This is a genomic window from Pseudomonas citronellolis (genome assembly GCF_900112375.1).
In the GTDB taxonomy this organism is placed as follows: Bacteria; Pseudomonadota; Gammaproteobacteria; order Pseudomonadales; family Pseudomonadaceae; genus Pseudomonas; species Pseudomonas citronellolis.
This window is the reverse complement of record NZ_FOLS01000008.1, coordinates 115,344-213,284: the sequence shown is the minus strand read 5'-3', so window position 1 is coordinate 213,284 and position 97,941 is coordinate 115,344. Positions and strand designations below refer to the sequence as shown.

General features: G+C 68.5%; 86 protein-coding genes, 2 tRNA genes and 2 pseudogenes (1 of these 90 cut by a window edge). 34 read left to right on the top strand and 56 right to left on the bottom strand.

The features are described 5' to 3' along the window. Positions 1-295: 295 nt before the first annotated feature. Positions 296-925, top strand: a complete 630-nt coding sequence (locus BM060_RS10220) for a class I SAM-dependent methyltransferase (RefSeq protein WP_074979681.1) — start codon at positions 296-298, stop codon at positions 923-925. Here the strand turns inward: BM060_RS10220 and BM060_RS10215 are convergent. Both BM060_RS10215 and BM060_RS10210 read right to left on the bottom strand, forming a co-directional pair. Continuing rightward, on the bottom strand, positions 922-1,953 hold the full coding sequence (locus tag BM060_RS10215) for an ABC transporter substrate-binding protein (RefSeq protein WP_074979679.1): 1,032 nt from the start codon (positions 1,951-1,953) through the stop codon (positions 922-924). The two genes, BM060_RS10220 and BM060_RS10215, sit on opposite strands and share 4 nt — an antisense overlap. Before the next feature lie 83 nt (positions 1,954-2,036). Continuing rightward, on the bottom strand, positions 2,037-2,810 hold the full coding sequence (locus tag BM060_RS10210; RefSeq protein WP_074979677.1) for a class II aldolase/adducin family protein: 774 nt from the start codon (positions 2,808-2,810) through the stop codon (positions 2,037-2,039). Between the two features lie 166 nt (positions 2,811-2,976). On the opposite strand from BM060_RS10210, the gene BM060_RS10205 reads away from it, so the two are divergent. Further along, positions 2,977-4,374, top strand: coding sequence for an aminotransferase-like domain-containing protein (locus BM060_RS10205; protein ID WP_074979675.1), 1,398 nt, complete (start codon positions 2,977-2,979; stop codon positions 4,372-4,374). A gap of 155 nt (positions 4,375-4,529) precedes the next feature. Beyond that, positions 4,530-5,231 (top strand): YebC/PmpR family DNA-binding transcriptional regulator, encoded by a 702-nt coding sequence (locus BM060_RS10200; RefSeq protein WP_074979673.1) that lies wholly within the window; start codon positions 4,530-4,532, stop codon positions 5,229-5,231. A gap of 182 nt (positions 5,232-5,413) precedes the next feature. Here BM060_RS10200 and BM060_RS10195 read toward each other — a convergent pair whose 3' ends face one another. Next, positions 5,414-6,310 (bottom strand): LysR family transcriptional regulator, encoded by an 897-nt coding sequence (locus tag BM060_RS10195; RefSeq protein ID WP_074979672.1) that lies wholly within the window; start codon positions 6,308-6,310, stop codon positions 5,414-5,416. 146 nt (positions 6,311-6,456) lie between these two features. Between BM060_RS10195 and BM060_RS10190 the strand changes: the two genes are divergently transcribed. The 5 genes from BM060_RS10190 (at position 6,457) to BM060_RS10170 (ending at position 11,532) form a co-directional block, all read left to right on the top strand. After that, the gene (locus tag BM060_RS10190) at positions 6,457-7,971 is read left to right on the top strand and encodes a CoA-acylating methylmalonate-semialdehyde dehydrogenase (RefSeq protein WP_074979670.1); all 1,515 of its coding nucleotides are present in this window, start codon (positions 6,457-6,459) and stop codon (positions 7,969-7,971) included. Positions 7,972-8,088: 117 nt separating this feature from the next. Then, entirely contained in the window at positions 8,089-8,964 is an 876-nt protein-coding gene (gene mmsB, locus BM060_RS10185) for a 3-hydroxyisobutyrate dehydrogenase (RefSeq protein ID WP_074979668.1), read from the top strand. A 685-nt stretch (positions 8,965-9,649) separates the two neighbouring features. Further along, positions 9,650-9,928 carry a hypothetical protein gene (locus tag BM060_RS10180; RefSeq protein WP_074979666.1) on the top strand — a complete coding sequence of 93 codons (279 nt, stop codon included), beginning with the start codon at positions 9,650-9,652 and terminating at the stop codon, positions 9,926-9,928. Positions 9,929-10,028: 100 nt separating this feature from the next. Beyond that, complete coding sequence (locus BM060_RS10175) at positions 10,029-10,949, top strand: bestrophin family protein (RefSeq protein ID WP_009619989.1); 921 nt, start codon at positions 10,029-10,031, stop codon at positions 10,947-10,949. 16 nt (positions 10,950-10,965) lie between these two features. Next, on the top strand, positions 10,966-11,532 hold the full coding sequence (locus tag BM060_RS10170; protein WP_074979663.1) for a flavin reductase family protein: 567 nt from the start codon (positions 10,966-10,968) through the stop codon (positions 11,530-11,532). A 186-nt stretch (positions 11,533-11,718) separates the two neighbouring features. On the opposite strand, the gene BM060_RS10165 is transcribed toward BM060_RS10170, so the two are convergent. Next, the gene (locus tag BM060_RS10165; RefSeq protein WP_074979661.1) at positions 11,719-13,098 is read right to left on the bottom strand and encodes a sensor histidine kinase; all 1,380 of its coding nucleotides are present in this window, start codon (positions 13,096-13,098) and stop codon (positions 11,719-11,721) included. Continuing rightward, entirely contained in the window at positions 13,076-13,765 is a 690-nt protein-coding gene (locus tag BM060_RS10160) for a winged helix-turn-helix domain-containing protein (RefSeq protein WP_074979712.1), read from the bottom strand. The genes BM060_RS10165 and BM060_RS10160 overlap by 23 nt, the downstream gene beginning before the upstream one ends. Positions 13,766-13,869: 104 nt before the next feature. On the opposite strand from BM060_RS10160, the gene BM060_RS10155 reads away from it, so the two are divergent. Further along, complete coding sequence (locus BM060_RS10155; RefSeq protein ID WP_074979659.1) at positions 13,870-14,553, top strand: response regulator transcription factor; 684 nt, start codon at positions 13,870-13,872, stop codon at positions 14,551-14,553. A 603-nt stretch (positions 14,554-15,156) separates the two neighbouring features. Here the strand turns inward: BM060_RS10155 and BM060_RS10150 are convergent. Both BM060_RS10150 and BM060_RS10145 read right to left on the bottom strand, forming a co-directional pair. Continuing rightward, positions 15,157-15,465, bottom strand: a complete 309-nt coding sequence (locus BM060_RS10150; RefSeq protein WP_024128404.1) for a HigA family addiction module antitoxin — start codon at positions 15,463-15,465, stop codon at positions 15,157-15,159. Between the two features lie 8 nt (positions 15,466-15,473). Next, positions 15,474-15,770 (bottom strand): type II toxin-antitoxin system RelE/ParE family toxin, encoded by a 297-nt coding sequence (locus BM060_RS10145; protein ID WP_074979656.1) that lies wholly within the window; start codon positions 15,768-15,770, stop codon positions 15,474-15,476. A 222-nt stretch (positions 15,771-15,992) separates the two neighbouring features. On the opposite strand from BM060_RS10145, the gene BM060_RS10140 reads away from it, so the two are divergent. Genes BM060_RS10140 through BM060_RS10130 form a run of 3 tightly spaced genes read left to right on the top strand, consistent with a single transcriptional unit; the run spans position 15,993 to position 21,657 of the window. Continuing rightward, a complete protein-coding gene (locus BM060_RS10140; protein ID WP_074979654.1) occupies positions 15,993-17,396 on the top strand; it encodes an efflux transporter outer membrane subunit in 1,404 nt (467 codons plus the stop codon). After that, on the top strand, positions 17,393-18,559 hold the full coding sequence (locus BM060_RS10135) for an efflux RND transporter periplasmic adaptor subunit (protein WP_074979652.1): 1,167 nt from the start codon (positions 17,393-17,395) through the stop codon (positions 18,557-18,559). The genes BM060_RS10140 and BM060_RS10135 overlap by 4 nt, the downstream gene beginning before the upstream one ends. Continuing rightward, entirely contained in the window at positions 18,556-21,657 is a 3,102-nt protein-coding gene (locus tag BM060_RS10130) for an efflux RND transporter permease subunit (protein ID WP_074979650.1), read from the top strand. The genes BM060_RS10135 and BM060_RS10130 overlap by 4 nt, the downstream gene beginning before the upstream one ends. A 7-nt stretch (positions 21,658-21,664) precedes the next feature. Here the strand turns inward: BM060_RS10130 and BM060_RS10125 are convergent, their stop codons facing one another. Then, a complete protein-coding gene (locus BM060_RS10125; RefSeq protein ID WP_074979710.1) occupies positions 21,665-23,035 on the bottom strand; it encodes a CoA transferase in 1,371 nt (456 codons plus the stop codon). A 225-nt stretch (positions 23,036-23,260) separates the two neighbouring features. After that, on the bottom strand, positions 23,261-23,656 hold the full coding sequence (locus tag BM060_RS10120) for a hypothetical protein (protein WP_043273733.1): 396 nt from the start codon (positions 23,654-23,656) through the stop codon (positions 23,261-23,263). A 197-nt stretch (positions 23,657-23,853) separates the two neighbouring features. Between BM060_RS10120 and BM060_RS10115 the strand changes: the two genes are divergently transcribed. Together BM060_RS10115 and BM060_RS32925 are read left to right on the top strand one after the other, a co-directional pair. After that, positions 23,854-24,171: a hypothetical protein gene (locus tag BM060_RS10115; RefSeq protein WP_009619967.1), complete on the top strand. Its 318-nt coding sequence runs from the start codon at positions 23,854-23,856 to the stop codon at positions 24,169-24,171. A 134-nt stretch (positions 24,172-24,305) separates the two neighbouring features. Further along, entirely contained in the window at positions 24,306-24,482 is a 177-nt protein-coding gene (locus tag BM060_RS32925) for a hypothetical protein (RefSeq protein ID WP_167858368.1), read from the top strand. Positions 24,483-24,685: 203 nt separating this feature from the next. Here BM060_RS32925 and BM060_RS10110 read toward each other — a convergent pair whose 3' ends face one another. Continuing rightward, positions 24,686-25,030 (bottom strand): hypothetical protein, encoded by a 345-nt coding sequence (locus tag BM060_RS10110; RefSeq protein WP_061561560.1) that lies wholly within the window; start codon positions 25,028-25,030, stop codon positions 24,686-24,688. Between the two features lie 145 nt (positions 25,031-25,175). Between BM060_RS10110 and BM060_RS10105 the strand changes: the two genes are divergently transcribed. Next, a complete protein-coding gene (locus tag BM060_RS10105) occupies positions 25,176-25,895 on the top strand; it encodes an endonuclease (protein WP_074979648.1) in 720 nt (239 codons plus the stop codon). A gap of 90 nt (positions 25,896-25,985) precedes the next feature. Beyond that, a complete protein-coding gene (locus BM060_RS10100; RefSeq protein WP_074979646.1) occupies positions 25,986-26,492 on the top strand; it encodes a DUF1993 domain-containing protein in 507 nt (168 codons plus the stop codon). Positions 26,493-26,533: 41 nt separating this feature from the next. On the opposite strand, the gene BM060_RS10095 is transcribed toward BM060_RS10100, so the two are convergent. Beyond that, positions 26,534-27,007 (bottom strand): Lrp/AsnC family transcriptional regulator, encoded by a 474-nt coding sequence (locus BM060_RS10095; RefSeq protein ID WP_064582954.1) that lies wholly within the window; start codon positions 27,005-27,007, stop codon positions 26,534-26,536. A gap of 132 nt (positions 27,008-27,139) precedes the next feature. Between BM060_RS10095 and BM060_RS10090 the strand changes: the two genes are divergently transcribed. Together BM060_RS10090 and BM060_RS10085 are read left to right on the top strand one after the other, a co-directional pair. Next, the gene (locus BM060_RS10090; RefSeq protein ID WP_083426758.1) at positions 27,140-27,493 is read left to right on the top strand and encodes an ACT-like domain-containing protein; all 354 of its coding nucleotides are present in this window, start codon (positions 27,140-27,142) and stop codon (positions 27,491-27,493) included. Positions 27,494-27,633: 140 nt separating this feature from the next. Further along, the gene (locus BM060_RS10085) at positions 27,634-28,638 is read left to right on the top strand and encodes a bile acid:sodium symporter family protein (RefSeq protein ID WP_074979706.1); all 1,005 of its coding nucleotides are present in this window, start codon (positions 27,634-27,636) and stop codon (positions 28,636-28,638) included. 420 nt (positions 28,639-29,058) lie between these two features. Here BM060_RS10085 and gorA read toward each other — a convergent pair whose 3' ends face one another. After that, positions 29,059-30,414 carry a glutathione-disulfide reductase gene (gorA, locus tag BM060_RS10080; protein WP_074979644.1) on the bottom strand — a complete coding sequence of 452 codons (1,356 nt, stop codon included), beginning with the start codon at positions 30,412-30,414 and terminating at the stop codon, positions 29,059-29,061. Positions 30,415-30,500: 86 nt separating this feature from the next. Between gorA and BM060_RS10075 the strand changes: the two genes are divergently transcribed. Next, on the top strand, positions 30,501-30,932 hold the full coding sequence (locus tag BM060_RS10075) for a VOC family protein (protein WP_074979642.1): 432 nt from the start codon (positions 30,501-30,503) through the stop codon (positions 30,930-30,932). Positions 30,933-31,112: 180 nt separating this feature from the next. On the opposite strand, the gene galU is transcribed toward BM060_RS10075, so the two are convergent. Continuing rightward, entirely contained in the window at positions 31,113-31,952 is an 840-nt protein-coding gene (gene galU / locus BM060_RS10070) for a UTP--glucose-1-phosphate uridylyltransferase GalU (protein WP_009619948.1), read from the bottom strand. Between the two features lie 400 nt (positions 31,953-32,352). Here galU and imuA point away from each other — a divergent pair, with 400 nt between their 5' ends. Genes imuA through BM060_RS10055 form a run of 3 tightly spaced genes read left to right on the top strand, consistent with a single transcriptional unit; the run spans position 32,353 to position 37,464 of the window. Beyond that, the gene (imuA, locus tag BM060_RS10065; RefSeq protein ID WP_058489399.1) at positions 32,353-32,970 is read left to right on the top strand and encodes a translesion DNA synthesis-associated protein ImuA; all 618 of its coding nucleotides are present in this window, start codon (positions 32,353-32,355) and stop codon (positions 32,968-32,970) included. 7 nt (positions 32,971-32,977) lie between these two features. Further along, positions 32,978-34,393, top strand: a complete 1,416-nt coding sequence (locus BM060_RS10060) for a Y-family DNA polymerase (protein WP_074979640.1) — start codon at positions 32,978-32,980, stop codon at positions 34,391-34,393. Next, positions 34,390-37,464: an error-prone DNA polymerase gene (locus BM060_RS10055; protein WP_074979638.1), complete on the top strand. Its 3,075-nt coding sequence runs from the start codon at positions 34,390-34,392 to the stop codon at positions 37,462-37,464. The genes BM060_RS10060 and BM060_RS10055 overlap by 4 nt, the downstream gene beginning before the upstream one ends. A 4-nt stretch (positions 37,465-37,468) precedes the next feature. Here the strand turns inward: BM060_RS10055 and BM060_RS10050 are convergent, their stop codons facing one another. Then, on the bottom strand, positions 37,469-37,846 hold the full coding sequence (locus BM060_RS10050) for a LexA family protein (protein WP_064582945.1): 378 nt from the start codon (positions 37,844-37,846) through the stop codon (positions 37,469-37,471). A gap of 143 nt (positions 37,847-37,989) precedes the next feature. Between BM060_RS10050 and BM060_RS10045 the strand changes: the two genes are divergently transcribed. After that, the gene (locus BM060_RS10045) at positions 37,990-38,208 is read left to right on the top strand and encodes a hypothetical protein (protein WP_009619937.1); all 219 of its coding nucleotides are present in this window, start codon (positions 37,990-37,992) and stop codon (positions 38,206-38,208) included. A gap of 126 nt (positions 38,209-38,334) precedes the next feature. On the opposite strand, the gene BM060_RS10040 is transcribed toward BM060_RS10045, so the two are convergent. Together BM060_RS10040 and BM060_RS10035 are read right to left on the bottom strand one after the other, a co-directional pair. Continuing rightward, complete coding sequence (locus BM060_RS10040; RefSeq protein WP_009619935.1) at positions 38,335-38,550, bottom strand: hypothetical protein; 216 nt, start codon at positions 38,548-38,550, stop codon at positions 38,335-38,337. Between the two features lie 195 nt (positions 38,551-38,745). Then, positions 38,746-38,832 (bottom strand) — tRNA-Leu (locus tag BM060_RS10035). Between the two features lie 410 nt (positions 38,833-39,242). Here BM060_RS10035 and BM060_RS10030 point away from each other — a divergent pair. Beyond that, a complete protein-coding gene (locus BM060_RS10030) occupies positions 39,243-39,662 on the top strand; it encodes a LytR/AlgR family response regulator transcription factor (protein WP_058072328.1) in 420 nt (139 codons plus the stop codon). A gap of 304 nt (positions 39,663-39,966) precedes the next feature. Here the strand turns inward: BM060_RS10030 and BM060_RS10025 are convergent, their stop codons facing one another. Further along, a complete protein-coding gene (locus BM060_RS10025; RefSeq protein WP_074979636.1) occupies positions 39,967-40,392 on the bottom strand; it encodes a styrene oxide isomerase in 426 nt (141 codons plus the stop codon). A 431-nt stretch (positions 40,393-40,823) separates the two neighbouring features. Between BM060_RS10025 and BM060_RS10020 the strand changes: the two genes are divergently transcribed. From BM060_RS10020 to BM060_RS10010, 3 genes are all read left to right on the top strand, one after another. After that, complete coding sequence (locus tag BM060_RS10020; protein WP_009619928.1) at positions 40,824-41,174, top strand: hypothetical protein; 351 nt, start codon at positions 40,824-40,826, stop codon at positions 41,172-41,174. Positions 41,175-41,681: 507 nt separating this feature from the next. Continuing rightward, positions 41,682-41,939, top strand: a complete 258-nt coding sequence (locus BM060_RS10015; RefSeq protein WP_074979635.1) for a type II toxin-antitoxin system Phd/YefM family antitoxin — start codon at positions 41,682-41,684, stop codon at positions 41,937-41,939. Beyond that, positions 41,920-42,270, top strand: a complete 351-nt coding sequence (locus tag BM060_RS10010) for a type II toxin-antitoxin system RelE family toxin (protein ID WP_083426757.1) — start codon at positions 41,920-41,922, stop codon at positions 42,268-42,270. Before BM060_RS10015 ends, BM060_RS10010 begins: the two co-directional genes overlap by 20 nt. A gap of 229 nt (positions 42,271-42,499) precedes the next feature. On the opposite strand, the gene BM060_RS10005 is transcribed toward BM060_RS10010, so the two are convergent. The 33 genes and pseudogenes from BM060_RS10005 to mhpB all read right to left on the bottom strand — a co-directional run bounded on the left by BM060_RS10005 (position 42,500) and on the right by mhpB (position 79,476). Further along, positions 42,500-42,573 (bottom strand) — tRNA-Cys (locus BM060_RS10005). 313 nt (positions 42,574-42,886) lie between these two features. Next, positions 42,887-43,312, bottom strand: a complete 426-nt coding sequence (locus tag BM060_RS10000; protein ID WP_009619921.1) for a lipocalin-like domain-containing protein — start codon at positions 43,310-43,312, stop codon at positions 42,887-42,889. Positions 43,313-43,316: 4 nt separating this feature from the next. Beyond that, positions 43,317-44,153 carry an alpha/beta fold hydrolase gene (locus BM060_RS09995; protein ID WP_074979633.1) on the bottom strand — a complete coding sequence of 279 codons (837 nt, stop codon included), beginning with the start codon at positions 44,151-44,153 and terminating at the stop codon, positions 43,317-43,319. Beyond that, the gene (locus BM060_RS09990; protein ID WP_074979631.1) at positions 44,150-45,109 is read right to left on the bottom strand and encodes a VOC family protein; all 960 of its coding nucleotides are present in this window, start codon (positions 45,107-45,109) and stop codon (positions 44,150-44,152) included. Before BM060_RS09990 ends, BM060_RS09995 begins: the two co-directional genes overlap by 4 nt. A 34-nt stretch (positions 45,110-45,143) precedes the next feature. Beyond that, positions 45,144-45,890, bottom strand: a complete 747-nt coding sequence (locus BM060_RS09985; protein WP_009619918.1) for an SDR family NAD(P)-dependent oxidoreductase — start codon at positions 45,888-45,890, stop codon at positions 45,144-45,146. Positions 45,891-45,919: 29 nt separating this feature from the next. Beyond that, positions 45,920-47,362 (bottom strand): indoleacetamide hydrolase, encoded by a 1,443-nt coding sequence (iaaH, locus tag BM060_RS09980; RefSeq protein WP_074979629.1) that lies wholly within the window; start codon positions 47,360-47,362, stop codon positions 45,920-45,922. 13 nt (positions 47,363-47,375) lie between these two features. Beyond that, a complete protein-coding gene (locus BM060_RS09975) occupies positions 47,376-48,113 on the bottom strand; it encodes an aspartate/glutamate racemase family protein (RefSeq protein WP_074979627.1) in 738 nt (245 codons plus the stop codon). 16 nt (positions 48,114-48,129) lie between these two features. Further along, positions 48,130-49,455, bottom strand: coding sequence for a M20 family metallopeptidase (locus BM060_RS09970; protein WP_009619915.1), 1,326 nt, complete (start codon positions 49,453-49,455; stop codon positions 48,130-48,132). A 10-nt stretch (positions 49,456-49,465) separates the two neighbouring features. Continuing rightward, positions 49,466-50,494 carry a ring-hydroxylating dioxygenase ferredoxin reductase family protein gene (locus tag BM060_RS09965; RefSeq protein ID WP_074979625.1) on the bottom strand — a complete coding sequence of 343 codons (1,029 nt, stop codon included), beginning with the start codon at positions 50,492-50,494 and terminating at the stop codon, positions 49,466-49,468. Between the two features lie 70 nt (positions 50,495-50,564). Next, positions 50,565-50,933: a VOC family protein gene (locus BM060_RS09960; RefSeq protein WP_074979623.1), complete on the bottom strand. Its 369-nt coding sequence runs from the start codon at positions 50,931-50,933 to the stop codon at positions 50,565-50,567. A 170-nt stretch (positions 50,934-51,103) separates the two neighbouring features. Beyond that, a complete protein-coding gene (locus BM060_RS09955; protein ID WP_074979621.1) occupies positions 51,104-51,595 on the bottom strand; it encodes a flavin reductase family protein in 492 nt (163 codons plus the stop codon). Between the two features lie 14 nt (positions 51,596-51,609). Continuing rightward, positions 51,610-52,797 carry an OmpP1/FadL family transporter gene (locus BM060_RS09950; RefSeq protein ID WP_074979619.1) on the bottom strand — a complete coding sequence of 396 codons (1,188 nt, stop codon included), beginning with the start codon at positions 52,795-52,797 and terminating at the stop codon, positions 51,610-51,612. A 5-nt stretch (positions 52,798-52,802) separates the two neighbouring features. Continuing rightward, entirely contained in the window at positions 52,803-54,032 is a 1,230-nt protein-coding gene (locus tag BM060_RS09945) for a styrene monooxygenase/indole monooxygenase family protein (RefSeq protein ID WP_074979617.1), read from the bottom strand. 134 nt (positions 54,033-54,166) lie between these two features. Further along, on the bottom strand, positions 54,167-55,159 hold the full coding sequence (locus BM060_RS09940) for an AraC family transcriptional regulator (RefSeq protein WP_074979615.1): 993 nt from the start codon (positions 55,157-55,159) through the stop codon (positions 54,167-54,169). Positions 55,160-55,340: 181 nt separating this feature from the next. Continuing rightward, positions 55,341-56,345, bottom strand: coding sequence for a quinone oxidoreductase family protein (locus tag BM060_RS09935; protein WP_074979613.1), 1,005 nt, complete (start codon positions 56,343-56,345; stop codon positions 55,341-55,343). 64 nt (positions 56,346-56,409) lie between these two features. Next, positions 56,410-58,332: a propionyl-CoA synthetase gene (locus BM060_RS09930; protein ID WP_074979611.1), complete on the bottom strand. Its 1,923-nt coding sequence runs from the start codon at positions 58,330-58,332 to the stop codon at positions 56,410-56,412. A gap of 141 nt (positions 58,333-58,473) precedes the next feature. After that, on the bottom strand, positions 58,474-59,877 hold the full coding sequence (locus tag BM060_RS09925) for an amidase (RefSeq protein ID WP_074979609.1): 1,404 nt from the start codon (positions 59,875-59,877) through the stop codon (positions 58,474-58,476). Continuing rightward, complete coding sequence (locus BM060_RS09920) at positions 59,874-60,737, bottom strand: alpha/beta fold hydrolase (protein ID WP_009619899.1); 864 nt, start codon at positions 60,735-60,737, stop codon at positions 59,874-59,876. Before BM060_RS09920 ends, BM060_RS09925 begins: the two co-directional genes overlap by 4 nt. A gap of 57 nt (positions 60,738-60,794) precedes the next feature. Beyond that, the gene (locus tag BM060_RS09915; RefSeq protein ID WP_074979607.1) at positions 60,795-62,129 is read right to left on the bottom strand and encodes an aromatic ring-hydroxylating dioxygenase subunit alpha; all 1,335 of its coding nucleotides are present in this window, start codon (positions 62,127-62,129) and stop codon (positions 60,795-60,797) included. Positions 62,130-62,355: 226 nt separating this feature from the next. Continuing rightward, complete coding sequence (locus BM060_RS09910; RefSeq protein ID WP_074979605.1) at positions 62,356-63,360, bottom strand: AraC family transcriptional regulator; 1,005 nt, start codon at positions 63,358-63,360, stop codon at positions 62,356-62,358. Positions 63,361-63,786: 426 nt separating this feature from the next. Further along, positions 63,787-64,323, bottom strand: coding sequence for a cupin domain-containing protein (locus tag BM060_RS09905; protein ID WP_074979603.1), 537 nt, complete (start codon positions 64,321-64,323; stop codon positions 63,787-63,789). A gap of 22 nt (positions 64,324-64,345) precedes the next feature. Next, complete coding sequence (locus BM060_RS09900) at positions 64,346-65,452, bottom strand: alcohol dehydrogenase catalytic domain-containing protein (protein ID WP_083426756.1); 1,107 nt, start codon at positions 65,450-65,452, stop codon at positions 64,346-64,348. Between the two features lie 108 nt (positions 65,453-65,560). Further along, entirely contained in the window at positions 65,561-66,820 is a 1,260-nt protein-coding gene (locus tag BM060_RS09895) for a DUF1329 domain-containing protein (protein WP_074979599.1), read from the bottom strand. 20 nt (positions 66,821-66,840) lie between these two features. Then, positions 66,841-68,445, bottom strand: a complete 1,605-nt coding sequence (locus BM060_RS09890; protein ID WP_074979597.1) for a DUF1302 family protein — start codon at positions 68,443-68,445, stop codon at positions 66,841-66,843. Between the two features lie 69 nt (positions 68,446-68,514). Further along, positions 68,515-70,902, bottom strand: coding sequence for an efflux RND transporter permease subunit (locus BM060_RS09885; protein ID WP_074979595.1), 2,388 nt, complete (start codon positions 70,900-70,902; stop codon positions 68,515-68,517). A gap of 31 nt (positions 70,903-70,933) precedes the next feature. Then, positions 70,934-71,992 carry a WD40/YVTN/BNR-like repeat-containing protein gene (locus BM060_RS09880; RefSeq protein WP_074979701.1) on the bottom strand — a complete coding sequence of 353 codons (1,059 nt, stop codon included), beginning with the start codon at positions 71,990-71,992 and terminating at the stop codon, positions 70,934-70,936. 221 nt (positions 71,993-72,213) lie between these two features. Further along, positions 72,214-72,738: pseudogene (locus BM060_RS33700) on the bottom strand (methyl-accepting chemotaxis protein); the annotation flags it as partial. A 171-nt stretch (positions 72,739-72,909) separates the two neighbouring features. Further along, positions 72,910-73,380 (bottom strand): annotated as a pseudogene (locus tag BM060_RS33695) (HAMP domain-containing protein); the annotation flags it as partial. 1,392 nt (positions 73,381-74,772) lie between these two features. Beyond that, a complete protein-coding gene (gene mhpE, locus BM060_RS09870) occupies positions 74,773-75,780 on the bottom strand; it encodes a 4-hydroxy-2-oxovalerate aldolase (protein ID WP_074979591.1) in 1,008 nt (335 codons plus the stop codon). Next, a complete protein-coding gene (locus tag BM060_RS09865) occupies positions 75,777-76,709 on the bottom strand; it encodes an acetaldehyde dehydrogenase (acetylating) (protein ID WP_074979589.1) in 933 nt (310 codons plus the stop codon). The genes mhpE and BM060_RS09865 overlap by 4 nt, the downstream gene beginning before the upstream one ends. A gap of 128 nt (positions 76,710-76,837) precedes the next feature. After that, positions 76,838-77,632, bottom strand: coding sequence for a 2-keto-4-pentenoate hydratase (gene mhpD / locus BM060_RS09860; protein WP_074979587.1), 795 nt, complete (start codon positions 77,630-77,632; stop codon positions 76,838-76,840). Between the two features lie 14 nt (positions 77,633-77,646). Then, positions 77,647-78,516 (bottom strand): alpha/beta fold hydrolase, encoded by an 870-nt coding sequence (locus tag BM060_RS09855; protein WP_074979585.1) that lies wholly within the window; start codon positions 78,514-78,516, stop codon positions 77,647-77,649. A gap of 12 nt (positions 78,517-78,528) precedes the next feature. Next, complete coding sequence (gene mhpB, locus BM060_RS09850; protein ID WP_074979583.1) at positions 78,529-79,476, bottom strand: 3-carboxyethylcatechol 2,3-dioxygenase; 948 nt, start codon at positions 79,474-79,476, stop codon at positions 78,529-78,531. Positions 79,477-79,985: 509 nt separating this feature from the next. On the opposite strand from mhpB, the gene BM060_RS09845 reads away from it, so the two are divergent. Further along, the gene (locus tag BM060_RS09845) at positions 79,986-80,834 is read left to right on the top strand and encodes an amidohydrolase family protein (protein ID WP_074979581.1); all 849 of its coding nucleotides are present in this window, start codon (positions 79,986-79,988) and stop codon (positions 80,832-80,834) included. An 82-nt stretch (positions 80,835-80,916) separates the two neighbouring features. Here the strand turns inward: BM060_RS09845 and nirD are convergent, their stop codons facing one another. Together nirD and nirB are read right to left on the bottom strand one after the other, a co-directional pair. Continuing rightward, on the bottom strand, positions 80,917-81,300 hold the full coding sequence (gene nirD, locus BM060_RS09840; RefSeq protein ID WP_074979579.1) for a nitrite reductase small subunit NirD: 384 nt from the start codon (positions 81,298-81,300) through the stop codon (positions 80,917-80,919). Next, a complete protein-coding gene (gene nirB, locus BM060_RS09835; RefSeq protein WP_074979577.1) occupies positions 81,300-83,861 on the bottom strand; it encodes a nitrite reductase large subunit NirB in 2,562 nt (853 codons plus the stop codon). The genes nirD and nirB overlap by 1 nt, the downstream gene beginning before the upstream one ends. A 633-nt stretch (positions 83,862-84,494) precedes the next feature. Between nirB and BM060_RS09830 the strand changes: the two genes are divergently transcribed. Further along, positions 84,495-88,604: a bifunctional nitrate reductase/sulfite reductase flavoprotein subunit alpha gene (locus tag BM060_RS09830; protein WP_074979575.1), complete on the top strand. Its 4,110-nt coding sequence runs from the start codon at positions 84,495-84,497 to the stop codon at positions 88,602-88,604. Between the two features lie 46 nt (positions 88,605-88,650). Here the strand turns inward: BM060_RS09830 and hemN are convergent, their stop codons facing one another. Continuing rightward, positions 88,651-90,036, bottom strand: coding sequence for an oxygen-independent coproporphyrinogen III oxidase (gene hemN / locus BM060_RS09825; protein WP_074979572.1), 1,386 nt, complete (start codon positions 90,034-90,036; stop codon positions 88,651-88,653). Between the two features lie 196 nt (positions 90,037-90,232). Between hemN and BM060_RS09820 the strand changes: the two genes are divergently transcribed. Beyond that, complete coding sequence (locus tag BM060_RS09820; RefSeq protein WP_009619863.1) at positions 90,233-90,442, top strand: hypervirulence associated TUDOR domain-containing protein; 210 nt, start codon at positions 90,233-90,235, stop codon at positions 90,440-90,442. A gap of 12 nt (positions 90,443-90,454) precedes the next feature. Beyond that, positions 90,455-91,003 carry a DUF488 domain-containing protein gene (locus BM060_RS09815; RefSeq protein WP_074979570.1) on the top strand — a complete coding sequence of 183 codons (549 nt, stop codon included), beginning with the start codon at positions 90,455-90,457 and terminating at the stop codon, positions 91,001-91,003. A gap of 4 nt (positions 91,004-91,007) precedes the next feature. On the opposite strand, the gene BM060_RS09810 is transcribed toward BM060_RS09815, so the two are convergent. After that, a complete protein-coding gene (locus BM060_RS09810) occupies positions 91,008-91,757 on the bottom strand; it encodes a succinate dehydrogenase iron-sulfur subunit (RefSeq protein ID WP_009619859.1) in 750 nt (249 codons plus the stop codon). A gap of 221 nt (positions 91,758-91,978) precedes the next feature. Between BM060_RS09810 and BM060_RS09805 the strand changes: the two genes are divergently transcribed. The 3 genes from BM060_RS09805 to BM060_RS09795 all read left to right on the top strand — a co-directional run bounded on the left by BM060_RS09805 (position 91,979) and on the right by BM060_RS09795 (position 96,102). Further along, positions 91,979-92,533, top strand: a complete 555-nt coding sequence (locus BM060_RS09805; RefSeq protein ID WP_009619857.1) for a sigma-70 family RNA polymerase sigma factor — start codon at positions 91,979-91,981, stop codon at positions 92,531-92,533. Beyond that, positions 92,533-93,522, top strand: coding sequence for a FecR domain-containing protein (locus BM060_RS09800; RefSeq protein WP_074979568.1), 990 nt, complete (start codon positions 92,533-92,535; stop codon positions 93,520-93,522). Before BM060_RS09805 ends, BM060_RS09800 begins: the two co-directional genes overlap by 1 nt. A gap of 168 nt (positions 93,523-93,690) precedes the next feature. Then, positions 93,691-96,102, top strand: a complete 2,412-nt coding sequence (locus BM060_RS09795; RefSeq protein WP_245322938.1) for a TonB-dependent siderophore receptor — start codon at positions 93,691-93,693, stop codon at positions 96,100-96,102. 83 nt (positions 96,103-96,185) lie between these two features. On the opposite strand, the gene BM060_RS09790 is transcribed toward BM060_RS09795, so the two are convergent. Continuing rightward, positions 96,186-97,391, bottom strand: a complete 1,206-nt coding sequence (locus BM060_RS09790; RefSeq protein ID WP_074979566.1) for a multidrug effflux MFS transporter — start codon at positions 97,389-97,391, stop codon at positions 96,186-96,188. A 68-nt stretch (positions 97,392-97,459) separates the two neighbouring features. Beyond that, on the bottom strand, positions 97,460-97,941 hold the 3' portion of the coding sequence (locus BM060_RS09785; RefSeq protein WP_074979563.1) for a helix-turn-helix domain-containing protein. The gene runs 466 nt beyond the window's last position; only the last 482 of its 948 coding nucleotides appear in the window; the start codon falls outside the window, past its right edge; its stop codon occupies positions 97,460-97,462.

The following is a 97,941-nucleotide window of genomic DNA, read 5'->3' as shown; positions in this document are numbered from 1 at the left end:
GCATCGAATGTTCTGCGTTTACGGCTCATGAATGACTCCTCTATTCAGTGGATTTTCCACCTATCGAGGTGTCCGAGGAAATTGAACCACCACAACCCAGCCTCCTCTCGGCACGGACAAGCCCCCTCTCCCTTCAGGGAGAGGGCTGGGGAGAGGGGACGGCGTTCATCCCGAACACTGTTGTTACCGGCTGGCACCGTTCGCGAGTAAGCTCGCTCCTACAAGTCCCCCCAGCCCCCATCACCCCAAAAACCCGGCGTAGAATGACCCTCCCAGCGACCCACCGACGCCCGCCATGCCCCTAGACGACCAGACCCTCCGCGACATCTCCCGCCTCACCCTGCAGCACTACCAGGACAGCGCCGAGGCCTTCCGCGAAGGCACCCGCGACCATGACGTCAGCCAGAACATCGCCGCCCTGCTGCGGCACATCCACGGCGAGCCGCCCTTCGCCCTGCTGGACTTCGGCTGCGGCCCCGGCCGCGACCTCTGCACCTTCAAGGCCCTGGGCCATGCGCCGGTGGGCCTGGACGGCTGTCCGAACTTCATGGAAATGGCCCGCCAGGCCAGCGCTTGCGAGGTATGGCTGCAGGACTTCCTGGCGCTGGACCTGCCGGCGGCGCGCTTCGATGGCATCTATGCCAATGCCAGCCTGTTCCACGTGCCGCGCCAGGAACTGCCGCGGGTGCTGGGCGAGCTGCGCGCGGCGCTCAAGCCCGGCGGCGTGCTGTTCGCCTCCAACCCGCGCGGGGACAATGCAGAGGGCTGGAACGGCCCGCGCTACGGTTCCTATCACGACTGGGAAAACTGGAAACAGCTGCTCGAAGCGGCGGGCTTCGAGCAACTGGAACACTACTACCGGCCCGCCGGGCTGCCGCGCGAGCAGCAGCCCTGGCTGGCCAGCGTGTGGCGGCGCGTCGGTTAGCTGCCCTTGGCCGCCCAGGCGTTGAAGCGCAGTTCCAGCTCCTCGCCGTGGTCCACCCAGAAGGCGAAGTCCACCGGCACCGCCTGCTCCAGGTTGGCCGGCGCGGTGTTCAGGCGCTCCACCAGGGCCGGGTCGAGCAGCGCGGTGGTCTTCTTGTTGACCGAGCCGTAGCCCAGCTTCACGGTGTGGATCTTCTGCTGCTCCGGGCGTAGCGAGAAGGCGATGAAATCCTCCGCCTCCTGCTTGTTCGGGCTGCCCTTGGGGATGGCCCAGGAGTCGATGGCGTAGAGGCTGTCGTTCCACACCACCTTCATCGGCGCGCCCTCCTCCTGGGCGGCGAACACCCGGCCGTTGTAGGCGGTGCTCATCACCACGTCGCCGCTGGCGAGGAATTGCATGGGCTGGGCGCCGGATTCCCACCACTGGATCGACGGCTTGATCTGGTCCAGCTTGCGGAAGGCGCGGTTCACGCCCTCGGGGGTGGAAAGCACCTTGTAGATGTCCTGCTTGGGCACGCCGTCGGCCAGCAGGGCGATCTCCAGGGTGTACTTGGCGCCCTTGCGCAGCGCGCGCTTGCCGGGGAATTTCTGCGTGTCCCAGAAGTCCGCCCAGCCGGTCGGCGCGGTGGTCAGGCGCTTGGCGTCGTAGGCCATGGCCATGGACCACACCAGCAGGCCGGCGCCGCAGTCGGACACGGTGCCCGGCACGTAGTCGGCGACATTGCCCAGGCGCGCCGGGTCCAGTTGTTCGAACAGGCCCTCGTCGCAACCGCGCAGCAGTTCCGGGCCCTCGACCTGAACCACGTCCCAGTTGACGCTGTGGGTGTCGACCATGGCCTTGATCTTGCCCATCTCGCCGTTGTACTCGCCGGCGATCACCTTGTTGCCGGTGGCCTGCGTGAAGGGCTTGTAGAAGGCTTCGGTCTGCACATCCTTGCTGGTGCCGCCGAAGGAGATCACGCTCAGGTCGGCCGCCATGGCGCCGGACGCCAGGCCCATGAGCAGGGCCGCCGCTATCGGGTTCTTCATTTCCACCTCTTGGCTTTGTTGTTGGCAGATTGCAAGCACGCTAGGCGCCCGGCCTCTGCGGGCCGGGACGCACGCAAAAGGGATCAGCTGCGGTAGTCGGCCGCGCCGTCCTCGATCAGGCGCAGGGCCGACTCCCAGGCCAGCAGATGCAGGCCGCCGGCCAGGGCTTCCTCTTCCTGCACGGCGACGCGCTCGCGCACCGCTTCGGGCGGGTAGCGCAGCTGGCGGCCGCCGGCCAGGGCCTGGACCTGGGCCTGGCAGGCGCGTTCGAGGAAGTAGATCTGGTTGAAGGCCTCGGCGATGCAGCGCCCGGTGGCCAGCAGGCCGTGGTTGCGCAGGATCATCGCCATGTGCGGGCCGAGGTCGCGGACCAGGCGCGAGCGCTCGTCCGGGTCCAGGGCGATGCCCTCGTAGTCGTGGTAGCCCAGGCGGTTGTGGTACTTGAGCGCGTGCTGGCTGATCGGCAGCAGGCCCTCCTCCTGGGCCGACACGGCGATGCCGGCGGCGGTGTGGGTGTGGATCACACAGGCCACGTCCGGGCGCGCGGCGTGCACCGCCGAGTGGATGTTGAAGCCGGCGCGGTTGACGCTGTCGGGGCCGAAGCGCGGGTCGATGACGTCGCCGGCGTGGTCGACCTTGACCAGGTCGGAGGCGCGCATCTCGTGGAACATCACGCCGTAGCGGTTGATCAGGTAGTGCCCCGGCTCGCCCGGCACACGGGCGGAGATGTGCGTGTCGATGTGGTCGGTCCAGCGGAAGTGCGCCACCAGCCGGTACAGCGCGGCGAGATCGCAGCGGGCCTGCCACTCTTCGGCGGAAATACTCGCGGGGTCGATGTTGTAAGCTGTGTCGCGCATGGCAATTCCTTGTCATCAGGCTTGCGCGGCTTGGCTGCCGCGTCGTGCCCCGCAGTGTGCTGGGCCGCCCGCCCGGCCGCCATGCACAGGGGCGCTGGAGTGCCTGCAGTGCTGTTATGGCCGCGCGGCCTGTACAGTTTCCGTTTCCCTTCCACCGGACGCTTCGATGCTGTTGCTCGACCCCACTTGCGAAACGCCCCTGGTCACCCAGATCGTCGACGGCATCGCCCAGGCCATCGACGAGCAGCGCCTGCGCCCCGGCGCCAAGCTGCCCTCCATCCGCCGGTTCGCCCAGACCCACGGGGTGAGCCACTTCACCGTGGTCGAGGCCTACGACCGCCTGGTGGCGCGCGGCTGCCTGAACGCCGTGCCCAACGCCGGCTTCTACGTGCGCGGCCCGCTGGCCGGGGAAACCGCCGACGAGCAGGCCGCGCCGGAATTCGACTTCGACGCCCACCTGCTGCTGCACAAGGTGTTCCAGCCCCTGGGCATGGAACTGCGCCCCGGCGTCGGCCTGCTGCCCGAGCACTGGCTGGATGGCGAAGGCCTGCTGCGCGGCCTGCGCACCCTGGCCCGGGAAGAACCGGCGCAGTTCGGCAACTACGGCCACAGCAAGGGCAACCCGCGCCTGCGCGGCAAGCTGGCCGACCGCCTGGCCGACGCCGGAGTGGCCGCCAGCCCCGAACAGGTGCTGCTGACCAGCGGCGCCAGCCAGGCGCTGGACCTGGCCGTGCGCTACCTGGTGCAGCGCGGCGACCCGGTGCTGGTGGACGAGCCCGGCTACCACAACCTGTTCCTCAACCTGCGCCTGCAGGGCGCCAACCTGCTGGGCGTGCCGCGCAGTGCCGACGGCCTGGACCTGGAGCGCCTGGAGCAGCTGGTGCGCGAATACCGGCCCAAGGTCTACTTCACCCAGGCGCGGCTGCAGAGCCCCACCGGCGCCAGCCTGTCCCTGGCCGCCAGCCACCGCCTGCTGCAACTGGCGGAGAAGTACGACTTCCTGATCGTCGAGAACGACATCTACGCCGACCTCGACCCCGCCGGCCAATTGCTGCTGGCCAACCTCGACCAGCTGGCGCGGGTGATCTACATCGGCAGCCTGTCCAAGGTCATCGCCCCGGCGCTGCGGGTGGGCTTCATCGCCGCCCACCCGGAGCTGATCGAGGAACTGCTGCCGCTGAAGATGGTGGCCGGGCTGACCAGCTCGGAACTCACCGAGACCCTGGCCCTGGACATCCTCCTCCAGGGCCGCCAGCGCAAGCACGTGCGCCAGCTCCGCGAACAACTCGGCGAGGCCCACGACAGCGTGGCCCGGCGCCTGGAGGCGGCGGGGCTGGAGCTGTTCCACGAACCGCGCGCCGGGCTGTTCCTCTGGGCCCGGCACCGCGCGGTGGCCGACGCCACCCAACTGGCCGAACGGGCCAAGGAAGCGAAGATCCTGCTGTTCCCCGGCCAACTGTTCATGCCCGACGGCCGCCACGTGCCCTGGCTGCGCTTCAACGTCGCCCACTCGCTGGACGAACGGCTCTACGCCTTTCTCTCCCGCCAGGACGGCTCTTCGTAGGAGCGAGCTTGCTCGCGAACGCTTCAGCGTCAGGCAGGTTCGCGAGCAAGCTCGCTCCTACAGGTCGGGCACCTCACGCCGATCCGGCGGATATCGCCAGGCGCCGCGCCAGCGCTTAGACTTGCCGCCCATCATGAACCAGCCAAGAGAACACCATGGGCGCCCAGTGGAAAGCCAAACATAAGGAAGCCGCCGCCAACGCCAAGGGCCGCGTCTTCGGCAAACTCGCCAAGGAAATCATGATCGCCGCGCGCAATGGCGCCGATCCGGACATGAACCCGAAACTACGCCTGGTAGTCGAGCAGGCCAAGAAGGCCTCGATGCCGCGCGACACCCTGGAGCGCGCCATCAAGAAAGGCGCCGGCCTGCTCGACGGCGGCGCCAGCTTCGAGCGCGTGGTCTACGAAGGCTTCGCCCCGCACCGCGTGCCGGTGATCGTCGAGTGCCTGACCGACAACGTGAACCGCACCGTGGCGGAAATCCGCGTGCTGTTCCGCAAGGGCCAGCTGGGCGCCTCCGGCTCGGTGGCCTGGGACTTCGACTACCTGGGCCTGATCGAGGCCACCCCGGCCGGCAGTGACGCCGACGCGGAACTGGCCGCCATCGAGGCCGGCGCCCAGGACTTCGAGGCGGGCGAGGAAGACGGCGACACCCTGTTCCTCACCGACGCCACCGACCTGGACGCCGTCTGCCGCGCCCTGCCCGAGCACGGCTTCAGCGTCGCCTCGGCCAAGCTCGGCTACAAGGCGAAGAACCCGGTGAGCCTGTCCGGCGCGGAGCTGGAGGAAGTCGAAGCCTTCCTCGACGCCCTGGACGGCAACGACGACGTGCAGAACCTCTACGTCGGCCTGGCCTGACGCCACGCGCCGGGTTCCCGGGGGCGTAGGGCGTATAACCGTTCGCGGTTATACGCCGCTACACCTTTTTCATCGCCAACGCCATGGCTGAGCCAGGCGTTCCCGCCCAGAATGCCCAGGCTCGCCCCCAAGCGGGGTTCGACCAAGGCCAAACGGCGTATAACCGCGAACGGTTATACGCCCTACGCTCCCCGCCCCATCAACACCGCCTGGCTCGCCTCGGCCTTCTCGCGGAGGAAATCCCAGGTGGTGCGCATCCGCGCGATGTCCTTGAGCTCCGTGGGCATCAGCATCCAGAAGGTCCGCACGAACTCGATCTCGCCCGCCAGCACCGGCTGCAGGCTCGGGTCCTCGGCGGCGGCGAACGCCGGCAGGATGGCCAGCCCCGCCCCCTCGGCCACCGCGCGCTGCTGGGCCAGGATGCTGGTGCAGCGCAGGGCCATGTGCAGCGGCCGGCCGATCTCGTCCAGGTACTGCAGTTCCTTGCTGTACAGCAGGTCGTCGACGTAGCCCACCAGCGCGTGCTTGCGCAGGTCGTCGCGGTTGCGGATGGGCCCACGCTCGGCCAGGTAGTCCCTGGCCGCGTACAGGCGCAGCACGTAGTCGGTCAGCCGGGTGATCAGGTAGGGCCCGCGGCCGGGGCGTTCCAGGGTGATGACGATGTCCGCCTCGTGGCGCGACAGCTGCAGCGCCCGCGGCACCGCCAGCAGGTCCACGCCCAGGTGCGGGTGGCGGCGGTTCAGTTCCACCAGCTGCGAGGTCAGCAGCGTCGAGCCGTAGCCCTCGGTGGCGCCGATGCGCACCTTGCCCGAGAGGTTGTCCTCGGCCCCGGCCAGGCGCTTCTCGATCACCTTGCAGGCGCTTTCCATGGCCTCGGCCTGGGGCAGCAGGCCGTGCCCGGCCTCGGTCAGCCGGTAGCCGGAGGGCTCGCGCACCAGCAGCTGCGCGCCGATGCTCTTTTCCAGCGCCTGCAGGCGCCGCGCCACCGTGGTGTGGTCCACGCCCAGGCGCCGCGCGGCCACGGTGAGCTTGCCGGCGCGGGAGAGTTCGAGGAAGAAACGCAGGTTGTCCCAGTCCATCGCCGGCTCCGAGTGTGCAAAAACGCAGAGCATGCTTGCACATCACCGCATTGAATTCATCAAAAATGCACTGCTAGGATCAATCCAACTGCCTTGAGGCATGCCCAAGGCCCATAACAACAAACCGCCGCAGGCTGGGAGTTCCGATGAGTACCACCACTACTGCCGTTCCCACGGTCAAACTCTTCATCGACGGCAAGCCCGTCGAGTCCACCAGCAGCGAATGGCGCGAGGTGATCAACCCCGCCACCCAGGAAGTCCTCGCCCGCGTGCCCTTCGCCACCGCCGAGGAAGTCGAGCGCGCCGTGGCCAGCGCCAAGGCCGCGTTCAAGACCTGGAAGAAAACCCCGATCGGCGCCCGCGCGCGCATCTTCCTCAAGTACCAGCAGCTGATCCGCGAGAACATGAAGGAACTGGCGGCCATCCTCACCGCCGAACAGGGCAAGACCCTGCCCGACGCCGAAGGCGACGTGTTCCGCGGCCTGGAGGTGGTCGAGCACGCCGCGGCCATCGGCAACCTGCAGCTGGGCGAGCTGGCCAACAACGTGGCCGGCGGCGTCGACACCTTCACCCTGCTGCAGCCGCTGGGCGTATGCGCCGGCATCACCCCGTTCAACTTCCCGGCGATGATCCCGCTGTGGATGTTCCCGATGGCCATCGCCACCGGCAACACCTTCGTCCTCAAGCCCTCCGAGCAGGACCCGATGGTGACCATGCGCCTGGTCGAGCTGGCCCATGAGGCCGGCATCCCGCCGGGCGTGCTGAACGTGGTCCATGGCGGCCCGGACGTGGTCAACGCCATCTGCGACCACCCGGACATCAAGGCCGTGTCCTTCGTCGGCTCCACCCGCGTGGGCACCCACGTCTACAACCGCGCCTCGCTGGCCGGCAAGCGCGTGCAGTGCATGATGGGCGCCAAGAACCACGCCGTGATCCTGCCCGACGCCAACAAGGACCAGACCCTCAACGCCATCGCCGGCGCGGCCTTTGGCGCCGCCGGGCAGCGCTGCATGGCGCTGTCGGTGGCCATCCTGGTGGGCGAGGCCAACGAGTGGATCCCGGACCTGGTGGCCAAAGCCAAGACGCTCAAGGTCAGCGGCGGCACCGAGGCGGGCACCGACGTCGGCCCGCTGGTCTCCTGCGCCGCCCTGGACCGCGTCAGCGGCCTGATCGAACGCGGCATCCAGGAAGGCGCCAAGCTGGAGCTGGACGGCCGCAATCCGCAGGTGGCCGGCTATGAGAAAGGCAACTTCGTCGCCCCGAGCATCTTCTCCGGCGTCAGCGCGCAGATGAGCATCTACCGCGAGGAAATCTTCGGCCCGGTGCTCTGCGTGGTCTCGGTGAAGACACTGGACGAGGCCATCGAGCTGATCAACGCCAATCCCAACGGCAACGGCACCGCCATCTTCACCCGCTCCGGCGCCGCCGCGCGGCACTTCAAGGAAGAGATCGACGTCGGCCAGGTGGGCGTCAACGTGCCCATCCCGGTGCCGGTGCCGCTGTTCTCCTTCACCGGCTCGCGCGGCTCCAAGCTGGGCGACCTGGGCCCCTACGGCAAGCAGGTGGTGCAGTTCTACACCCAGACCAAGACGGTCACCGAACGCTGGTTCGACGAGAACGAAGTGGGCGGCGCGGTGAACACCACCATCCACCTCAAGTAAGCCGCCGGAACCCGCCCGCGCGCCCCGCCGGCCAGGCCCTGCAGCAGGAAGCTGCGGGGCCACAGGCCACGCGCGGCGCGGGCCCTGTTCCCGACAACGACAACAAGGGGAAAACCCATGCGCATCGGCTTCATCGGACTCGGCAACATGGGCGGCCCCATGGCCGCCAACCTGCTCAAGGCCGGCTTCGACCTGAGCGTCTTCGACCTTTCCAGCGCTGCCGTGCAGGCCGCCGTGGCCCAGGGCGCCAAGGCCGTGGCCTCGCCGGCGGAACTGGCCGGCGCCGACGTGGAAGTGATCATCACCATGCTGCCGGCGGCGGCCCACGTGAAGCAGGTCTATCTCGGCGATGAGGGCCTGCTGGCCAGGGTGCAGCCCGGCGTGCTGCTGATCGACTCCTCCACCATCGACCCGCACAGTGCCCGCGAGGTCTCGGCGGCGGCCCAGGCCCACGGCAACCCGATGCTCGACGCCCCGGTCTCCGGCGGCACCGCGGGCGCGGCGGCCGGCACCCTGACCTTCATGGTCGGCGGCGAGGCGGCCGACTTCGAGCACGCCAGGCCGGTGCTGGCGGCCATGGGCAAGAACATCGTGCACTGCGGCGGCGCCGGCAACGGCCAGGTGGCCAAGGTGGCGAACAACCTGCTGCTGGGCATCAGCATGATCGGCGTGGCCGAAGCCATGTCCCTGGGCGTGAAGCTGGGCATGGATGCAGAAGTGCTGGCCGGCATCATCAACACTTCCAGCGGCCGCTGCTGGGCCTCGGAAGTGAACAACCCGCTCACCGGCGCCCCGGCGGCGCGCGGCTACAGCGGCGGCTTCGGCACCGACCTGATGCTCAAGGACCTTGGCCTGGCCAGCGAGGCTGCCCGCCAGGTGCGCCAGCCGGTGCTGCTCGGGGCGCTGGCGCAGCAGCTGTTCCAGGCGTTCAGCAACCAGGGCAATGGGCAGCTGGACTTCTCGGCGATCGTGAAGCTGTATCAGGAGGGGTGAGGCCACCCGCCAACCGCTCTCGTAGGAACGAGCTTGCTCGCGAATGAAGTCAACCGGCGGTGGTGGTGCTTTGGGTTGACTCCGTACCCTCTCCCCAGCCCTCGGCTGCGCGCCCCGCCCTGAAGGGAGAGGGGGCTAGTCCGTGCCGAGAGATGGCCTGGTTTCAGCCGGAAACCTCTATGCTAGCCGGCTAACTCCGAAATACCCGAGCACTCCGAACGGTCCCCTCTCCCTTCAGGGAGAGGGTTAGGGAGAGGGCGCTCTTCAGCACAGGCACCGCCCCAGCCGGCAAGCACCGTTCGCGAGCAAGCTCGCTCCTACAAAAGCTCCACTCCCCTCCCGCACTCTGCGAAATTTCACACCCAACCTTTCCATTGAGCCCCTACAAACCCCGCCGGTAGGCTCTGCCCGTCACGGTGAATGCCGTGACACGGGTGTAGCAACCCGGATAGCTAAGGCGCGGTAGCGCCAGGCATCTCGATGCACTGGCGCTTTTTCTCGCTTCTGTGGCGGGCCGCGCGGGGCAGGCTTTGGCCTGGCCGGTTCCTTGGCTCCGGTTTGCTACCCCCGCGCGGCCCGCCTCCCATTCCGGAAGGCGGTTCCTCACCCACTCGAGGAGCAATGGACATGCAATTTCCGGCCAACCGCGTGCATCGCCCTGCTGCCTCTCATCCGGAGGCAGACGATGCCTGACATGATCCCCCTCACCACCCTTTCCCAACCCCACGAGGACGTGCTCTACGTCAACCTGCAGGCCCCGGTGGAGCACCTGATGGGCACCGCCGAACGTCGCCTGGAATCCCTCAGCGTGCTGCTGCGCCTGCTGGAAGACAGCGCCGATGAAATGCCCATGCCTTTGGGCGTGGCGCGCCTGTCCGCCAGCCTCGCACCGCTGCTGGAAGAAGCGCGGCAGTTGTACGAACTGGCCGAACGCAAGGCCCGGCAGGTACAGGCCGGCGCCTGAGCCCACGGCGGAGGGCGCAGCGCCCTCCGTCCCCTGCTCCACCCGGCGGCCATCTCGGCTATGATGCGCGCTCTCCGTGTCCCCGCCTGGAAGCCAGCGCATGATCCTCCGCCCGCAAACCCCGACACTCTGGGTGCTGCTGTTCTCCCTCAAGGGCTCGATCATCCCGGCCATCTGGCGCAAGGTGCTCTACACGGTGCTGCTCAGCTCGCTGGTGGTGGCCACCCACGGCACCCTCTACCACTACAAGGTGGTGATCACCTCAACCCCGTTCACCCTCTGGGGCCTGACCCTGGCGATCTTCCTCGGCTTCCGCAACAACGTGGCCTACCAGCGCTTCTGGGAGGCGCGCACGCTCTGGGGCGAACTGCTGGTGGTGTCGCGCAACCTGGCGCGGCAGAGCCTGTCGCTGCTGCCCGGCCTGGACGACGCCGGGCGCCGCCTGCTGGCCCAGCGCCTGGCCGCCTTCGCCTACGTGCTGCGCGACCAGTTGCGCGAGCGCCCGCAGAGCGAAGACGCCCGCCGCCTGCTCGGCAGCGAACTGGCCGACGCCCTGGCGCACACGCCCGGCCCGGCCAGCGCCCTGCTCGCCCGCCTGGGCCGCGACTTCGCCGAGGCCGGCCGCCGCGCCAACGCCAGCGACATGCTGCTGGCCAACGTCGACCAGCAGGTGAGCCGCCTGTCCTACGTGCTCGGCGGCTGCGAGCGGATCAAGGGCACGCCCATCCCCTACCCCTACATCCTCATGCTGCACCGCATCGTCCACGTGTACTGCTTCCTGCTGCCGTTCTGCCTGGTCGACAGCATCGGCTGGTTCACCCCGCTGGCGGTGTGCGTGCTGGCCTACACCTTCTTCGGCCTGGACGCCCTGGGCGACCAGATCGCCGACCCGTTCGACACCCAGCCCAACGACCTGCCGCTGGACGCCATGAGCCGCCACCTGGAGATCGCCGTCATGGAGATCCTCGGCGAAAGCGAGCTGCCGGCGCCGCTGGAGCCGGTCGACGGCCTGCTGCTCTGATCCCCGAGGACCATCCATGAACCACCTGCAAGACGTTCCCCTGGCCAAGGCCTACCTGCTGCTCAACCACGGCCCCTCCACGATAGTCACCAGCGAACACGAAGGCTTGGCCAACGTGATGGCCGCGGCCTGGGTGATGCCGCTGGACTTCGACCCGCCCAAGCTGATGCTGGTGCTGGACCGCAACACCTGGTCGCGGCACCTGGTGGAGGGCTCCGGCGCCTTCGTCATCCAGCTGCCCTCGCGGCGCCAGGCCGAACTCACCCTGGCGGTGGGCTCCAGCAACGGCGGCGAGCTGGACAAGTTCGCCCGCTACGACATCGCCACCGCCCGCGCCCGCCAGGTGCAGGCGCCGATCGTCGAAGGCTGCCTGGCCTACCTGGAATGCAGGGTGATCGCCGAGCCGCACAACCAGGAGAAGTACGACCTGTTCATCGCCGAGGTGGTGGCGGCCTATGCGGACGAGCGGGTGTTCTCGAAGGGGCGCTGGCATTTTCCGGACGAGGAGTCGCGGACCATTCATTACCAGGCGGGTGGGGCTTTCTTTGCGACGGGGGAGGCGTTTCAGGTGGTTAAGGCGTGAAGGGCAAGAGCCCCTCACCCCAGCCCTCTCCCAGAGGGAGAGGGGGCCGTTCGGCATGCTCTGATGGCTTGGCTTCAGCCGGTGGTGCAGGAGTACGCTGATGCTTCAGCAGGCAGAGGACAGCCCCCTCTCCCTTCGGGAGAGGGTTGGGGTGAGGGCAGCCGCGCTCAACCCCCACACCCAGCCCTACCCCCGCACCGCCCCCGAAACCACCCGCCCCCGCAAACTCACCCAACACCCCGGCGCCCCATCCCCCACGCTCATCGCCAGGTCGTGCAGCCGCGCCACCGCCGCCACCAGGCTCAGCCCCAGGCCGTTGCCCGGCGTATGCCGGCTGCGCTCGGAACGGTAGAAGCGCCGCAGCACCGCCTCGCGCTCGTGCTCGGGAATCCCCGGCCCGTTGTCGCGCACCTGCACTTGCACCGCCTCCCCATCCGCTTCCACCCGCACCTCGACACGCCCCTCGGCCGGGGTGAACTTCAGCGCGTTGTCCACCAGGTTGCTCAGGGCGTCGAACAGCAGGTGCGCATCGCCCTGCAGCCAGGCCGGCTGCGCCGGGCCGCTGTAGCTCAGGTGCAGGCCACGCTCCTCGGCCAGGGGCTCGAACAGTTCGACCACGTCGGCCGCCACCTGGGTCAGGTCCACCGCGACGAAGCCGGTGCGCCGCGCACTGTCCTCGATCTCGGAGATGCGCAGCAGCGCGCGGAAGGTCAGCAGCAGGCCGTGGGCGTCCTCGATGGCCTGGTCGATGGCCGCGGCGTACTCCTCCTTGCTGCAATCGCGCCGCTGGGCGCGCTCCAGTCCGGCGAGCAGGCGCGTCAGGGGGGTGCGCAGGTCGTGGGCGACGTCGTCGCACACGCCCTTGACCTCGCGCATCAGCCGCTCGATCTCGTCGAGCATGCGGTTCACCACCACCGCCAGGCGGTCGACGTCGTCGGAGCTGCCGCGCACCGGCAGGCGCTCGCTGAGGTCGCCCTTGACGATCCGCTCGATGGCCCCGGTCACCGCGTCCAGGCGCTGCTGCGAGGTGCGCCCGGCGATGATCGCGCCGGCCAGGCCGAGGATCAGGATCAGCACCCCGCCGGAAGCCATGGCGCTGACCAGCAGTTCGTCGAATTCCAGCAAGTCCTGGATGTCCTGGCCGATCACCAGCACCTCGCCCGAGGGCATGCGGTGGACGATGCCGCGCACCCGCCGCTCGCCGCCGGAAAGGCTGCGCCGGCTGAATTCGATGGGCGTGTCCAGCAGCGCGGTCGGCGGCTGCTCGGCGAGGGTGCCGGCCAGGCGCCGGCCGCTGGCGTCGAACAGCGCCTGGGGGAAGTGCTGCTCGGGGTCCTTGGCGGCGTGCTCCTGCACTTCGCGCAGCAGTTCGGGCAGCTCCAGGCCGGCGCGGTTGTGGATCTGCCGCGTCAGGTTGGCCTGCACCTCGGCGCGCAGGTAGCCGGCGGTGCGCCAGTACACGTAGCCGAACAGCGCCAGCGAGGCCACGCCGAACAGCAGCAGGAACAGCAGCGCCACGCGGAAGCTGGTGGTGCGCGGAATCTCACTCAGGCGCCCGGAGAACATAGCCCGCCCCCCGCACGGTGTGGATCATCGGCGGCTCGCCGTCCACGTCGACCTTGCGCCGCAGGCGGCCGATGTGCACCTCGATGACGTTGGTGCGCTCGTCGTAGCGGTAGTTCCACACCGCCTCGAAGAGCATGGTGCGGGTGACGATCTGCCCGGCGTGGCGCGCCAGGTACTCCAGCAACTGGTACTCGCGCGGCACCAGGTCGATCGACCGTTCGCCGCGGCGCACCGAGCGGCGCAGCAGGTCGATGTCCAGGTTGCCGATGCGCAGGCGGCTGTCGCGCGCCTCGCCGCCACGCGCGGCGCGGCGGGTCAGGGCGTCCAGGCGGGCGGTCAGCTCGATGAACTCGAAGGGTTTGGTCAGGTAGTCGTCGCCGCCGGCGCGCAGGCCGCGCACGCGTTCGTCGAGGTCGGAAAGCGCGCTCAAGATCAGCACCGGCGTCTCCACCCCGGCCGAGCGCAGCGCGGTGAGCATGGCCAGGCCGTCCATGCCGCCGGGCAGCATGCGGTCGAGGACGATCACCGCGAAGCTTTCGCTCAGGGCCCGCACCAAGCCGTCGCGGCCATTGCCGACCAGGCTGACCTGGTAGCCGTGGTCGTGCAGCGCGGCGCTGATCTCGGCGGCGGTGGCGGGGTCGTCTTCGACGACGAGAACCTGGGTCATGGGCGCGGTCCGTGGCGGCGGCGGGAGGTGTTCGGCAGTATATTTTGTCTGGCGCGGGCGAACGTCGGCCTCGCGCCAAGATGAACAAAAGTTTAGGTGCAACCTTGAGAATCCTGGTCATCGAAGACGACCCGCAGGCCGCCGGCTACCTGGTGCGGGGCCTGCGCGAGAGCGGCCATATAGTCGACGCCGCGGGCGATGGCGTCCAGGGCCTGGACCTGGCCCTGGAAAACCTCTACGACGCCCTGGTGGTGGACCGCCGCCTGCCCGGCCTGGACGGCCTGGAACTGGTGCGCCGGCTGCGCTCCGCCGGCTCCGACACCCCGGTGCTGATGCTCAGCGCCCTGGCCTCCACCCACCACCGCGTCGAGGGCCTGCAGGCCGGCTGCGACGACTACCTGGCCAAGCCCTACGCCTTCGTCGAAGTCCACGCCCGCCTGGCCGCCCTGCTGCGCCGCCCCGGCCGCCGCCTGCTCGGCGCGCGCCTGCAGGTCGGCGACCTGCAACTGGACTGCGAAGGCCGCGTGGCCCAGCGCCAGGGGCACAGCATCGTGCTGCAGCAGCGCGAGTTCCTGATCCTGGAAAAACTCATGCGCCACGCCGACCAGGTGGTGACCCGCGGCATGCTGCTGGAAAGCGCCTGGGACTACGACTTCGACCCGCGCGACAACGTCATCGACAAGCACATCCACCGCCTGCGGCAGAAGGTCGACCAGGGCTTCGGGTGCACGCTGATCCACACGGTCCCCGGCGCCGGCTACATGCTCAGCGAAACGCCGCCGGAATAGGTGGAGCCGAGGTGCCGGGGTGCTCTTCGTAGGAGCGAGCTTGCTCGCGAACAAGGTTTCCGGGCTAGGCGTGGTGTATGGCCTGAAGAGAGAGGGGATCGTTCGGAGTGTGTTGGTGTTTCGGCGTTAGCCGGCTTGCACCGAGTGGCCGGATGACACCAAGCCCTTTCTCGGCACGGACAAGCCCCCTCTCCCTTCAGGGCGGGGCGCACAGCCGAGGGCTGGGGAGAGGGAAAGGCGCCTCCCCAACATACCGTAGCCACGAGTGAGCACCGTTCGCGAGCAAGCTCGCTCCTACGAAGAGCCCCTTGGCACCGCTCCAGGCCGGCGTCCAGGCGCTCGCGCAACCCGGCAGCGGCAGCTATACGCCCTACGCCGAGGCGCTTTTCGTAGGATGGGTTGAGCGAAGCGATACCCATCGTCCCCCCAACCGAACACCGGCCCTGCCGACGGGATCGCGGACAGAGTCCGCTCGCGCGCCATTCCCATATAGGAGCGCGCCCTGCGCGCGAATCGCGGGCAGGGCCCCCGCTCCTGCAAAAAACACCTCAGCGCAGCCTGCAAGCGTGCCTATGAGGACCGCAACTCCACCACACCTGGCATTCAGGCCGCCCGATTCAATGGCCGAGCCCGCTCTATGCGGGCACGTCGCTCTGGCGAATTCAACGCCGCCCACAGGTCGTTGCGCCGCTGCAGGTTGAGCCAGAACTCCGCAGAGTTGCCGAATACCCGGGCCAGCATCAGCGCAGTATCGGCTGTCACCGCACGCCGGTCGTTGCACAGTTCGTTGACCAGCTTGCGCTGCACCCCCATCGCTTCGGCGAGGCGGCCTTGGGTCAGGCCTAGCGGATCGAGGAACTCGCTGCTGAGCACCTCGCCGACGCTGACCGGCTTGCGTTCGGTGATGATCACGTTGCACCTCATCGGTACGAATGGTTGTCGAGGTAGACGTCCGAGGCTTCGCCTTTTTCGCCATCCCAATGAAAGACCAGGCGCCATTGGCGATTCACCCGGATCGAGTGGTATGCCCGCAGGCGCCCCTGCAAGCGCTCGAAATGGTTGCTGGGTGGGCTACGCAAGTCCGCGTCCGTGGTGGCGTCGTCGAGCATCTGCAGCTTGCGGAACAGGCGCTCCTGGATATCCGCGGGAATCTGCCGCGGCATCCTGTCCCGCACGAAGAACGCTTCCAGCCACGCCTCCCTGAAACTCCCGATCATGGGCCGGCTTCCTTGAAGGGAAATGTACCGCGTCACGGTACAACCGGCAAAACTCTGGAGTTGTCAGCCAACGGTTAGGCAAAAGCCGCAAAGCCAATCGGAAACCTCCCAAGCGCCACCTAAACTTTTATTCAGCTTGGGAAGAACCGCCCGGTAGCTGCCCGGCGCTAAGGTCGTCCATCACAGCAGCCCGCAGCACGCGGGACGCAGAAGGACGAACCCATGCCCCCAACCACCGCCGGCGCCCTGCCCCGGCTGGCCGCCGCCCTTTCCCTGGCCCTGCTCGGGGCTTGTTCGCTGGTGCCGCAGTACCAGCGGCCCGGCGTGCCCGTCGCCAGCCACTGGGACAATGCCGCCGCGCCCGCCGCCCAGATGCCGCAGCAGTGGTGGAAGGACTATGCCAGCGCCGAGCTGGACAGCCTGATCCAGCGCGCCGGCAGCGACAGCCTCACTCTGCAGGCAGCGGTGGCGCGGGTCGACCAGGCCCGGGCCAGTGCCCGCGTCACCGGGGCCGCGCTGTACCCGGACCTGAGCCTGGGCGGCAGCTACGTCCACGATCACGACAGCAGCAAGAACGCCCACGACCTCTACGCCCAGGCCAGCTACGAGTTGGACTTCTGGGGCCGCAACCGCGCCCTGGCCAATTCCGCCACGGCGCTGGCCCAAGCCACGGCCTACGACCTGGAGACGGCGCGCATCGGCCTGCAGGCGGATATCGCCGACAGCTACTTCCAGGTGCTCTCGCTGGACGAGCGCCTGGCCGTGGCCAAGCGCATCGCCAGCGACGCCGAGAACATCCTGCAACTGGTGCAGACGCAGTCGCGCCTGGGCTCTTCCTCCGACCTGGAGGTGGAGCAGCAACGCAACGCCCTGCAGAACTTCCAGGCCAACGTCAGCGTCCTGGCCCAGCAGCGCGACGCCGCGCTCTACCAGTTGGCGGTGCTGGTGGGCACCGCGCCCGAGGGCTTCGCCCTGCAGCACAGCGGCCTGGACGGCGTCCAGCTGCCCGAGGCGCGCGCCGGGCTGCCGGCCAGCCTGCTGAGCCAGCGGCCGGATATCCAGGCCGCCGAGGCGCGGCTGGTCTCGGCCAACTTCGATGTCGGCGCGGCGCGCGCGGCCTTCCTGCCGAACATCTCCCTGGGCGCCCTCGCCGGCAGTGACGTGCATACCGGCGGCGGGCTCTGGCAGCTGGCCGCCAGCCTCAGCCAGCCGCTGTTCGACGGCGGCCTGCTGGAAGGTCAGTTGCAGGCCGACCGCGCCCACGCCCGCGAGCTGGTCGCCGACTACCGGCAGAACGTGCTCCAGGCCCTGCAGGACGTGGAGACACAGCTCAGCGCCAACGCCCGCCTGGCGCAGACCCAGCGCATCGACCAGGCCGCCGTGGATTCGGCGCGCAAGGCCGCCGACCTGGCCCAGGTGCGCTATCGCCTGGGCAGCACCGACTTCCTCACCCTGCTGACCGTGCAGCGCACCCTGTACCAGGCCGAGGACAGCCTGCTGCAGGTGCGCCTGCAACGCCTGCAGGCCTCCGTCGGCCTGAACCGCGCGCTCGGCGGCGGCTTCCAGGCACCGGCGGGCGCCGAGCTGGCCAGCAATCAACCTTCCGCACAGGCGATTCGACCGTGAGCCCGTCCCAGCCCTCCTCCCAGCGGCGCTACTGGCGCCTGGCGTTCCTCTTCCTGGCCGTGGCGCTGGCCGTCTTCGCCTGGCGCCACTTCTCCGCCACCACGACGGCCAAACCGGCCGAGGCGCCGGTGCCCGTGAGCCTGGGCGTAGCCGACCAGCGCGACCTGCCGATCTGGCTGCAGACCATCGGCACGGTGCAGGCGCTGAACGCGGTGGACATCAAGGTGCGGGTGGACGGCGAGCTGCAACAGTTGCACTTCCAGGAGGGCCAGATGGTCAAGGCCGGGCAGTTGCTCGCCGAGATCGACCCGCGCCCCTATGCCGCCCAGGTGCTGCAGGCCAAGGCCAACAAGGCGCGCGACGAAGCGCAGCTGGCGGTGGCCAAGGTCAACCTCGAACGCGCCAGCAAGCTGGCCGCCGCCCATGCCGGGCCGAGCCAGGACGTGGACACCCTGCGCGGCCAGGTGGCCACCCTGCAGGCCACGATCCAGGCCGACCAGGCGGCGCTGGACACCGCCCAACTGCAGCTCGGCTACACCCGCATCGCCGCGCCCTTCGCCGGGCGCACCGGGCAGCGCCTGGTGGACGCCGGCAGCATCGTCCACGCCAGCGACAACACCGGCCTGCTGACGCTCACCCAGATGGCGCCCATTTCCCTGGCCTTCAGCCTGCCCCAGGAGGACCTGGCCGAAGTGCTGCAGGCCAACGCCGGGCAGCCGCTGCAGGTCGAGGCGCTGAGCCGTGACGGCCGCCAGCACATCGCCACGGGGCGGCTGAGCTTCATCGACAGCCAGGTCTCCAGCGGCAACGGGCAGATCCTGTTCAAGGCCGACTTCGCCAACGCCGACGGCAAGCTCTGGCCCGGCGAACTGCTCAGCGTGCGCCTGCTGCTGCGCACCGAAAAGGCCGCCACCGTAGTGCCGGCCAGCGCCGTGCAGCAAGGCCCGCAGGGCAGCTTCGTGTACGTGGTGGGGCGCGACCAGCAGGCCCAGGTGCGCGAGGTGAAGGCCGGCGCGGTGGTCGATGGCCTGCAGTGGATCCACCAGGGCCTGGCGCCCGGCGAAACCGTGGTCACCGGCGGCCAGTACCGCCTGGCCCCAGGGCTGAAGGTCGCGGCCCTGGCAGACGCGCGGCAGACCGCCAGCGCGGAGCAGCGCCAATGACCCTCTCCGAACCCTTCATCCGCCGCCGGGTGGCTACCACCCTGCTGGCCCTGGGCGTGCTGCTGCTCGGCGCCGCCGCCTACTTCCTGCTGCCGGTGGCGCCGCTGCCGCAGGTGGACATGCCGACCATCCAGGTGCAGGCCAAACTGCCCGGCGCCAGCGCCGAGACCATGGCGTCTTCCGTGGCCACGCCGCTGGAGCGGGCCTTCGCCAGCGTTCCCGGGGTCACCCAGATGACCTCCGCCAGCTCTCTCGGGCTGACGCAGATCACCCTGCAGTTCGACCTGGAGCGCAACATCGACGGCGCCGCCCAGGACGTGCAGACGGCGATCAACGCCGCCGGCGGTAACCTACCGAAGAACCTGCCGGCGCCGCCGACCTTCCACAAGGTCAACCCGGCGGAATTCACCTTCCTCTCCCTCGCCCTGACCTCGTCCACCCGCACCCTGCCAGAGCTGGACCGCTACGCCGACGACTACCTCGGCCAGCAGCTGTCGCAGATTCCCGGCGTCGGCCTGGTGGACTTCCACGGCGAGCAGCGCCCGGCGGTGCGCGTGCGCATCGACCCGGACGCCCTGGCCGCCCGTGGCCTGACTCTGGATGACGTGCGCGAGGTGCTGGGCAACGCCACTGTGGATGCGCCCAAAGGCAACCTCGACGGTGCCGAGCGCGCGGTGACTCTCGACACCACCGACCAGCTCACCCGCGCCGCGCAGTACGGCTCGCTGGTGATCGCCTACCGCAACGGCGTGCCGATCCGCATCAGCGACCTGGGCACGGTGATCGACGGCGCCGAGGACGTGCGCCAGGCCGCCGGCCTGCAGGGCCGGCCGACGGTGATCGTCGACATCCACAAGCAGCCCGGCTACAACGTGCTGGCGGTGACCCAGGCGATCAAGGACCGCCTGCCGGCGCTGATCGCGCAACTGCCGCGCGACGTGAAAGTGAACCTGGTGGGCGACCGCACCCAGACCATCGACGCCTCCATCGACGAAGTGCAGTTCAACCTGCTGCTGTCCATCGTCCTGGTGGTGGCGGTGGTCTTCGTGTTCCTGCGCAACGTCAGCGCCACTGTGATCCCGGCGCTGACCATCCCGCTGTCGCTGGTGGCCACCTTCGCGGCCATGTACGTGCTGGGCTACAGCCTGGACAACCTGTCGATCATGGCGCTGAGCATCGCCGTGGGCTTCGTGGTGGACGACGCCATCGTGGTGATGGAGAACATCATCCGCCACCTGGAGATGCACAAGCCGCCGCTGCAGGCCGCCATCGAAGGCACCGCCGAGGTGGCCTTCACCATCGTCTCCATGACCGTCTCGCTGGTGGCGGTGTTCATCCCCATCCTGTTCATGGGCGGGGTGATCGGCCGCCTGCTGCGCGAGTTCGCGGTGACCGTGAGCGTGGCGGTGGTGATGTCCGGGGTAGTTTCGCTGACGGTCACGCCAATGCTCTGCGCCTGGTTCATCCGCCACGACCTGCACGGCGTGCAGAACCGCTTCCTGCAATGGAGCGAGCGCACCTTCGACGCCCTGCTCGACGGCTACCGGCGCAGCCTGCGCCGCGTGCTGCGCCACGAGCGCCTGACCCTGGCGGTGGCGCTGCTCACCCTGCTGGTCACCGCCGTGCTCTACGTCGAGGTGCCCAAGGGCTTCTTCCCGCAGCAGGACACCGGCGTGATCATGGGCGTGGCCGAGGCCAACGCGGACATTTCCTTCGCCGCGATGCGCGCACGCATGGCTGCGCTCAGCGAGGTGATCCAGCGCGACCCGGACGTGGCCAACGTCTACTACTGGATCGGCCCCAACCCCACCCTCAGCCAGGGCCGGGTGATGATCAACCTCAAGCCCTACGAGCAGCGCGCGGCCAAGGCCGACCAGGTGGTGGCGCGGCTCAAGCGCGAACTGGCCGCGGTGCCGGGCATCGCCCTGTACATGCAGATCCGCCAGGACGTGCAGATCGGCGGACGGCCGAGCAAGACGCAGTTCCAGTACACCCTGCAGGACCCGGACAGCCACGAACTGGACCACTGGGCCGCGGTGCTGCTGGCGCGCCTGAAGCAGTTGCCGCAACTGCGCGACGTGGCCACCGACCAGCAGCAGGCGGCGCCGCGCGCCACCCTGCACATCGACCGCGACAGCGCCGCGCGCCTGGGCGTGAACGTGCAGGCCATCGACGACGTGCTCTACGACGCCTTCGGCCAGCGCCAGGTGGCGACGCTGTTCACCGCGCTGGACCAGTACCACGTGATCCTCGAACTGGACCCGCGCTGGCAGGTGTCGGAGGAAAGCCTCAAGCACCTCTACGCGCGCTCCAGCCTGACCGGCGAGCTGGTGCCGCTGAGCGTGCTCGGCCGCCTGGAGCCGGACCTGGCGCCCATCACCATCAACCACCAGGGGCTGTTCCCGGCGGTCACCCTGTCGTTCAACCTGGCGCCGGGCTACGCCCTGGGCGACGCGGTCGCCGCCATCCAGCAGGCCACCCGCCAGGCCGGCCTGCCGGACAGCGTCAGCGGCACCTTCCAGGGCACCGCCCAGGCCTTCCAGGACTCGCTGCGCAGCCAGCCGTGGCTGATCCTGGCGGCGGTGGTCACGGTGTACATCGTCCTCGGCGTGCTCTACGAGAGCCCGCTGCTGCCGCTGTCGATCCTCTCCACCCTGCCCTCGGCCGGCCTCGGCGCGCTGCTGGCGCTGCTGCTGTGCGGCCAGGACCTGTCGCTGATGGGGATGATCGGCATCATCCTGCTGATCGGCATCGTCAAGAAGAACGCCATCATGATGATCGACTTCGCTCTGGTGGCCGAACGCGGCGGCATGACGCCGGAGCAGGCGACCATCGAGGGCAGCACCCTGCGCTTCCGGCCGATCCTCATGACCACCCTGGCGGCGCTGTTCGGCGCCCTGCCGCTGGCCCTGGGCACCGGCTCCGGCGCCGAGCTGCGCCAGCCGCTGGGCATCGCCATCGTCGGCGGCCTGCTGGTGTCGCAGGTACTGACGCTGTACACCACGCCGGTGATCTACCTGTGGTTCTCGCGCCTGGCCGCCAGCTTCCGCGCCTGGCGCCAGGCCCGCGGCGGCCTGCTGCTGCCGCCGCAGCGCTGAGCGCCGTTCAGGCGCCCTGCTCGAAGGCCCAGTACGGCTTCGACGAACCCAGCGCCGCCGCCGGCAAGGCCCATTGCAGCGGCGTGCCTTCCAGCAGCAATGGCGGGCGCAGACGCTGCGCCGGGCCCCAGGCGGTGGCCTCGATGGCCGGGTCGAGGTCGGCCGGCGCCTCCCCGGCCAGCGCCGGCAGGGCGTCGGCCTGCATCCCCTGCTCCACCAGGAACTGCGCGGTGCGCGCCAGCGACAGGCGCCAGGTGCTGCCGCGCCCGCTGGCCAGGCGCCGGCCCAGGCCGCAGAGCGCGGCGGCGGCCATCAGGTAGCCGGTGGCGTGGTCCAGGGCCTGCACCGGCAGTGGCACCGGCTTTTCGGCCTGGCGCCAGCGCATGCCGGCCTCGGCGATGCCGGTGCTCATCTGCACCAGGCTGTCGAAGCCGCGGCGGTTGCGCCAGGGGCCGCTCCAGCCGTAGGCGTTCAGGCTCACGTCGACCAGCCCCGGGGCCAGGTCCTGGCGCACTTCGGCGTCGAAGCCGAGGTTCTCCAGGGCGTCGCCACGGTAGCCGTGGATCAGTACGTCGGCGTGGCGCAGCAGTTCCTCGAAGCGCTCGCGCCCGGGCGGGTCCTTCAGGTCCAGGCGCGCGCAGCGCTTGCCCAGGCAGACCTCGGGAATCACCCCCGGCTCGTCCCAGCCCGGCGGATCGATGCGCAGCACCTCGGCGCCGAGCCCGGCGAGGAAGCGGCTGGCCACCGGCCCGGCGAGCACCCGGGTGAGGTCCAGTACCCGCACCCCGGCCAACGGCCGTTCCGCCGTCAGCGCCCAGGCCGGCGCGGGGGCGATGGCCTGGTCCTGGCTCCAGATCAGGTCCTGCTCCGCCAGGGCCTGGCCCTGAAGGTGCGCCTTCCACTCGTCGATGGAGCGCATTTCGGCGGCGCAACCGCCGGTGGCCACCACTGCGTGTTCCAGCTCGGCCTTGTTCCAGGTGGCGACGCGGGCCGCCGCCTCTTCGCGGTTGGCGACCGGGCCCAGCACCCGCACCACGGCGGCACGGTGGTGCGGGGCGTTGGTGTGCAGGCGGATCCAGCCGTCGCGGGTGGCATAGTCGCCGGCGATGTCGCCCCACATGGGCGGCAGCGCCCAGCCCTGGGGCCGCAGCGTCCAGGCGAACCAGAAGGACGCCAGGCGGCGGTCCACCTGCAGCGCCCTCGGCGACTGGCCGGCGCGCTTGAGCAAGGCCGCGGCGGCCAGGCCGGCCGTGGCGATGGAGGCGCCAGCGAGGTCGGTGACGGCGAAGGTCGAGGGCAGCCCGCCCTCGGCCTGGAAGGACAGGGACGCGGGCAGGGCCGCGTTCTCTTCCAGGGCCTGCCACAGGGCCCTGGTCATCTGGCTGGCGAGCATGCTGCACCTCGTCTGAAGAAGTCCGTGAAACGGACCCGCCAGGCAACCTTAGCCCGCCCGCCGCGCCGCCGCGAGCCGGCCTTTCGCCGCAGAGGAATCGCGGGCAATAAAAAACCCGCCGATGGCGGGTTCTTTATTGGGGCGCTAGTCCTTTAGCAATGTGCCTACCATCGCCCCACGCGCGTGAAAATTTCGTGAAGAAACTCGGGCTCAGCCGGAATAATCCAGCGCCGTCCAGGCACGGCTGAGGTCGTCGCGGATGCGGCAGGCGGACAGGTCGCCGCCCTCCTCGCCCACGCTCAGCAGGCGGGTGGCGCCGGTGCCGTCGTCGTACACCTCGGTCAGCGTCTGCAGGCGCCCGCAGTTGGGCGTGTCGATCACATAGCTGGCCACCATCGCCGAGCGCGAGCGCGGCACGCGGATGGCGTCGCGCACGATGCCGTGTTCCTCCACGCGCTTGCCGTCGGCCACCAGCACCGCCCAGGCCTCGCGGCCATCGATCACCAGGTAGGCGCCATTGGCCTTGGGGCCTTCCGCCGGCGGCTGGGCGCAGCCGCCGAGCAGGGCCAGGAGGGCGAGCACCAGCAGGGCTTTGACTTGCTTCATCACGCGTTCCTCTTCTTCGTCGTCGCCGCGGGGCGGGGCCCGGTTTCGCGGCGGCCATGGATTCTGTGAGCCAGCGAAACCATGGTAGCCACAAAATACTGTTCATGCATACAGTATTTTTCGATTATGCTTCTGTCATCGACGAAAGGCACCCTGGCAACAGGTGGCAGGCAAGGACCCGAACAGGAGCGAAAGCGATGGTGGACATCCGCCAGATGAAATACACCGTGAACCACATGGGCGTGGAGGAAGTCAGCGAAGCGGTCGCCGAGTTGCACCTCGAGGGCCTGGTCACCGAGGGCAAGACGCCCTTCTCGCGCACCCACTTCAACACCTGCTTCGCCGAGATCGAGGCGCTGCTGCAGCGCGCCGGCTACCACCGCCCGCTGGACGTGGTGGGCTACCAGGGCCAGGCCTACGCCATGTTCGACCCCACGCGCTGGGAGGCGGTGCAGGTGCTGCGCTGGCTGAAGGAATACGTGGAGGAGGCCCACAGCGAGGCGGCGGGGGCCTGAGACCTCCCCCTCCGCGGGGATGGCAAAAGGCCGCAAAGGCTTGCCGCAGAGCGGCCGGACTTGCGCACCGGGGGTTCGGCCACTAATGTCCTTGGGGCAGTTTCGCACCAGCACGCTGAATCAAGGACGAGTCCATGAGCAAGACGCTCCCCGAGGACTGGCTGTGGGCCTACCACAAACTTCGCAGCCTCTCCGTCGGCCGCACCAGTTCCGCCTTCCTCGCCACCCTCTACCACCTGCGCGGCGACACCGGCCCCTTCTACTGCAAGGGTGGGCTGAGCAAGTCGCGCCTGGTGCGCAAGGAGTCCTGAGCCTTCGCGGCACCGAGCCCTTGTAGGAGCGCGCCCTGCGCGCGAATCGCGGACGGAGTCCGCTCCTACACCATCCCACATACCACGCGTGATCGCGATGTAACCCATCCTACGAAAAGCACCTCGGCGCAGCCGGCAACGTAGGAGCGGACTCATCCGCGATCCGGCCGCCAGGCCGGCCATGCCCCGCGAACGCCACTCCCTCAGGGATACGACTGCCGCTGCCCGTTCGAACGCGTCGTCCCCGGCGTGACGTCGAACTGCACGCCATTGGGGTATTCGATGCTCTGGCGGATGCCACCGTTGGTGCCACCGCCGCTGTTGTCGATGATCACCCGGCTGGAGCCCTGTTCGTAGCTGCGCGGAACCTGGACGCCGCCGTAGCCGTCATAGCGCTGCACGCTGGACGAGCTGTCGATGCTGCCGCTGGCACCAGGGCTGACATAGATGCGCTCGATGCTGCGCACCGGCGGCTGGCCGGCCAGCGCCACCCCGGCCACCAGGCTGGCGAGCAGGCCGCAAAGCGCTCGGCTCTTCATGCGGGTCATGCTGGCTGAACCTCCGGTTAGGCTGGAAATGTTCCCAGTCTAACAACTCCAGTTTCCTACGCACCCTTTCCTTGCCATTCGATTGCCACGATTGGCAGATCGTTTCATATCAGTAAGATGCGACGATTTCTGAAAGAAGTTTCTGATGAATATTCGTCGCCCAGCCCTTTTCCTCTTGCTCGCGGTCCTGCCCCTGGCCGCCTCCGCCGCCGCCCCGCGCACCTTCCAGGAAGCCAAGAAGATCGGCTGGAAGCTCTATGCCCGCCAGTCGGTGGAGTTCTATTGCGGCTGCCGCTACAAGGGCAACCGCGTCGACCTGGCCAGTTGCGGCTACGTGCCGCGCAAGAACGCCAAGCGCGCCGGGCGCATCGAGTGGGAGCACATAGTCCCGGCCTGGGTCATCGGCCACCAGCGCCAGTGCTGGCAGAGCGGCGGGCGCAGCAACTGCTCGCGGCACGACCCGGTGTACCAACGCGCCGAGGCCGACCTGTTCAACCTGGTGCCGAGCATCGGCGAGGTCAACGGCGACCGCAACAACTTCGGCTACGGCTGGCTGCCGCAGCAGGCGCCGCAGTATGGCGCCTGCCCGATGGTCATCGACTTCAAGGCGAAGAAGGCCATGCCGCGCCCGCAGATCCGCGGGATGATCGCCCGCACCTACTTCTACATGAGCGACCGCTACGGCCTGAGGCTGTCCAGGCAGGACCGCCAGCTGTACCAGGCCTGGAGCAAGCAGTACCCGGTGGAAAGCTGGGAGCGCCAGCGCAACCAGATGGTCGGCTGCGTGATGGGCTGGGGCAATCCATACGTGGGCAAGATCGACCTGCAGGGCTGCGGCAGCGCGGGCAGCGTCGCCGGGCGCTGAAAGCCAGGCGACGGCCGCCGCGCCCGGCAGTAGACTCAGCGGGCGCGCCCTGTCGCGCAGGCCTAATTTTCCCTGTCTGGAGTACCTCGCATGTCCCTGTCGATCTACCAGATTTCCGTTCCGGTGTTCATCCGCATGCTCGGCAACCTCTCGGCCATCCTGGCCAAGGCCGAGGCCCATGCCCAGGCCAGGTCCATCGACCCGACGGTGCTGCTGAACGCCCGCCTGGCCCCGGACATGTTCCCGCTGACGCGCCAGGTGCAGATCGCCAGCGACGCCGCCAAGGGCTGCGCCGCCCGCCTGGCCGGCGTGGAGATTCCCAGCTACGCCGACGACGAACAGAGCTTCGCCGACCTGCAGGCGCGCATCGCGAAGACCGTCGACTACCTCAAGGGCTTCAAGCCCGAGCAGTTCGAAGGCGCCGAGAACCGCGACATCCACATCAAGACGCCGAGCCGCGAGCTGCAGTTCAAGGGCCTGGACTTCCTGCTCGGCTTCGCCAACGCCAACTTCTACTTCCACGTCACCACCGCCTACGCCATCCTCCGCCACAACGGCGTGGAGCTGGGCAAGATGGACTTCCTCGGCGGCGCCTGAGCCCGCCCGCGGGCGCCGGCCAGGCCGGCGCCCTCCTCCCGTCAGCGTCCCGGCAGCGGCAGGCTGGTGGTCGACTTGATCTCCGACAGCGCGACTATGGAGTTGATCTCCTGGATGCCCGGCACCTGCGACAGGCGCTCGAAGAAGAAGCGCTCGTAGGCCTCGATGTCCTCGGTGACGATGCGCAGCATGAAGTCCACCGCGCCCATCAGCACATGGCACTCCAGCACCTCGGGGAACTCGCGGATGGCCGCGGCGAACTCGGTGAGGTTGTTGCGGCCGTGGGTGTTCAGCTTCACCTGGGCGAAGATCTGCGCGTTCAGGCCGATCTTCTTGCGGTCCAGCAGGGTCACCTGGCGGCGGATCACACCTTCTTCCTTCAGGCGCTGGATACGCCGCCAGCACGGCGATTGCGAGAGGCCGATGCGCTCGGCGATCTCGGCGGTGGAGAGGGTCGCCTCCTCCTGCAGCAGGGCGAGGATGCGTTTGTCATAGGCATCCAGCTCGATCGGCATGATTTATTCTCCAACTCATAAATTCACGCATAGTCTATTCTCAAACCACCGGCCTTGGCGTCCATTCCGCAAAGCAAAACCCGGCCGGGCCACCGACAATGAGCCACCTCCCAGCCTTGCCGGTCACCCGCCATGAACCAAGCCGTTTCCCTGCCCAGCAGCACCACCGCCCTGCCCGCCAGCCTGCTTGATGCCACCCACGCCGAGCGCCCCGATGGCTGGACCCGCCGCCCGGCCGATATGGCGCGCCAGGCGCACTTCGCCATCCGCGCCGAAAACGACGCCGACGTGTTGTGCAAGCTGCTGAACCTGTTCGCCCTGCAAGGCTGGCTGCCGGCCGAGGTGCATGCCGTACAGGCGGGCGAATGGCTGCAGGTGGACCTGCGCGTTACGGGTATGCCGGAGCAGCGTGGCGAGGTGATGGCCGAGCGCATGCGCTCGCTGGTCAGCGTGGCGACGGTGGAATTGGCGTTCAGCGGCTGCTGACGGAGCGATCTGTCCGTTCAGCGATACAGGCTGGCTTTCTCGCGTTAGCCGGAAGGCCACCGCGGGCATAGAGTCGGAACCGTCGTCCGTCCGTCAGAGACGGCGACCGCATTCTTCGTACCTTGCCCGAGATGATCGCCATGGCTCGCCCACGTCTGCTCCCCGACAACTTCACCCTGGCCCTGGTCGCCACCGTGGCCATCGCCAGCCTGCTGCCCTGCCAGGGCCAGGTGGCCACCGCCTTCGGCTGGATCACCAACCTGGCCATCGGCCTGCTGTTCTTCCTGCACGGCGCCAAGCTGTCGCGCCAGGCCATCATCGCCGGCGCCACCCACTGGCGCCTGCACCTGCTGGTGTTCGCCTGCACCTTCATCCTCTTCCCGATCCTCGGCCTGGCGCTCAAGCCGGTGCTCTCGCCGCTGGTGACCCCGGACCTGTACCTGGGCCTGCTGTACCTGTGCGCCCTGCCAGCCACCGTGCAGTCGTCCATCGCCTTCACCTCGCTGGCCCGCGGCAACATCCCGGCGGCGGTGTGCAGCGCCTCGGCGTCCAGCCTGATCGGCATCTTCCTCACCCCGCTGCTGGTCCAGCTGCTGCTGGGCGTGCATGGCGACACCGGCGTCTCCACCCTCGATGCCATCGGCAAGATCACCCTGCAACTGCTGGTGCCCTTCATCGCCGGCCAGGCCCTGCGCGGCGTGATCGGCGGCTGGGTGGACCGGCACAAGCCGGTGCTGCGCTACGTCGACCAGGGCTCGATCCTGCTGGTGGTCTACACCGCCTTCAGCGCCGCGGTGATCCAGGGCCTGTGGCACCAGGTGCCGCTGACCGCGCTGGCCGGCCTGGTGGTGGTGTGCTGCATCCTGCTGGCCCTGGCGCTGCTGGCCACCAGCCAGCTCAGCCGGCGCCTGGGCTTCAACAAGGAGGACGAGATCACCATCGTCTTCTGCGGCTCGAAGAAGAGCCTGGCCACCGGCGTGCCCATGGCCCAGGTGCTGTTCGCCACCGGCAGCATCGGCGTGATCCTGCTGCCGCTGATGCTCTTCCACCAGATCCAGCTGATGGTCTGCGCGGTGCTGGCCCAGCGCTACGCCAAGCGCCAGCAGGAAAGCGCAGCGGCGGCGCAGGTGGCGCAGTCGCGCTGAGCCGAGGCGCTTTTCGCAGGATGGGTTGAGCCTTGGCGAAACCCATGCGGCCACGGCGATGGGTATCGCTTCGCTCAACCCATCCTACGGAGTGTCATATTTGCCGGAAGGTGTAGGAGCGGACTCCGTCCGCGATCGGCCAGACGCCGGCCTTGCCGGCGTAATCGCGGATGAATCCGCTCCTACGGGTGAGCATGCCAGGCTTCACGGCAACCTGTAGGAGCGCGCCCTGCGCGCGAATCGCGGGCAGGGCCCGCTCCTACACTACCTGCTGGCAACTCTTTTCGTAGGAGCGAGCTTGCTCGCGAACAAACGCGGTGCCATGCGGTTCGCGAGCAAGCTCGCTCCTACGAAGAGCATCTCGGCGTGGGCCGCAAGACAGTTACTCCTACATGGCAGGAGGAGTACCATCCTACGAGATCAGGCCACCGGCGAACGCATGGTGACGAACTCCTCGGCCGCCGTCGGGTGGATGCCGATGGTCTCGTCGAACACGCGCTTGGTGGCCCCGGCCTTGAGCGCCACGGCGATGCCCTGGAGGATCTCGCCGGCCTCCGGGCCGACCATGTGGCAACCCAGCACCTGGTCGCTGTCGGCGTCGACGATCAGCTTCATCAGGTTTTTTTCCTGGGATTCGGTGAGGGTCAGCTTGAGCGCGCGGAAGCGGCTCTCGAACAGCTTGACGCGGTGCCCGGCGGCGCGCGCCTCGTCCTCGGTGAGGCCGACGGTGCCGATGTTCGGCAGGCTGAACACCGCCGTGGGGATCAGCTTGTAATCCACCGGCCGGTATTCCTCGGGGCGGAACAGGTGGCGCGCCACGGCCATGCCCTCGGCCAGGGCCACCGGCGTCAGCTGCACGCGGCCGATGACGTCGCCGATGGCGCGGATCGACGGCTCGCTGGTGCGGTAGGCCTCGTCGACCTTGACGAAGCCCTTGTCGCTCAAGGCTACATCGACGTTCTCCAGCCCCAGGCCATCGAGCATCGGCCGGCGGCCGGTGGCGTAGAACACGCAGTCGGCCTCCAGCAGGCGGCCATCCTTGAGTGTCGCCAGCAGGCTGCCGTCGGCCTGCTTGTCGATGCGCGCGATGTCGGCGTTGAACTGCAGGTCCAGGCCCTTCTTCGTCAGTTCGTCGCGCAGGTGCTCGCGCACGCTGCGGTCGAAGCCGCGCAGGAACAGCTCGCGGCGGTACAGCAGGCTGGTCTGCGCGCCCAGGCCGTGGAAGATCGAGGCGAACTCCACGGCGATGTAGCCGCCGCCCACCACCAGCACCCGGCGCGGCAGCTGCGGCAGGAAGAAGGCCTCCTGGGAGGTGATGACGTGCTCCTTGCCGGGGATGTCCGGCACCTGGGGCCAGCCGCCGGTGGCGATGAGGATGTTGGCGGCGCGGAAGCGCTGGCCGTCGACTTCCACGGTGTGGGCGTCGACCAGGCGCGCGTGGCCTTCGAGCAGGCTCACCCCGCTGTTCACCAGCAGGTTGCGGTAGATGCCGTTGAGGCGGTGGATCTCGCGGTTCTTGTTGGCGATCAGGGTCGGCCAGTCGAAGCGCGCCTCGCCCAGGCTCCAGCCGAAGCCGGCGGCCTGCTGGAAGTCCTCGTGGAAGTGCGCGCCGTACACCAGCAGTTTCTTCGGCACGCAGCCGACGTTCACGCAGGTGCCGCCCAGGTAGCGGCTCTCGGCCACCGCCACGCGCGCACCGAACCCCGCGGCGAACCGCGCGGCGCGCACGCCGCCGGAACCCGCGCCAATCACGAACAGGTCGAAATCGAAAGCCATCGTCGTTCTCCACTGGCAGATGCCCGGCAGCATACCTCATCACCGCTGGCCTATCCTGCCAGCAGAGCCCACAGGAGGAAGCCGCCATGCGCCCGACCCTGACCCACCTGGCCCTGCACGTACCGGACCTGGAGGCCTGCATCGCCTTCTACGAACGCTTCTGCGGCATGCGCGTGATCCACCAGCGCGAGGGCAAGGGCTCGCGCATCGTGTGGATGGCCGAGCCGGGCAAGGAGCACCAGTTCATCTTCGTCATCATGCCCGGCGGCGAGGCCCGCCACCTGGCCAGCGACGACTACAGCCACTTCGGCTTCGCGGTGGACAGCCACGAGAAGGTCGACGCCATCGCCGCCGAGGCCGAGCGCGCCGGCTGCCTGATCTGGGCGCCGCGCCAGGAGCCATACCCTGTTGGCTATTACTGTGGCATTCGTGATCCTGGTGGAAATTACGTCGAGTTCAGCTACGGCCAACCCCTGGGGCCGGGCTCGGAAGACATGCCGATCCCGCAAGCGCCATAGCCTGGCAGCGTTTGTAGGAGCGAGCTTGCTCGCGAACCGCCCATGCACCGGAAAGAGCGTTCGCGAGCAAGAACTAGGCGTCCCCCTCGCTCCTACGAAAAGCCCACGGATCGTGCAGAGGCCGGAAACGAAGAAGCCACCCGCGGGTGGCTTCTTCGGCGGACCGGGAACGCGCTGGGGTTACCAGGCCTTGCCGGTCTTGTAGAGGTTCTCGTAGCAGAAGTTGGTCGCCTCGATGTAGCCCTCGGCGCTGCCGCAGTCGAAGCGCTTGCCCTTGAACTTGTAGGCCAGCACGCAGCCGTCCTGGGCCTGCTTCATCAGGGCGTCGGTGATCTGGATCTCGCCACCCTTGCCCGGCTCGGTCTGCTCGATCAGCTCGAAGATGTCCGGGGTCAGGATGTAGCGGCCGATGATCGCCAGGTTCGACGGCGCTTCTTCCGGCTTGGGCTTCTCGACCATGTTGTTCACGCGGTAGATGTCGTCGCGGATCATCTCGCCGGCGATCACGCCGTACTTGTTGGTCTCTTCCGGCGGCACTTCCTGGATGGCCACGATGGAGCAGCGGAACTGGTTGTACAGCTTGACCATCTGCTTCAGGACGCTGTCGCCTTCCAGGTTCAGGCAGAGGTCGTCCGCCAGGACCACGGCGAAGGGCTCGTCGCCGATCAGCGGGCGGCCGGTGAGGATGGCGTGGCCCAGGCCCTTCATCTCGATCTGACGGGTGTAGGAGAAGGTGCACTCATCGATCAGGCGGCGGATACCGACCAGGTACTTTTCCTTGTCGGTGTTGCGGATCTGGGTTTCCAGCTCGTAGCTGATGTCGAAATGGTCTTCCAGCGAACGCTTGCCGCGGCCGGTGACAATGCCGATCTCCGACAGCCCGGCTTCCAGCGCCTCTTCGACGCCGTACTGGATCAGCGGCTTGTTGACGATCGGCAGCATTTCCTTGGGCATGGCCTTGGTGGCCGGAAGGAAGCGGGTGCCGTAGCCGGCAGCCGGGAACAGACATTTCTTGATCATGGAAGTCCTTCGACATGAACGAGGGTGTGAATGGCGCGCAGTCTAATGAGCCCGCGTGCGGCTTACAATGCCCGCACTGCGTGCCCGCCAGCGGAAGCGCAGGCCCGTCGGGGATGGGCAACGGCTAGTCAGACCGCCGCGGCGCCGGCAAGTTCGGCCGATACTGGCAAAAAGTCAGCACTGGTTGCCCTCGGCGACCGTCTGTCGGCCTCGACCTACGCACTCTGAAGGACATCGCCACGGCCCAGGCTGACCTGGCTCAGCCTTCCGGCGGATCGTCGCGGCGGAGCGATCCGGCCGTATTGACCGGATAGGGACGAGACCAGATACTGTATTTTCATACAGTATTTTGAGATTCCATCTTGCGCTGCTTCCGCCTTTCCCACCACCGGTGCCGACCATGGGCCTCGCCGTAGACCTGGGTGCGCTGCTCGACCAGCGACGCGTCTGGAAAGGCCAGGCCGGCACCGCGCCCAGCGCGGCCCAGCCCACCGGCCACGCCCGTCTGGACGCCCTGCTGCCCGGCGGCGGCTGGCCGGAGTCGGCGCTGAGCGAGATCCTCCATGGCGCCGAGGGCATCGGTGAGCTGCAGCTGCTCTGGCCGACCCTGGCGCGCTTGAGCCACGCCGGCGAGCGCGTGGTGCTGGTGGCGCCGCCGCACATTCCCTACCCCCGCGCCTGGCTGGCGGCCGGCGTCGACTTGCAACACCTGGTGTGGGTCGAGGCCAGCGGCCGCGATGCGCTCTGGGCGACCGAGCAATGCCTGCGTTCGGGCTGCTGCGGCGCCGTGCTGTGCTGGCCGCAGCAGGCCGACGACCGCGCCCTGCGCCGCCTGCAGGTGGCGGCGGAAAGCGGCCAGACGCTGGCCTTCGCCTTCCGCCCGCTGCGCGAGGCGCTCAACCCCTCGCCGGCTGCCCTGCGCCTGGCCCTCGAAGCCCGCCCGGCACAGTTGCGGGTGCTCAAGTGCCGTGGCGGCCTCGCCCCGGCCAGCCCCCTGCCGCTGGCTGCCCTGAACTGAGGTCGCCATGCTCTGGGCCTGCATTCTCCTGCCACAGCTGGCCATGGACGCCGTCCTGCGCCAGCGCAGCGATCCCGAGGCGCCCCTCGCCCTGCTCGCCGGCCCGCCGCAGCGGCGCGTGCTGCAGGCGGTCAACCCGGCGGCCCGCCGGCTCGGCCTGCGCCCCGGCCTGTCGCTGACCGCGGCGCGCGCCCTGTGCCGCGATTTCGACTGCGCCGAGTACGACCAGGCGGCCATCCAGCGCAGCCAGGACCTGCTCGCCGCCTGGGCCTACGGCTTCAGCTCCCAGGTCAGCCAGCATTACCCGCGCGCGCTGCTGCTGGAGGTCGCCTCCAGCCTGGCGCTGTTCGGCCCCTGGCCGCGCTTCGAGGCCCGCCTGCGCGAGGAACTGCGGGCCCTGGGCTTCAGCCACCGCATCGGCGTGGCGCCCAATCCCGCCGCCGCGCGGGTACTGGTCAACGTCGGCGACGGCCTGCTGGTGGAACGGCCGCAAGCCCTGCGCAGCGCCCTCGGCCGTCTGCCCCTGGAGCGCTGCGGGCTGCCCCGGGAAAGCGTGGCCAGCCTGGCGCGCATGGGCCTGCGCAGCCTGCAGCAACTGCTCGCCCTGTCCCGCGATGGTTTGGCCCGGCGCTTTCCGGCGGAACTGCTGCGGCAGGTCGACAGCCTGCTCGGCCAGCGGCCGCTGGCCCTGGACTTCTACCGGCCGCCGGAGCGCTTCGAAAGCCGCATCGAGCTGAACTTCGACGTCGAATCGACCCAGGCCCTGCTCTTCCCCCTGCGTCGCCTGACCGGCGACCTCGCCGCCTTCCTCGCCGGGCGCGACAGCGGCGTGCAGCGCTTCGAGCTGTACCTGGAGCACCACGGCCGCGGCGACACCTGCATGCCGGTCGGCCTGCTCAGCGCCGAACGCGAGCCTGCCATGCTCTTCGAGCTGAGCCGCGGCCGCCTGGAGCATTTGCAACTGTCCGCCGTGGTACACGCCGTGCGCCTGCAGGCCGACGACCTGCCATCCTTCGCCCCCGAACGGCGCCAGCTGTTCGACGAGCGCCCCCAGCAGACGCAGCCCTGGGAGCAGTTGCGCGAACGCCTGCGCGCGCGCCTTGGCGACGAGGCCGTGCATGGCCTGGGCGCCCTCGCCGAGCACCGCCCGGAGCAGGCCTGGCAACCCCGGGAAAGCCCGCGCGCCCTGCCCTTGCCGCCCTGCGGGCCGCGCCCCGGGTGGCTGCTGTTGCAGCCACAGGCGCTGCGCGAAAGCCTGCCCAGGGTGCTCGCCGGGCCGGAGCGCATCGAGTCCGGCTGGTGGGACGGCGCCGACCTGCGCCGCGACTACTACCGGGTGCAGACCCGCGCCGGCCAGCAGGCCTGGGTCTACCGCGAGGTCGGCAGCGAGGGGCCGTGGCTGATCCACGGCTGGTTCGCATGACTCCCGCCTACGCCGAGCTGCATTGCCTGTCGAACTTCAGTTTCCAGCGCGGCGCCTCCAGCGCCAGCGAGCTCTTCGAACGCGCCGCGCGCCTGGGCTACCGCGCCCTGGCGATCACCGACGAATGCAGCCTGGCCGGCATCGTCCGCGCCTGGCAGGCGGCGAAGGAATGCAAGCTGGCGCTGATCGTCGGCAGCGAGGTGCGCATCGAGGCCGGCCCCAAGCTGGTGCTGCTGGCCGAGAACCTCGCCGGCTACCAGAACCTCTGCCGGCTCATCACCCACGCCCGGCGCCGGGCCGAAAAGGGCAGCTACCGCCTGCTGCGCGAAGACCTGCAGGCCGACCTGGAGGGCCTGCTGGCGATCTGGCTGCCCGACGCACCAACGGATACCGACGGAACCTGGCTGCGCGAACGCTTCCCGCAACGCCTCTGGCTAGGCGTCGAGCTGCACCGCGGCGCGGATGACAGCGCCCGCCTGCAAGCCCTGCTGGCCCAGGCCACCCGCCATGGCATCGCCGCCGTGGCCTGCGGCGACGTGCACATGCACAGCCGCGGCCGCCGCGCCCTGCAGGACTGCATGACGGCCATCCGTCAGCACCTGCCGGTCAGCGAGGCCGGCGCCTACCTGTTTCCCAACGGCGAACGCCACCTGCGCCCGCGGGAAGTGTTGGCCGAGTTGTATCCGGCGCCGTTGCTGGAGGAGACGGTGCGGATCGCGGGGCGCTGCAGTTTCGATTTCGAGCAACTGCGCTACCAGTATCCCCGCGAACTGGTGCCCGAGGGGCATACGCCGAAGTCCTGGCTGTGCCAGATGACCTATGCCGGCATCCGCAGGCGCTGGCCTGAGGGGGCGCGGAAGAAGGTGCTCAAACGCATCGGCAAGGAACTGCTGCTGATCGCCGAACTGGAGTACGAGAACTACTTCCTCACGGTCCACGACATCGTCCAGTTCGCCCGCAGCCAGGGCATTCTCTGCCAGGGACGTGGCTCGGCTGCCAACTCCGCGGTGTGCTTCGCCCTGGGCATCACCGAACTGGACCCATCGCGCAGCAAGCTGCTTTTCGGCCGCTTCATCTCCCGCGAACGCAACGAGCCGCCGGACATCGACGTCGACTTCGAGCACGAGCGGCGCGAAGAGGTCATCCAGTACGTCTTCCGTCGCTATGGCCGCCAGCGTGCAGCCCTGACCGCCGTGGTCAGCAGCTACCGCGGCGCAGGCGCCATGCGCGACATAGCCAAGGCCCTGGGCTTGCCGCCCGACCAGGTGGACGCCCTGGCCGGATGCTGCGGGCGCTGGAGCGAGCAAACGCCACCCGAAGAGCAACTGCGCGAAGCGGGCTTCGATCCACAGAGCCCGGTCATGCGCAGGGTGCTAGCGCTCACCGCCGAGCTGATCGGCTTTCCCCGCCACCTGTCGCAACATCCCGGCGGCTTCGTCATCTCCGAGCAGCCATTGACCAGCCTGGTCCCGGTCGAGAACGCGTCCATGCCCGAACGCACCGTGATCCAGTGGGACAAGGACGATATCGACGCAGTGAAGCTGCTCAAGGTCGACGTACTCGCCCTCGGGATGCTCAGTGCCCTGCGCCGCTGTTTCGACCTGGTGCATCACCTTCGCGGCACGCCAATGAGCATTGCCAACATCCCCCCGGAAGATGCGGCCACCTACGAAATGATCAGCCGCGCCGACGCCATAGGCGTGTTCCAGATCGAGTCCCGCGCACAGATGGCCATGCTGCCGCGGCTACGGCCGAAGACCTTCTACGACCTGGTGATCGAGGTCGCCATCGTCCGCCCGGGCCCGATACAGGGCGACATGGTCCACCCCTACCTGCGACGGCGTAATGGAGAGGAGCCGATCACCTATCCCTCGCCGGCCCTGGAACAGGTGTTCCGGCGCACCCTGGGCGTGCCGCTGTTCCAGGAACAGGTCATGGAGGTCGCGGTAGTGGCCGCCGACTACACCGCCGGCGAAGCCGACGACCTGCGCCGCTCCATGGCCGCCTGGAAACGCCACGGCGGCCTGGAAAAACACCGCCTGCGCCTGACCGCAGGCATGTTGAAGAATGGCTATACCGCCGAATTCGCCGCGCGCATCTTCGAACAGATCAAAGGCTTCGGCAGCTATGGCTTCCCCGAGTCCCACGCCGCCAGCTTCGCCCTGCTCACCTATGCCAGCAGTTGGCTGAAATGCCACGAGCCGGCAGCCTTCGCCTGTGCCCTGGTCAACAGCTGGCCGATGGGCTTCTACAGCCCCGACCAGGTCCTGCAGGATGCCCGTCGCCACGGCGTCGAGGTGCGGCCGGTGGACGTACGCTACAGCCACTGGGACTGCAGCCTGGAGGACAAGGGCGAGGCGCAGCCGGCGATCCGCCTGGGGCTGCGCATGGTCCGCGGCTTCCGCGAGGAGCTGGCCCTGCGCATCGTCCAGGCCCGCGGGCGACGGGCTTTCGAAAGCGTCGAGGACCTCAGCTACCGGGCCGGCCTGGACACCGCGGTCCGCGAACGCCTGGCCGACGCCGGCGCCCTGCGCGGCCTGGCCGGGCACCGCCACCGGGCGCGCTGGGCCGTGGCCGGGGTGGAGCCGCAGCTACCGCTGTTCGCCGGCCAGGATGTGATGACGGAGACCGCGGTGAGCCTGCCGCTGCCCAGCCTGGGCGAAGAAATGCTCACCGACTACGCCAGCCTGGGCACCACCCTCGGCCCGCACCCGCTGAACCTGCTGCGCGGCCAGTTGAAGGCGCTGCGCTGCCGCAGCTCCCGCGAGTTGCCCGGCCTGGAGCACAGCCGGCCGGTCAGCGTCGCCGGGCTGGTCATCGGCCGGCAACGGCCGCAGACCGCCAGCGGCGTTACCTTCGTCACCCTGGAAGACGAGTTCGGCCTGGTCAACGTGGTGGTCTGGCGCGACCTGGCCGAGCGCCAGCGGCGCGTCTTCCTGCAAGCGCAACTGCTGCAGGTGCGCGGCCGGCTGGAAAGCGAGAGCGGCGTGCGCCACGTGATCGCCGAGCAACTGGTCGACCTGACGCCCCTGCTCAGCGGCCTGGACGTGCCCAGCCGCGATTTCCGCTAGTGGCTCAACTGGCCAGGCGGTGCAGGTTCCAGCGCACCACGCCCCAGATCGCCAGTTCGTCGCCCTCGCCGATGCGGATCGGCGGGTAGCGGTCGTTGGCCGGCAGCAGCGCGTAGCCGCCATCGATGATGTCCAGGCGGCGGATCAGCGGCTCGCCGTTCACCGCGGCCACCACCACCTCGCCGGAGCTGGCCAGGCAGGCGCGGTCCACCACCAGCAGGTCGTTGTCGTGGATGCCGGCGCCAGTCATACCATCGCCATGTGCGCGGACTATGTAGGTATGGGGCGTGTGCAGCTCGAGCAGGTCATCCAGCGACCGCGGCTGCGCCTGAAGGAACGCCGACGGATCGGCGGCGGCAGGAAGGAAAGCGGTATGAGACATGACGGGGCATCCTCGGAATACTGTACATACATACAGATACCAGAAACAATGTGAACCCGGCAAGCCATCCGCCACTCCATTGATAGCCGCCGGCAACCGCGCCGGCGTGGTCTATCCTTCGTGTGGGGGCGAGGACTTTCAGCATGAATCCTGGCACGTTCGTCACACTCATGATTTTCGGCTGGCTGCTGCTGGCGGGCGTCACGCTATGGGCCTTCCTGCGCGTGCCCATGCGCCGGGCCCGGCTGCATTCGCGCAGCGAGGCCCAGGCCCACCCCCACGAGGCGCCGGCGCCCCAGGCGCAGCCGCAGGCGGCCCCGCGCAGGCGCCATGCCGGCTGGCTAACGTGGAGTCATCGCTGAGGCGGCAGCAGGCCGCCATCATTCAGGCTTTTCGGAAACCCCGCACAGGCCCCTGCCCCGGCTTTCTCGCCCGACGGGCGAGGCTGGACAGCCCCGGAGCAGGCCGGCTCCCCTGGCTACACGGCCTCAGGCCAGGCGAATGTCCGCGCCGGTGACCTCGTCGCGCAGGGCGCGCAATTCGGCTGCATCCTGGTTCAGGTGGTGGATGGCCTTGAGCAACCGCTGGCGCAGCAGTTCATCGGGCACTTGCTCCACGGCGCGCATCACTTCGATGGCAGTGGCTTCGTTGTTGCTGGCTACCGAGTCCAGCACCTTGCGGATGTTGCGGGCTGCACGTTGCACGTCAGGTCCTCATGACAAAGTGCGAGCACCCTAGGACAACAATATTTCTCAAAGATTTCAGCGAGTTGCATTCTGACCAATGGTCGAACGCAGGCCCCGTGCGCAAGCCGGCGGATGACGCGGCGGCAGGCATCGGCAGCGCGGCCGATTGTCACGCTGCCGAATCGGGAAGCTGGGAATGCAGAGGGGGGATTCTGGTGCTCGGAGCGGGACTCGAACCCGCAAGACCGTAAGGCCGGCGCATTTTAAGTGCGCTGTGTCTACCAATTTCACCATCCGAGCCGGGCGGGCATTGCCGAGGCCGGAAGAACGCGGCCACCGGGCAATGTGGAAGGGCCGAGACTATACCGAGTCGACTCGTTGCGGTAAAGCCGGGGCCATGGGCGTAAGCGCTTGATGGCACAGCCGATTCCCTTCTTTCCGGGCGCCCTGCACAAGGGACTAGTCGGAATTACCGGCTTTTTGCCATCTCCCCTGTCGCATAAGCTGCCCACCCACGGGGCGGAAGGGAAGCCGACTCCGTCTTGGGCCGCATTACCCCGGATGCGGCCGCTTTTTCTTCCGCCGCCTTCCCCGGACAGCGGACCAGTGTGAACCCATTCACATAACTGTCGAAAAGCCGGCACAGAGCCATCATCGGTACAAGACTTTGACGTTCAGTGGATCACGAAACGCCAAACAGGAGAGGTCCGATGAGGCAACGTATTGCCACCCGCGTGGGCAGGTCCCTGGTCGTCATCGAAACCAAGGACATCACGCATTTCAGCGCGGAAGAAAAGTATGTGACGGCCTTCACCGCCAAGGGCCGCATCCATTTCGACGCCACCCTGAAGGCCCTGGAAATCGAGTTCGCGGAGGAGTTCATCCGCATCCATCGCAGCCACCTGGTGCGCCGCAGCCTGGTCAGCAACCTGCGCTGGGACGCCTATTCGGCCAGCATCGGCATCGACGGCACGGAAACCCGCCTGCCCCTGAGCCGCCAGCGCGTCGGCGTGGTTCGCAACCTGCTGCGGGCCCGCGGCGGAGCGACCGTGATCGCCACCCTGGACGGGCCACTGCCACCTTCCATGCTGGCCAGCCCGCAAACAGCCCCTGCCCTGCGGGCTGGCTGACGAAAGGGCATATCGCTCGACCACCTGCAATATCAAAGTAACATCACACATCTATACTGCACGAAGGCTGACGGACCAGCCCCATCGGCAGTACGAAGAAGCCTCGCCTCACAGCGGGGCTTCTTCCTTTCCGCTGTCCATCGTTCGAGTGAAAACTTGCATCAGCTCAAGGTATGAGCGATTCGCATACATGCAATCGAGGATGTATGTTTATTTCGCTGTCGCGTAATGGCAATATGCCTGGCCCTCTTGCTGAGGACATGGCCGGCCGAGCAGGGACGCGACGGCCAGCCACTTGCCCTTCTCAGCGCGCCACCCTGCCGCGCAATCCCCAGAGCAGCAGTCCGATGGCGACGATGATCGCCAGGCCGACGCTGACGAAACCAAGGGTCACCAGCAGCTCCTGCCAGGGCTCCCCGCTATGCCCAGCGGCGGTGACGGGCGACATGGCCGCGGTGCCGAAAACCGCGGCGAGCAAGGTGAAGGCCCAATTGGCATAGGCGCCGTAGAGCAATGCGCAGAAAGTGACACCCTGCCACCTGCGCGACAGCGCCACCTCATCCCAGATCGCCCCCAGCGCCAGCAACAGCAGGCCATTGAGGATGCCCTCCAGGTGGGCCGCCAGGACCATGCGCGGATTGCTCAACTGCGCCTCGACCAGCCCGGTGAGCAGGCCGAGCAACAGCAGCAGCAAGCCGTGCCAGAGCAACCGCCGATTCACGCCAGCCATACCGGGCCCCTCCGCGATCGGGCTTTCCCTTCACTCTAGACGGCGCGGCCTAGCGCAGCGGCAACCAGCCGGGCGCGATGTTTTCGTACGGGAGCAACAGGTAGACCGCCAGATAGCAGGCGATGAAAAGACAGGCGGCGGCCACGACGAGCCATTCGAAGCGCGACATCTCTCATCCTTGAGCAGCGCAATTCCAAAGTGCCAGTATGCCACGGCGAACCATGGATGGCATCCGGCATTCACCGGCAGACAAGGAAACGAGCGACGTAGCGCCGGGCCCGGTAGAATTCCGCCGCCCCGGGAACCGGAACGGCTGCGGCCGGTCTGACACCGCCAGCGAATTCACATTGCGGATCGCCCTGCGATCCGGACGCTCCATCGACCATCCCGGGCGGCAAGCCTGCCGCCCTTCATTCCTCAAGGTTAGCAATATGCGCAAAGCACTCCCCGCCCTGGCCCTGAGCCTGCTCTTCGCCCAAGCCGCCATGGCTGGCGGCGGTACCCAGGCAGCCGTCGGCGGCGGCCTGGGTGGCGCCCTGGGCAACGTCGTCGGCCAGCAACTGGGCGGCAGCACCGGTGCCGCGATCGGCGCCGGCGTCGGCGGCGCGGCAGGTAGCGCGGCCACCGCCAAGAAAGGCAGGAAGACCAAGGCCGCCATCGGTGGCGGCCTGGGCGCCGCCGGTGGCTCGCTCATCGGCAACAAGCTCGGCGGCAGCACCGGCGCGGCCATCGGCGCCGGCCTGGGTGGCGCGGCGGGCGGCGCCCTCGGCGGCAAGAAGTAAATCCAGCGCCGCACTGGAATGCCGAAGCCCCGCGGGTGCGAACCCACGGGGCTTTTTCGTGTGCGCCGCAAGGGCAGAGCGCCTAGTCCGAAGAGACGAAGCCGTGTTCTCTCCAGTGGCCTGATTTTCTGCATCGATCCCAGTTCGACGAACGGTAGTGGATCATTTCACCCATCACCCAGGCTCGCCGGAATCATCGTTTTCCTCGTCGACTACGTACAACCTGACCTTTAGAGCGCCTTCTAGAGAGCATTGAAAGACACTTTCAAGAGTGCTAATTTCGCCCGGTCCGGGAGTTGAACAGCCATCCCGATACGATCCATTGCGGCCTGTCCGACTTCTGTCCAGACCGTAGTGCAACCCAGTTCGCCATCTTCCTGTCCCGTGCTTAGGCCGGCTACCGATGGAGAGCTGCACTGTTGATACCGCCCTCCTTCCCAATCTCGGGAGAATCTGGCGGTTCCCCACGGGGAAATGCGCGCAAGAGTGCGCAGGGAGAACTTGTAAATGCCGCATGCGCTGCTGGCCGATGTTACGGCCTCCATCACCGAGTTGAAAAAAGATCCCATGGGTACAGTGGGCGCTGGAATGGGCCACGCTGTTGCGATTCTCAACCGTAACGAACCGGTCTTCTACGCGGTTCCTGCGGACGAGTACGAGCGGATGATCGAGTTACTCGACGACATCTACCTGGGTCGCCTCGCTGATGAGCGTAAAGACGAATCCTCGGTAACGGTGTCTCTGGATGACCTCAAAAACCGGTAACAACAAACAGATCAAAGCACCTCAGCAAGACCTGGAAGACATCAAGCAGTACACGCTGAAGTTCAAAGAAACCGCGCTCAAAGAATGGGATAGGCTCAAGGGCCCGGTGAAGACTCAGTTGATCAAGAAGCTCGGCGAAAGGCTGGTCAACCCTCGCGTCGAAAAGGACAAGCTTCATGGCAGCGAAAACAAGGACCGCTATAAGATCAAGCTCTCCGCTTCCGGCTACCGGCTCGTTTATCAAGTGCATGACACCGAGATCGTGGTTGAAGTCGTAGCAGTTGGAAAGCGCGAACGCAGCGCTGTCTACAACGAATCGAAGAAGCGCTGACTCTTGAAGCGGGATTCCCTGTGCGGTTCTTGCGACATGGGAAGACAGCGATGCCCAGACAAGGCCGCACCATCGAGTACGGCCTTTTCATTCCTGCTCTTCCCTACTGGTCGTGACGCGATGATCCAGGCCTCCGCCCAATCAGGCAGCCTTTGATTGCGGAAACGATAGGCCTTTCGGCTGAAATGAAAAAAGCCCCGTAGATCAGTGATCTACGGGGCTTTTCTATTGGAGGCTGAGGTCGGAATCGAACCGGCGTTCACGGATTTGCAATCCGCTGCATAACCACTCTGCTACTCAGCCTTTTAACCTGGCAAACCGCGCTGCGGCTTGCTGCAATTCTGTTCGGCCTGGCTTTATTTCAAGCTCTAACCTATTGATTACACAGAGTTTTCATCGCCCTGCGCTTTCGATGGGCGGGATTATGGACTAATGGGACAAGGCTGGCAACACCTGAGATTAAATTTCTTCATTGCCGGCTGCAGGGGCGGAAGCGGGCCCCATGAAGACCACAAACTCGACGCAACCCCGAATAGCTGCGGCAGACCATCCGGCACCGAGCACCCACCCTGGCGAAGGTGGGCACTCTGCTGAAGCAGTATCGAAACGGCGGCAGCTACCCTACCCGCCGCCACAGCAACCTGGCGGTTCGCGCCTCGGGGGTGCCCTCCTCCAGGCGCGCGCTGAGCGCCAGGACGTCGCCCTCCAGCTGCGCGATGCGCCGTTGGCTGCCGCCCTCCCAGTTAGGGAACAGGCTGTGGCGCACGTGGTGTAGCACCGTGTCGCCCTGCACTTCGTAGCCGCCCGCGTAGGTCAGGTAGCTGCCGTAGGCGGCGGCCTTCTCGGCGTCGCTGGCCGACCATTGCCCGCCGCTGCGGAATGGCTCGCGGTTCTTCCTGGCGACCACGCAGAACATGCCGTGCGGCCCGTACTCGATGAAGCCCTCCAGTTCCACGCCCATCGGGTGGACCACGCGGCCGTCGTCGTAGAGCTGTTCCCAGGCGAGGATTTCCCAGCGGCCGTGGATGTCTGTTGCGTTCATGCGGTCACTCCGCTGCATTGGTGAGGAAGTCGATCAACAGGCGGGTGAAGTCCCGCGCCCGCTCGATCTGCACCCAGTGCCCGCACTCGCCGAACACGTGCAGTTGCGCATGGGGGATCAGGCGCAGCAGGCGCTCGGAGACCTCCAGCGGTATCACCCGGTCGTCGCGGCCATGGATGAGCAGGGTCTGCTGGGGCAGCTCGCGCAGCGCCGCCTCGGGCACCGCGAGCATCTCCACGCCCTGCTGGCGCGGCGCGGGGAACAGCTGGGCGAAGCGCGATTGCACGTCGTCGCGGATGCTCGCCTCGTAGCGCATGCGCACCAGGTCGTCGTTGATCAGCGAATGGTCATAGGCGAACACCTCCATCAGCTCGCCCATGGCCTGCAGCGAGGGCTGGTAGCCCCAGACCTTCTCCAGGCCCTCGGTGATCGGGAACGAGAGCCCCGCCGAGCCCATCAGCACCAGGCGCTTCACCCGCTGCGGGTGGCGCTGGGCCAGGGCCAGGGCGATGGCGCCGCCGAAGGAGTTGCCGACCACCGAGACCGTGGCGATGTCCAGGGCGTCGAGCAGGCCGGTGAGTTGGTTGACCCAGGCGTCCGGGTCCAGCCGGCGGCCGGCCGGGCACTGGGTGTAGCCGAAACCGAGCATGTCCGGGGCGATCACCCGGGCGCGCGCGGAGAGTTCGGGGATCACCCCGCGCCAGTTGGCCCAGGCGGTGACGCCCGGGCCGGAGCCGTGGATCAGCAGGATCGGCTCGCCCTTGCCCTGGTCGTGGTAGTTGATGGTGCAGTCGCCGATGCGAAGGCTGTTGGCGATTTCTGGCGATGTCCGGGTAGTCATTGTCTGGCCTTTGCGGTCTGGCTGGTGGTAACGACGGGAGCACGCATGCCCTGCGCGGCCAGGCGCTTGAGAATCTGCCTGGCCTCCTCGCGCTTGTCCGGCGGCAGCCAGGTGCGGTCGTGCCCCCACAGGCTCATGCCCTGCAGTTCTTCCACCTCCCAGTCGGGGCCGATGGTGCGCCCGGCCCAGCCGAGCTCGAACATCCAACCATCGGGGTTCTTCAGGTAGAAGGAGGTGACGTGGTCGTTGATGTGCCGGCCGAGGGTGACGCCGATGCACTCGGGGTCGGCCAGCGCCATGTCGTAGGCCCGCCCGAGGTCGTCGAAGTCGTTGTACTCCAGCATCATGTGGTAGATCTTCGCCGGCCCGCCGGTGTGGGCGATGCCCAGGGTGTGGTGGCGCGGGTTGACGTGGAGGAACTCGACGCGGAACGGCGCCCGGGCGCGGTCGCTGACCTTGAAGCCCAGCACCTCCTTGTAGAGGTGGCACATCTGCTCGAAGTGCGCGGTGATCAGCGCCACGTGGCCGATGCCCAGCTCGCCGGTGCGGAAACCGCCCAGCGGGCGCCCCGGCACGAAGGGGCTGGCGGCGTCGGCCAGGCCCCAGGCCAGCTCGATGCGCACGCCGTCGGGGTCGCGGAAATGCAGCATCCCGGCGACGCCGCGCAGGGCGTTCTCCCGCGCCGTGCCGCGGGTCACCGGGTAGCCCGCCGCCGTCAACGCCTGGGCGGCCTGCTCCAGTTCCTCCGCGTCCCCGACCTCGAAGCCCATGCCCATGCTGGGTTCGCCTTCGCAGGCTTCGAGCAGCAGGCGCTGGACCTTCTGGTCGGCGCGCAGGCGCACGCAGCGCCCGGGCTCGACCACTTCCACCTGCAGGCCGATGTGTTCCGCCGCCTGTTTCTGCCAGGCCGGCAGGTTGGGTGTGCCGACTATCACGTAGCTCAGTGCCCTGATCATGCTTGCGCCTCTCCTGCGCTGGTCCATGTGTGTGTCATTCCGCCGACATCCCGCCATCGACCGAGAGGGTGGCCCCGGTGACGTAGGAGGCCTGCCCGGAAAGCAGCCACAGCAGCGCCGCGCAGACCTCCCCGGGCTGGCCGATGCGCCGCATGGGCACGCCGTCGTCGTACAGGTGGTCGTCGCCGCCGGTGACGCGGTCGAAGCTCGGCGTCTTGATCGGCCCGGGGCAGAGGGCGTTGACGCGGATGCCGCGCGTTGCGTAGTCCAGCGCCGCGGCGCGGGTGGCGCCGACGATGCCGTGCTTGGCGGCCACGTAGGCGGCGGTGCGCGGCATCGCCTTGAGGCCGAAGATCGAGGCGTTGTTGACGATGGAGCCGCCGCCGGTGCGCAGCATCGCCTCGGCTTCGAACTTCATCATGTAGAGGACGCCCTTGAGGTTGATGTCGACCACCTCGTCGAGTTCTGCCAGGGGCGTTTCGTGGATGTCGTGGAACGCGCGCTGCAGGCCGGCGTTGTTGAAGGCGCCGTCGAGCCGCCCGTAGCGCTCCACGGCCAGCGCCACCAGGGCGCGGCAGTCGGCGGGGCGGGACACGTCGGTGGCCAGGAACAGCGCCTGGCCGCCGGCCGCCGCGATCTCATCGAGCACTTCCGCCCCCGCCTGCGCATCGCGGTTGCCCAGCACCACCCGGGCCCCCGCCCTGGCGAGCGCCAGGCAGGCCTCGCGGCCGATGCCGCTGCCGCCGCCGGTCACGACTATCACCTTGTTGTCCAGATTCATGCTTGCTCCTCCAGGGAAAGCGACCGGCGTCAGGCCGGCGGGATGCGCCCGAGCACGGCTTCGAGGGCGATGCCCACGGCCAGCAGGCGGCGGTCCGAGCCAAAGGGCGCGTCCAGTTCCAGGCCCACCGGCAGCCCCGTGCGCGGGCCCAGCCCGATGGGCAGCTGGATGCCCGGCAGGCCGGCGCTGGCGGCCGGCTCGGTGTTCTGGATCAGCCGCTCGAAGAACTCCGGCAGGTTGACCTGATCGCTGGCCGGCGGCGCCACTATGGGCGTGGTGGGGAACACCAGGGCATCCAGCCGGTATTGCTCGAAGAGGTCCTGGTAGTGCTCCTTCAGCGCCGGGCGGGCAGTGTTCCGAGCCGCCTCGTAGAGCGGCGCGACGTCCACCAGGCCGCCCTCCCCCGGCGCCTTGCGCGGCAGCACCCACTGCTCGTAGATGGCGCGCACGTCCGGGCTGTGGATGTCCCGGGCCAGTTCCTCGATGGTGATGCCCGGCCCCTCGTCGCGCAGGTAGGCGACCATCGAGTCGTAGGCTTCGTGGATCACCACCGGGAAGCCGACGGCGCGGTTCAGCTCCTGCAGGCGCGTCTCCGGCAGTTCGACGAGGCTCACGCCATGGCTGGAAAGCTTCGCCAGGGCGGCCTCGGCCACCTCGCGGACGTCGTCGTCCAGATGGCTCCAGAAGTCCTCGACGATGCCCAGGCGCAGCCCGTCCAGGCTCACCGGCGGCAGCGCGTATTCGTCGCTGATCAAGGCATCGAGCAGGGCGACGTCGGCCATGCACAGGGCCATGGGCCCCACGGTGTCGCGGCTGCGGGCGATGGGGATCACGCCTTCGCTGGAGTAGCGGCCGGCGCTGGGGCGCAGCGAGGAGCAGCCGTTGAGCGCGCAGGGAATGCGCATCGAGCCGCCGGTGTCGGTGCCCAGCGCCGCCAGGGCCATGCGCGCGCCCAGCGCCGCGGCGCTGCCGGAGGACGAGCCGCCGGCGATGCGCTCGCTGTCGTAGGCGTTGCGCACGCCGGGCTGGCTGCCGGTGTTGAAGGCGGCGTTGTAGCCGGTGGCGCCGAAGGCCAGCTCGTGCATGTTGGTCTTGCCCAGCAGGATCGCCCCGGCGTCGCGCAGGCGCTGCAGCGTCGGCGCGTCCTGGCGCGGGACGAAGCCGGCCAGCCCCGGCGTGCCGGCGGTGCACGGCAGGCCCGCGGCGTGGATGTTGTCCTTGACCACGATGGGGATGCCGGACAGCGGCTTCTGCCGCCGCCCCGCGCGGCGCGCGGCATCGGCGGCCTTGGCCTCGGCCAGCGCGCCGTCGCCGTTGAGGGTGACGTAGACGTTCAGCTCGCGGCCGTCCTCGGCGCGGTCCAGGCAGGCGCAGACCAGTTCGGTGCTGCTCAGTACGCCATCGCGGAACGCCGTGACGGCTTCGGCGATGGTCAGGTCGGCAAGGCTCGGGGAGTCTTGGAAGAGTTTCATGCGGTGGCTCCGTTCAACGGCTGAACGCCTCGTCCTTGAGTCGCTCCGGACTGGGATAGGCAAGCTTGCTGTGGGCGAGGCCGAGGTCGAGCAGCACCTCGCACAGCTTGTAGGCGATGACGCCGGGGTTGAGCACCGGGACGTCCAGGTGCTGGCTGAGGAAGGCGTGGGACTGGTGCATGGTGGTGGAGCCCAGCACTATCACCTCGGCGCCGTCCTCGTGGATGGCCAGCCGGGCGGCGTCCAGCAGCCTGGCGAAGACCACCTCCTCCTTGCCCTGCAGCAGGGCCTCGGTGTCCGGGCGCACGTCGATGGAGCGCAGCGAGGCCAGTCGCGATTCGAGGCCGTACTCCCTGAGCGTCTTGCGGTACAGCGGGAACCAGCGCGGCCACATGGTCAGGACGCTGAACTTGTGGCCCAGGGCGCAGGCCAGGTGGAAGGCGCTCTGCCCCGGCGCCAGCACCGGGATCGACAGCCGGGCGCGCAGCGCGGCCAGGCCCGAGTCGCTGACGGTGTTGATGCACACGGCATCGAAACCCTCCTCCTCGGCGCGCATGCCGGCCTCGATCACCGCCAGCTCCATCAGCGCCATGTCGTAGTAGCTGTCGGCCAGGGTCGAGACGCTGCCGGCGCCGACGAAGCACACCTCGATGTCCGGGCGTTGCAACGCCGCCGGCAGCTGGGACTCGACCAGGGGCCGGGTCTGCTCGCTCAGCGGCACGGGGAAGATCATTTTCACGCGCTTGCGCATCTGCGTTCTCCCGGGCTCAGAGGCCCAGTTGCTGGCGTGGACGGGTCAGGGTGTCGATCAGCGCGTAGAGGATCTTGCGCGCGCAGGGCATCAGGTCGGGCACGTAGGTCGCGCCCATGCCGCCCAGGCCTTCGGCCACCGGCAAGGGCGCGCCCTGCGCCGGCCACGGCCAGCCGATGCGCGCGGTGGGCACGCCGTAGCGGCGCAGCGCGGCGCCGTCGGTCTGGCCGCCGAGCCAGTCGGGCGTGCCGTGCGGGCGCCGCTCGATGTGCTCCCAGCCGCGCTTGCACGACTGGACGATCCAGTTCTGCGGGTCGGTGCTGCCGCCGGGCACGGAGCCGTACATGTCCCACTCCAGTTCCAGGTCGGGGCGCCGCGCCTGCAGGTCGCGGACGAATGCGGCGAACTGCGCCTTGACGTCGCCCGGGCTGCTGCGCGGGTTGATGCGCACGTCGAAGAAGATTTCGGTGACCGCCGAGGGGAACGCCGGGCGCTCGACGTCGCCGCCGCGGATGCCGGCGATCCAGCCGTGGGGCTTGACCACCCCGGAGGTGTTGCGCTCGGCGTAGTCGATGATCCATTGCTCCAGCTCGCCGACCACCGCCGCCGCCGGCACCACCGAGCTGCGGAAGCCCGGGGTGCCGCGCGGCACCCCGGCGTAGCCGAGGCTGCCGTAGACGCGCAGCTTGAACCAGGCCATGCCCGGCTCCTCGTGGTACACCCAGTTCCACGGCTTCATGATGATGGCGAAGTCCGGCGCGGCGCCGCGGTTGAGCAGGTGCAGCACGCCGTTGGACATGCCCGAATGCTGGCGCGCCGAGATGTCCACCGGCATGCCGCCGTCGGCCAGCCCCAGCAGCAGGTCGCCGGTCAGCGGCACCCCGGCCTCGATCAGCGCGGTGGCCACTTCGGTCAGGGTGGCGATCATGCCCTTGGGGTTGGAGGCGCCGAGGCCGAACACCCAGTCGTCGACCTGCTGGGCCTTGGGCAGCATGTCGGCCTGGCCGGCTTCGCCGGTCAGCAGCTTCTCGGCCTCGTCGCATTCCAGGTGGGTGTCCAGCGGCGCGTACAGCATCACGCTGGCGCCACCGCCGCTGCCACGCAGCTCGCCCAGCACGTTGCCGCTGGTGAAGCTCATCGGCTGGTAGCGGGCGGGCATGCCGATCTGCTTCAGGTGGGCGGTCATGAACTCGCCCACTGCCCGGGCCGAGCCGGTGGGGCTGTGGATGTCGGTGATGGCGAACAGCAGGTCCTGCAGGCGCCTGGCGTCGAGCCTGGCGCAGGCCTGCTCGTACCATTTCATCTGCTCGGCGGAGAACGGCATGGAGGTGGTGGGTTGCATGCTGGCGCCCTCAGTGGCTAGCGACGAACTGTTCGCTGAAGATGTTTTCGGGGGCGACGCCCAGCTCGATCAGCCGCGCCGTGGCGGCATCGATCATCGGCTGGGGGCCGCACAGGTAGGCCACGCAGTCCGGGCCGCTCACGTCGCCTTCGCGCAGGGCGCTGACCGGGCTGCCGTGGTGCAGGCCCTCGCGCGGCTCGCGATCCACGCAGATGCGCGCTTCCAGGCTCGGCAGCCACTGCTTGCGCAGCTCGATCTCGTCGAGGCCGAACAGCACTTCCGGGGTGGCGCAGCCGAAGCTCAGGAGCATCGGCGGCTTGCGCCCGCCGAGCTTGTGCAGGGTGTCGATCATCGACAGGATCGGCGCCAGGCCGGTGCCGCCGGCGACGAAGATGTGCGGCGCGCGGCGCTTCTCCTCGCGCAGGAAGAAGGCGCCGTAGGGGCCGCTGAGGGTCAGTACCTCGTCGGGCCTGACCTGCTCTTCCAGGTAGCTGGACATGGCGCCGCCGGGCAGCAGGCGGATGAGGAACTCCAGCTTCGGCAGGTCGGCGGGGGTGCTGGACGGCGAGTAGCTGCGCAGCACCTCGAAGCCCGGCACCTGGATCTGCATGAACTGCCCGGGGCGGAAGTCCAGGCATTCGCCCTCGGCCAGTTCCAGGCGCAGGCGCACCACGTTGCTGGCGATGCGCTCGGCCGAGTCGACGAAGGCATGCACCTCTCCGGCCGCGCCCGAGCCGACCTCGCTGCCGTAGGCCAGCTCGAAGGTGCAGTCCGTTTGCGCCTGGCACAGGCACAGCAGGCGCTGGCCGGCGGCGTACTCGCTGGCCAGCAGGGTGGAGCTGGCGCCGGGGCGGGTGACCGCCTCGCCGTCGGCGAGGTGGGCGATGCAGCTGGAGCAGCTGCCGGAACGGCACTGGTACAGCAGCGGCACCTGCGCCTCCAGGGCGGCGTCGAGGATGCTGGCGTCGGCCGCGACGCTGAAGCTGCGGCTGACGCCGTCGGAGAAGTTCACGGTGACTTGGTGTGTCTGGTCTTTCATGAGTGGGGTCCCACGGGATACGTCGATGGTGCGGTGGCCCGGCGCGCCGGCGGCGCTCCGGCCCGCCGGCTCAGTCCTTGTGGAAGAGCGCCAGCTTGTTGCCGTCCGGATCGCGGAAATAGGCCATGTAGAAACCCGGGAAGCGCTCGCCGGGCCGTCCTTCGTCGCTGCCGCCCAGCGCCAGGGCCAGCTCGTGCAGCTGGTCCACCCGCTCGCGGGAGCCGGCCGCCAGGGCGACCATGTTGCCGTTGCCTGGCTGCGCGGCCTGTTCGTCATAGGGCGTGCAGACGCCCAGCATCGGCTGTTCCGGGGCCCGCCCGTAGAGGCTCAGGCGCGGGGACTCCAGCAGCGCGGTGGCGCCCATGGCGCCGAGGAAGGCGCCGTAGAAGGCGCGGGCGCGTTCCAGGTGGTTGCTGCCCAACAGCGTGTATCCAATCATTGCAAGGCCTCCGGAGCAGGCAGGGCGTCTTTCGTTGTCATGGCCCGATCATAGGAACCGGGGGTGGCGCCCACACTCCAATGGGTTCCCCGGTTATCCCGCCAGCGCAAATAAACCCAGCGCCGCAGGAGGAGAAACGGCGGCCCCTCCCGGGCCGCCGTGCGGGCCCGCTAGGCGCTCTGCGCGCGGGCCAGGTCCTGGTAGCGGCCGCGGTGGAACAGCAGCGGCCGCATGTCCGGCTCGGGCGCTGCCATGCGCAGCACGCGGCCGACCAGGATCAGGTGGTCGCCGCCGTCGTAGCGGTGCTCGGTGGAGCACTCGAACACCGTCAGGCAGCCCGGCAGCAAGGGCACGCCACCCACGCCGGCGCCGACCTCCAGGCCAGCGAACTTGTCCGTCGAGGCCTGGGCGAAGCGGTCGGACAGCGCCCGCTGCCCCTCCCCCAGCACGTGCACGGCGAAGTGCTCGGAACCGGCGAACGCGGGGTAGCTGTAGGCGGACTTGCCGATGCTCCACAGCACCAGCGGCGGCTCCAGCGAAACGGCGTTGAAGCTGTTCGCCGTGACGCCGATGGGCCAGCTCTCGCCGTCCAGGGTGGTGACGATGGTGACGCCGGTGGCGAACTGGCCGAGGGCCTGGCGCAGTTGGGCTCTTTCGATCATGGCAATGCCTCCGCTCAGAACGCCACGCCGTAGCTCAGGGACAGCCAGTGCTGGCCCATGTACGGCGAGGTGACCGCATCCGGGCCGGCGCCCTCGCCTTCCACCTTGTCCTTGAAGGAACGGGCGTAGGCCAGGGACAGTTCGTGGCCGCCGGTGAAGCGGTAGGTGCCGCCGAAGGTCACGTGCCTGTGGTTGGCGGCCGGGGCCAGGATGCCCAGGTAGGTGTCGTGGCCATCGAGCAGCTGGTTGGCGTCGTTGTAGCCGGCCCGCAGCGTCAGCCTCTCGTTCAGGTCCCAGGCCGCGCCCACCCGCCAGATGCGCTGGTCGCGCCAGCCGAAGCCGGGCCCGTCGGAGTCCCCGGGCGCGCCCGTGGCGCGGCTCACGCCGGGATTGCCGAGGGACCTGACGTCGCTCCAGTAGACCTTCTGCATGTCCGCGGCGAGGGTCAGCGGGCCATGCTTCCAGGCCACGCCCAGGGCCCAGTTGGACGGCATGTCGAGGTCGCCGCCATCGGCCAGCAGCTTGTCGAAGCGGTGCATCTTCGACATGTAGCTGCGGGTGGCGTAGCTGGCGCCGAGGCTCCATTCGGGCGTCAGCTGGCCGATCCAGCCCAGCCGCAGGCCGGCGCCATAGGACTCGTCGCGCCCCTGGGGCAGGCCGATGCTGGCGGTGCCGTCGATGTCCAGCACCTGGCGCAGCAGCATCAGGCCCACGCCGATGCTGTGCCGCTCGTTAAGCTTGCGGGCGTAGCTGGCGGTGGCGACCATCTGCTGGAACTGCGAACCGGGGTTGCGCAGCCCGCCGAAGTCGGCGTCGCGGGCGTAGGCGGTGCCCACGCCGTTGCCGACCACCGAGATGCCCAGGCTGCTGACGTCGTCGAGCATCTTGTTGGCGCCGAACTGCGGGATCACGTACAGGTCCCGGTCCTTGGAGCCGCTGATCGTGTTGCCGGCGAACTCGGCGCCGTTGTCGGCCTTGAGGAAGGCGGCGCCGACGTCCAGGCGGTCGCCGACCGCGACCATCCCGGCCGGGTTGGAGGCGCCGACCAGCGAGTCCTGCGGCAGGGCGATGACCACCCCGCCCATGCCCTCGGACTTGACGCCGTAGCCATGCGGGAAGGTGCCCTGGGTGGCCCAGGCGGCCTGCAGCGGCAGCAGGCAGGCGACGAGCGCGCCGGCCGCTTTGTTGTGCTGTACGGGCATGGCGGTCACCCTCGCGCGGCGCTGAAGGAGGCGATGAAGCGCTCGGCCTCGGCGCTGTCGTAGTACCAGGGCACCAGGCTCTTCGGGTCGTCGAAGGCATTGGCCACGGCGGCGGCCAGCGCCGGGTCGGCGGCGCAGGCGGTGAACACCTTGAGCACCGATTCCGGCGGCGGCAGCAGGTGGGTGTTGGTGAAGCGCGCGACCCACTGGGCGTAGTCCCAGTAGCGTTCGAAGGTGGCGTTCTTCCAGGCGTCGTCGAAGGGCGCCTGCCCCTGTTCGAGAATGGCGTCCAGGTAGACGCGGGCGCACTTGCTGGCGTTGTTCGAGCCCTGCCCGGTGATGGGGTCGTTGAGCACCAGCACGTCGGCCATGCCCAGCACGGTGCGCCCGGATGGCAGGTAGCCGATGGGCTTGCGCACGGTGGGCGTGACGCGCCCGACCAGGATGCCGAGGTCGTCGGTCAGCCGCAGGTTGCGGCAGCGCGGGGCCTCCCAGGGGAAGAAGCGCTCGATCAGCTCCACGGCCAGGGCCAGGTGTTCCGCCGGCGTGCTGACTTCCGCCCAGCGGTCCATCGGGCCGCCCTCGATGCATTCGAGGTTGATGATGTCCCCTGCCCCGCTCAGGGTCAGGCAGGGGAAGTTGACGTATTCGCCGATGCCGGGGTTGATGCTGATGTTCAGCGCGCTGTAGTCCTCGCGGGGCAGCATGCCGTGCACGTAGGTCAGCGAGATGGTGCGCATGGGGCGGTCGAAGGTGCTGCGCTCGGCGTCGCGCTCGAACAGCTTGCCGATCTCGCCCTTGCCGCTGGCGACTATCACCAGGTCTGAGGCGGCGGCGTAGCGCTCCAGGTCCTCCAGCCCCGCCTCCTCGATCAGCAGCCGGCCGCCCAGGCGCTCGAACTCGTGCATCCAGCGCGGCATCTTGATCCGCTGGTCGACCGACTGGCCGGGGGCCTTCATCGGCGCGCGCCAATCGACCATCAGGCCCTCGGCGTTGCCGGCGCGCATGTGCACGCCCACGGTGGGCGGACAGCTGTCGTCCCAGAAAGCCAGGCCCAGCTCGCGTTCGAAGCCCAGGGCCATGTCGTACATCGACTGGCTGGACAGCACCCGGCCGGCGGCGATGTCCGCGGCGCTGCGGTTGGAGACCAGGGTGACGTCATGGCCTTGCTGGAGCAGGCCGATGCCCAGTTGCAGCCCGGCCTGTCCGGCACCGACGATAGTTATTCTTCTCATGTGGTCCTACTCCATCATCAAGTTTGGCGGTGGCTGCGGGTGCAGCCACGGCCGTCAATGTGGAGCAAGGCGGATACAGCGAATATGCAGGCCCTGCAGCGATCATGCGAATACTGCAAGAAGCTCGCGGGGCCTCAGGCGCGGCCCCGGGCCAGGGTCTGGCGCGGCGTCTCGGCATAGCGCTGGCGGTACTCGATGGCGAAGCGGCCGAACTGGAAGAAGCCCCAGCGGGCGAGTATCTCGGTCACCCGGGCGGGCTGGCGCGGGTCCTTGAGGTCCTGGTGCACGCGCTCCATGCGCACGTCGCGCAGGTAGCGCATGGGGCTGACGCCGAGGAAGCGCTGGAAGCCGTGGTAGATCGAGCGGCCGCTGACGCCGGCGATGGCCGCCAGCGTCTCCACGCTGATCGGCTGTTCGGCGTGGGCCTGGATGTAGTCGACGGCCCGCTTGACGTGGCGCGGCAGGACCTGGACCGAGGGCTCGCCGAGCCGCTCGCTCAGGGTGTTGGGCTGCCAGGTCAGCAGCGTGGTCATCAGCGTCTGCTCGAACTGCGCCCTGACCAGGGGCATCTCGAACAGCTGCGGGGCGCGCTGCAGCACGTCGAACAGCTGCCGCGCCGTCTGCCCCCAGACCGCCCCGGCGGGGTTGCGCAGGTCCATCAGCGGGTGGAACGCCAGGGGCTGGCGCAGGTCGTGGTCGAACAACGCGCCGGCGTGCCGTTCGAGGGCGCCGCGCTCGATGCGCACCACCAGCTTCTGGCAGTCGCCGCTCCAGTTCATCTCCAGGCTCTCGTCAGGCGCATGGATGCTGCCGTGCAGGCTGTCGCTGAGCAGTTCGCGGCGGCCGATCCGCTGGCGGTCGTGGCCGGCGAAGGGCAGCTGCACCAGGTAGAACGAGCCCAGCTCGCCGGGGCGGATGTGCACCTCGGCGCCGTAGCGCATGCTGCTGAAACTCAGTTGCTCGGTGCGCAGGTGCTGGTGCCGGTAGTCCAGGCGCGTCGCCGCCTGGCGCAGCTCCAGGCGGTGCTCGCAGAACACCGAGGCCACCAGCCGGCGCGTCTCGTCGAGGTCCTGCGAATGCAGCAGCGCATCGCGGTTCAGGTGGCAGCTGTCGGGCACTGTCGTCATCTTCGCCTCCCAAGGGATATCGCCATGCCAGGTTCCCGCTTCGCCGCGCCGGCCCGCACGCGCCTACCCTACCCCGCGAAGCGCCCTGCCCGGTATGGGCTGGAAAAAAATCCCGTGCCCAAGGGCACGGGCAAACCAAGGAGCTACACAAGGAGCTACAGAAAACCGGCGGGCGATGGAACTAGGCACCCGCCGGCAACAACACGATGCAGCCCGAGGTGCGCCGGGCCTCCAGGTCGCGGTGCGCGGCGGCGGCCTGCTCCAGCGGATAGCGCTGCATGAGCGGGATGCGCACGTCGCCCCGCGCCACCCTGGCGAACAGCTCGTCGCTGAGCGCCTGGGCCCGTTCACGGCTCGACACGTGGTGCCACAGGCCCTGGTAGGTGAGGTACAGCGAGCCCTTGCTCACCAGCTGCAGCGGCGCGATGGCCGGCGCGGGGCCGGAAGCGTCGCCATAGGCCACCAGCAGCCCGAACGGCGCCAGGCAGTCGAGGGACTTCTCGAAGGTGTCGCGGCCGACCGAGTCGTACACCACCTTGACGCCCCGTCCGCCGGTGATTTCCCGCACCCGCTCGACGAAGTCCTCGCGGCGGTAGTTGATCGCGTGCGCGGCGCCGTGCTCCAGCGCCAGCCGGCACTTCTCGTCGCTGCCGGCGGTGGCGATCAGCTGCAGGCCGAGCGCCCTCGCCCACTGGCAGGCGATCAGGCCCACGCCGCCCGCCGCGGCGTGGAACAGCACGCTATCGCCGGGGTGCAGCCCTTCCACCGGGGGGCAGCGCGTCAGCAGGTAGCAGGCCGTCCAGCCCTTGAGCATCATCGCCGCGCCGGTCTCGAAGTCGATCGCGTCCGGCAGCCGGCAGACCGTCATCGCCGGCATCAGCCGCACGTCGCAGTATGCGCCCGGCGGGAAGCCGGCGTAGGCTACGCGGTCGCCTGCGCGCAGGTGCTCCACGCCGGCGCCGACCGCCTCGACCACGCCGGCCCCTTCCATGCCGAGCTGCAGCGGGAACGGCAGGCCGTACAGGCCCTTGCGCTGGTAGATGTCGAGGAAGTTCACGCCGACGGCGTGGTGGCGGATGCGCACCTCGCCCGGGCCGGGCTCGCCGACGGCGACCTCGACCACGCGCAGCGCCTCCGGGCCGCCCGGCTGGTCGATGCGGATGACTCTGCCCGTGTGCAGGCTCATGTCTCTCCTCCCCTTCGAAGGTGGGGCGGATGGTCCCGTGCGGGAACCTCCGCCGGGGTACGTTTCAGCGTTTGCCCAGCGCCGCGGCGATTTCGTCGAGCACCCGCGGGTCGTCGATCGTCGCCGGCACCACGGGCGTCTGGCCATCGGCGAGGGCCCGCATGGTGGAGCGCAGCACCTTGCCCGAGCGCGTCTTCGGCAGGCGCGCGACTATCAGCACGGTCTTGAACGAGGCCACCGCGCCGATCTGCTCGCGCACCCGCGCGATCAGCTCCCGTTCGAGGTCCTCCGCCGGGCGCCGGACGCCGGCCTTGAGCACCACCAGGCCCAGGGGCAACTGCCCCTTGAGCGGGTCGGCGACGCCGATGACCGCGCATTCGGCGACGTCCGCGTGCCCGGCCAGCGCCTCCTCCATCGCCCCGGTCGAGAGGCGGTGGCCGGCCACGTTGATGATGTCGTCGATGCGCGACATGATCCAGGCGTAGCCGTCGGCGTCGAGGTAGCCGGCATCGCCGGTCAGGTAGTAGCCGGGGTAGCGCGCCAGGTAGTTGTCGAGGTAGCCCTGCACGTCGTTCCACAGCGTCGGCAGGGTGCCCGGCGGCAGCGGCAGCTTCAGCACCAGGTTGCCGATCTGCCCGGCGGCGACCGGCGCGCCCTCGGCGTCGAGCGCCTGCAGGTCGAACCCCGGCACCGGCACGCTGGATGAGCCCGGCTTGACCGGCAGCGCCTCGATGCCCTGGCAGTTGGCGATGGCCGGCCAGCCCAGTTCGGTCTGCCACCAGTGGTCGACCACCGGCACGCCGAGCAGCGACTGCGCCCAAGCGATGGTGTCGGCGTCGGAACGCTCGCCGGCGAGGAACAGCGCCCGCAGGCAGCCGATGTCGTGGTCCCGCAGCCGCTCGCCTTGAGGGTCTTCCTTCTTGATCGCCCGCAGCGCGGTGGGCGCGGTGAAGAAGGTGCTGACGCGGTGCTGGGCGATCACCCGCCAGAACGCCCCGGCATCCGGCGTGCCCACCGGCTTGCCTTCGTAGAGCAGCGTCGTGCAGCCGAGCAGCAGCGGCGCATAGACGATATAGGAATGGCCGACCACCCAGCCGACGTCGGAGGCGGCCCAGAAGACTTCGCCCGGCTTCGCCGCGTACACCGCGCGCATCGAGTAATGCAGGGCCACGGCATGGCCGCCGTGGTCGCGCACCACGCCCTTGGGCTTGCCGGTGGTGCCGGAGGTGTAGAGCACGTACAGCGGGTCGGTGGCCGCGACCGGCACGCAGTCCACCGGCTGCGCGGCAGCCATGGCCGCGTACCAGTCGAGGTCCCGCCCGGGAACCAGTTCGGCCCGCAGCTGCGGGCGCTGCAGCAGGATGCAGTGCGCGGGCTTGTGCGCCGACAGCGCGATGGCCTGGTCCAGCAGCGGCTTGTAGGCCAGCGTGTGGGTCGGCTCGATGCCGCAGGAGGCCGTCACCACCAGTTTCGGCTGCGCGTCCTCGATGCGCTTGGCCAGCTCCGGCGCGGCGAAGCCGCCGAACACCACCGAATGCACCGCGCCGATCCGCGCGCAGGCGAGCATGGCGATCAGCGCCTCGGGCACCATCGGCATGTAGATGACCACGCGGTCCGAGCGCTCCACGCCCAGTGCCCGCAGGCAGCCGGCGAAGCGCGCCACCAGGTCGCGCAGCTCGCGGTAGCTGTAGGTTTCGCAGCGGCCGGTGACCGGGCTGTCGTAGATCAGCGCGGCCTGCTCGGCGCGCCCGCCCTCGACGTGGCGGTCGAGGGCGTTGTAGCAGGTGTTGAACTCGGCCCCGGCGAACCAGCGGTACAGGGGCGCCCGGCTTTCATCGAGCACCTCGTCCCAGGGGCGGTGCCAGTGCAGGTGCCGCGCCTGCTCGGCCCAGAATGCCCGCGGCTCCGCCAGCGAACGGCGGTGCTCCTGGCGGTAGTGGCTGTCGTCTTCCTGCCCGGCGCTGGGGCACGCATGGATTTCGTTCATTTTGTTGTTCTCTGGGTTGCATCCGGGCCCGTACCCGCCGCGGGAAACACGGCGCCGCAGGCTCAGCCCGATCTTATGAACCGCCCCCACCCCGCACACTCCCGTGGGCGGGGCCTTTATCCCGGCAGCGCAGGAAAACGCTCAGATGCCCGGTGGATGCCTGCGGTGCCAGTCGCTCACCTTCTGCAGCGCCATGCCCGCCCGGCACAGCACGGCCTCGCCGCCCTTGCCGGCGATGAACTGGCACCCCAGCGGCAGGCCTTGCGGGGTGAAGCCGCAGGGCAGGCTCAGGCACGGATGGCCGCTGACGTTGAAGGGCGCGGTGAACTGGATCAGCCGGCGATTGGCCTCCGCGTCCAGCGCCAGGGCCGCCAGTTGCTCGTGGCTCGGCGCCGCGTAGGGCTGCACCGGGGCCAGCAGCAGGTCGACCTGGGTCAGCAGGCTTTCCAGCTCGCCAGTGAAGCGCTGCGCGGCGAGCAGGATGCGCTGGTAGTCCATGCCCGAAAGCGCCCGCCCGCCGTCGATCAGGCGGCTCAGCGCCGGCCCGTATTCCGCTGCGTGTCGCGGGTAGGTGGCGGCATGGGCGACGGCGGTCTGCACGCCGCAATGGGCCTCCCAGTTGGCGCTCACCGCGCGGGTGTCGGGCATGCGCACGCGCAGCAGCTTGCCGCCGCCCTGCAGGACGATCTCCATGACCTGCTGCAGCGCCCGCTGGATCAGCGGGTCGACGCCGTCGCTCAGCCAGGCCTCGTCCACGCCGATGCGCAGGCCCTGGAACGACTCGTCCAGGCCGGGAATCTCCAGGCACACGCTGGGCAGCGAGGTGGGGTCCTGCGGGTCGTGGCCGGCGATGGTCGACAGCAGGAACAGCGCATCGCGCGCGCTGCGGGTGATCGGGCCGATGTGGTCGAGGCTGGCGGCCAGCTCGAAGCAGCCATGCCGGCTGACCCGCCCCCAGGTCGGCTTCAGCCCGGTCAGGCCATTGGCCGCGCAGGGGAAGCGGATCGAGCCGCCGCTGTCGCTGCCCAGCGAGGCGTAGCAGAGCCCGGCGGCGGTGGCCACCCCGCAGCCGCTGGAGGACGCGCCCGCCCAGTGCCCGGCATGCCAGGGGTTGTTCGGCGCGACCAGGCTCGGGTGGTGGATGGCGAAGGCGCCCTCGGTCATCTGCAGCTTGCCCAGCAGCACCGCGCCGGCCTCGCGCAGGCGCGCGACCACGGTGGCGTCCTGCTGCGGCACGCGGCCGCGCAGCAGCGGCATGCCGGCGCAGGTCGGCACCCCGGCGGTGTCGAAGAGGTCCTTCACCGCGATGGGGATGCCATGCAGCGGGCTGCGGCATTCGCCGCGCATCAGCTCGCGCTCCGCCTGGCGGGCCTGTTCCAGGGCCAGCTCGGCGGTGACGCAGGCGTAGCTGTGCAGCTGCGGCTCCAGGCGTTCGATGCGCGCCAGCTGCGCCTCGACCACCTCCACCGGCGACAGCTTGCCGCTGCGGATCAGCCGCGACAGCTCGTACATTTCCAGGTAGTGCAGTTCGCTCAAGGCGTTCATTCGTGCCCTCCGATGAAGGTCAGCGCCAGCGCATTGAACTCGTCTGGCGCCTCACTCTGCAGGTGGTGCGCCAGGTTGCCCAGCACGTGCAGGCGGGCGTCGGCGAACTGGTTGAGCATCAGCATCGGTACGTCGACGCCGCCGAACCAGTCGTGCAGCCCCCAGCAGATCAGCGTCGGCGCCAGCACCCGGGAGAACACCGGCATCAGGTTCTCCCACTCGCCGAAGGCCCCGGGGGTCTGCAGCAGCGCGATGAAGCCGGGGTTGGCGCTGGCCTCGAAGCGCAGGCGCAGGGTCTCCTCGTCGAGGCGGGCGTCGTCATGCAGCTCGTAGCGGCGCATCAGCGCCGCCATCTTGTCCAGGCTCGGCCCGCCGTCGGCCAGGTAGTAGTCGCTTATCAGCCCGGCGGCGTGCTTGCTGAACAGCGGCAATGGCTGCATCACCCCGCGCTCCACCGGTTGCGAGCCGATCAGCAGCAGGCTGCCGACGCGCTCGGGATGCTCGGCGGCGAAGCGGATCGCCACGCAGCCGCCGAAGGACTGGTTGACCAGGTGCGCCCGGGCGATGCCCAGCGCATCCATGAAGCCCAGCAGCTTGCGCGCGTGCCAGCTGAAGACCGGGCCCTGCACCGGCACCATCGCGGACTGGCCGAACTGCGCCAGGTCGAGGAAATAGCAGCGGTGCCGCGCGCAGAAGGCCGCGGCGCTGAGGCGGAAGTTGCTCCAGGCGGTGCAGCCGGGGCCGCCGCCGTGGGTGAAGATCACCGGCGGGCGGTCGCTGGGGCCCTCGACCAGACGGTAGTGCAGGCGCACGCCGTCCAGCGTGACGAAATGGCTGCTGGAGCCGGGTATCTGCGGCATGGGGGTTCCCCTGGGAAGGTGACCCGGCCTGCAGCGCAGGCCGGGTCGGGCTGGCGGTCAGTCCTTGATCTGCTCGACCTTGTACCCCGGGCGCTTGCCGTCGGCGGTCTGCTTGAAGATCAGGCTGGTGTCCTTGACCGCGCCGGCCACGCCGCGGCCGGGCTTGGCGATGCCGCGGTTCCAGCGCGAGGCCAGCTTGCGCCAGGTGATCGGCGAGACGTCGGTGGCGACCAGTTGTTCCTCGTCCCAGCCGGTGCCGTCGTAGTAGAAGTTCTGCATGGCCTCGCGGGCGTACAGGTCGCAGTCGTTGAAGCCGTGCAGGCACAGCGGCTCGTAGACGCGGTCGAAGCGGTACTGGTGCTTGGTCCGCTCTTCCTCGGTGTTGCACACGCGGACGATGATTTCCCAGTACTCGTGGGTGTCGTCGGTGATGGGCACGTACCACTCGTACTGCGCCATGTGGTCGCCCGGCCAGTTCTCCACCATCAGCACGCCCGGCAGCACCACCGAGGTGCGGTAGAAGCGGCCGTTGACGCCCTCGACCTTCAGGCCCAGTTCCTTGTTCTCCAGCACCGGCGCCCACTTGTCGGTGAACAGCCACTGCATCAGGCCTTTCGGGCCGTTCTCCTCCTCCACCACGCTGATGCAGTCGTCGCCGGTGGGCAGCAGGCCCAGCGGCAGGACCCAGTCCATGGCGTGGACGATGGTGTTGTCCTTGTGCACCAGGATGTGCGCGTTGTCGAAGCCGTTCTCGCAGGCGATGCGCCAGTTGCCGAAGCCGGTGCGGTGCATGCCCAGCACCATCGCGTTGTCGTCCAGCAGGCTCGGCGAGGCCGGCCACAGCGGGTGCGGGAACTGCTCGCTGCGCTCGGGGAAGCGGAACGGCAGGTCCTGAGCCAGGGGCGGCACGTCCTCGTCCGGGTAGTCGTCCTCGCGGACGAAGACGAAGATCATGCCGTTGACTTCGTGCACCGGATAGGTGGTGACGCCGGTGGTGCCGATCAGCTTGTCGTCCGGGTTGGCGACGATGGTCACCAGCTTGCCGCTCTCCAGGTCGAAGGTGAAGCCGTGGTACCAGCAGGAGATGGTGTTCTTGGTGAAGCACATGGGTTTTTCCGAGAGCCGCACGCCACGGTGCAGGCACTGGTCCTTGAGGGCGAACACCTTGCCGTTGGCGCGGCGCAGCACGATGGGGATGCCGCAGATCTGGATGCCCTCGACCTGGTCCTCCACCAGCTCGTGGCTGAACAGCGCCGGGTACCAGTGGTTGATGAAGCCCCAGGCCGCGTCCTTGTAGGGCTGGTACTGGCTCTGGGTCTTGGCGTTGTTGACGCGGGCATCGCTGATGCCGGTCTTGACCTGGCGGCGGCGGATGATCGGTTGCTCGGACATGAAGGGACTCCCCATTGGCTGACTGGACAGGCGCCGCGCCATGCGGCGCGCTTGCGGGCCATCCTAGAAAGCCGCTCCCCGGCTGACGCTCCCGCAACCGAGGGCGTTATCCCCCCAGCGCAGAAAAAGCGCACGGGTTACAGGGGCATGGGGAAAGGGGCTGGGCGAGACTCAGGTGCGGGCGGGAAGGCAGTGCGGGGAAGGGGGACGTCCGTGTCCGCGGTGTTCAACGGGCCAGGGTTTCCGAGGGGCTTTCGCCGAAGCGGCGCTTGTAGTCGGTGGTGAAGTGGCCGAGGTGGCTGAACCCCCAGCGGAAGGCCACGGCGGTGACCGTGGTGTTGCCCGGGGACTGGCGCTGCAGTTCCTCCTGGACGTGGCGCAGGCGCACTTCCTTCAGGTACAGCATCGGCGAGGTGTTGCGGTAGCGGCGGAAACCGGTGAACAGCGAGCGGCTGCTGACGCCGGCGTGCTCCGCCATGTCGATGATGGAGATCGGCTCGTGGGCGTGCTCCTCGATGTAGCGCTCGACCTTCTTGACGAAGGACGGGGCGATCACCGGCCCCTCGCTGGCGAGCATTTCCGCGCTGTAGTTGTGCGGCTGGCAGGCCAGCAGCACGTTCACCAGCGACTGCTCGAACTGCGCGGCCAGCAGCGGCGAGGGCTCACCGTCGTCGGCGGAGAGGCTGTCGTAGATCCAGCCGACGGTGCGCATCCAGCAGCGCCCCTGCGGCGTGTCCAGCGGCATGGCCGGCTGGAATTCCAGTTCCTTGCGCAGCATGCGCCCCAGGTGCTGCTGGCAGTTGCGCTCCAGCAGGCTGGTGTCGATGCGGATGATCAGTTTCTCGGTGCTGTTGCTGTGGTTGATCCGCGACGGCAGGTGGGCGTTGAGCACCGAGCCCATGTGCACGTTGGAAAGCACGCGCTGGTTGCCGCACTCGATCTGTTCCTGCCCGCAGATCGGCATCTGCACCAGGGTGAAGGTGTCGAGTTCGCCGGGCTCGATGGTGATGTCGCCGCCATAGCTCATGCGCCCCATGCCGATGCTGCCCAGGCGCCGGTAGTAGATGCGGGTGTTGAGCGAGCTGTTGGCGTCCAGGCTGGACAGGCGGTTCTCGCAGAATATGCGCTCCCCGCACTTGCGGGCCTCCTCCAGGTCCTGGGTGCGACAGACTTCGTAGCGCGACAGGACGACGTCCGGTGGTACCGCGGGGGAAAAGAACAGGCGTTCCATATAGCACCCTCCTCCGCCCGGGCACGCGACCGGGCAGGCTCTCACGTTTTATTCGGTGCGCGGCGTCGGGGACTGCGCACCATTATTGTTATCGCGACCAGGACCGGCCGACCGCTGCGGCGCAGCCCAACCGGGGTGCGTCACGCATCGCTGCGGTGCGGCGGGCGGCGCCTGGGCGCCGCCCGGCCGGTACGCGGGGCCAGCAGCGCCGGGGCGCGCTGTCACCGCATCGGGTATCCCGGGCCGTCCTCCCATGCAGATGCAATAAGCACGCCCACCGGCCAGGCCGAGCCATGGAAACGGACGGCCGGGAAAGGTCTTGCAGCTACGCGCCGGGGGCCTTTTCCCAGGGCGCTCTAGGATGATGTTCTCTGGCCAGGGGCAACGCCCCGGGCCGCTTTCGGCGCACCTCGCCGGACGGGCGCGTCAGCGCCGCGCGCCGACCATCACGAAGAGCATTCGCGCCGCAGTGTTACCGGTGTTACGCCAGGCGTGCCGGGTACCCGACTGGACCACCACATCGCCCTGGCGCAGATGGGTACTGCGCCCCTCGTCGAGTTCCAGGAGCAGCTCCCCTTCCAGCACCACGCCGTAGTCGATGCTGTCGGTGCGGTGGAAGCCGGGATGCTCGGCCTCGAACAGCTCCGCCATGCCCGGCAGCCGCGCGCGCATCTCGTCGAGAGCGGCGGCGGCGTCAACCGCCTCGACGGGCACATCCTGCTGCGGCGGGAAGGTCACCAGCATGACGCTGGTGCCGCCCGGCACCGGCAGCACCGAGGCCACGCCCAGGGCCGGGTCCCCGGGGCTGGCGAGGATCCGCGGCTCGGCGCCGGTCTGCCACACCAGCGCCGCGGAGAAGCCCGGGGAATGGACGAACGGCTCGGTGCCGGCGAGCGGGCCCTGGCTGTCGATCTGCGAAAGGCCGCGGCTGTCGTGGCCGGTCACGATGCGATTCACGTGCATGGTCGGGTCTTCCCTCGGTTGTTCATTCGTGCGCGATGTGGAAGTTGACGAAGCCGCTGGCCTGCGCCTGGATGTCTTCCAGCGCCTCGTTCAGGCGCTCCAGGGGGTAGGCCCGCTCCTCCAGCACGGACAGGTCGAGCACGCCCGAGTCGATCATGCTGGCCATCTCCTCGCCTTCGGCCGGGGTGAACCAGAGCGAGCCGATGTACTGCAGCTGCGCGCACATGAAGGGATGCGGGTCGATGGGGATGGGGCCGGCCACGCCGCCGATCTGCACGATGCGCCCGCCGCGGCCGACCGCCTGCATCGCCTCCACCGAGAGCGACGCCGGGGCCTTGGCGCCGAGGGTGTCGAGCATGGCGTCGACGCCGCCGGGAAGCTGTTCCAGCACCTGCTCGTGGACGCTGCGCTCGCCGATGCGGATCGGCACGATACGCTGCGGCGCCAGCGCCCGCAGGCGTTCCAGGGCGGCAACGTCACGCGCGGCGACCAGCACCTGCGAGGCGCCGAAGGCCAGGGCCAGGAGCGCCGCGCCGACGCCCAGGGTGCCGGAGGCGCCGAGGACCAGGATGCTCTGCCCCGGGCGCAGGCCGGACTTGCGGATCGCCGAGTAGGCGGTGCCCAGGTAGCCGAAGCGGGTGGCCTGGGAGAAGCTCAGGCGTTGCGGCAGGCGCACCAGGTTGTTCGCCGGCGCGGTCATGTACTGGCCGTAGCCGGCATAGGGGTAGCGCTCGAAGATCGCCTGCGAGCCGGGGCCGAAGCCGAAGTAGCCGAGGAAGGTGTATGCCGAGCAGCGCGGCGTCTCGCCCTGCCGGCAATGGCGGCATTCGCCGCAGCCGACGCCGGGGTTGACGTAGACGCGGTCGCCCGGCTCGAAGGCGCTGACCGCCGAGCCGACCGCGGCGACCACCCCGGCGGAATCCAGGCCGAAGGTCGCCGGCAACGCCGGCAGCGGCAGGAAGGGATACCACTCGGGGAAGTAGGTGGTGACGTTCTTCAGGTTGGGGATGATCCCGCTGGCCTCGACCTTCACCAGCACGTCATGGGGGCCAGGGGCCGGCCGGGGTAGTTCGTCGATGCGGAATCGTCCGCCGATCTCGTGCAGGCGCGCGGCCTTCATGGTCGACATGCTCGTGTTCTCCGAAGGGCCCGGCGCCGCCGTTGCGGCGCAGGGCCCGGGGTGGCAGGAAAAAGGGGGCGGCGTCCGTGCCGCACTGAAACTGTTGCGCTCTCGCCGTCAGCGGCCGGCGGCCTGCAGGGTCTGCAGCGAGAAATTGCTGGCCTTGGCCGGGAAGTTGGTCTTCCAGCTGGCGGTGTCGATCAGCGAGACCGTGGCGTGGTTGCGCTGGAAGTCGATGATCGCGCCGGCGGTGGTGCGCACGTCGCCATCGGCGATGTTGGAATAGGAATGGAATTCCATGAACTTCCAGAACTCGCCCTTGCGGTCGTAGGCCTCGGCGTAATAGAAGCGCGGGTACTTCACGTCCATGTACAGCACCTTCTTGCTGTAGGGGTGGATGGACGGGGTGATGGCTTCGATCACGTAGACCTCGCGCGGCTCGAAGTTGTTGTTGTTCATGTTCCAGTACGGCGGCTGGTCGTCGAGCACCGGGTACTTCTCGGCCGGCGTCTTGCCGTCGGTCTTCCACAGGCCGGTCTTGCTGTTGGCCACGGCGAGCACCCAGCGCGTGCCCAGCAGCTTGTACTGCGGGTACCAGCAGGGGCGCGCGTTGAACACGTCCAGGTCGTCCTGCAGCTGGTCGGAGGAGCCGACCGGGTCCATCCAGGCGCCGCCGGACAGGCGGCGGACGCGGCGCACCGCGGGGATGTAGGCCCAGACGTCGTTGACCTTGTCCGAGTCGTACATCTGCGTGTAGGTCCCCAGCCCCTTCATGTCCGAGGGCGACTTGAAGTACAGCAGCTGGCGGCCGCGCTCGCTGCCGTCGCCTTCCACCGCCTGGTCGCCGGTCAGGCGGCCCTTCATCGAGTAGCGGCTGAACTCGGCCACCGGCTCGGCGTGGATGCCCTTCTTGCCGTCGATCAGCAGCTGGGTGAACTGCGGGACCTGGGAGACGTCGCCCACCAGTTGCCCCAGGTGCCAGTTCCAGATGAGCTTTTCCGCGGCCTGCGGGTCCTTGGCGTCGATGTTCGGGAAGGGCTCGCCGGCGCCCCAGTTGTCCACCCGGCAGGCCTCCTTGTTGATCACCGTCTTGCCGGCGTTGGCCTGGGACGCCTTGACCCAGCGCGGGTCGAGCTTGACCTCCTGGGACTTGGCCAGCGGCAGTTTCCAGCCGGTGTTGCGGATCCGCCATTCCATCTTCTCGGTCAGCAGGCTGGCGATGCTGTGGCCTTCGAAGGTGTCGTTCTTCACCTGGTCGAGGTTGGCCGCGGAGATCACCGTCCCCGGCGCCAGTTCGGCGGCGCAGGACAGGAGCGGGGCCAGGCAGGCGATGGCCAGGCCCAGGGTGCGTTGCAAAGCGAGTGGTGCGCGTTTCATGGTCAGGTCTCCACTGCGGATCAGAACAGGTAGGTCAGGCTGGTGTAGAGCTGGTCGCGGTTGTGGAAGTAGCCGAACAGCGTGGTCTTGTCGCAGGTGGCGGCATTGCCCGGGGTGCACTTGTCGCCATCGCGCCAGGCGTCGTCCCAGAAAGCGTCGTACTCGACCTTCCAGCGCCACTTGCTGGACAGCTCGAAGGTGACCGAGGGCACCGCGAAGCCGCCGTTGTTGCTCAGGTCGGCGCCCAGCACCAGTTGCGGGCGGATGCGCCCGCTGTCGTAGCTGAGGTCGAAGATGGTGGTGGCCAGCACCGAGTGCTCCTTGACCTTGCCGCCCCAGCCGACGCTGTAGAGCAGTTGGTCGTCGGAGTCGTAGTTCTGCACCCATTTGTCGAACAGCTGGACGGAGAAGAACATCGGTTTCTCGGTGCCCAGCAGGCTCTGGGTGGCGGCGATGTTCTTGTCCATGCGCAGCATCAGCGCGACCACGTTCTTGGTCTGGAAGCCGTCGAAGCCCGGGGCGATGTTCTGGCTGAGCGGGGTCGGCACCGGCAGCGCGATCTGGTAGGGCGCGTCCTTGATGTACGCCACCTCGGTGCTGAACACCGCATCGGCCGCGTCGGAATAGCGGCTGGCGGTGAAGCCGTAGATGTTGACGATCGGGTAGATGATCTCGCCGGCCAGGCCCTTGGTCTGCTCGGTGCCGACGGTGTCGGCCCCGGACGGCACATTGGGCAGGCCGAACAGCGCCAGGTTGTTGGAGGCGTTGAGGATCGGCGAGTTGTAGAAGGTGCGCAGGTAGGACAGCGAGTAGTTGGTGTCGCCGAGCATGCCGCTCCAGCGCAGGCCGCCGGTCCAGTGGCGGTAGTCGCCCGCGTTGTTCTCGTAGTTGTAGGGGTCGATGTTGCGGAAGTCGACTCCGGCATAGGGCTGGCTCGACCAGCGCGCGCCGTAGATGTCCAGCTCGCTGCCGATGTCCTGCTTGCGGTCCAGCCCCGGCCGCACGAAGGCCTCGATGCCGCCGTCGGCCTCGGGCACGTCGACGTTCACCTTGACGATGTTGTTGGTCTTGCGCAGTTCCTCGTTGGCCGGTTCGAGGAAGCTGCGCCAGGTGTAGTCGAAACCGTGCACCAGGTCGTTGGCGGCGAAGAAGTCGGTCTCGCCCCAGGCGATCTGCTGCTTGCCGATGCGGAAGCGGGTGCGTTCGCCGACCGGGAAGTCGATGTACAGCTCGCGGATTTCCTCCTTGTCGTAGAGGTCCATGATGTCGCCGTGCTCGCCGGAGTGGTAATTGTTGGCGCCCATGTCCTCCAGGTGCTTGAGGAAGTCGGTCTTGACCTCGCGCGAGGCGCGCAGCTTGGCCACCACCGAGACCTGGTCGGTCGCCGCCCAGTCCAGGTTCAGGCGCGCGGTGCTGCGCGCCATGGACAGCTTGCCGCCGTCGCTGTAGCCGGGGGTGTCCTCCCAGTTCTTGGTGTTCCAGGACAGTTCCTCGCGCAGGTAGCCATCGACCTTGAGACTGTCGTCGGCCAGGGCCGGCACGGTCACCGGCACCAAGGCGATGGCCAGGGCGAGCTTGTGAAGTGCAACACGCGGTTGCACGCAGGAGTCGACGCTAGAGTTCACCGGATACCTCCCCAGAGGTTAAGAGCGGCCAGAAGCCATGGTTTTGGTTTTGTTGTTGTGCGTTCGCTTTCACACGGCCTGCAGCGGGGCCGGCTCCAGCGCCTGCAAGGCAGCCGCGTGCGGCTGCCCGGCGAAGATGAAACGGGGACGGAAGACGTAGATCAGCGAGGGCATCACGAACAGCGCGGAGAGCGCCGACACGCTCAGCCAGATCGCCATCAGCAGGCCCATCTCGGCCTGGAAGCGCAGCGACGAGGCCCACCACAGCAGGGTGCTGAGGATCAGCACGCTGGCGGTGACGATCACCCCCATGCCCGCGGAGTGCAGGGCCTGGCGGATGGCATGCTCGGGGCTGCTGCCGATGGCGATCTCTTCCTTCACGCGGTCGGCGATGTAGAAGGCGTAATCCACCCCCAGGCCGATGCCCAGGGCCGCCACCGGCACCGTGTTGATGTTCATGCCGATGCCCTTCCAGGCCATGAAGCTGAAGGTCAGCATGTTGGAGATGATCACCGGGACCATGAACAGCATGCCGGCGACCGCCGAGCGATAGACCAGGGTGCAGAGCACGGCCAGCACCAGCAGCGCCAGGGCGATGGCCTCGATCTGGCTGGAAAGGATGATCTCGTTGACCGCGGCCATCACCCCGATCACCCCGCCGGCCAGCTGCCAGTGCCCCTGGCTCAGGGGGTTCTCGGCGATGAACTCCTTGATCCGCGCCACCGCGGTGCGGATGGTCTCGCCCTGGCGGTCGCGGAACATCAGGGTCACCGAGCCGTTGGCGTACTGGGTGTCGGTGAAGCGGTCCATGTCGCCCGGCTCGGACACCGAGTCGAGCATGGCCACCAGGCTGCCGTTGATGGCGTCGTCGTCGCCCAGCTCCAGGTAGCGCGGGTTGCCCTCGCGCAGGCTGCTGTTGACGTGGGGCAGCACGTCGGCCAGCGACAGCGAGCCGCCGATCTCCGGCTGGGCCTCGATGAAGCGCTGGAAGCGGTTCATCGCGTGCAGCGCCTCGTTGCTCTTGACCAGCCCGGGGTGGCCGTCGTCGCCGAGCACGATGAACATCCGGTCGACGCCTTCGAAGCGGCCGTTGATCGCCGCGGAATCGAGGTTGTACTGCGCCTGCGGCCAGAGGATCGGCGAACCCGGGTTGGCGTCGCCGATCTTCAGGTTGAACGCGTACCAGCCGGCGCCCAGCACCAGCAGCAGGCTGCCGCCGAGCACCAGGTAGCGGCCGCGGGACAGCGTCACCGCGACGCTCAGGTCGAGCACCTTGCGCAGCGCCGGCAGGCAGTCGAACGGATGGGCGAAGCTGTGCGGACGGCGGATCCACGACAGCATCACCGGCGTCAGGATCACCGCGCTGACGGTCAGCGTCGAGACCCACACCACCGACAGCACCGTGAGCTTCTGCAGCATCGGGATCGGGCTCAGGGCGACCACCGCCATGCACGCGGCGTCGGCGATCACGCCCAGCATGCCCGGGCGGAACAGGTCGGCCAGGGCGACCCGCGCAGCCAGGCGCGAGACCGCCCCCGGCGGCCCGTCCGCTGGCAGCAAGGCCAGCTCGTCATCGAAACGGTTGACGATCTGCACCGAGTGGGAGACCGCCCGCGAGGTGATGAGCATCGCCACCACGATGACCAGCGGTTCGAAGTTGATCCGCAGCAGGTGGCAGATGCCCAGCGCCCAGAGCGCGCTGACCACGCCGGCGAGCAGGGGCAGGAACACCCCGCGCCAGGTGCGCAGCAGGACGAACAGCAGCACCAGGGTCACCGCCACGGCGGCCAGCACCAGGTGCAGGGTTTCCGGCACGTGGTGGTTCACCCAGCCATACAGGATGGGGTCGCCGACCAGGCGGATCTTCACGCTGCCGTCGTCGACCTTGGCGACCAGCGCGCGGATCTGCTCGAAGACCTTGGCGTAGTCCACCTGCTGGTCGATGAAGTCCACGGTGATCAGCGTCGCCTGCAGGTCCTTGGACACGTAGGGCCCGTAGACCAGCGGGTTGCGCAGCACCGCCTGCTTGAGTTCCTCCATGCCCTGGGCGCTGTCCGGCACGTCCGGCCACATCAGCGGGCGGCTCTCGATGCCCTCGGTGGAGGCGCGGACCTCCTTGAGCTTCTTCGAGGCCAGCGAGGTGATCTGGTACTGGTTGACCGCGGACACCTCGCGCAGCCCCAGGGTCACCTGGCGCACCTTCTCCAGCAGCGGGCGCTGGAAGATGTCGCCCTGCTCCACCTCGAACATGATGGTGACCATGTTCGAGCCGCCGAAGGTGTCCTTGAATTTCTCGTGGGTGCGCACGTACTCGTGGCGCGAGGGCAGCATGTCCTCGAATACGGTGCGCACCTCGATGTGCAGGGCGGACCAGCCCAGCAGCAGGGTCAGGGCCATGAGGATGCCCGCCACCCAGGTACGCCGGCGGATGCAGAAATCAGCAATGCGTTCGATCATCTCGTTGTCTCGAAGAAGTGGACGAGGCAGGTCAGGGTTTCAGCGGCGACCAGTGGCGGCCGTCCCAGCGGCCGATGCCGTCGCCGGCCAGCCAGGTCTGCTTGCCGCTGGACAGCGCGCCGGTGTGCCAGGACAGGTCGCGCGCATCCAGCGTGCCGCTGCGCCAGGCGATGTCGCCCGCGCCGACGCTGCCGGCGACCCAGCGGCCGAGGGCGCCGAAGGCCAGCCACTGCTGCTGCGCCGGGTTCCAGATCACGCTGAACAGGTGGTCATGCACGCCGAGCCCGACCGGCTGCCACTGGCGGCCGCCGTCGCGGGTCACCAGCAGCGTCCCCTCCACCCCCACCGCGACGCCATTGGCGGCATCGCGGAAGCGCACGGCCATCAGCGAGCCGGGCACCGGCGCGGGAATCTCCTCCCAGTGCGCCCCGAGGTCCTGGCTGAGCAGGATGCGGCCGAACTCGCCGACCACCACCAGGCGGCCGTCGTCCAGCAGCGCGGCATCGTTCCAGGCGACGTCCTCCTCCTCGCGCAGGCGCTGCCAGTGGGCGCCGAAGTCATGGCTGACCAGCAGCGCGCCCATCTCGCCGACGGCGATCGCCAGCCCCGCCGGGCCCACCCGCACCCGGTTGAGCTTGTTGGCCACCGCCGAGCGCGGCACCGCGTCGGCCAGGCGCCAGTGCCGGCCGGCGTCGTCGCTGTGCAGGATGACGCCGTCGTTGCCGACGGCCACCAGGTGGTTCGCGTCCCAGGCGGCGATGTCCTGCAGGGGCTTGTCGCTGGGCGTTTCCTGGCGGCTGATGCGGCCGTCGGCGGAGATGGCCAGGACCTTGCCGTTGGAGCCGCAGGCCAGGACCGTGCCGTCGGGCAGCTGGGCCAGGCCGTAGAACTGGTCGCGGCGCTCCAGGGGCGGCGGCGTGACGCTGCCGCCGACCGGCTGCGGCTTGATGAACAGGCCCGCCCAGAGCAGGCCGCCGATGATCGCCCAGGGCAGCGCCACGGCCAGCGCGTTCAGCGCGCGGCGCGGCAGGCCCGGGCCGCGGGTGCCCTGCTGCGGGGAGGATGCTTCGATGTTGATGAGTTTTGTCATAGCGTTGGATTCGCACACAAGGATGGTCTTCTGGCCGACGACCAAGGCGATTCCACTCTAGGGAAGGGGTGCCGGGGGGACTATCCCGCCACTGCAGGGGTTATCCGCTGTGCGCAGATTAGTGGCCTGGATCAACTGCACGCCGCGTGCGCCAGGGCTTCCCGGCAACGCACAAGGCCCGGCTTGCGAGGGCCGGGCCATGGGGTGCAACGCGGGAACGGCTACAGGCGGAAGCGGCTGACCAGGGCGCCCAGGCGCTCCGCCAGCGCCTGCAGGTCATGGCTGCGGCGGCGCACCTGGCCGGCGCTGCGCGAGGCGTCGTCGGCGGAGCTGGCGATCGAGGCCAGGCTGTGGGACAGCTGCTCGCTGGTGGAAGCCTGCTGGCCGGTCACGCTGGCGATCTGCTGACTCATGTCGCGCACCTGGCCGATCATCCGGGTTACGCGGTGCAAGGCCTCGCTGGCCTCGCGGGCGCTGGCGACGTTGCCCAGGGAGGTGTTGCGGCTCTTCTCGAGCATGCCGACCACGGTTCGCGTGCGCTCCTGGATCAGCGACACGCTGCGGTGCACCTCCTGGGTCGAGGTGTGCGTGCGCCGCGCCAGGGCCCGCACCTCGTCGGCGACCACGGCGAAGCCGCGCCCCTGCTCGCCGGCCCGGGCCGCCTCGATGGCGGCGTTGAGCGCCAGCAGGTTGGTCTGCCCGGCGATGTCGCGGATCACCGCCACCACGGTGCCGATGTCCTCGCTGGCCGATTCCAGTTGCCCGGTCAGGGTGCAGATCTGCTCCAGCGTCCGCGCATCCTCGGCGATGGCCTCGTTCAGGCAGGCGACCGTGGCCTGCCCGTGGCCCACGGCCTGGTCGCCCTCGCGCGTGGCCTGGGCGGCCTGGTCGGTGTTGCCGGCCACCTCCTCGATGCCCTGGGACATCTGCCGCATGGCGGTGGCCAGCTGGCCGATCTCGTCGCGCTGGGTGTCCACGCCGCGGCCGGTGACCTGGCTTTCCTCCTGCAGCGCCTGGGCGGCGCCCTGCAGGGCCTGGCTGGTCGCGGTTATCTCCTGCACCAGGGCGGCCATGATGTCGAGGAAGCGGTTGAACTCCCGGACCAGCACCGCCAGCTCGTCGCGCCCCTCGAACGGCAGGCGCGAGGACAGGTCGGCCTCCCCCGCCACCAGCTGGCGTATGGCCTTGACCACCGCGTCCAGGGGGCGCGTCATGGCGCGGCCGAGCCAGAAGACCAGCCCGCCGATCAGCGCCGCGGCCAGGCCGCCCAGCACCAGCAGCTGAATCGCCAGGGCCTTCACCCCGCCCAGCAGGGCCGCGCTGGGCAAGGCGGCGCCGAACGACCAGGGCGCGCCGGTGGCGCCTATGGCGACCGGCACCGCCAGCATGAACACCTCCTCCCCCATCGCCGGCGAGAGGAAGCGGATCGACAGCGGCTTGCCGTTGCGCACCGCGTCGATCATCGCCTGCAGGTGGTCGCCAAGGAAGTCCGACTCGGTCTCGGCGGTGTGCCGCCCGACGCGCCGGGGATCGGGATGGGCCACCAGGGTGGTGTCGTTGGCCGTCAGCGCCGCCAGGCCGACGCCCAGCGGCCGCAGCTGGGCCACCTTCGCCTGGAGCATCCCGGCGTCGAGGCCCAGCCCCAGGTGCCCCGCCAGGTGGCCGTTCTGGCGCACCGGCAAGAGCACGGGAATCACTGCCCTGGTCAGGCCGGCCCGCGCCGGCGAGCGGGGCGAGGCCACGCTCTCGCGGTCGCCGGCGGCGCCCCCCAGGGCTTCGAGCACGGCCGCACACTGCTCGGCCGTGGCGGCCTGCACCGCATGCGCGTCACGCAGCCAGCACAGCGCCTCCGCGGCGCCGGCGTGCAGCGGCATCCACCAGGCGATGCTGGCCTGGGGGCTGTCCAGCAACAGCGCCTCCAGCAGCTGCTCGCCGAGCCGGCGATCCGGCAGCGCGCCCTCGACCAGTTCGCGGGCGAGCATGTCCGCGCTCACCCTGCCCGAGTGCATGGCGCCGTCGAAATACGAGGAAATCTCCGCGGCCTGCTGTTGCACGATGGCCTGCACGGCCACTTCGGCCAGGGCCTCGGTGGAGGTCTTGCTCGACTGGTAGACCAGCACGACCGTCGCCAGGTAGATCAGCGTCGTCAGCGGCAGGACGGTCAACAGCAGTTTGCTCTTCAGCGACAGGTTGGCCAGCATGGTGGGGCCCGTTTTCAATGTCGACGATCATGTCGTCCCGGCCGCCAGCCCAACGCGACGGCGTGCTTTTCGTAGGATGGGTCGGACCTGCGAAACCCATGTGGCCATGGCGATGGGTATCGCTTCGCTCAACCCATCCTACGGGGGTGTTTCTTCTGTACCTGCAACTGCGCCGCGGTGCTCTTCGTAGGAGCGAGCTTGCTCGCGAACCCGGCCTCACAGCGGGGGGGGTGGTTCGCGAGCAAGCTCGCTCCTACAGGGCCAGGTCGGTGCTTTCGTAGGATGGATCGAGCCTGCGAAACCCATGCGGGCATGGCGATGGGTATCGCTTCGCTCAACCCATCCTACGGGGGTGTTTCTTCTGCACCTCCGCCACGTCGTTCCCGTGTAGGAGCGCGCCCTGCGCGCGAATCGCAGGCAGGGCCTGCTCCTACAGTCGAGGTCGAGGTCGGCAGGTCCAGTCCCGGGGCGCGGCCTCGAAGGCGCTGGATCCCCGCGTTCGCGGGGATGACGGGGGAAACGCGAACCCTTCCCTTACCCGTCACTCCCGCGAACGCGGGAGCCCAGCGACTCCGGCGCCTACCGGCTGGCCAGCAGGTCCAGGGCCACGTCGACGATCATGTCTTCCTGGCCGCCGACCATGCGGCGCTTGCCCAGCTCGACGAGGATGTCCACGGCCTTGATGCCGTACTTGGCCGAGGCCACTTCGGCGTGGCGCAGGAAGCTCGAATAAACGCCGGCGTAACCGAGCGCGAGGGTTTCGCGGTCGACACGTACCGGACGGTCCTGCAGTGGGCGCACCAGATCGTCGGCGGCGTCCATCAGCGCATAGAGGTCGGTGCCATGGTTCCAGCCGAGCTTGTCCGCAGCGGCGATGAAGACTTCCAGCGGCGCGTTGCCCGCTCCCGCACCCATGCCCGCCAGGCTGGCATCGATGCGATTGCAGCCCTCCTCCACCGCAGCGATGGAGTTGGCCACGCCGAGGCTGAGGTTGTGGTGGGCGTGGATGCCGGTTTCGGTTTCCGGCTTCAGGACCGCTTTTACCGCGCGGAAGCGGGCGCGAATGTCATCCATATTCATCGCCCCACCGGAATCGACGACGTAGATGCAGGTGGCGCCGTAGCTCTCCATCAGCTTCGCCTGCTGAGCGAGGCCTTCGGGCGTCTGCATATGGCTCATCATCAGGAAGCCGACCGTGTCCATACCCAGCTCACGGGCGTACTCGATGTGCTGTTTGGAGACGTCGGCTTCGGTGCAATGCGTCGCCACGCGGACCACTCGGGCGCCGGCGTTGTAGGCGTTCTTCAGATCGTGGATGGTGCCGATGCCCGGCAACAGCAAGGTGGCGATCTTGGCGTGCTTCACCACGTCAGCGGCGGCTTCGATCCATTCCAGATCGGTGTGCGCGCCGAAGCCGTAGTTGAAGCTGGAGCCTTGCAGGCCATCGCCATGGGCGACTTCGATGGAATCGACTTTCGCCATATCCAGCGCCGCCGCAATCGCACGCACATCCTCCAGCGAATACTGATGGCGAATCGCGTGCATGCCGTCGCGCAGAGTCACGTCGGAGATATAAAGCTTGTTCATGCCGAAGCTCCCATCGCCTGTGCCATACGCTCAGCAGTAGCCAGCGCGGCAGAGGTCATGATGTCGAGGTTGCCGGCGTAGGCCGGCAGGTAGTGGGCGGCACCTTCGACTTCGAGGAACACCGAGGTCTTCAGCCCGGAGAACTTGCCGTGACCGGGAATGTTCAGATCACGGACTTCGTCGAACTGCACCTTCTGCTTCAGGCGGTAGCCGGGAACGTAGGCCTGCACGGCAGCCGCCATCTCCTCGATGGAGGCTTCGACCTTGGCCTGGTCCACGGCTTCGGAGAGGACATAGACGGTGTCACGCATGATCAGCGGCGGCTCGGCCGGGTTCATGATGATGATCGCCTTGCCCTTCGCCGCGCCGCCGATCACTTCGATGGCCTTGCTGGTGGTCTCAGTGAACTCATCGATATTGGCGCGAGTGCCAGGACCAGCCGATTTCGACGCGATGGAGGCAATGATTTCCGCGTAGTGCACTTTGGCCACCCGCGAAACGGCCGCGACCATCGGAATCGTCGCCTGCCCACCACAGGTCACCATATTCACGTTCAACGCCTGCAGGTGCTGCTCCAGGTTGACCACCGGCACGCAATACGGACCGATTGCGGCCGGGGTCAGGTCGATCACGCGAAGACCGGGCTTGTGGCCCCGCAGAAACGCATCGTTCTTCACGTGAGCTCCGGCTGAAGTGGCATCGAAGACGAAGTCGATCTCATTGAAGATCGGCAGGCGGGTCAGGCCCTCGACGCCTTCGTGGGTGGTGGCCACGCCCATTCGTGATGCGCGGGCCAGACCGTCGGAGGCCGGGTCGATGCCGACCATGGCGGCCATTTCCAGATGCTGCGCATTGCGCAGGACTTTGATCATCAAATCGGTGCCGATATTGCCGGAACCGATGATGGCGACTTTGCGTTTGTTGCTCATGGCATTCCTCGGAAAGCGTTCGATTAAGAGCGCTGGAGGCTGGAAGGCTGGACGAAAAAGCACCGACCTCCGCTCTGGCAGGGACTGCTTGTCGTTCAGCCTCCAGCCTCCAGCGCTTTTTTCGGCTTTTAGCTCTGGCTGAAGGTCACACCGACGCGGCCCAGGCCATCGATCTCGGCGTCGAAACGGTCACCGGCGGCTACCGCGACCATGGGCCCGAGGGCGCCGGTGAGGACGATGTCGCCAGCCTTCAGCGGGTCGCCCAGGCGGGCCAGGGTGCGCGCCAGCCATACTGCCGCGTTGAGCGGGTGGCCCAGGCATTCGGCGCCGCTACCGCTGGAGACCGGTTCGTCGTTGCGCGTCATGCGCATGGCCGCGCCGCGTAGGTCCAGGCCATCCAGGCGCCGCGCCGGGCCGCCGAGCACGAAGCAGCCGCTGGAGGCGTTGTCGGCCACGGTGTCGGCGAAGCGGATGTTCCAGTTGGCGATGCGGCTGCCGACGATTTCCAGGGCCGGCAGCACCCAGCCGGTGGCGTTCAACACGTCGGCGAAGGTGGTGTCGGCGCTGGGCAGGTCGCGCTCCAGCACCAGGGCGATTTCCGCCTCGATCTTCGGTTGCAGCACGCGGTCGAAGGGCACGGTTTCGTTGTCGCCATAGGCCATGTCGGCGAACAGGCAGCCGAAGTCCGGCTGGTCCACGCCCAGCTGGGCCTGCACCTTGGGGTTGGTCAGGCCGACCTTGCGGCCGACCAGGCGGCGGCCGGCGGCCAGGCCGTGGGCGACGTTGAGGCGCTGGATGGCGTAGGCGGCCGCGCCGTTTTCCGCGCCGATGGCGTCACGCAAGGGCGCGATGGCCTCGCCCTGCAGTTCCGCATGGCGCAGGTCCGCGGCCAGGCGTTCGAGGGTCTCTTGGCTGATGGTCATGGGGCACCTCGGGTTCAGTGCTGGAGAAAGTCCAGCACCAGGCGGTTGAAGGGTTCGGCATGCTCCCACTGGGCCCAGTGGCCGCAGTTGTTGAACACGTGCAGCGATGAGTTCTGGATGCCGGCGAGCAGGCGCAGGCCGGCGTCCATGGGCACGAAGCGGTCGTTGCGGCCCCAGACGATCAGCGTGGGCGCCTGGATCTCGGCCAGGCGCGAGCCGAAGTCGGGGAACTGCCTGGGGTTGGCGGCGAGGCTTTCGACGAAGTTGTCCAGGTGCTCGCGGCGGCTGAGCATGTTGTCCAGGCGCGTCTGGAACAGTTCCTCGGTGAGGTCGCTGGCGTCGAAGACGAAGACGTTCATCATCCGCTTCAGGTTGTCGATGGTCGGCTCGCGGTACAGGCCGTTGAGCAGCTTGATGCCCTCGGTGGGCATCGGCACGAAGGGGCTGGCGCCGCCGGTGCCGCCGCCCATCAGCACCAGCTTGCCGACGCGCCGCGGGTTGGCCAGGGCGAAGGCCACGGCGCTGTGGGCGCCCATGGAATTGCCGAGGATGTGCACGCGCTCCAGGCCCAGCACGTCGAGCAGGCCCTTGAGCGCCGTGGCATTGAGGTCCGAGCGCGAGCCGCGGCAGACGATGGGGTCGCTCTTGCTCCAGCCGGGGCAATCCATCAGGACAACCCGGTAACCGGCGGCCAACAGCGGCTCCAGGTTGCGGCTGAAGTTGGCCCAGCCGCTGGCGCCGGGGCCGGAGCCATGGAGCATCACCACGGTCTCGGCGCCCTCGCCCAGGTCGTTGTAGTGCAGCTGCAGGTCCAGCCCGCCTTCGCGGATGCGCGCGAAGCGGCTGCTGTCGGCGTCGTTCGGCGCTCTGTTCATGGTGGTCATCGGCGGCCTCCTTCAGTTCGGTTCGGGTTCGGCGCCAAGCGCGCCGAAGCCGGCGATCCACTCGGGAATCGGTCGGTAGTAGCGGTCATGCACGCGGTAGGCGCCGAAGACGGAGAGCGCGGCGAAGGCGGCCACCCAGGTTTTCACCTCGTGGGTCGAGCGGCCGGCGATGCTCGACAACTGCTCGTTGCCCAGGGCATCCAGCTCGCCCAGCCGGTTCTGCGCGAGGATGTCGAGGAACTGCTGGTCCCACTCGGGGTTGAGCGGATGCAGCGAGCCGGGATCCTCGACGAAAAGCCGCGCCGCGCGGATCACCCGCTGCTGCCGCGCCTCCCGCTCATCGGCCGGCAGGTTGCGCCCGCTGCCCATCAGGCGGTCGGCCATATGGGCATCCACCTGGGCCAACTGCGGCACCGGCGGCTGGTGCGACAGCCCGCCGGAACCGAGGAACAGCACGCGCTTGCCGGTGGTACGGGCGAAGCGGCCGATGGCCTCGCCGAGCAGGCGGGCGCGCTGGAAGCTGGGCAACGGCGGCGCGACCGCATTGATGAAGACGGGCAGCACCGGGTGGTTCCCGAGCCCGCCCAGCAATTGCTCCAGCGGCTCGGCGAAGCCGTGGTCCACCTGCATGCGGTAGGACACCGCGGCGTCCACGCCGGCCTCCAGCACCGCCGCGGCGCAGGCCTCGGCAAGTTCCCTGGGCACGTTGAGCGGGCCGCTCAGGGTGCCGAAGTCGCCAATGGCGTGCGCGGCGACACCGATGCAGAACGACGGCATCACGTCATAGAAGAAACCGTTGTAGTGGTCCGGGGCGAACAGCACCACCAGCTCCGGAGCGAACGCCGCGATCCGTTCACGCGCCAGGGCCACCACGTCATTGACCTCCTGCAGCACCTCCGGCGCGGGGTCCACGTGCCCGATCAGCGGGGAATGCGAAAGGCATTGGAGAAGGACGCTCATCACCGGCACCCGCGGCAGAGGGTCACGGTCATCAGGGTATTCATGGGCAGGCACTCCAGGGACTCGGCAAGCGGACAACGCCCCGGTCACGCCCGGAACAGGCCTCTGCGGCCGACACGGACGGGCATCCGGGCAATTCGTCCGAATCATAGGAAGCGCGCCGCCGCCCCGCGCTCCCATGGCCGAGGGGCTTATCCCGATAGCGCAGAAACCCGGCCCTGCCGGCCCGAGGCCGGTTGCGGCGGGGCGGGCCAACTGTTGGCCTGGCGACAGTTACCCGACAGTACAGTTGCAGGCGCAACAGCAAAGGCCCGGCGCCAGCCCGCGGCCCCCGGAATCACCGAGGCGCCCGGTGGCACGGGGATTGCCTCGGGGGCACCACGACGGATTCCCCCAGCTAGCAACGAGGACAGCAACATGAGTCTGGACGCCTTCCGCGCCCCACCATTCTCCAGCGACAGCCACCACCCAGGCCCAACCCACGGCGACCAGGAACAGGAGCACGGCGCATGAAGATCATCGACATGCGCTGCCGCCCGGCCTTCCTGCATCCGTTCTTCGGCGCCGTGCCCGGCTCGGCCGAGCACGCCACGGCGCGCTGGCTGAACCGGCGCGTCGGCACCCGCGGCGACGATGCCCATTTCGAACGCTCGCTGACCCACGAAGGCTTCCTCGCCGAGGTGCGCGACGCCGGCCTGTACAAGGCCGTGGTGGTCGGCCGGCACACGCCGGCGCAGCACCTGCCCAACGAACGGATCCACGCCATCGTGAATGGCCACGCGCAATTGCTCGGCATCGGCTCGGTGGACCCGGCGCTGCAGGGCGTGGAAGGCGCGCTCGCGGAGATCGACCATGCGATCGACGACCTGGGCCTGACCGGCATCGACCTGGAGCCCGGTTTCGGCGAACCGGCCCGGCACCCGGACGACGCGCTGTACTGGCCGATCTACGAGCACCTGCAGAAGCGCGCCATTCCATTGTTCCTGATGAGCGGGCCGACCACGCCCGACCCGGCCTACAACGACCCCGGCCGCCTGGCGGCCGTGGCCCGGGCCTTCCCGGACCTGCGGATCGTCGTCTACCACGGCTTCTGGCCCAACGTGCAGCAGGCCATCGGCCTGGCGTTCCGCTACGAGAACGTCCACCTGGTGCCGGACATGTACCTGTTCCTGCCCGGCAGCGAAGCCTACGTGCAGGCCGCCAATGGCTTCCTCGCCGACCAGCTGCTGTTCGGCTCCTCCTACACCTTCAGGCCCATTCGCCAGAGCATCGAGGACGCCCAGCGCCTGGGCCTGAGCGAACACGCCCTGGAACGCTTCTTCCACGGCAACGCCGCGCGCCTGTTCGGGCTCGACTGAGTAGCGCCAACCCCGCAGCGCCGTCATGGCGGCGCCGTGGGGAATGGGTCAGGGCGATGCCGCCCCCATGCGCAGCCTCGCCTCAGGCCATCGAACCAATTTCCACCATGTCGCCGCGCAGGCGCACCGGCCATACGCGCAATTGCTGCTCGGGAAACTCCAGGCAAGCGCCGTCCTCCAGGCGGAAGTGCTGTTTGTACAGCGGGGCGGCCACCACCAGCTCGCCGCCAAGGCAGCCGACGATGCCGCGGCCGATGACGTTGGCGCCGGACAGCGGGTCGCGGTTTTCCACGGCGTAGAGCTGGCGGCCCCGGGCCGAGCCCGGCAGGTAGAACAGCGCGACCTGCACGCCGCCGACCCAGGCCACCACGCCCGAGTCCGCCACCAGGTCGTCGCGGGAACAGAGGTCCTGCCAGTCGCTGTCGAGCGGTCGGCTATCGATAAGTTGTGCGCTCAGTTGGGCCATCAGACCATCTCCTCGGCTACGGGTATCAGGTGGAGTTCATGGGCGCGGACCGGCCGGCGCTGGCCACGCTCCTTGACGAAATGCACGCTCGGGTCGGGGCGCGCGTCGTTGACGAAGGTGCGGAAGCGCTTGAGCTTTTCCGCGTCCTGGAGGGCGTTGGCCCACTCGCATTCGTAGCGGTCCACCACCACCTGCATCTGCGCTTCCAGTTCGGCGCCCAGGCCCAGGCTGTCGTCGATGACCACCGCCTTCAGGTAGTCCAGCCCGCCCTCCAGGCCCTCGCGCCACACCGAGGTGCGCTGCAGCCGGTCGGCGGTGCGGATGTAGAACATCAGGAAGCGGTCGATGTAGCGGATCAGCGTGTCGTCGTCCAGGTCGGTGGCGAACAGCTCGGCGTGGCGCGGGCGCATGCCGCCGTTGCCGCAGACGTAGAGGTTCCAGCCCTTCTCCGTGGCGATCACGCCGACGTCCTTGCTCTGCGCCTCGGCGCACTCGCGGGTGCAGCCGGAGACCGCGAACTTCAGCTTGTGCGGCGAGCGCAGGCCCTTGTAGCGGTGCTCGATGTCCAGGGCCATCTTCACGCTGTCCTGCACGCCGTAGCGGCACCAGGTGCTGCCGACGCAGGACTTCACCGTGCGGGTGGACTTGCCGTAGGCATGCCCGGTCTCGAAGCCGGCGGCGATCAGCTCGGCCCAGATGTCCGGCAGCTCGTGCAGTTGCGCGCCGAACAGGTCGATGCGCTGGCCGCCGGTGATCTTGGTGTAGAGGTCGTACTTCTTCGCCACCGCGCCGATGGCGATCAGCCCATCCGGGGTGACCTCGCCGCCGGGGATGCGCGGCACCACCGAGTAGGTGCCGTTCTTCTGCATGTTGGCCATGAAGGTGTCGTTGGTGTCCTGCAGTGGCACCAGCCAGGGCTCCTGGATAGGCCGGTTCCAGCAGGACGCGAGGATCGAGCCGACCGCCGGCTTGCAGATGTCGCAACCGACGTGGCCCTTACCGTGCCTGGCCAGCAGCTCGTCGAAGGTCTGGATGCCTTCCACGCGGACGATGTCGTACAACCCCTGGCGGGTGTAGGCGAAGTGCTCGCAGAGGCTCTTGTCCACCGCCACGCCGCGCGCGCTCAGCTCGTGCTCGAAGACCTGCTTGAGCAGCCCGGCGCAACCGCCGCAGCCGGTGGCGGCCTTGGTGCAGGCCTTGAGACCGGCCAGGTCGCTGCAGCCGCCGTCGATGGCCGCGCAGATCGCCCCCTTGCTGACGTTGTGGCACGAACACACGGTGGCGGTCGCCGGCAGCGCGTCGGCGCCCAGCGCCGGGGCCGCCTCGCCCAGCGGCAGGATCAGGCTGGACGGGTCGGCCGGCAGCGGGATGCCGTTCTGCACGTATTGCAGCAGGGTGTCGTAGTAGCTGTTGTCGCCCACCAGCACCGCGCCGAGGGCCTGCTTGCCGTCGGCGGAGACCACCAGCCGGCGGTAGCTGGAGCTGGCCTCGTCGATGAAGCGGTAGCTGCGCGCCCCCGGCAGTGCCCCCTGGGCATCGCCGATGGAGCCGACGTCGACGCCGAGCAGCTTGAGCTTGGTCGACATGTCCGCGCCCATGAAGGGTTCGGCTTGCTCGCCACAAAGCGTCGCGGCGACGGTTCGTGCCATCTGGTAGCCCGGCGCGACCAGCCCGAAGATGCTGCCGTTCCAGGCCGCGCATTCGCCGATGGCGAAGATGTCCGGATCGCCGGTCAAACACCGGCCGTCGATGGCGACGCCGCCGCGCGGGCCGAGCTCCAGGGCGCATTGGCGGGCCAGGGCGTCCTGCGGGCGGATGCCGGCGGAGAAGACGATCAGGTCGGTTTCGAGGAAATCCCCGCCGGCGAAATTCATCCGGTAGCGATACGCCTCGCCGGCCGTGACCGACTGGGTGGCCCTGGACAGGTGCACGCCGACGCCCAGCGCCTCGATCCGCGCCTTCAGCGCCGCACCGCCCTGCTCGTCGAGCTGCACCGGCATCAGTCGCGGGGCGAACTCCACCACATGGGATTCCAGGCCGAGGGATTTCAGCGCATTGGCCGCCTCCAGCCCGAGCAGGCCGCCGCCCACCACCACGCCACGGCGGGCATTGGCCGCCGCCGCGCGAATGCCGTCGAGGTCGGCCAGGGTGCGGTAGACCAGGCAGGCATCGCCCTGCGCGCCCTCGATGGGCGGCACGAAGGGATAGGAACCGGTGGCCAGCACCAGCTTGTCATAGGCGTGGCGGCCCTCGGCGGTGACCACCTCGCGACGCGCGCGGTCGATCTCCAGCACCGCCACGCCAAGGTGCAGGGTGACGCCCGGCCGCTGGTACAGCCCGGCCTCGCCCAGCGCCAGCGACTCGGCATCGCGGCCACCGAAGTATTCGGAGAGGTGCACCCGGTCGTAGGCGCGCAGCGGCTCCTCGCTGAACACATGAATGTGGTAGCGGCCCAGCGCACCGCGCTCGACCAGTTGTTCGACGCAGTGGTGGCCGACCATGCCATTGCCGATCACGACCAGGGTTTGCACGGCATTGAAGGTAGCGACGTTGGAGTTCATGGAAGCCCCCGGCAAGCTCAACGGTTTTGCAGCGGAAAACAAAAAGGCGCCTGGAGTCTCGCGACTCCAGGCGCCTTTGCCTGTTCATTCTGAGGGTGCCATCGGGCCACGCTGCCCGATGCACCTGGTACCCCGGGTCGTCGATCGGCGTTGATCGTCCGGGTGGCCCGCCTCGTCGGTGGGCACGAGAGTGTTCTAGCAGGCTCCATGCCAGCCTTGCTGGAGAACCCTTCGCCGAGCCCCTGCGCCCCCGCAATACCTGGGCTGGACAGCTAGTCACGGCCTTCCGACCGGCCTGCGCCCCTGGCGCGCCTCGGCTCGACAGGCGAGCCAAAACGGTGCGCAGAACGGCAAGCGTGCCCCATTCACCGGCGCAGGCGAGCACCACCCCGCAGGCAAGCAGCCCTCTACGCCGACACCCCGCAGCACCATGGCAATGCCGTGCCCGGGCGCAACCGGCCAGGGTCTTCGCCCCAAGCACACAGGCGGTTTCCCGAACCTGGCACAGGCATTGCCTGAGCTAGCCCCGAGCGGTCAACGCCGACCGCCTCGACCACGACGACGACGCCGTGCCACCCCCGCCTTGCGCGGAGGGTCGCATGGCGTTTTTGCTTTTTGCGGACGGAAAGACCCATGGCGGAAAAGACGATTCGGAGCGTGTGTCCCTACTGCGGCGTCGGCTGCGGCATCGTCATGCAGGTACGGGACGGCCGCGTGGCCAAGGTGGTGGGCGACAAGCAGCACCCGACCAACTTCGGCCGCCTGTGCACCAAGGGCAGCACCTGCAACCAGGCGATCGCCGAATCCGGCCGCATGGAGCACGCCTACCTGCGCAGCGAGCGGGCCCGCGAACCGGTGCGAACCCCGGTCGCCGAAGCCATCGCCGCCACCGCCAGGCGGCTGCGGGGCATCCTCGACGCACATGGCCCCGACGCCCTCGCCTTCTACGTCTCCGGGCAGATGTCGCTGGAGGCGCAATACCTGGTCAACAAACTGGCCAAGGGCTACGTCGGCACCAACCAGATCGAGTCCAACTCGCGCCTGTGCATGGCCAGCGCCGGCAGCGGCTACAAGCTCTCCCTCGGCGCCGACGGCCCGCCCGGCTCGTACCAGGACTTCGACAAGGCCGAGGTGTTCTTCGTCATCGGCGCCAACATGGCCGACTGTCACCCCATCCTCTTCCTGCGCCTGATGGACAGGATCAAGGCCGGGGCCAAGCTGATCGTCGTCGACCCGCGGCGCAACGCCACCGCCGAGAAGGCCGACCTGTTCCTGCAGATACGCCCCGGCACCGACCTGGCGCTGCTCAACGGCCTGCTCCACCTGCTGCACGCCAACGGCCACACCGATGCGCAGTTCATCGCCGAATTCACCGAAGGCTGGGAAGAGCTGCCGCCATTGCTCGACGACTACACGCCGGAACGGGTCGCCGAGCTGACCGGCCTCGACCCCGCGGCCCTGCGCCAGGCCGCGCAATGGATCGGCGAGGCCGGCGCCTGGATGAGCTGCTGGACCATGGGCCTGAACCAATCGACCCACGGCACCTGGAACACCAACGCCCTGTGCAACCTGCACCTGGCCACCGGCAAGATCTGCCAGAGCGGTAGCGGCCCCTTCTCCCTCACCGGCCAGCCCAACGCCATGGGCGGCCGCGAGATGGGCTACATGGGGCCGGGGCTGCCGGGGCAGCGCTCGGTGCTGGTGGAGGACGACCGGGCCTTCGTCGAGCGAGCCTGGGGCGTGCCGGAAGGCACCCTGCACACCCGCCTGGGCGGCGGGACCATCGCCCTGTTCGAGGACATGGCGGCCGGGAAGGTCAAGGCCTGCTGGATCATCTGCACCAACCCGGTGGCCAGCGTCGCCAACCGAGGCAAGGTCATCGAGGGCCTGAAGGCCGCGGAACTGGTGATCGTCCAGGACGCCTTCCTCGACACCGAGACCAACCGCTACGCCGACGTGCTGCTGCCCGGCGCCCTGTGGGCCGAGGCCGAAGGCGTGATGATCAACTCCGAACGCAACCTCACGCTGATGCAGCAGGCCGTGGAGCCGCCCGGCGAAGCCCTGGCGGACTGGCGCATCATCGCCGAAGTGGCCTGCGCCATGGGCTTCGCCGAAGCCTTCAGCTACGCCTCGGCGGCCGAGGTGTTCGAGGAGATCAAGCGCTTCCACAACCCCAAGACCGGCTACGACATCCGCGGCGCCAGCCATCCGCGCCTGCGCGAGACCCCGCTGCAATGGCCCTGCGCCGATGCCCAAGGTGAGGACCGCGCGCCGATCCGCTACCTCAACGACGGCATCAGCCAGAAACCCAGGCTCCACGAGGACGGTTCGCGGCCACGCCTGGCCTTCCCCACCCCGACGGGCAAGGCGCGGTTCTTCGCCCGGCCGCACCTCGACCCGGCGGAAATGCCCGACGCCGACTACCCCTTCGTGCTCAACACCGGCCGCCTGCAGCACCAGTGGCACACCCTGACCAAGACCGGGAAGATCGCCACCCTCAACAAGCTCAACCCCGGCCCCTTCGTCGAGGTCCACCCGGAAGACGCGCAGAGCCTCGGCGTGCGCGACAAGGACCACCTGGAGATCCGCTCGCGCCGCGGCCAGGCCGTGCTGCCCGTGGTGGTGACCGACCGGGTGCTGCCCGGCGGCTGCTTCGCGCCCTTCCACTGGAACGACCTGTACGGCGACAACCTGGCGATCAACGCCGTCACCAGCGATGCCATCGACCCGCTGTCGCAGCAGCCGGAGTTCAAGTTCTGCGCCGTCAGCCTGCGCCGCGTCGAACTGATCGACCACCAGTTTCTGGAGACGCCTGCCGCCACGGGCGCCCCGTTCACCCCGCCGCCCCTGTCCGAGGAGATCGATATGGCCCCCGTCGATGCATTCGCCGCCCTGCTCGGTGTGTCCGGCACGACGCCGCCGCCCCTGAGCGAGCCCGAGCGCGCCTACATGAGCGGCTTCGTCGGCGGCCTACGCATCAACCCTAATGCGGGCGTGCCCAGCCTGCCCGCCAGCGCGCCCCTGGCCGCGCCGACGCGCCTCTGGCTCGACGGCATGCTGGCCGGCCTGTTCAGCCGCGCCGGCCAGCTGCAGCCGGCGCTGTTCGAAGCGCCCGCCCAGCCGATACAACCCGCCCCGCAAGCGGCCGGCACGGCCCCCGTCACCCTGCTCTGGGCCTCGCAGACCGGCAACGCCGAAGCCCTGGCCGAGCGCGTCGCCAAGCGCCTGGAAACCCTGGGCTGCAGCGTGGAACTGGCCGCCATGGACAGCTACACGACGGAGAGGCTCGGCAGCGTGCGCAACCTGGTGCTGCTCAGCAGCACCTTCGGCGACGGCGACCCGCCGGACAACGGCCGCAGCTTCTGGGAAACGCTCAACGCCGGCGCGCCGGACCTGAGCCACCTGCGCTATTGCGTGCTCGCCCTGGGCGACCCCAGCTACGACCAGTTCTGCCAGCACGGCAAGAACCTCGACCGCCGCCTGGCCGAGCTGGGCGCCAACCGGCTGGGCGCGCGCATCGACTGCGACACCGACTTCGAGGAAAGCGCGGAACGCTGGCTGGGCGAGTTGCTGGCCCGGCTGGAACCCGGAACGCCCGCCCCCACCGAGCCCCCCAAGGAAAAAACCGTAGCGCCGGCAGCGATAAGCAAAGACCACCCCGCGCCCCTGCGCCTGACCCTCAACCGCCGGCTGAACGGCGAAGGCGCCAGCAAGGACACCCGCCAGTTCGCCTTCGCCCTGGACGATTCGGGCCTGCAGTACGAAGCCGGCGACGCCCTCGGCGTATGGCCACGCAACTGCCCGGAGCTGGTCGAGGAAGTGCTGCAGCTCGCCGGCCTGGACGGGGAACAGGTCGTGAGCGTCGCCAAGCTCGGCGACATGCCGCTGCGCACGGCGCTCACGGACTGCTACGAGATTGCCCGGCCCAGCGCCGAAGCCCTGGCCCTGGTCGCCGAGCGCAGCGGCCGGGCGGAACTGCGCGAGCTGCTGGGGCCGCGCAAGGCCGAACTCAAGGACTGGCTATGGGGACGGCAACTGGCCGACGTGCTGCAGCTGTTCCCGGCCCGCCATGACGCCGGCGAACTGCTGGGCGCCCTCAAGCGCCTGCAACCGCGCCTCTACTCCATCGCCTCCAGCCCCAGGGCCCAGGCCGGCGAGGTCCAGCTGACCGTCTCGGCCGTCCGCTACGGCCGGCGCAAGGGCGTGGCCTCGACCTACCTGGCCGACCGGGCCGGCGAGGCGCGGGTACCGCTGTTCGTGCAAGCGTCCCGGCACTTCCGCGTCCCCGAACAGGGCGACCGGCCGATGGTGATGATCGGCCCGGGCACCGGCGTGGCGCCCTTCCGTGGCTTCCTCCACGAACGCCGGGCGCGCGGCGATGGCGGGCGCAACTGGCTGTTCTTCGGCGAACAGCATGCCGCCACCGACTACTACTACCGGGACGAACTGGAAGCGATGCACAAGGACGGCCTGCTCACCCACCTGAGCCTGGCCTTCTCCCGCGACCAGGCGGAGAAGATCTACGTGCAGGACCGCATGCGCGAGCACGGCGCCGAACTCTGGCGCTGGCTGGAAGAAGGCGCGAACCTCTACGTCTGCGGGGACGCCAGCCGCATGGCCAGGGACGTCGACCAGGCGCTGCGGGACCTCGTCCGGGCCCACGGCGGCCTCGACGAGGAGGCCGCGGCGCAATACGTACGCTCGTTGAGCGAGCAGAAGCGCTACCTGCGCGACGTCTATTGAGGGGCCCTTTGCTTCGACGGCCGGCGGATTCCAGCGTCGCCCCGCCTCAGATCGTGCGCGAGAAACGCTCCTGCTGCTCGCCGCCCAGGTAGGCATCGAAGGCCATCGCCACGCTGCGCATCATCAACTGGCCCTGGGGCAGCAGGATCAGCGCGTCGTCGCGCAGCTCCACCAGTCCGTCGTCGACCTGCTCCTGCAACTGCCGCAGCGAGCCTGCGAAATACTCGCTGAAACGGATGCCGTGGCGCGCCTCCAGCGGCGCGTAGTCCACGCGGCCATGGCACATCAGCGCGCCTATCACCTCGCGGCGCAGGCGGTCGTCGTCGGTCAGCCGGTAGCCCTTGTGCACCGGCAGCAGGCCCTCGTCGAGGCGCGCGTAGTACTGCGACAGCTCCTTCACGTTCTGCCCGTAGGTGTCGCCGACCTTGCTGATCGACGACACGCCCAGCGCGATCAGGTCGCAGTCGGCATGCGTCGAATAGCCCTGGAAATTGCGTTGCAGCGTGCCCCTGGCGCGGGCCACGGTGAGTTCGTCGTCGGGCAGCGCGAAGTGGTCCATGCCGATGTACGCATAGCCCTCCCCCGTCAGCCGCCGGATGGTCAGCTCCAGCAGCTCCAGCTTGCGCTCGGGCGGCGGCATGTCCTCGCGGCGGATCAGCCGCTGCGCGCGCACCCGCTCGGGCAGGTGGGCGTAGCTGTAGGCGGCGATGCGGTCCGGGCGCAGCGCGATGATCTTGCCCAGGGTGGCGTCGAAGCTCTCCACCGTCTGCAGCGGCAGGCCGTAGATCAGGTCCACCGAGACCGACTTGAAGCGCGCCTCGCGGGCGGCCTGGACCAGGTCGAAGATCTGCTGCTCGCTCTGCACGCGGTTGACCGCGGCCTGGACCTTCTCGTCGAAGTCCTGCACACCGAAGCTGAGGCGGTTGAAGCCCTGGGCGCGCAACTCGGCGATGCGCTCGCGGCTGATGGTGCGCGGGTCGACCTCGATGGAGAACTCGTGGTCGTCGCTCTCGTCCAGGTTGAAGTGCTCGCGCAGGCTGCCCATCAGGTCCGACAACTGTTCGCTGGTCAGGTAGGTCGGCGTACCGCCGCCCAGGTGCAGCTGGGTGAGCTTGCGCGAGCCCTCGAACAGCGCCGCCTGCATGGCGATCTCGCGCTTGAGGTAGTCCAGGTACTCCACGGCGCGGTGGGTCTTCTGGGTGATGATCTTGTTGCAGGCGCAGTAGTAGCAGAGGCTCTTGCAGAACGGGATGTGGATGTAGACCGACAGCGGCTTGGCGGGCGCCCGGTTGCTCGACCGGGCGGCCTGGCGATAGTCGTCGGCGGCGAACGCGCCATGGAACTGCGGCGCGGTGGGATAGGAGGTATAGCGCGGGCCGGGGCGATCGTACTTCTCGACCAGCGCGCGGTTGAAACTCATCGACTCGGACATGGCACGGCTCCTCGGACGCTGGCAGTCTGTCGCTGCAAGTCGTCCGTCCAAAGATACACCCATGTGGGCATTGCGCCTCCTGAGCGGGATCAAGAACTTCCGCCGGGCGCAGCTCGGCTTCGCGCATCCAGGGCGAGCTAGACTGTCCGTACTGGCAGCGCCAGCGGTTAGCGCAACGTCCTGAGGAGCCTGCACGATGACCAGGAGATTCGAGATCGGCGATCATGTGAGCTGGAATTCCGAGGCGGGCCGCGTGTCGGGGACGATCATCGCCATCCATACCCGCGACTTCGACTACAAGGGCCACCGCCATCACGCCTCGGAAGACGATCCGCAGTACGAGATCAAGAGCGACAGGACCGACCACATCGCGGCGCACAAGGGCAGCGCCCTCACCCTTGTGTGATGCGGGCGGCCCGTGAAGCTTCCGTTCTTCACCATCGGCCACTCCAACCGGAGCCTCGACGCCTTCGTCGAGTTGCTGCGCGAGCCCGGCGTCGGGCTGGTCGTGGACATCCGCAAGGTCCCGCGCTCCGCGTCCAACCCGCAGTTCAATGCCGATACGCTTCCCGGGGCGCTGGCCGACTGCGGCATTGCCTACGAGCACCTGGCCGCGCTCGGCGGGCTGCGCGGCAAGGCCCGGGGCCTGCCGGCGCAGGTCAATGGATTCTGGGACAACCGCAGCTTCCACAACTATGCCGATTACGCGCTCTCGGAGCAGTTCCACGAGGGACTGGAACAGCTGCTGGAGGCCGGGCGCCAACGGCGCTGCGCGATCATGTGCTCGGAAGCCGTGTGGTGGCGCTGCCACCGCCGCATCGTCAGCGACTACCTCATCGCCAGGGGCGAGACGGTCTTCCACATCATGGGAGAAGGCCGCCTGGAGCCGGCCCGGTTGACGCCCGGCGCCGTCGTCCGGGCGGATGGCTCGGTGGTCTATCCCGCGATTGACTCACCGCCGGCGTGAGCGGCTAGGTACCGCGCTTCAGCAGCATCCTCTCGATATGCCCGATGGCCGCCCGCGGCTTGAGCTTTTTCGGGCAGAAGGCGATGCAGTTGTAGATCGAGCGGCAACGAAACACGCTGAACGGGTCGTCCAGCGCCGCCAGCCGCGCCTCGGTGGCCGTGTCGCGGGAGTCGACGAGAAAGCGGTAGGCATTCAACAGGCCCGCCGGGCCGATGAAGCGCTCCGGGTTCCACCACCAGGACGGGCACTGCGTCGAGCAGCAGGCGCACAGGATGCACTCGTACAGGCCATCCAGCCTGGCCCGCTCCTCCGGCGATTGCAGCCGCTCGATGGCCGGTGGCGGCTGGTCGTTGATGAGGTAGGGCTTTATCCGCTCGTACTGCCTGTAGAACGTCCGCATGTCGACGACCAGGTCCCGTATCACCGGCAGGCCGGGCAACGGCCGTATGACGATGTCCACGTCGCCGCGCAACGGCCTGATCGCCTGCCCGGATGGCAGTTGCCCGCCGTGGAGCAAGGTCGAGACGCTGGTGATGCAGGCCAGGCAGTTGGCGCCGTTGATGTTCATGCCGTCGGAGCCGCAGACGCCTTCGCGGCAACTGCGCCGGTAGGTCAGCGTCTGGTCCTGGGTTTTCAGGTGCTCCAGCAGGTCGAGCACCATCATGTCCTCGCCCGGCTGCAGGTCGTAGGTGTAGTCCTGCAGGCGCGGCGCTGCATCCTGTTCCGGGAGATAACGGTAGATACGGACTTTCATCTCGCTCACCTCCGGGCCGATCTCCAGCGTGGACCTTCCAGGCGATCTGGCCAAGCCTCTGTCGGCAGCCCAGGAATTATACGACTCATCGATACGAGCAGCGCCGGCAGCGGCGCCGAGTTGCTGGCCAATGGCAAGCTATGTGATGATTAGTATCGATTCTCATTTACCAAAAGACTCTGATGGCCGCGGGACACCACCCAGCGGCGTGGTGACTGTCTGTGAGCTCATCTGCCTATGCCACTCCTCCATCGCTGGAGACGCTGTACTGCGACCATCACGGCTGGCTGCAGGCATGGCTGCGCAGGCGCCTGGGGCACGCCAGCGATGCCGCGGACCTGGCCCACGACACCTTCCTGCGGCTGATCGGCGGGGCCAGCCAGCCGCGCTTCGCCAGCATGGCCGAAGTGCGCGCCTACCTGCGAACCACCGCCAAGAACCTGTGCATCAACCTGTGGCGGCGCCAGGAAATCGAACGCGCCTGGCTCGACACCTTGGCGGCGCTGCCGGAAGAGCAGTGCCCCTCCGCCGAGCGGCAGGCCGCGGTTCTGCAAGCCCTGGAGGAAATCAGCTGCATGCTGCAGACGCTGTCCGCCAAGGCGGCACGGGCCTTTACCCTCGCCGTGGTGTGCGAGATGACCGACGACGAGGTCGGTGCGCAGCTGGGGGTTTCCGGGCGCATGGTGCGCAAGTACGTGGCCCAGGCCATGCTCGCGTGCCTGACGTTGCGCGCCGGTGAGACGGCTGCCGCGTTGCGCCAGGAGCCGCTCTACTGATGGCGAACCCCGGTCACGAAAGCCCCCTGCCCTCGCACGCCGTGCTGGAGCAGGCGGCCTACTGGTACGCCACCCTGCGTGACGGCCAGGCCAGCGCCCAGCAGCGCGCCCACTGGCAGGCATGGCTGGGCGCGGATCAGATGCACGAGCAGGCCTGGCGTTATGTCGAAGGCGTCAGCCGCAACTTCGAGCCGCTGCGCGGCCGGCCCGACACGCACCTGGCCGCCGATGCGCTGGGTATCGCCGCCGAACGCATGCATTCGCGTCGCCGGCTGCTGACCGCGATGGCGGCCGTCAGCACTGGCACCCTGTGCGGCTGGCTGGGCTGGCGTGAAGCGCTGCTGCCGTCCGGCCTGATGGCCTGGGGCGCGGATTACCGCACCGCCACTGGCGAGCAACGTGAAATAACCCTGGCCGATGGCTCCCGCGCCTGGCTCAACACCGCCAGTGCCATCGACCTGGCGTTCAGTGCCCGGGCTCGCCGCGTCACGCTGGTGCGCGGCGAGGTGTTCATCGCCACCGCCAAGGGCGCGCGCCCCTTCTACGTCGAGACTGGGCATGGGCGCCTGCAAGCGCTGGGCACGCGCTTCAACGTGCGCTGCGAGGGCGAGCGAACCTGGCTGGCCGTCTATGAAGGCGCTGTGGAAATACGCACTGCCAAGGGCGCCGTCCGCGTGCTGAAGGCCGGCCAGCAGGCGCATTTCAGCGCCAGCCACATCGGTGACAGCCAGGCCGCCGACGCGGCCCGTGAAGCCTGGACCCAGGGCTCGCTGCTGGCCGACAACATCTCCCTGCGCGAGGTGGTGCAGGAGCTGCGCCGCTATCGCCACGGCCACCTCGGCGTTGCCGATGAGGTGGCCGACCTGCGGGTGTATGGCAACTTCCCCATCCAGGACTCCGAGCGCGTGCTGCGCATGCTGGCCTCGGCGCTGCCGATCCGTATCGAACAGCCCCTGCCCTGGTGGGCGAGCATCGAAGCCCGGCGCTGAACACGGCGGGCAAAAAAATCGGAAAAAGGGTTCCGGGTTTCGCCCGCTCGCTGGTTTACCCAGTGAGAAGACGTGAAACATCGCCGCATCGGCGCCTCGAGGGGCCGTATGGCATCGGCGGTTGAGGGTCTTCGCTCATCAACCCTTGTCCCCAGAGGAATGCCGTCCATGTCCCTCCGCTGTCACCCGCGCGCTGCCCACCCGGGTGTTGTCGCACACGCTTTTGCCCTGCGCCCGCTGACCCTGGCGCTTCACCTGGCGCTCTCGGGCAGCGCCGTGAGCCTGGCGGGCTGGTCGCCGGTCGCCATGGCCGGGGACGGCGTCGTGGCCAGCGCCGAGCGCAGCTACGACATTCCCGCTGGCCCGCTGGCCAGCGCGCTCACGCGTTTTTCCCGTGAGGCAGGCGTGTATCTGGTCGGTGCCGGCAGCGTGGCCGAGGGCGTGACCAGCCCGGGCCTGCAAGGCAGCTACACGGTGTCGGACGGCCTGGCCGCGCTGCTTTCCGGAACCGGCCTGGAGGCCGTTCAGCAGGCCGATGGCAGCTATGGGCTGCAGAAGGCGCCAGGCGCGGAGCCTTATCGCCTCGCTCCCGTCATCGTCAACGCCCAGGCGGTAGCGGACGACCCCGCCGCCTCGGTGGTGACCCGGGAACTGTGGGTCGGCGGCAAGGTGGCGACCAACATCCAGAACACCCCGGCCTCGGTTTCCGTCGTGACCCAGAAGGAAATCGAGCAGCGCAGCGCCAGCACGACCGAGGAAATCCTGCAGTACACCCCGGGGACCATCACCGACTACTACGGCACCGATGACCGCAACGACTACTTCCTGATTCGCGGCTTCCAGGCCACCACCTACCGTGATGGCCTGACCCTGGGCTCGATGCGTGGCGTGCGCGAGGAGCCTTTTGCCTATGAGCGCGTCGAGGTGCTGCGCGGCGCCAACTCCACGCTGTTCGGCCCGGCCGACCCGGGCGGCTCGGTGAACTTCGTGACCAAGCAGCCGCGTTTCAACAGGTTCGGCCAGGTCTATGCGACCTACGGCTCGTTCAACCACATGGAAGCCGGCCTGGATACCGGCGATGCGAACGAAGACAAGACCCTGGCCTACCGCTTCACCGGCAAGTTCCAGGACAGCGATCGCGAATACGACCACTCCCAGGACGACAACAACTTCCTCATGGGCGGCCTGACCTGGGCGCCGACGGCCTATACCTCCGCCACCCTGGTGGTGGATCACCTGCGCCAGGACAACACGCCCAACAGCGGCGGTTACCCCATGGACCGGGAGTATGACCGCGACAAGTTCTTCGGCGAGCCGAGCTACAACTTCCACGATGTCGAGCGCACCAACGTCAGCGCCAACTTCACCCATGACTTCGACAACGGTTTCACCCTGCGCAGCAACCTGCGCCACAGCGACCTGAGCGACGAATACGGCTACGTCTATATCAGCGACGCTTCCGGACATACCGGAACCCTGGTCGACCGTGGCTACCTGGGTTCCGACACTGACGCCAAGCAGTTCAACGGCAACCTGATGCTGCAGTACGACGCGCGCTTCGAGAACATCGACAGCAGCAGCATCGTCGGCGTGGAATATCTCGACTCCTCCGCCAAGAACGTTTCCGTCTACGGCTCCGCCGACCCGATAGACGTTGCCAACCCGGTATACCGCGGCGTTTCGCCGGCCATCGTCTACCAGGACAAGGACCAGGACAGCACCATCAAGTCGGTGTTCCTGCAGCAGAACCTGTCGTTCTACGAGCGTTTCATCGTCACCGCCGGTATGCGCAACGACTCCATGGACGTTTCCGAAACCGACCACCTCTCCGGGACCAAGTCCTCGGACAATTTCTCGGAAAACTCTTTCCGCGGCGCGCTGACCTATATCGTCAACGACGAGGTTTCCACCTACGTCAGCATGGTGGAGTCGGTTTCCCCGCCCGAGGTCGGTGTCACTCCGGAGCGCGGCACCCAGTACGAAGTGGGTGTGAAGTATTCGCCGCAGGAGATGAACGCGCTGTTCTCCGCTGCCGTCTACCAGCTGACCCAGGACGATGTCGCCACCGCGGTCGTGCAGCCGAACGGCGTCATCGACCAGCAGACCGTAGGCTCGCAGCGCGTGCGTGGCCTCGACCTGGAGGTCAAGGCCGAGCTCACGGAGAACCTGAGCCTGGTTGGCGGCTACTCCTACATGGACACCGAGGTGCTTCGCGGTGCGCTGCAGGTATGGAGCGGGACGGGTTACGAGGTCGTGTCGATCAAGGGCAACCAGCTCGTTTCCGCACCCAAGCACTCGGCTTCGCTCTGGAGCTATTACAGCGTGCCGGGAACGGATGTCAGCGTCGGCCTGGGCGCCCGTTATACAGGGGCCTACTATTTCGGCGACTTCAACAATACCGGCAAGAGCGATGCCACCACGCTGTTCGATGCCGCGTTCAACTACCGGCTCCTCAAGGACACCGACCTGGCCATCAACGTCAGCAACCTGTTCGACGAGCAGCATGTGGTCGGCCGTGGTAGCGCGGACTACTACAACCCGGGCCGCGAGATCACGGCCAAGGTGAGCTACAACTGGTAAGGCGCGGGACGCGCGGGCCGATCGATTCTGCCCGGGTCGCGCGTCCGGCTTCAGCAGACTCCCCGCTTGCCTTCCGCGAACAGCTACTCGCGAACGACCTGGGCCCCCGCTTTTCTTTCCAGCCTGCGGGCCATTGCGTGGAAGAACACGCAAGCAAGGCCGGTGGCGGCCATGACCTGGCACATGGCCGCCGGCGTCCGGTCACCCAGGCTCCCGACCCAGGCGCTGCACAACGCCCCCAGGGCGAACTGGCCGGCCACCGCGAGGGCCGCCACGGCGCCGGCCCTGCCTGGGTAGAGGGCCATCAAAGTAGCGATGCAGTTGGCCCCGAAGAGGCCGGTGCTGCCGACGTAGAGCACGACGAAGGCGACGATGGCCGGCAGTCCGCCGAGGCCGGTCATGCCGCAGAACAGCAAACCGGCGCTGGCCACCAGGGTGCTCGCCGCGCCGGCGGCGATCATCGTCCGCGGCCCGGTGCGGGGCACCAGCCTGGCATTGAGCAGCGTGAGCGCTATCACCCCGGCGATGTTCGCCCCCACCAGCCACGAATACACCTGCGGCGATACCTGGAAGTAATCCATGTAGACGAAGGGCGATGCGGTGATGAAAGCGAACATGCCCGCCAGGGACAGGCCGTTGCACCCCACATAGGCCAGGGCCAGGGGTTCACCCAGGAGATGCCCATAGGCCCTGAATGCCTGGAGGACGGAATCGCTGCGGCGCTCGGGGGGCAACGTCTCGTCCAGGCGCGCCAGGGTGCAGAGCAGGCAGGCGCCGCCGAGCACGCAGAGCACCAGGAAAATCGCCCGCCATCCCTGCAGGACCATGAGCAGGCCACCCACGATGGGGGCCAGCAGCGTCGCGCCCATGGTGATCATGTGCATCAGCGACAGGGTCCTGGCGGCCTGGTTCAACGGGAACAGGTCACGGACGATGGCCCGGGCCAGGACCGCCGAGGCGGCGCCACCGAGGGCCTGGAGAAAGCGCCCGGCGAGCAGTTGCTGGATGCTGCCGGCGAACATGCACAGCAGGGTCGCCGCCAGGTACAGGGCGATGCCGCCGAGCAGCAGCGGTCGGCGCCCGTAGCGATCGGAAAGCGGGCCGTAGGCGAGCATGCCCAGGCACAGCCCGAACAGGAAGATGCTCAGGCTGAGCTGCACCTGGGCGCTGTCGGCGGCGAGCCCCCGGGCGATGGCCGGGAGCGCGGGCAGGTAGGCGTCGATGGACAGGGGGACGAATGCCGTCAGGGCGGCCAGAAGGACCAGGGGCGGTCCCGGGCGGGTTGTCATGGAGACTCCTGAAGCGAATGGACGCAAGGCCCGCTGCCGCGCAACCGGCGGCCGCGGCGGGCCCGTTGTCAGGCGGAAGCTCGGGGCGTCTGCGACGGGTACTCGCCGAACAGTTCCCGGTAGCTGCCGGCGAAATGGCTCAGGTGGAAGAAGCCCATTTCCGCGGCTATCTCGCCGACGTTGAAGTCCGCCGCCGTGGTGCTGATCAGCCGTCGGCGGACCGCATTCAGCCGGATGTTCCGCAGGTATTCGACAGGGCGGATGCCAACCACCACCTGGAAGCTGTTCTGCAAGGTCCTGCGGCTGACCCGCAGTTGCTCGCACAGGTCGAGAATGCTGACGGGCGTGTCGGCATTGGCCAGGGCCAGTTCCTGGCTGCGCTTCACCAGGTAGGCGCTGACGGCGAAATTGCTGCGCCGCCCCCGGCCCTCGTCCCAGGCATTGCTGAACAGGTCGAGGAAGGTGTCCAGCAGCGTGTCCTCGAGCATCTTTTCCGAGGCGCTGCCGACCGTCCCCGCCCGTTGCAGCAGGCTTCCGAAGACCGGCTGGA

What these genes read in the sequence shown, in the direction of transcription:
- BM060_RS10025 (WP_074979636.1), bottom strand. Translation starts at nt 40,392, where the DNA reads ATGGCTGGCGTGAATCGGCGGTTGCTCTGGCACGGCTTGCTGCTGCTG.
- BM060_RS09795 (WP_245322938.1), top strand. Translation starts at nt 93,691, where the DNA reads ATGTCCCTCCGCTGTCACCCGCGCGCTGCCCACCCGGGTGTTGTCGCA.
- BM060_RS10190 (WP_074979670.1), top strand. Translation starts at nt 6,457, where the DNA reads ATGAGTACCACCACTACTGCCGTTCCCACGGTCAAACTCTTCATCGAC.
- BM060_RS09935 (WP_074979613.1), bottom strand. Translation starts at nt 56,345, where the DNA reads ATGAGCCTGCACACGGGCAGAGTCATCCGCATCGACCAGCCGGGCGGC.
- BM060_RS09845 (WP_074979581.1), top strand. Translation starts at nt 79,986, where the DNA reads ATGAAGATCATCGACATGCGCTGCCGCCCGGCCTTCCTGCATCCGTTC.
- BM060_RS10175 (WP_009619989.1), top strand. Translation starts at nt 10,029, where the DNA reads ATGATCCTCCGCCCGCAAACCCCGACACTCTGGGTGCTGCTGTTCTCC.
- BM060_RS10050 (WP_064582945.1), bottom strand. Translation starts at nt 37,846, where the DNA reads ATGTCTCATACCGCTTTCCTTCCTGCCGCCGCCGATCCGTCGGCGTTC.
- BM060_RS10210 (WP_074979677.1), bottom strand. Translation starts at nt 2,810, where the DNA reads ATGCGCGACACAGCTTACAACATCGACCCCGCGAGTATTTCCGCCGAA.
- BM060_RS09855 (WP_074979585.1), bottom strand. Translation starts at nt 78,516, where the DNA reads ATGACCACCATGAACAGAGCGCCGAACGACGCCGACAGCAGCCGCTTC.
- BM060_RS10145 (WP_074979656.1), bottom strand. Translation starts at nt 15,770, where the DNA reads ATGATCGGGAGTTTCAGGGAGGCGTGGCTGGAAGCGTTCTTCGTGCGG.
- imuA (WP_058489399.1), top strand. Translation starts at nt 32,353, where the DNA reads ATGGGCCTCGCCGTAGACCTGGGTGCGCTGCTCGACCAGCGACGCGTC.
- BM060_RS10030 (WP_058072328.1), top strand. Translation starts at nt 39,243, where the DNA reads ATGAGGCAACGTATTGCCACCCGCGTGGGCAGGTCCCTGGTCGTCATC.
- BM060_RS09960 (WP_074979623.1), bottom strand. Translation starts at nt 50,933, where the DNA reads ATGATTGGATACACGCTGTTGGGCAGCAACCACCTGGAACGCGCCCGC.
- BM060_RS10055 (WP_074979638.1), top strand. Translation starts at nt 34,390, where the DNA reads ATGACTCCCGCCTACGCCGAGCTGCATTGCCTGTCGAACTTCAGTTTC.
- BM060_RS09940 (WP_074979615.1), bottom strand. Translation starts at nt 55,159, where the DNA reads ATGACGACAGTGCCCGACAGCTGCCACCTGAACCGCGATGCGCTGCTG.
- BM060_RS10095 (WP_064582954.1), bottom strand. Translation starts at nt 27,007, where the DNA reads ATGCCGATCGAGCTGGATGCCTATGACAAACGCATCCTCGCCCTGCTG.
- BM060_RS09865 (WP_074979589.1), bottom strand. Translation starts at nt 76,709, where the DNA reads ATGAGCAACAAACGCAAAGTCGCCATCATCGGTTCCGGCAATATCGGC.
- BM060_RS09880 (WP_074979701.1), bottom strand. Translation starts at nt 71,992, where the DNA reads ATGACAAAACTCATCAACATCGAAGCATCCTCCCCGCAGCAGGGCACC.
- BM060_RS10060 (WP_074979640.1), top strand. Translation starts at nt 32,978, where the DNA reads ATGCTCTGGGCCTGCATTCTCCTGCCACAGCTGGCCATGGACGCCGTC.
- gorA (WP_074979644.1), bottom strand. Translation starts at nt 30,414, where the DNA reads ATGGCTTTCGATTTCGACCTGTTCGTGATTGGCGCGGGTTCCGGCGGC.
- BM060_RS09800 (WP_074979568.1), top strand. Translation starts at nt 92,533, where the DNA reads ATGGCGAACCCCGGTCACGAAAGCCCCCTGCCCTCGCACGCCGTGCTG.
- BM060_RS10000 (WP_009619921.1), bottom strand. Translation starts at nt 43,312, where the DNA reads ATGAACGCAACAGACATCCACGGCCGCTGGGAAATCCTCGCCTGGGAA.
- BM060_RS09990 (WP_074979631.1), bottom strand. Translation starts at nt 45,109, where the DNA reads ATGATCAGGGCACTGAGCTACGTGATAGTCGGCACACCCAACCTGCCG.
- BM060_RS09950 (WP_074979619.1), bottom strand. Translation starts at nt 52,797, where the DNA reads ATGCCCGTACAGCACAACAAAGCGGCCGGCGCGCTCGTCGCCTGCCTG.
- BM060_RS10170 (WP_074979663.1), top strand. Translation starts at nt 10,966, where the DNA reads ATGAACCACCTGCAAGACGTTCCCCTGGCCAAGGCCTACCTGCTGCTC.
- BM060_RS10220 (WP_074979681.1), top strand. Translation starts at nt 296, where the DNA reads ATGCCCCTAGACGACCAGACCCTCCGCGACATCTCCCGCCTCACCCTG.
- BM060_RS09895 (WP_074979599.1), bottom strand. Translation starts at nt 66,820, where the DNA reads ATGAAACGCGCACCACTCGCTTTGCAACGCACCCTGGGCCTGGCCATC.
- BM060_RS09930 (WP_074979611.1), bottom strand. Translation starts at nt 58,332, where the DNA reads ATGAACGAAATCCATGCGTGCCCCAGCGCCGGGCAGGAAGACGACAGC.
- BM060_RS09975 (WP_074979627.1), bottom strand. Translation starts at nt 48,113, where the DNA reads ATGCGCAAGCGCGTGAAAATGATCTTCCCCGTGCCGCTGAGCGAGCAG.
- BM060_RS10010 (WP_083426757.1), top strand. Translation starts at nt 41,920, where the DNA reads ATGACCTCAAAAACCGGTAACAACAAACAGATCAAAGCACCTCAGCAA.
- BM060_RS09910 (WP_074979605.1), bottom strand. Translation starts at nt 63,360, where the DNA reads ATGGAACGCCTGTTCTTTTCCCCCGCGGTACCACCGGACGTCGTCCTG.
- BM060_RS09985 (WP_009619918.1), bottom strand. Translation starts at nt 45,890, where the DNA reads ATGAATCTGGACAACAAGGTGATAGTCGTGACCGGCGGCGGCAGCGGC.
- BM060_RS10120 (WP_043273733.1), bottom strand. Translation starts at nt 23,656, where the DNA reads ATGAAGCAAGTCAAAGCCCTGCTGGTGCTCGCCCTCCTGGCCCTGCTC.
- BM060_RS10045 (WP_009619937.1), top strand. Translation starts at nt 37,990, where the DNA reads ATGAATCCTGGCACGTTCGTCACACTCATGATTTTCGGCTGGCTGCTG.
- BM060_RS32925 (WP_167858368.1), top strand. Translation starts at nt 24,306, where the DNA reads ATGAGCAAGACGCTCCCCGAGGACTGGCTGTGGGCCTACCACAAACTT.
- mmsB (WP_074979668.1), top strand. Translation starts at nt 8,089, where the DNA reads ATGCGCATCGGCTTCATCGGACTCGGCAACATGGGCGGCCCCATGGCC.
- mhpB (WP_074979583.1), bottom strand. Translation starts at nt 79,476, where the DNA reads ATGAGCGTCCTTCTCCAATGCCTTTCGCATTCCCCGCTGATCGGGCAC.
- BM060_RS10180 (WP_074979666.1), top strand. Translation starts at nt 9,650, where the DNA reads ATGCCTGACATGATCCCCCTCACCACCCTTTCCCAACCCCACGAGGAC.
- BM060_RS10105 (WP_074979648.1), top strand. Translation starts at nt 25,176, where the DNA reads ATGAATATTCGTCGCCCAGCCCTTTTCCTCTTGCTCGCGGTCCTGCCC.
- BM060_RS09955 (WP_074979621.1), bottom strand. Translation starts at nt 51,595, where the DNA reads ATGATCGAAAGAGCCCAACTGCGCCAGGCCCTCGGCCAGTTCGCCACC.
- BM060_RS09790 (WP_074979566.1), bottom strand. Translation starts at nt 97,391, where the DNA reads ATGACAACCCGCCCGGGACCGCCCCTGGTCCTTCTGGCCGCCCTGACG.
- iaaH (WP_074979629.1), bottom strand. Translation starts at nt 47,362, where the DNA reads ATGAAACTCTTCCAAGACTCCCCGAGCCTTGCCGACCTGACCATCGCC.
- BM060_RS10015 (WP_074979635.1), top strand. Translation starts at nt 41,682, where the DNA reads ATGCCGCATGCGCTGCTGGCCGATGTTACGGCCTCCATCACCGAGTTG.
- BM060_RS09900 (WP_083426756.1), bottom strand. Translation starts at nt 65,452, where the DNA reads ATGTCGACCATGAAGGCCGCGCGCCTGCACGAGATCGGCGGACGATTC.
- mhpE (WP_074979591.1), bottom strand. Translation starts at nt 75,780, where the DNA reads ATGAACAAGCTTTATATCTCCGACGTGACTCTGCGCGACGGCATGCAC.
- BM060_RS09915 (WP_074979607.1), bottom strand. Translation starts at nt 62,129, where the DNA reads ATGTCCGAGCAACCGATCATCCGCCGCCGCCAGGTCAAGACCGGCATC.
- BM060_RS10115 (WP_009619967.1), top strand. Translation starts at nt 23,854, where the DNA reads ATGGTGGACATCCGCCAGATGAAATACACCGTGAACCACATGGGCGTG.
- BM060_RS10130 (WP_074979650.1), top strand. Translation starts at nt 18,556, where the DNA reads ATGACCCTCTCCGAACCCTTCATCCGCCGCCGGGTGGCTACCACCCTG.
- mhpD (WP_074979587.1), bottom strand. Translation starts at nt 77,632, where the DNA reads ATGACCATCAGCCAAGAGACCCTCGAACGCCTGGCCGCGGACCTGCGC.
- BM060_RS10110 (WP_061561560.1), bottom strand. Translation starts at nt 25,030, where the DNA reads ATGACCCGCATGAAGAGCCGAGCGCTTTGCGGCCTGCTCGCCAGCCTG.
- BM060_RS10100 (WP_074979646.1), top strand. Translation starts at nt 25,986, where the DNA reads ATGTCCCTGTCGATCTACCAGATTTCCGTTCCGGTGTTCATCCGCATG.
- BM060_RS10090 (WP_083426758.1), top strand. Translation starts at nt 27,140, where the DNA reads ATGAACCAAGCCGTTTCCCTGCCCAGCAGCACCACCGCCCTGCCCGCC.
- BM060_RS09820 (WP_009619863.1), top strand. Translation starts at nt 90,233, where the DNA reads ATGACCAGGAGATTCGAGATCGGCGATCATGTGAGCTGGAATTCCGAG.
- nirB (WP_074979577.1), bottom strand. Translation starts at nt 83,861, where the DNA reads ATGAACTCCAACGTCGCTACCTTCAATGCCGTGCAAACCCTGGTCGTG.
- BM060_RS09965 (WP_074979625.1), bottom strand. Translation starts at nt 50,494, where the DNA reads ATGAAAGACCAGACACACCAAGTCACCGTGAACTTCTCCGACGGCGTC.
- BM060_RS10195 (WP_074979672.1), bottom strand. Translation starts at nt 6,310, where the DNA reads ATGGACTGGGACAACCTGCGTTTCTTCCTCGAACTCTCCCGCGCCGGC.
- BM060_RS10215 (WP_074979679.1), bottom strand. Translation starts at nt 1,953, where the DNA reads ATGAAGAACCCGATAGCGGCGGCCCTGCTCATGGGCCTGGCGTCCGGC.
- BM060_RS10200 (WP_074979673.1), top strand. Translation starts at nt 4,530, where the DNA reads ATGGGCGCCCAGTGGAAAGCCAAACATAAGGAAGCCGCCGCCAACGCC.
- BM060_RS10125 (WP_074979710.1), bottom strand. Translation starts at nt 23,035, where the DNA reads ATGACCAGGGCCCTGTGGCAGGCCCTGGAAGAGAACGCGGCCCTGCCC.
- BM060_RS09920 (WP_009619899.1), bottom strand. Translation starts at nt 60,737, where the DNA reads ATGCCGCAGATACCCGGCTCCAGCAGCCATTTCGTCACGCTGGACGGC.
- BM060_RS10140 (WP_074979654.1), top strand. Translation starts at nt 15,993, where the DNA reads ATGCCCCCAACCACCGCCGGCGCCCTGCCCCGGCTGGCCGCCGCCCTT.
- BM060_RS10020 (WP_009619928.1), top strand. Translation starts at nt 40,824, where the DNA reads ATGCGCAAAGCACTCCCCGCCCTGGCCCTGAGCCTGCTCTTCGCCCAA.
- BM060_RS10205 (WP_074979675.1), top strand. Translation starts at nt 2,977, where the DNA reads ATGCTGTTGCTCGACCCCACTTGCGAAACGCCCCTGGTCACCCAGATC.
- BM060_RS09970 (WP_009619915.1), bottom strand. Translation starts at nt 49,455, where the DNA reads ATGCAACCCACCACCTCCATGCCGTTCTCCGCCGAGCAGATGAAATGG.
- BM060_RS09945 (WP_074979617.1), bottom strand. Translation starts at nt 54,032, where the DNA reads ATGAGAAGAATAACTATCGTCGGTGCCGGACAGGCCGGGCTGCAACTG.
- BM060_RS09925 (WP_074979609.1), bottom strand. Translation starts at nt 59,877, where the DNA reads ATGAACGCCTTGAGCGAACTGCACTACCTGGAAATGTACGAGCTGTCG.
- BM060_RS09885 (WP_074979595.1), bottom strand. Translation starts at nt 70,902, where the DNA reads ATGATCGAACGCATTGCTGATTTCTGCATCCGCCGGCGTACCTGGGTG.
- nirD (WP_074979579.1), bottom strand. Translation starts at nt 81,300, where the DNA reads ATGGCCCAACTGAGCGCACAACTTATCGATAGCCGACCGCTCGACAGC.
- BM060_RS10160 (WP_074979712.1), bottom strand. Translation starts at nt 13,765, where the DNA reads ATGACCCAGGTTCTCGTCGTCGAAGACGACCCCGCCACCGCCGCCGAG.
- BM060_RS10085 (WP_074979706.1), top strand. Translation starts at nt 27,634, where the DNA reads ATGGCTCGCCCACGTCTGCTCCCCGACAACTTCACCCTGGCCCTGGTC.
- galU (WP_009619948.1), bottom strand. Translation starts at nt 31,952, where the DNA reads ATGATCAAGAAATGTCTGTTCCCGGCTGCCGGCTACGGCACCCGCTTC.
- BM060_RS09830 (WP_074979575.1), top strand. Translation starts at nt 84,495, where the DNA reads ATGGCGGAAAAGACGATTCGGAGCGTGTGTCCCTACTGCGGCGTCGGC.
- BM060_RS09995 (WP_074979633.1), bottom strand. Translation starts at nt 44,153, where the DNA reads ATGACTACCCGGACATCGCCAGAAATCGCCAACAGCCTTCGCATCGGC.
- BM060_RS10165 (WP_074979661.1), bottom strand. Translation starts at nt 13,098, where the DNA reads ATGTTCTCCGGGCGCCTGAGTGAGATTCCGCGCACCACCAGCTTCCGC.
- BM060_RS09810 (WP_009619859.1), bottom strand. Translation starts at nt 91,757, where the DNA reads ATGAAAGTCCGTATCTACCGTTATCTCCCGGAACAGGATGCAGCGCCG.
- hemN (WP_074979572.1), bottom strand. Translation starts at nt 90,036, where the DNA reads ATGTCCGAGTCGATGAGTTTCAACCGCGCGCTGGTCGAGAAGTACGAT.
- BM060_RS09905 (WP_074979603.1), bottom strand. Translation starts at nt 64,323, where the DNA reads ATGCACGTGAATCGCATCGTGACCGGCCACGACAGCCGCGGCCTTTCG.
- BM060_RS10075 (WP_074979642.1), top strand. Translation starts at nt 30,501, where the DNA reads ATGCGCCCGACCCTGACCCACCTGGCCCTGCACGTACCGGACCTGGAG.